Annotated in this window: 97 protein-coding genes, 3 tRNA genes, 2 other RNA genes and 4 pseudogenes (1 of these 106 running past the window's edge); 59 read left to right on the plus strand and 47 right to left on the minus strand. The window is 37.3% G+C overall.

Annotated elements, in window-relative coordinates:
- Nucleotides 1–93 precede the first annotated feature (93 nt).
- A tRNA-Met gene (locus tag ACFIJR_RS05880) sits at nucleotides 94–170 on the minus strand.
- Nucleotides 171–333: 163 nt separating this feature from the next.
- Between ACFIJR_RS05880 and ACFIJR_RS05885 the strand changes: the two genes are divergently transcribed.
- A complete protein-coding gene (locus ACFIJR_RS05885; protein WP_015856681.1) occupies nucleotides 334–1,290 on the plus strand; it encodes a Gfo/Idh/MocA family protein in 957 nt (318 codons plus the stop codon).
- Between the two features lie 49 nt (nucleotides 1,291–1,339).
- Nucleotides 1,340–2,458 (plus strand): DegT/DnrJ/EryC1/StrS family aminotransferase, encoded by a 1,119-nt coding sequence (locus ACFIJR_RS05890; RefSeq protein ID WP_375626200.1) that lies wholly within the window; start codon nucleotides 1,340–1,342, stop codon nucleotides 2,456–2,458.
- 326 nt (nucleotides 2,459–2,784) lie between these two features.
- Here ACFIJR_RS05890 and ACFIJR_RS05895 read toward each other — a convergent pair whose 3' ends face one another.
- From ACFIJR_RS05895 to ACFIJR_RS05905, 3 genes are read right to left on the minus strand one after another with little or no spacing between them, the layout of a single operon-like run.
- Nucleotides 2,785–3,051 (minus strand): hypothetical protein, encoded by a 267-nt coding sequence (locus tag ACFIJR_RS05895; RefSeq protein WP_375626198.1) that lies wholly within the window; start codon nucleotides 3,049–3,051, stop codon nucleotides 2,785–2,787.
- A complete protein-coding gene (locus tag ACFIJR_RS05900; protein WP_375627013.1) occupies nucleotides 3,041–3,421 on the minus strand; it encodes a hypothetical protein in 381 nt (126 codons plus the stop codon). The genes ACFIJR_RS05895 and ACFIJR_RS05900 overlap by 11 nt, the downstream gene beginning before the upstream one ends.
- A 28-nt stretch (nucleotides 3,422–3,449) precedes the next feature.
- Complete coding sequence (locus ACFIJR_RS05905) at nucleotides 3,450–4,046, minus strand: DUF1134 domain-containing protein (RefSeq protein WP_375626194.1); 597 nt, start codon at nucleotides 4,044–4,046, stop codon at nucleotides 3,450–3,452.
- 216 nt (nucleotides 4,047–4,262) lie between these two features.
- Between ACFIJR_RS05905 and chpT the strand changes: the two genes are divergently transcribed.
- On the plus strand, nucleotides 4,263–4,901 hold the full coding sequence (gene chpT / locus ACFIJR_RS05910) for a histidine phosphotransferase ChpT (RefSeq protein WP_015856678.1): 639 nt from the start codon (nucleotides 4,263–4,265) through the stop codon (nucleotides 4,899–4,901).
- Nucleotides 4,902–5,125: 224 nt separating this feature from the next.
- Here the strand turns inward: chpT and ctrA are convergent, their stop codons facing one another.
- Nucleotides 5,126–5,827, minus strand: a complete 702-nt coding sequence (gene ctrA, locus ACFIJR_RS05915) for a response regulator transcription factor CtrA (RefSeq protein WP_015856677.1) — start codon at nucleotides 5,825–5,827, stop codon at nucleotides 5,126–5,128.
- Between the two features lie 566 nt (nucleotides 5,828–6,393).
- Between ctrA and ACFIJR_RS05920 the strand changes: the two genes are divergently transcribed.
- The gene (locus tag ACFIJR_RS05920; RefSeq protein WP_375626192.1) at nucleotides 6,394–6,780 is read left to right on the plus strand and encodes a flagellar export protein FliJ; all 387 of its coding nucleotides are present in this window, start codon (nucleotides 6,394–6,396) and stop codon (nucleotides 6,778–6,780) included.
- A 146-nt stretch (nucleotides 6,781–6,926) separates the two neighbouring features.
- On the opposite strand, the gene ACFIJR_RS05925 is transcribed toward ACFIJR_RS05920, so the two are convergent.
- Nucleotides 6,927–7,202, minus strand: a complete 276-nt coding sequence (locus tag ACFIJR_RS05925) for a DUF1153 domain-containing protein (protein ID WP_015856675.1) — start codon at nucleotides 7,200–7,202, stop codon at nucleotides 6,927–6,929.
- Nucleotides 7,203–7,590: 388 nt separating this feature from the next.
- Between ACFIJR_RS05925 and mnmA the strand changes: the two genes are divergently transcribed.
- Complete coding sequence (gene mnmA / locus ACFIJR_RS05930) at nucleotides 7,591–8,802, plus strand: tRNA 2-thiouridine(34) synthase MnmA (protein ID WP_375627019.1); 1,212 nt, start codon at nucleotides 7,591–7,593, stop codon at nucleotides 8,800–8,802.
- 295 nt (nucleotides 8,803–9,097) lie between these two features.
- Here mnmA and ACFIJR_RS05935 read toward each other — a convergent pair whose 3' ends face one another.
- Nucleotides 9,098–9,907, minus strand: a complete 810-nt coding sequence (locus ACFIJR_RS05935) for a TrmH family RNA methyltransferase (protein WP_375627021.1) — start codon at nucleotides 9,905–9,907, stop codon at nucleotides 9,098–9,100.
- A 755-nt stretch (nucleotides 9,908–10,662) separates the two neighbouring features.
- Between ACFIJR_RS05935 and ACFIJR_RS05940 the strand changes: the two genes are divergently transcribed.
- Nucleotides 10,663–11,571, plus strand: a complete 909-nt coding sequence (locus tag ACFIJR_RS05940; protein WP_375626185.1) for a cation diffusion facilitator family transporter — start codon at nucleotides 10,663–10,665, stop codon at nucleotides 11,569–11,571.
- A 1,177-nt stretch (nucleotides 11,572–12,748) separates the two neighbouring features.
- Here ACFIJR_RS05940 and ACFIJR_RS05945 read toward each other — a convergent pair.
- Nucleotides 12,749–13,585 (minus strand): DUF1460 domain-containing protein, encoded by an 837-nt coding sequence (locus ACFIJR_RS05945; RefSeq protein ID WP_375626183.1) that lies wholly within the window; start codon nucleotides 13,583–13,585, stop codon nucleotides 12,749–12,751.
- A 621-nt stretch (nucleotides 13,586–14,206) separates the two neighbouring features.
- Between ACFIJR_RS05945 and ACFIJR_RS05950 the strand changes: the two genes are divergently transcribed.
- Nucleotides 14,207–15,427 carry an MFS transporter gene (locus ACFIJR_RS05950; protein WP_375626181.1) on the plus strand — a complete coding sequence of 407 codons (1,221 nt, stop codon included), beginning with the start codon at nucleotides 14,207–14,209 and terminating at the stop codon, nucleotides 15,425–15,427.
- A 492-nt stretch (nucleotides 15,428–15,919) separates the two neighbouring features.
- Here ACFIJR_RS05950 and carA read toward each other — a convergent pair whose 3' ends face one another.
- The gene (gene carA, locus ACFIJR_RS05955) at nucleotides 15,920–17,116 is read right to left on the minus strand and encodes a glutamine-hydrolyzing carbamoyl-phosphate synthase small subunit (protein ID WP_375626180.1); all 1,197 of its coding nucleotides are present in this window, start codon (nucleotides 17,114–17,116) and stop codon (nucleotides 15,920–15,922) included.
- 258 nt (nucleotides 17,117–17,374) lie between these two features.
- On the opposite strand from carA, the gene ACFIJR_RS05960 reads away from it, so the two are divergent.
- A complete protein-coding gene (locus tag ACFIJR_RS05960) occupies nucleotides 17,375–17,827 on the plus strand; it encodes a GatB/YqeY domain-containing protein (RefSeq protein WP_375626178.1) in 453 nt (150 codons plus the stop codon).
- A gap of 680 nt (nucleotides 17,828–18,507) precedes the next feature.
- Here ACFIJR_RS05960 and ubiC read toward each other — a convergent pair.
- From ubiC to ACFIJR_RS05980, 4 genes are all read right to left on the minus strand, one after another.
- Nucleotides 18,508–19,014, minus strand: a complete 507-nt coding sequence (gene ubiC / locus ACFIJR_RS05965) for a chorismate lyase (RefSeq protein WP_375626176.1) — start codon at nucleotides 19,012–19,014, stop codon at nucleotides 18,508–18,510.
- Between the two features lie 1,078 nt (nucleotides 19,015–20,092).
- Nucleotides 20,093–20,344 (minus strand): GlsB/YeaQ/YmgE family stress response membrane protein, encoded by a 252-nt coding sequence (locus ACFIJR_RS05970; protein ID WP_375626175.1) that lies wholly within the window; start codon nucleotides 20,342–20,344, stop codon nucleotides 20,093–20,095.
- 866 nt (nucleotides 20,345–21,210) lie between these two features.
- Entirely contained in the window at nucleotides 21,211–22,902 is a 1,692-nt protein-coding gene (locus ACFIJR_RS05975; protein WP_375653812.1) for a Na/Pi cotransporter family protein, read from the minus strand.
- Nucleotides 22,903–22,972: 70 nt separating this feature from the next.
- The gene (locus tag ACFIJR_RS05980; protein WP_375626171.1) at nucleotides 22,973–24,190 is read right to left on the minus strand and encodes a mechanosensitive ion channel family protein; all 1,218 of its coding nucleotides are present in this window, start codon (nucleotides 24,188–24,190) and stop codon (nucleotides 22,973–22,975) included.
- Nucleotides 24,191–24,325: 135 nt separating this feature from the next.
- Between ACFIJR_RS05980 and dnaG the strand changes: the two genes are divergently transcribed.
- From dnaG to ACFIJR_RS05995, 3 genes are all read left to right on the plus strand, one after another.
- Nucleotides 24,326–26,263 (plus strand): DNA primase, encoded by a 1,938-nt coding sequence (gene dnaG / locus ACFIJR_RS05985; protein ID WP_375627035.1) that lies wholly within the window; start codon nucleotides 24,326–24,328, stop codon nucleotides 26,261–26,263.
- Between the two features lie 389 nt (nucleotides 26,264–26,652).
- Nucleotides 26,653–28,668 carry an RNA polymerase sigma factor RpoD gene (rpoD, locus tag ACFIJR_RS05990; protein WP_375626202.1) on the plus strand — a complete coding sequence of 672 codons (2,016 nt, stop codon included), beginning with the start codon at nucleotides 26,653–26,655 and terminating at the stop codon, nucleotides 28,666–28,668.
- Between the two features lie 591 nt (nucleotides 28,669–29,259).
- On the plus strand, nucleotides 29,260–29,721 hold the full coding sequence (locus ACFIJR_RS05995) for a YcgN family cysteine cluster protein (RefSeq protein ID WP_375651876.1): 462 nt from the start codon (nucleotides 29,260–29,262) through the stop codon (nucleotides 29,719–29,721).
- Nucleotides 29,722–29,749: 28 nt separating this feature from the next.
- Here ACFIJR_RS05995 and ACFIJR_RS06000 read toward each other — a convergent pair whose 3' ends face one another.
- Nucleotides 29,750–30,493: an SIMPL domain-containing protein gene (locus tag ACFIJR_RS06000; RefSeq protein WP_375653813.1), complete on the minus strand. Its 744-nt coding sequence runs from the start codon at nucleotides 30,491–30,493 to the stop codon at nucleotides 29,750–29,752.
- A 172-nt stretch (nucleotides 30,494–30,665) separates the two neighbouring features.
- Between ACFIJR_RS06000 and ACFIJR_RS06005 the strand changes: the two genes are divergently transcribed.
- Both ACFIJR_RS06005 and ACFIJR_RS06010 read left to right on the plus strand, forming a co-directional pair.
- Nucleotides 30,666–30,742, plus strand: a tRNA-Ile gene (locus ACFIJR_RS06005).
- Nucleotides 30,743–32,426: 1,684 nt separating this feature from the next.
- The gene (locus tag ACFIJR_RS06010) at nucleotides 32,427–32,609 is read left to right on the plus strand and encodes a hypothetical protein (protein ID WP_015856659.1); all 183 of its coding nucleotides are present in this window, start codon (nucleotides 32,427–32,429) and stop codon (nucleotides 32,607–32,609) included.
- Here the strand turns inward: ACFIJR_RS06010 and ACFIJR_RS06015 are convergent.
- The gene (locus ACFIJR_RS06015; protein WP_007347852.1) at nucleotides 32,533–32,847 is read right to left on the minus strand and encodes a helix-turn-helix domain-containing protein; all 315 of its coding nucleotides are present in this window, start codon (nucleotides 32,845–32,847) and stop codon (nucleotides 32,533–32,535) included. The two genes, ACFIJR_RS06010 and ACFIJR_RS06015, sit on opposite strands and share 77 nt — an antisense overlap.
- A 924-nt stretch (nucleotides 32,848–33,771) precedes the next feature.
- On the minus strand, nucleotides 33,772–34,020 hold the full coding sequence (locus ACFIJR_RS06020) for a hypothetical protein (protein WP_375627041.1): 249 nt from the start codon (nucleotides 34,018–34,020) through the stop codon (nucleotides 33,772–33,774).
- 146 nt (nucleotides 34,021–34,166) lie between these two features.
- On the opposite strand from ACFIJR_RS06020, the gene ACFIJR_RS06025 reads away from it, so the two are divergent.
- Both ACFIJR_RS06025 and ACFIJR_RS06030 read left to right on the plus strand, forming a co-directional pair.
- Nucleotides 34,167–34,478: a hypothetical protein gene (locus ACFIJR_RS06025; protein WP_375626160.1), complete on the plus strand. Its 312-nt coding sequence runs from the start codon at nucleotides 34,167–34,169 to the stop codon at nucleotides 34,476–34,478.
- 52 nt (nucleotides 34,479–34,530) lie between these two features.
- A complete protein-coding gene (locus ACFIJR_RS06030) occupies nucleotides 34,531–34,713 on the plus strand; it encodes a hypothetical protein (protein ID WP_375626159.1) in 183 nt (60 codons plus the stop codon).
- 509 nt (nucleotides 34,714–35,222) lie between these two features.
- On the opposite strand, the gene ACFIJR_RS06035 is transcribed toward ACFIJR_RS06030, so the two are convergent.
- Nucleotides 35,223–35,402, minus strand: a complete 180-nt coding sequence (locus ACFIJR_RS06035) for a YegP family protein (RefSeq protein ID WP_375626157.1) — start codon at nucleotides 35,400–35,402, stop codon at nucleotides 35,223–35,225.
- 390 nt (nucleotides 35,403–35,792) lie between these two features.
- Nucleotides 35,793–36,332 carry a helix-turn-helix domain-containing protein gene (locus tag ACFIJR_RS06040; protein ID WP_375626155.1) on the minus strand — a complete coding sequence of 180 codons (540 nt, stop codon included), beginning with the start codon at nucleotides 36,330–36,332 and terminating at the stop codon, nucleotides 35,793–35,795.
- A 362-nt stretch (nucleotides 36,333–36,694) separates the two neighbouring features.
- On the opposite strand from ACFIJR_RS06040, the gene ACFIJR_RS06045 reads away from it, so the two are divergent.
- A complete protein-coding gene (locus ACFIJR_RS06045; RefSeq protein WP_375627044.1) occupies nucleotides 36,695–37,747 on the plus strand; it encodes a DUF475 domain-containing protein in 1,053 nt (350 codons plus the stop codon).
- A 455-nt stretch (nucleotides 37,748–38,202) separates the two neighbouring features.
- Here ACFIJR_RS06045 and pncA read toward each other — a convergent pair whose 3' ends face one another.
- Together pncA and ACFIJR_RS06055 are read right to left on the minus strand one after the other, a co-directional pair.
- Nucleotides 38,203–38,811 carry a bifunctional nicotinamidase/pyrazinamidase gene (pncA, locus tag ACFIJR_RS06050; protein WP_375626151.1) on the minus strand — a complete coding sequence of 203 codons (609 nt, stop codon included), beginning with the start codon at nucleotides 38,809–38,811 and terminating at the stop codon, nucleotides 38,203–38,205.
- Between the two features lie 46 nt (nucleotides 38,812–38,857).
- Nucleotides 38,858–39,394, minus strand: coding sequence for a hypothetical protein (locus tag ACFIJR_RS06055; protein ID WP_375653815.1), 537 nt, complete (start codon nucleotides 39,392–39,394; stop codon nucleotides 38,858–38,860).
- 161 nt (nucleotides 39,395–39,555) lie between these two features.
- On the opposite strand from ACFIJR_RS06055, the gene ettA reads away from it, so the two are divergent.
- The 24 genes from ettA to ligA all read left to right on the plus strand — a co-directional run bounded on the left by ettA (nucleotide 39,556) and on the right by ligA (nucleotide 72,321).
- Nucleotides 39,556–41,205 carry an energy-dependent translational throttle protein EttA gene (ettA, locus tag ACFIJR_RS06060; RefSeq protein WP_375636151.1) on the plus strand — a complete coding sequence of 550 codons (1,650 nt, stop codon included), beginning with the start codon at nucleotides 39,556–39,558 and terminating at the stop codon, nucleotides 41,203–41,205.
- A 672-nt stretch (nucleotides 41,206–41,877) separates the two neighbouring features.
- The gene (locus ACFIJR_RS06065; protein WP_375627052.1) at nucleotides 41,878–42,816 is read left to right on the plus strand and encodes an ArsR/SmtB family transcription factor; all 939 of its coding nucleotides are present in this window, start codon (nucleotides 41,878–41,880) and stop codon (nucleotides 42,814–42,816) included.
- Between the two features lie 1,962 nt (nucleotides 42,817–44,778).
- Nucleotides 44,779–45,156, plus strand: coding sequence for a hypothetical protein (locus ACFIJR_RS06070; RefSeq protein ID WP_375651874.1), 378 nt, complete (start codon nucleotides 44,779–44,781; stop codon nucleotides 45,154–45,156).
- A 1,315-nt stretch (nucleotides 45,157–46,471) separates the two neighbouring features.
- Nucleotides 46,472–46,981 carry a lytic transglycosylase domain-containing protein gene (locus ACFIJR_RS06075; protein WP_375653816.1) on the plus strand — a complete coding sequence of 170 codons (510 nt, stop codon included), beginning with the start codon at nucleotides 46,472–46,474 and terminating at the stop codon, nucleotides 46,979–46,981.
- Between the two features lie 83 nt (nucleotides 46,982–47,064).
- An RNA gene (gene rnpB / locus ACFIJR_RS06080) (RNase P RNA component class A) lies at nucleotides 47,065–47,455 on the plus strand.
- Between the two features lie 264 nt (nucleotides 47,456–47,719).
- Nucleotides 47,720–48,718, plus strand: a complete 999-nt coding sequence (gene rsmH, locus ACFIJR_RS06085; protein ID WP_375651872.1) for a 16S rRNA (cytosine(1402)-N(4))-methyltransferase RsmH — start codon at nucleotides 47,720–47,722, stop codon at nucleotides 48,716–48,718.
- On the plus strand, nucleotides 48,715–49,119 hold the full coding sequence (locus ACFIJR_RS06090) for a hypothetical protein (protein ID WP_375626139.1): 405 nt from the start codon (nucleotides 48,715–48,717) through the stop codon (nucleotides 49,117–49,119). Before rsmH ends, ACFIJR_RS06090 begins: the two co-directional genes overlap by 4 nt.
- Nucleotides 49,119–50,861 carry a peptidoglycan D,D-transpeptidase FtsI family protein gene (locus ACFIJR_RS06095; RefSeq protein ID WP_375627061.1) on the plus strand — a complete coding sequence of 581 codons (1,743 nt, stop codon included), beginning with the start codon at nucleotides 49,119–49,121 and terminating at the stop codon, nucleotides 50,859–50,861. Before ACFIJR_RS06090 ends, ACFIJR_RS06095 begins: the two co-directional genes overlap by 1 nt.
- Nucleotides 50,862–50,884: 23 nt before the next feature.
- Nucleotides 50,885–52,336: a UDP-N-acetylmuramoyl-L-alanyl-D-glutamate--2,6-diaminopimelate ligase gene (locus ACFIJR_RS06100; RefSeq protein ID WP_375648147.1), complete on the plus strand. Its 1,452-nt coding sequence runs from the start codon at nucleotides 50,885–50,887 to the stop codon at nucleotides 52,334–52,336.
- The gene (gene murF / locus ACFIJR_RS06105) at nucleotides 52,333–53,754 is read left to right on the plus strand and encodes a UDP-N-acetylmuramoyl-tripeptide--D-alanyl-D-alanine ligase (protein ID WP_375653818.1); all 1,422 of its coding nucleotides are present in this window, start codon (nucleotides 52,333–52,335) and stop codon (nucleotides 53,752–53,754) included. Before ACFIJR_RS06100 ends, murF begins: the two co-directional genes overlap by 4 nt.
- A 21-nt stretch (nucleotides 53,755–53,775) precedes the next feature.
- A complete protein-coding gene (mraY, locus tag ACFIJR_RS06110) occupies nucleotides 53,776–54,846 on the plus strand; it encodes a phospho-N-acetylmuramoyl-pentapeptide-transferase (protein WP_015856644.1) in 1,071 nt (356 codons plus the stop codon).
- Between the two features lie 4 nt (nucleotides 54,847–54,850).
- The gene (gene murD, locus ACFIJR_RS06115; protein ID WP_375627068.1) at nucleotides 54,851–56,245 is read left to right on the plus strand and encodes a UDP-N-acetylmuramoyl-L-alanine--D-glutamate ligase; all 1,395 of its coding nucleotides are present in this window, start codon (nucleotides 54,851–54,853) and stop codon (nucleotides 56,243–56,245) included.
- A 143-nt stretch (nucleotides 56,246–56,388) separates the two neighbouring features.
- The gene (locus tag ACFIJR_RS06120; RefSeq protein WP_375626128.1) at nucleotides 56,389–57,543 is read left to right on the plus strand and encodes an FtsW/RodA/SpoVE family cell cycle protein; all 1,155 of its coding nucleotides are present in this window, start codon (nucleotides 56,389–56,391) and stop codon (nucleotides 57,541–57,543) included.
- Nucleotides 57,536–58,672 carry an undecaprenyldiphospho-muramoylpentapeptide beta-N-acetylglucosaminyltransferase gene (gene murG / locus ACFIJR_RS06125; RefSeq protein WP_375653819.1) on the plus strand — a complete coding sequence of 379 codons (1,137 nt, stop codon included), beginning with the start codon at nucleotides 57,536–57,538 and terminating at the stop codon, nucleotides 58,670–58,672. The genes ACFIJR_RS06120 and murG overlap by 8 nt, the downstream gene beginning before the upstream one ends.
- Nucleotides 58,656–60,083 carry a UDP-N-acetylmuramate--L-alanine ligase gene (gene murC, locus ACFIJR_RS06130; RefSeq protein WP_375626124.1) on the plus strand — a complete coding sequence of 476 codons (1,428 nt, stop codon included), beginning with the start codon at nucleotides 58,656–58,658 and terminating at the stop codon, nucleotides 60,081–60,083. Before murG ends, murC begins: the two co-directional genes overlap by 17 nt.
- Nucleotides 60,061–61,038 carry a UDP-N-acetylmuramate dehydrogenase gene (gene murB / locus ACFIJR_RS06135; protein ID WP_375626123.1) on the plus strand — a complete coding sequence of 326 codons (978 nt, stop codon included), beginning with the start codon at nucleotides 60,061–60,063 and terminating at the stop codon, nucleotides 61,036–61,038. The genes murC and murB overlap by 23 nt, the downstream gene beginning before the upstream one ends.
- A 238-nt stretch (nucleotides 61,039–61,276) precedes the next feature.
- Nucleotides 61,277–62,197, plus strand: a complete 921-nt coding sequence (locus tag ACFIJR_RS06140; RefSeq protein WP_375627075.1) for a D-alanine--D-alanine ligase — start codon at nucleotides 61,277–61,279, stop codon at nucleotides 62,195–62,197.
- The gene (locus ACFIJR_RS06145) at nucleotides 62,185–63,096 is read left to right on the plus strand and encodes a cell division protein FtsQ/DivIB (RefSeq protein ID WP_375651868.1); all 912 of its coding nucleotides are present in this window, start codon (nucleotides 62,185–62,187) and stop codon (nucleotides 63,094–63,096) included. The genes ACFIJR_RS06140 and ACFIJR_RS06145 overlap by 13 nt, the downstream gene beginning before the upstream one ends.
- The gene (ftsA, locus tag ACFIJR_RS06150) at nucleotides 63,093–64,394 is read left to right on the plus strand and encodes a cell division protein FtsA (protein ID WP_375627078.1); all 1,302 of its coding nucleotides are present in this window, start codon (nucleotides 63,093–63,095) and stop codon (nucleotides 64,392–64,394) included. Before ACFIJR_RS06145 ends, ftsA begins: the two co-directional genes overlap by 4 nt.
- A gap of 63 nt (nucleotides 64,395–64,457) precedes the next feature.
- On the plus strand, nucleotides 64,458–66,230 hold the full coding sequence (gene ftsZ, locus ACFIJR_RS06155; RefSeq protein WP_375653820.1) for a cell division protein FtsZ: 1,773 nt from the start codon (nucleotides 64,458–64,460) through the stop codon (nucleotides 66,228–66,230).
- 213 nt (nucleotides 66,231–66,443) lie between these two features.
- Nucleotides 66,444–67,328 carry a UDP-3-O-acyl-N-acetylglucosamine deacetylase gene (gene lpxC, locus ACFIJR_RS06160; RefSeq protein WP_375648155.1) on the plus strand — a complete coding sequence of 295 codons (885 nt, stop codon included), beginning with the start codon at nucleotides 66,444–66,446 and terminating at the stop codon, nucleotides 67,326–67,328.
- Between the two features lie 158 nt (nucleotides 67,329–67,486).
- Nucleotides 67,487–68,380 (plus strand): outer membrane protein assembly factor BamD, encoded by an 894-nt coding sequence (locus tag ACFIJR_RS06165; protein ID WP_375619631.1) that lies wholly within the window; start codon nucleotides 67,487–67,489, stop codon nucleotides 68,378–68,380.
- A 6-nt stretch (nucleotides 68,381–68,386) separates the two neighbouring features.
- Nucleotides 68,387–70,048 carry a DNA repair protein RecN gene (recN, locus tag ACFIJR_RS06170; RefSeq protein WP_375627085.1) on the plus strand — a complete coding sequence of 554 codons (1,662 nt, stop codon included), beginning with the start codon at nucleotides 68,387–68,389 and terminating at the stop codon, nucleotides 70,046–70,048.
- A 113-nt stretch (nucleotides 70,049–70,161) separates the two neighbouring features.
- The gene (gene ligA, locus ACFIJR_RS06175; RefSeq protein ID WP_375653822.1) at nucleotides 70,162–72,321 is read left to right on the plus strand and encodes an NAD-dependent DNA ligase LigA; all 2,160 of its coding nucleotides are present in this window, start codon (nucleotides 70,162–70,164) and stop codon (nucleotides 72,319–72,321) included.
- A 610-nt stretch (nucleotides 72,322–72,931) separates the two neighbouring features.
- Here ligA and ACFIJR_RS06180 read toward each other — a convergent pair.
- From ACFIJR_RS06180 to ACFIJR_RS06190, 3 genes are read right to left on the minus strand one after another with little or no spacing between them, the layout of a single operon-like run.
- Nucleotides 72,932–74,758, minus strand: coding sequence for an aminopeptidase P family protein (locus ACFIJR_RS06180; RefSeq protein WP_375653823.1), 1,827 nt, complete (start codon nucleotides 74,756–74,758; stop codon nucleotides 72,932–72,934).
- Between the two features lie 17 nt (nucleotides 74,759–74,775).
- Entirely contained in the window at nucleotides 74,776–75,645 is an 870-nt protein-coding gene (locus tag ACFIJR_RS06185; RefSeq protein ID WP_375651863.1) for a 50S ribosomal protein L11 methyltransferase, read from the minus strand.
- Between the two features lie 26 nt (nucleotides 75,646–75,671).
- On the minus strand, nucleotides 75,672–76,253 hold the full coding sequence (locus tag ACFIJR_RS06190; protein WP_375626103.1) for an SCO family protein: 582 nt from the start codon (nucleotides 76,251–76,253) through the stop codon (nucleotides 75,672–75,674).
- 136 nt (nucleotides 76,254–76,389) lie between these two features.
- Here ACFIJR_RS06190 and ACFIJR_RS06195 point away from each other — a divergent pair, with 136 nt between their 5' ends.
- Nucleotides 76,390–77,019, plus strand: coding sequence for a DapH/DapD/GlmU-related protein (locus ACFIJR_RS06195; protein WP_375626101.1), 630 nt, complete (start codon nucleotides 76,390–76,392; stop codon nucleotides 77,017–77,019).
- A gap of 55 nt (nucleotides 77,020–77,074) precedes the next feature.
- Here the strand turns inward: ACFIJR_RS06195 and ACFIJR_RS06200 are convergent, their stop codons facing one another.
- The 5 genes from ACFIJR_RS06200 to ssrA all read right to left on the minus strand — a co-directional run bounded on the left by ACFIJR_RS06200 (nucleotide 77,075) and on the right by ssrA (nucleotide 81,072).
- Nucleotides 77,075–79,414 (minus strand): ATP-dependent helicase, encoded by a 2,340-nt coding sequence (locus ACFIJR_RS06200; protein WP_375653825.1) that lies wholly within the window; start codon nucleotides 79,412–79,414, stop codon nucleotides 77,075–77,077.
- Nucleotides 79,415–79,535: 121 nt separating this feature from the next.
- Nucleotides 79,536–79,787, minus strand: coding sequence for a ribbon-helix-helix domain-containing protein (locus ACFIJR_RS06205; RefSeq protein ID WP_273788067.1), 252 nt, complete (start codon nucleotides 79,785–79,787; stop codon nucleotides 79,536–79,538).
- A 10-nt stretch (nucleotides 79,788–79,797) separates the two neighbouring features.
- Nucleotides 79,798–79,980 (minus strand): DUF4169 family protein, encoded by a 183-nt coding sequence (locus tag ACFIJR_RS06210; RefSeq protein ID WP_375628971.1) that lies wholly within the window; start codon nucleotides 79,978–79,980, stop codon nucleotides 79,798–79,800.
- An 8-nt stretch (nucleotides 79,981–79,988) separates the two neighbouring features.
- Nucleotides 79,989–80,534, minus strand: coding sequence for an SspB family protein (locus ACFIJR_RS06215; protein WP_375648164.1), 546 nt, complete (start codon nucleotides 80,532–80,534; stop codon nucleotides 79,989–79,991).
- A gap of 181 nt (nucleotides 80,535–80,715) precedes the next feature.
- Nucleotides 80,716–81,072, minus strand: a transfer-messenger RNA (tmRNA) gene (gene ssrA, locus ACFIJR_RS06220).
- Nucleotides 81,073–81,169: 97 nt separating this feature from the next.
- On the opposite strand from ssrA, the gene ACFIJR_RS06225 reads away from it, so the two are divergent.
- Nucleotides 81,170–81,475, plus strand: coding sequence for a DUF2853 family protein (locus ACFIJR_RS06225; protein ID WP_375627097.1), 306 nt, complete (start codon nucleotides 81,170–81,172; stop codon nucleotides 81,473–81,475).
- Nucleotides 81,476–81,542: 67 nt separating this feature from the next.
- Here ACFIJR_RS06225 and ACFIJR_RS06230 read toward each other — a convergent pair whose 3' ends face one another.
- The 3 genes from ACFIJR_RS06230 to ACFIJR_RS06240 form a co-directional block, all read right to left on the minus strand.
- Nucleotides 81,543–82,850 (minus strand): MFS transporter, encoded by a 1,308-nt coding sequence (locus tag ACFIJR_RS06230; RefSeq protein ID WP_273790760.1) that lies wholly within the window; start codon nucleotides 82,848–82,850, stop codon nucleotides 81,543–81,545.
- A gap of 651 nt (nucleotides 82,851–83,501) precedes the next feature.
- Nucleotides 83,502–84,812, minus strand: a complete 1,311-nt coding sequence (locus ACFIJR_RS06235) for an MFS family transporter (protein ID WP_375627100.1) — start codon at nucleotides 84,810–84,812, stop codon at nucleotides 83,502–83,504.
- Between the two features lie 593 nt (nucleotides 84,813–85,405).
- Nucleotides 85,406–86,713, minus strand: coding sequence for an MFS family transporter (locus tag ACFIJR_RS06240; protein WP_375653826.1), 1,308 nt, complete (start codon nucleotides 86,711–86,713; stop codon nucleotides 85,406–85,408).
- Between the two features lie 194 nt (nucleotides 86,714–86,907).
- Here ACFIJR_RS06240 and ACFIJR_RS06245 point away from each other — a divergent pair, with 194 nt between their 5' ends.
- The 7 genes from ACFIJR_RS06245 (at nucleotide 86,908) to ACFIJR_RS06275 (ending at nucleotide 95,951) form a co-directional block, all read left to right on the plus strand.
- On the plus strand, nucleotides 86,908–87,702 hold the full coding sequence (locus ACFIJR_RS06245; RefSeq protein ID WP_375626089.1) for a thymidylate synthase: 795 nt from the start codon (nucleotides 86,908–86,910) through the stop codon (nucleotides 87,700–87,702).
- Nucleotides 87,699–88,208, plus strand: a complete 510-nt coding sequence (locus tag ACFIJR_RS06250; protein WP_375653828.1) for a dihydrofolate reductase — start codon at nucleotides 87,699–87,701, stop codon at nucleotides 88,206–88,208. Before ACFIJR_RS06245 ends, ACFIJR_RS06250 begins: the two co-directional genes overlap by 4 nt.
- A 119-nt stretch (nucleotides 88,209–88,327) precedes the next feature.
- The gene (hflK, locus tag ACFIJR_RS06255; RefSeq protein WP_375626085.1) at nucleotides 88,328–89,467 is read left to right on the plus strand and encodes an FtsH protease activity modulator HflK; all 1,140 of its coding nucleotides are present in this window, start codon (nucleotides 88,328–88,330) and stop codon (nucleotides 89,465–89,467) included.
- A gap of 2 nt (nucleotides 89,468–89,469) precedes the next feature.
- A complete protein-coding gene (gene hflC, locus ACFIJR_RS06260) occupies nucleotides 89,470–90,408 on the plus strand; it encodes a protease modulator HflC (protein ID WP_375627105.1) in 939 nt (312 codons plus the stop codon).
- A gap of 151 nt (nucleotides 90,409–90,559) precedes the next feature.
- On the plus strand, nucleotides 90,560–92,086 hold the full coding sequence (locus ACFIJR_RS06265; RefSeq protein WP_375627107.1) for a Do family serine endopeptidase: 1,527 nt from the start codon (nucleotides 90,560–90,562) through the stop codon (nucleotides 92,084–92,086).
- A gap of 933 nt (nucleotides 92,087–93,019) precedes the next feature.
- A complete protein-coding gene (gene miaA, locus ACFIJR_RS06270) occupies nucleotides 93,020–93,892 on the plus strand; it encodes a tRNA (adenosine(37)-N6)-dimethylallyltransferase MiaA (RefSeq protein WP_375651859.1) in 873 nt (290 codons plus the stop codon).
- 259 nt (nucleotides 93,893–94,151) lie between these two features.
- Nucleotides 94,152–95,951 carry an acetolactate synthase 3 large subunit gene (locus ACFIJR_RS06275; RefSeq protein ID WP_375627111.1) on the plus strand — a complete coding sequence of 600 codons (1,800 nt, stop codon included), beginning with the start codon at nucleotides 94,152–94,154 and terminating at the stop codon, nucleotides 95,949–95,951.
- A 615-nt stretch (nucleotides 95,952–96,566) separates the two neighbouring features.
- Here ACFIJR_RS06275 and ACFIJR_RS06280 read toward each other — a convergent pair.
- From ACFIJR_RS06280 to ACFIJR_RS06310, 7 genes are all read right to left on the minus strand, one after another.
- Nucleotides 96,567–96,839: a hypothetical protein gene (locus ACFIJR_RS06280; protein ID WP_375627113.1), complete on the minus strand. Its 273-nt coding sequence runs from the start codon at nucleotides 96,837–96,839 to the stop codon at nucleotides 96,567–96,569.
- A 205-nt stretch (nucleotides 96,840–97,044) separates the two neighbouring features.
- Complete coding sequence (locus tag ACFIJR_RS06285) at nucleotides 97,045–97,539, minus strand: hypothetical protein (RefSeq protein WP_375648640.1); 495 nt, start codon at nucleotides 97,537–97,539, stop codon at nucleotides 97,045–97,047.
- A gap of 149 nt (nucleotides 97,540–97,688) precedes the next feature.
- Nucleotides 97,689–97,910, minus strand: a complete 222-nt coding sequence (locus ACFIJR_RS06290) for a hypothetical protein (protein ID WP_375648639.1) — start codon at nucleotides 97,908–97,910, stop codon at nucleotides 97,689–97,691.
- Between the two features lie 72 nt (nucleotides 97,911–97,982).
- Nucleotides 97,983–98,240 carry a hypothetical protein gene (locus ACFIJR_RS06295; protein ID WP_375648638.1) on the minus strand — a complete coding sequence of 86 codons (258 nt, stop codon included), beginning with the start codon at nucleotides 98,238–98,240 and terminating at the stop codon, nucleotides 97,983–97,985.
- Nucleotides 98,241–98,245: 5 nt separating this feature from the next.
- Nucleotides 98,246–98,491 (minus strand): MFS transporter, encoded by a 246-nt coding sequence (locus tag ACFIJR_RS06300; RefSeq protein WP_375653832.1) that lies wholly within the window; start codon nucleotides 98,489–98,491, stop codon nucleotides 98,246–98,248.
- The gene (locus tag ACFIJR_RS06305) at nucleotides 98,377–98,706 is read right to left on the minus strand and encodes a hypothetical protein (protein WP_375653829.1); all 330 of its coding nucleotides are present in this window, start codon (nucleotides 98,704–98,706) and stop codon (nucleotides 98,377–98,379) included. The genes ACFIJR_RS06300 and ACFIJR_RS06305 overlap by 115 nt, the downstream gene beginning before the upstream one ends.
- Before the next feature lie 231 nt (nucleotides 98,707–98,937).
- Nucleotides 98,938–99,864 (minus strand): D-2-hydroxyacid dehydrogenase family protein, encoded by a 927-nt coding sequence (locus ACFIJR_RS06310; protein ID WP_375627117.1) that lies wholly within the window; start codon nucleotides 99,862–99,864, stop codon nucleotides 98,938–98,940.
- Nucleotides 99,865–100,901: 1,037 nt separating this feature from the next.
- On the opposite strand from ACFIJR_RS06310, the gene ACFIJR_RS06315 reads away from it, so the two are divergent.
- The 3 genes from ACFIJR_RS06315 (at nucleotide 100,902) to ilvC (ending at nucleotide 104,930) form a co-directional block, all read left to right on the plus strand.
- The gene (locus ACFIJR_RS06315; protein WP_375627119.1) at nucleotides 100,902–102,023 is read left to right on the plus strand and encodes an ATP-dependent RecD-like DNA helicase; all 1,122 of its coding nucleotides are present in this window, start codon (nucleotides 100,902–100,904) and stop codon (nucleotides 102,021–102,023) included.
- An 84-nt stretch (nucleotides 102,024–102,107) separates the two neighbouring features.
- Nucleotides 102,108–102,842, plus strand: a complete 735-nt coding sequence (locus ACFIJR_RS06320; protein ID WP_375626555.1) for a pyridoxine 5'-phosphate synthase — start codon at nucleotides 102,108–102,110, stop codon at nucleotides 102,840–102,842.
- A 1,068-nt stretch (nucleotides 102,843–103,910) separates the two neighbouring features.
- A complete protein-coding gene (gene ilvC / locus ACFIJR_RS06325) occupies nucleotides 103,911–104,930 on the plus strand; it encodes a ketol-acid reductoisomerase (RefSeq protein WP_375627121.1) in 1,020 nt (339 codons plus the stop codon).
- A 114-nt stretch (nucleotides 104,931–105,044) separates the two neighbouring features.
- Here ilvC and ACFIJR_RS06330 read toward each other — a convergent pair whose 3' ends face one another.
- The 4 genes from ACFIJR_RS06330 to ACFIJR_RS06345 form a co-directional block, all read right to left on the minus strand.
- Nucleotides 105,045–106,436, minus strand: a complete 1,392-nt coding sequence (locus ACFIJR_RS06330) for an amino acid permease (RefSeq protein ID WP_375627123.1) — start codon at nucleotides 106,434–106,436, stop codon at nucleotides 105,045–105,047.
- Nucleotides 106,437–107,155: 719 nt separating this feature from the next.
- Nucleotides 107,156–108,556 (minus strand): amino acid permease, encoded by a 1,401-nt coding sequence (locus ACFIJR_RS06335; RefSeq protein WP_375627125.1) that lies wholly within the window; start codon nucleotides 108,554–108,556, stop codon nucleotides 107,156–107,158.
- Nucleotides 108,557–109,388: 832 nt separating this feature from the next.
- On the minus strand, nucleotides 109,389–109,694 hold the full coding sequence (locus tag ACFIJR_RS06340) for a hypothetical protein (RefSeq protein WP_375627127.1): 306 nt from the start codon (nucleotides 109,692–109,694) through the stop codon (nucleotides 109,389–109,391).
- A gap of 81 nt (nucleotides 109,695–109,775) precedes the next feature.
- Nucleotides 109,776–110,384 (minus strand): fumarylacetoacetate hydrolase family protein, encoded by a 609-nt coding sequence (locus tag ACFIJR_RS06345; RefSeq protein WP_375627129.1) that lies wholly within the window; start codon nucleotides 110,382–110,384, stop codon nucleotides 109,776–109,778.
- Between the two features lie 592 nt (nucleotides 110,385–110,976).
- On the opposite strand from ACFIJR_RS06345, the pseudogene ACFIJR_RS06350 reads away from it, so the two are divergent.
- A pseudogene (locus tag ACFIJR_RS06350) lies at nucleotides 110,977–111,283 on the plus strand (hypothetical protein); the annotation flags it as partial.
- Here the strand turns inward: ACFIJR_RS06350 and ssb are convergent.
- Nucleotides 111,217–111,689, minus strand: a pseudogene (gene ssb / locus ACFIJR_RS06355) (single-stranded DNA-binding protein). The pseudogenes ACFIJR_RS06350 and ssb overlap by 67 nt on opposite strands.
- Nucleotides 111,690–111,955: 266 nt before the next feature.
- On the opposite strand from ssb, the gene ACFIJR_RS06360 reads away from it, so the two are divergent.
- The 3 genes from ACFIJR_RS06360 to ACFIJR_RS06370 all read left to right on the plus strand — a co-directional run bounded on the left by ACFIJR_RS06360 (nucleotide 111,956) and on the right by ACFIJR_RS06370 (nucleotide 112,536).
- The gene (locus ACFIJR_RS06360) at nucleotides 111,956–112,135 is read left to right on the plus strand and encodes a hypothetical protein (protein WP_375626563.1); all 180 of its coding nucleotides are present in this window, start codon (nucleotides 111,956–111,958) and stop codon (nucleotides 112,133–112,135) included.
- Between the two features lie 79 nt (nucleotides 112,136–112,214).
- Nucleotides 112,215–112,412, plus strand: a complete 198-nt coding sequence (locus tag ACFIJR_RS06365) for a type II toxin-antitoxin system HicB family antitoxin (protein ID WP_375627132.1) — start codon at nucleotides 112,215–112,217, stop codon at nucleotides 112,410–112,412.
- Nucleotides 112,396–112,536 carry a hypothetical protein gene (locus ACFIJR_RS06370; protein WP_375653831.1) on the plus strand — a complete coding sequence of 47 codons (141 nt, stop codon included), beginning with the start codon at nucleotides 112,396–112,398 and terminating at the stop codon, nucleotides 112,534–112,536. The genes ACFIJR_RS06365 and ACFIJR_RS06370 overlap by 17 nt, the downstream gene beginning before the upstream one ends.
- Before the next feature lie 231 nt (nucleotides 112,537–112,767).
- Here the strand turns inward: ACFIJR_RS06370 and ACFIJR_RS06375 are convergent.
- Nucleotides 112,768–113,280 (minus strand): annotated as a pseudogene (locus tag ACFIJR_RS06375) (hypothetical protein).
- A 12-nt stretch (nucleotides 113,281–113,292) separates the two neighbouring features.
- Nucleotides 113,293–113,568: pseudogene (locus ACFIJR_RS06380) on the minus strand (hypothetical protein); the annotation flags it as partial.
- On the opposite strand from ACFIJR_RS06380, the gene ACFIJR_RS06385 reads away from it, so the two are divergent.
- Complete coding sequence (locus tag ACFIJR_RS06385) at nucleotides 113,526–113,684, plus strand: hypothetical protein (protein ID WP_375653834.1); 159 nt, start codon at nucleotides 113,526–113,528, stop codon at nucleotides 113,682–113,684. The pseudogene ACFIJR_RS06380 and the gene ACFIJR_RS06385 overlap by 43 nt on opposite strands.
- 115 nt (nucleotides 113,685–113,799) lie before the next feature.
- Here the strand turns inward: ACFIJR_RS06385 and ACFIJR_RS06390 are convergent, their stop codons facing one another.
- A complete protein-coding gene (locus ACFIJR_RS06390) occupies nucleotides 113,800–114,153 on the minus strand; it encodes a hypothetical protein (protein ID WP_375626565.1) in 354 nt (117 codons plus the stop codon).
- A 308-nt stretch (nucleotides 114,154–114,461) separates the two neighbouring features.
- Here ACFIJR_RS06390 and ACFIJR_RS06395 point away from each other — a divergent pair, with 308 nt between their 5' ends.
- Nucleotides 114,462–114,614: a hypothetical protein gene (locus tag ACFIJR_RS06395; RefSeq protein ID WP_375648425.1), complete on the plus strand. Its 153-nt coding sequence runs from the start codon at nucleotides 114,462–114,464 to the stop codon at nucleotides 114,612–114,614.
- Nucleotides 114,615–114,869: 255 nt separating this feature from the next.
- Here ACFIJR_RS06395 and ACFIJR_RS06400 read toward each other — a convergent pair.
- Nucleotides 114,870–114,955 (minus strand) — tRNA-Leu (locus ACFIJR_RS06400).
- Between the two features lie 147 nt (nucleotides 114,956–115,102).
- On the opposite strand from ACFIJR_RS06400, the gene ilvA reads away from it, so the two are divergent.
- Nucleotides 115,103–115,343: the beginning of a threonine ammonia-lyase IlvA gene (ilvA, locus tag ACFIJR_RS06405; RefSeq protein WP_375651855.1), read on the plus strand. The gene runs 1,037 nt beyond the window's last position; only the first 241 of its 1,278 coding nucleotides appear in the window; the start codon lies at nucleotides 115,103–115,105; the stop codon falls past the right edge of the window.

The raw sequence follows: 115,343 nt of genomic DNA on the forward strand, positions 1-115,343 counted from the left end.
CTTTAAAACTCTTTGAAAAAAAATAAATTGGTACAAAACCTAGTGGCAAAATATACAAAACCCGCTGGCAAGCTACAACAACAAAAAAAGTAATGGTAGCGGAGGAGGGATTTGAACCCCCGACACAAGGATTATGATTCCTCTGCTCTAACCTACTGAGCTACTCCGCCAAAATAAGCAATCATAATTGTAAAGAATTACATCTTTTGCGGATATAAGGGGTAGAATAGTAAGATGTCAAGCATCGTTTTTAAGCTTTTCTCTTGTCATTCTATTTTATCCTCGATATGTAAAAGTGTAATTTTATATGATAAAGTAGGGTAAGGCATGAAAATGGTGCCACGTGTAGCGGTTTTAGGATGCGGTCATTGGGGTGAAAATCATATACGAACACTCCATTCTCTCGGGGCTTTGGCAGCAGTCTCTGATATTGATAATGATCGTGCTGCTAGTTTTGCAACGATGTATGGTGTAGAGCTTGTTACACCAGATGATCTTTTTACGCATCGAGATATTGATGCGCTGGTATTAGCATTGCCGCCACAATTGCATACGCAAAATGTGCTCCGTGCTGTTAAAAATGGTAAAGATGTTTTAGTGGAAAAACCAATAGCCTTGAATGTTTCTGATGCTAAACGCCAAGTTCAGGAGGCTGAGGCTTATGAGCGAGTTTTTATGGTAGGCCATATTTTACGTTTTCATCCGGCTTTTGAAAAAATGTGTGAATTGGTGAAAAACGGAGAAGTGGGAGATGTGCGATATATTTATTCTCATAGATTAGGCTTTGGAAAATTTCACACACACAGCGATGCTTTATGGGATCTTGCGCCTCATGATCTCTCAATGATTTTGGCGTTGACAGGATGTGAACCTTCCGAAATTCGCGGTGAGGGGGCTGCTGTCGTTGATCAGATTTCTGATTTTTCTCATATTCATATGACTTTTCCAAATGGTGTGCGTAGTCATCTTTTTACTTCACGCTTGAGTTCTTATCGTGAGAGACGTTTAACTGTTGTTGGAACAAAAGCTATGCTCGTTTTTGATGATATGGAACCGTGGAGCCGTAAATTGGCAATGCACCATTTTGCCGTTTGGAAAGAAAATCAAGAGTGGGCTTTTAGCATGGATGAGCTGAATTATATTGATGTTTGTGAAGATTTGCCGCTTACTTGCGAATTACGGCACTTTCTTCATTGTATTGAAACGCGTCAATCACCTCGTACAAATGGTGATGATGCTATTGCGGTTTTACGGATTTTAACAGCTGCTGGTGTCAATTATGATAGATAAAAGAGATAGGTAGCGCTTTTGCATTCTTGTGATGATCAATGGAGTTAATATGCAATTCATCGACCTTGGGGCGCAGCGTGCGCGTATTGAAGATAAAATTAATTCTGCAATTGCACATGTTGTCGCTAGTGGTAAGTATATTTTGGGGCCAGAAGTAACAGAATTTGAAGAGAAATTGGCAGAATATCTTGGTGTTAAACATGTGATTGCATGTGCTAATGGAACAGATGCTTTGAAGATGCCTCTTATGGCTAAAAATATTGGTCCAGGGGATGCTGTGTTTTGTCCTAGTTTTACATTTTCAGCAACGGCTGAAGTGGTTGCTTTGGTGGGGGCTAAGCCTGTTTTTGTTGATGTTTTACCTGATACATTCAATATTGATATTGAAAAACTTTCTCATGCTATCGAAATGGTAAAAAAAGAGGGACGTCTAAGGCCAAAGGCTATTATTGCCGTTGATTTATTTGGTCTTTCTGCTGACTATGTGCAAATTGCTCAAGTGGCAGCAAAGGAAAATCTTTTTGTAATTGAAGATGCTGCTCAATCTATGGGTGGAAGAAGCGGTAATACTATGTGCGGTGCTTTTGGTGATGTGGCTGCTACAAGTTTTTATCCTGCAAAACCATTAGGATGTTATGGCGATGGAGGCGCTATGATGACCAATGATGATCATTTTGCAGAACTTTTACGCTCTATTTTGTTTCATGGTAAAGGTGAAACGCAATATGACAATGTACGTATTGGTATGAATTCGCGCCTAGATAGCATTCAGGCTGCAATTTTACTAGAAAAGTTTGCGATCTTTGAAGATGAAATGGAAAAGCGTGTAGAAATTGCTCAACGCTATTCCAATGGCTTAAGAGATGTTGTTACAGTTCCAGAAATAGGAGAAAATATTCGTTCTGCTTATGCACAATATACGATTAAGGTAAAAGAACGTGATAAATTAAAAGATTTTTTACAAAAAAATTCTATCCCTACAATGATTTATTATAAAACTCCTTTACATCAACAGCCAGCTTATAAACACTTTCCTTATGTAAAAGATTCCCTTTCTGTTTCAGAATCTTTAGGAGAGTGTGTTTTAAGTTTACCAATGCATCCTTACTTGACACAAACGGATCAGGATATGATTATCCAAAAAATAAGAGATTTTTATCACTTTTGAGAGCGTATTTTTATCCTTAAAATTATGGTCAAAGCTTTATTAGTGACTCATCTTAGAAGGTACCTTTTGTTAGAGTGTGTGACCAATGTTTTTGGTATTATTTGCTTTCTAGGACCTATGAAATGTTGTCCTTTAGGGCGGTGATATGATTAGCAAGTGGAATCTGCTAGACAAGAAGATGCTTTTTAACAGAACGGTATGGGTTAAGAAACTTTGTCCTTTAGCTTAGCAAGAAAGTCACGTTTAATAAAAAGGATTTGGGTTATGAAAGTTATAATGAACCTTTGTTGATTTTACTCTTCATTCAAGGTGTTTTAAAAGATAACTTATTTAACGGGGTTTTGGGAGAGACAAGTGATTTTTTTGCGAATACGTGATGCGAGGTCATTTTTGCTTTTTGATTTTTGAATCAATGTATTGATGGGTGATGTGTTTCCCTCTTGTAGCGCTATTTGAGCTGCCAATGTTGCTGCAAGTTCTTTTGTTTCTTCACGGAGTTCTTCCAGCAATTGATGGTTAGCAGTCGTGTCAAGCTGATAAGTTTGGATTTTTTGTAAACGTTGCTGATAGTGTGCGATTTTTTCACGCATCATTTTTCTTTCCTTTGAAAGTTGTGGCGATATTTTGTTTGATTGCTATCGCTTCTTTAGTGAGAGTGTCTTGTGTGGGGAGGCATAGCCGATAAAATTGTTCTGTTATTTGGCTCAGTTGTACTTTTTGTTGGGCGTATTTTTTTTGCAAAAATTCGTACTTTTGTTGGTTGTTTGCTAATTCTACAGCATGTTGTGCACGAAGAAAATCGTGATTTGCTTCTATTTCCGCGAGTGATAATGGCATTTGCGCACAAACATCTTTATACGCAAAATGAACGGCTTTACGCCAAATAAAAGGAGACAAAAGCACCAGTACCCAAGAAGTGAAAGCAACTCCAAGAATAAAAAAAATAAACGATTGAATAAGCATAATACCCCTATTTCAAATAAGAATACGTTTAAAACGGATTCCATGTCGGTCTAGGTGTTAATTTTAAATATCCTATATTGATACCAAGGCGTGCACCGATCCCTGTACGTATTGGGATTAACAAGGTATTATGGTATTTGAGGACATGAAAACCAACACCTGCAATTAAATAGGCCGAACCTGAAATACCACCATAGCGTTTCCATAAATTATTTATGCTATTAAGGTTGTAAACTAAGATCATTAAACGGGAGCCTTGGCCGCCAAAATCCCATCCTACTGAGGGACCTTGCCAAAAAACTTTATGTTGACCATAGCTTTTGGTAAAAACTCTTCCTTCACCATAGGTTAATCCAGCAAAAAAGGCACCAGAAGCTTCTTCTCCTAAAATATAGGCATTGGGATAACCGTATTGTGAAAAAATATTTTGAATTGCAACAGCCAGACCACTGGCTGTTTTTCCAAAAAAAAGATGCCCAGAATCAATAATTTCTTGGAGTGAATAATGGGGTTCGTTTTGCTCTATTGGTTGTAGTTGAGCATGTGCAGTGTTTATGGTGATGAATAAAAGGAAGATTAAAGATATAATATTTTTGTACCAGTATTTGAGCAGAGAGAGAGCCATGAAGTTTTCTCCTTTTATTAGTGATAAACAAAAAGATAATATTAGAATTTTCATTCTATTCAAATAAAAAATAAGATATAAGGTTATTTAAATTCTTGAATTTATTTCTGAATTTCTTTTAGCATGATTGTTAATGTTTCCTATTATGCATCAGATATTAAGAGTTTTTCTTTAAAATAAAGTTTGTTTTTTTGAATCTAGGAGTTTTCAATCATTATGACGTTAGATATTTCTTTGAATCCTACGGATCTTGCTGCTTTGCTTTGTAGTCGTATTTGCCATGATTTGATCTCACCTGTGGGGGCTATTCAAAATGCAATGGAGCTTTATGATGAAGGAGGAGCTGAAGAAGATGCTTTACAATTGGTGCGTTTATCCGTTGCGAGTGCTGCTGCACGTCTACAATTTGCGCGATTGGCTTTTGGTTTTGCTGGTGCAAGTGGAGGACAAATAGATACACGGGCTGCAGAGCAGGTTGCTCAACAATATATGAAAGAAGAAAAAGCAACTTTAAAATGGCAAGCTTCTTCTTTATTGTTACCAAAAGATGAAGTTAAACTTTTGCTTAATTTATTATTGATTGCAAACGCAACAGTTTCTCGTGGTGGTGAAATTGTTGTTATGATTTTGCAAGAAGAAAATAAACGTTCTTTTCGATTTGAGGTTTTCGGTAAAACTCTCCGTATACCCCCTCATTTTCTTGCGTTATTTCGTGGAGAAGTTCAAGAAGAGCTTATTGATGCACATGTCATCCAATTTTATTACACAATGTTACTTTCTCAGATGACAGAGATGAAAATAAATATTGATGAAAATGATCATTGTATTGTTTTAGAAAGTGTAAAAAAGCTTTGAATAAGAGAGAAGCGCTTAAGCCGTGTTGGGAAAAGTGGCTTCGATTGAACATATGAGCAATAGAGTTATATGTGTAAATGCTGTATAGTTACTTATTAAGCTTTAAGCGCTTTCTATATGAGAATTTTTGGTGTGCGAGTTTTCTACTTTTAACAGAGAACAGATTTTGGGAAAAAATCTCGGCCCGCCACACTCCGAGATTTTACAAAGTGCATGTTCACTGCTTAAGCGGTTTTTCGTACGTTCTCTTCAACTGGATCACGTAATACATAACCGCGTCCCCAAACTGTATCAATGTAATTTACACTAGAAGAGACTGCTTCCAATTTTTTCCGCAATTTACAGATAAAAACATCGATAATCTTTAGTTCTGGTTCATCCATTCCACCATAGAGATGATTGAGAAACATTTCCTTAGTAAGGGTGGTACCTTTACGTAAAGAGAGAAGCTCTAGCATTTGATACTCTTTTCCGGTTAAATGAACGGGGCGCCCTGCAACTTCGACGGTTTTTGCATCAAGGTTGACAGTGAGATCACCGGTAACAATAACCGATTGTGCATGTCCTTTAGAACGACGAACAACTGCATGGATACGTGCAATGAGCTCATCCTTATGAAAAGGCTTTGTCATATAGTCGTCAGCTCCAAAGCCAAAACCACGGACCTTGTCTTCAATGGCATTCATACCAGAAAGGATCAGGACAGGAGTTTTTATTTTTGCCAACCTTAGAGTCCGCAAGACATCATACCCTGACATATCGGGCAAATTCAGATCAAGCAAAATGATATCATAATCATAGAGTTTTCCTAAATCGATACCTTCTTCACCCAGATCAGTGATATAAACATTAAAGTTAGCTGACTTTAACATTAACTCAATGCTTTGAGTAACTGCTCTATCATCTTCAATTAATAATACGCGCATTTTAGATCCCTCACTTCGCTCCTTCACGAATCATAAGGAGCATTTCTATTTTATAATCAGTTAGCAAAACCACTGTTATAAAAACAATTCATGAAATCAAACACTTATAACAAAGTGTTTATGAATATTTCAGTAGTACGCGTAACAATCACTACTAAATTCCCCACTATCCATGATAGTGGTTAACAAAATATTTTTATTTTTGAAAGAGGCTGCAAAATTATTTTAGAAAAATCGCATATTTTTTTAACATAATAAAAAAAGAAGGGCTTTTTTTATAAACTTTAACTTAAAAAAATTTGTAAAAGAGCATTATAAATTACTTTTTTACAATTTCAGTGTTTGTTTACTGAGCTTTAAATCTCTTCATTTTATAATGGGGGGAAAAGTAAAGAAATAGTTATTGCTCTTTAAAGCAGATTGTATGTTCAGATGCTTTAATGAAAGGCGAAAATTGTTATAATTTCAAGTCAATAGACTGTTTTTGTCGGATAGACATATAACTAAAAGATATTTATTGGGTGTGAATGCGAGTTTTGAGTTGGCGCAATCAAGGAGTAGTGAGTATGAAGCCACGAGAAAATATGGTGCGATTGAGGATGTTTCAAGTGCGTGGAAAACGCCGTGAAATTGCACAGCTTGAGATGATGATCGCAGAGTTTGAACGAATGGTGTTAGAGCTGGAAGCACAAATTACTCATGAAGAACGTAAATCTGGAAACAATGATGTTCACCATTTTGCTTATTCTGCTTTTGCGCGTGCAGCGCGGCAAAGACGTGATAATCTGATCAATTCAATTCGTGATTTACAGCTTCAAAAAACAAACGCTGAAATTGCTCTCCATGAAGCTAATACAGAGCTGCAACGTGCACAGCTTTTGGAAGCACGGGAAAAGAAGATTGCTGCGGGTGGTGAGGATATTTTGATTCAATCTAATTCAATGGTTGGCTAATTCAATGGTTGGATGATAAAAGCAATTATTGAAAAATCTATTCTTTCAGATTTATCTTTTGGGTATAGTATAAAACAGCCAAATTTTTATCAAATTTGGCTGTTTTACAAGTTTCTTTATGTTATCGAATCGTCATCAAGGGCAACTTAATGCCTGTAGTTTTGAATCTTGGTCGTTCGTAATCCCGCTAAACCGTGTTCATCGATCAAACTTTGCCATGAAAGAAATTCTTCTACAGTCAAAGTATAACGTTGGCACGCTTCGTCAAGACTTAACAATCCACCTCTGACAGCCGCAACAACTTCAGCTTTGCGACGAATCACCCAGCGTCGTGTTGTTTGCGGCGGTAGGTCGGCAATTGTAAGCGGACTTCCATCTGGCCCAATAACATATTTCATTTGTGTTTTTATCAAATTGGTCATTCGTATCCTCTACCTTTAGTCAAGGACTTGATTCGTTTATAGAGCATGAAATTTAAAAAAGAGCTAAACGCGCTGAAAGAAAAAATTAATAAAGTGATTGAGCACGTAAAAAGAAACTTAAGTGAAGTGTGTAGAAGAGCTTCTTGCAATATTTTACCAGATTTTAAAAAGAGCAAAAAGGTTTTCTCCCAAACGATTGCCATTATGCCTTATTTCGATCATTCTTTTTTTGTTTGCAGCAGCTTTTAAGAAAGTAATGCCTATGGTTGTGGAAAAGATAAAAAAACAATATAAAGACAATCAATCGTGTAAAAGTGCTGAAGAGCGTACATCAAAATGTTAACATATGAGTAGACATTAAACAGAGCATTAAATAGAGAATGAATACATGTTTTTAAACAGTCTTGATTTACCAGGACAACCTGAGGATTCTCGCATTGTTGTTGCAATGTCGGGAGGGGTTGATTCATCGGTTGTTGCAGGTCTTTTGAAAAAGGAAGGGTATAATGTTATTGGCATTACGTTGCAGCTTTATGATCATGGGGCAGCGACGCATCGGGTGGGGGCGTGTTGTGCAGGACAAGATATTGAGGATGCACGCCGCGTTGCAGAAACATTAGGAATACCGCATTATGTTCTTGATTATGAAAAGCGTTTTCGCGAAGCTGTTATTGATCCTTTTGCAGAAAGCTATGCGCATGGAGAGACACCAGTACCATGTATTGCGTGTAATCAAACGGTTAAGTTTGCTGATTTATTAGCAACGGCACGCGAATTGGGGGCAGATGCTTTGGCTACGGGACATTATATTCGTTCGCGTTCCCACGGAGCGCATCGAGCACTCTTTCGTCCTCTCGATAATGATCGTGATCAGAGTTATTTTCTCTTCGCAACGACACAAGAACAGATTGATTATTTGCGTTTTCCACTTGGTGACCTTCCAAAAACCCGCGTTCGTGAAATGGCAGCAGAAATGGGCTTTGTGGTTGCCAATAAGCATGATAGTCAGGATATTTGTTTTGTTCCACAAGGAAAATATTCAGATGTTATCGCAAAACTGCGTCCAGAAGCAGCTAATCCTGGCGTTATTGTCCATATTGATGGAAAGATCTTAGGTAAACATTCGGGAATTGTTAATTATACGGTTGGTCAACGTCGTGGTATTGGAGTATCAACGGGTGAAGCGCTTTATGTGGTTTATCTCGATGTGGAAAATGCACGTGTTATTGTTGGACCGCGTGAAATGTTAGAAACACATAAGCTTTTTTTACGTGATGTGAATTGGCTTGGTGATGAGTCGTTAGATAATTTTCCTTCTCAAGGTATTGAGGTAGCTGTAAAGGTGCGTTCAACGCGTCCTCCTCACCTTGCGCGCTTACATTATAAAGAAGGTGTTTTTTCCGTTGATTTATTGGAATGTGAAAATGGTGTGGCACCAGGGCAAGCTTGCGTTCTTTATGATGAAAATGGTCATGATGCGCGTATTCTTGGGGGAGGATTTGTAACACATTCAGAACGTGCGGCCCATACTGAAATGATGTTGAAGCGCGTTTTATGCAATCTCGAAACAAAAGATTCTGTTTCTTCTGAACTAAAATAACAGCTTCATAAAAAATAGTCAGTTGATTTATAATGATAATTTTAACCTTAAACTTAAACTTGAATGAGAGACTTCCGGAAGATTTTATCATTGAAAGTTTTTAAATGATTGGATCCATCAAAATTATGTCTTCTGCACGTCATGAGCGGGGTTAGGGTGCGGAAAGCATCGATAAGAAAAATATAAAAATGTTTTTTAATTAATGCTTTCAAATGCTAGGGAACAGCAACATTATTGGGACTGATAGATAACATACAACATCGGATATGTTTTACAACTTAAAGTGTTATCATCTTTAGTGGTCAAAGTTGGTAAAATGGGCAAGTGCAATACCTGAGGCTGTGGCAACATTAAGGCTGTCAAAACCGTCAGTCATGGGAATACGTAAGGTTTTTGATTGTTGTAGTATATGGGGTGGTAAGCCATCGCCTTCTGTTCCAAAAATAAGTGCCATTCTTTTAGTTTTGTTGGCTTGCTTGAGAGTGTGTGAAGCAGAAGGGGAGAGTGCATAAAAATGAAAGTTTTCATCGTTTAGAGCAGCTATAATGTCATTTATATCAGCGTTTTGCGTATAGGGTACTTTTAAAGCAGCGCCGGCAGAAACTCTTATTGATTTACGATAAAGTGGATCGCATGAGGTTTTGTCGACAATAATACCATTACTGGCAAAGGCTGCTGCATTACGAAAAATTGATCCCATATTATCGTGATTCGAGATACCACATAAAACAAGAATCAAAGCTTTTTCTGGAAGATGTTGTAGAAAACTTTGTAAAGATGGCAGTATTTTGCGTTTACCAATACCCAAGACACCACGATGAACATGGAAGCCGGTGATATTATCCATGACTTTTTGTGGAACGCAATAAATGGGACATAGAGGCTGTGTTTTTTCTAAAAGCGGTAGAAGTCCAGAGAGACGGTTTTCTACGATGAGCAGTGAGATGGCAGAAAACTCTTTCGAGTGCAGTAATGCGGACAATGTTACTTTGCCTTCAGCAATAAATTGATGTTGCCGTCCAACAAGATCTTTTTCACGGATATTATGATAGGCTTTTAGGCGTGGATCATCGGTTTCATTGATTGTTATGATATTCAAATGCATGAGAGATTTTTAGTGCTTTTTTCTTATGATTTCCAGATGTTAGAATTTATTTTATTTTAACAAAGAGAGAAAAAAACATTATTTTAAAACTTATGGTAGAATTTGTGTTGACAATATGCAACCATAGGTATAGTATAAAAATACTGATACGGAATCATATATTTTTTCTCGTATCGGGTGCAGTGTCTTGGGTCCCCGCTATTTCCCAAGTTCTGTATGCCCTTAATTTCTAAGGGAAAAGAATCTGGGTCCCCAATGCCCAGATTCTTTTTTTTGGGGTAATCATTGTTCTTCTTTTTTATATCTCAATTTTTTAGTAAATCATATTTTAAAATGCGGTTGACCTCTGAGGTTACAGTAGAGTGCTAAGATATTTTTTCTAAGTTGCAAAGATGGCTTATGATGCACATTATAAGACTGAAAAATAATGCATGATCATGGTATATTTGAGTAAAAACAAGTTTTTTGTTTATGAGATGTGAGATGGCTTTAAGTTATTCAGAAAACGATTAGTAATGAAGGTGATGTGTTTGATTGCTTTTGGGAAAGCTCTTTGTTTATTCTGTTCCTCTCTTCTTCCTTTATTGATTCTGTTCGTGTAACTGAGCAGTTTTTACGATAATAATGTGAGCTTGAAGCGTTTATTGTATGCTGAAGCTTCTGTAATATTGAGGAAATATTGTCGATATGCCAAAAGTATAATTATATGGTTGAAAATATTAATCCCTTATTTCGTGAAGAAAAGGATGAGGTTCATGGATGTAAAAATCAATATACAAAGCTTAACTTTATACTCTATTTTTATTGCGTGTATTGTTTTTGCTTTGAAATATTGGGCATATCACATCACAGATTCGGTTGCACTTTATTCTGATGCATTGGAATCAATAGTTAATATTCTTGCGTCATTTGCAGCATGGTGGGCTGTTAAAGTGAGTATGAAGCCAGCGGATCAGGATCATCCCTTTGGGCATCATAAAGCAGAATATTTTTCCGCCATTCTTGAAGGGATACTCATTATTATTGCGGCAATTGTTATTTTAAGAGAAGCATGGATAGCTCTTTCTACCGTTCAATTATTGCAGAAGCCTGGAGTATGGCTTGTTATTCATCTTATTGCAACTGTCATAAATTGTATGTGGGGAATGGTTCTTATTTGGCAGGGAAAACACCATCGCTCACCGGCTCTTAAAGCGGATGGAGTGCATTTTATAACGGATGTTTTTACTTCGCTTGCAATTTTAATTGGTCTGATTGCTGGTTTTATCGGGGGATGGGGAATTTTAGATCCAATTTTAGCGATAATCGTTGCCGTTAATATTCTCTTACAGGGCTGGAAGGTGATTAGAAATGCTGTTCAGGGATTAATGGACGTTGGCGTTGAATTGAATGAAAGCATGCGGATTCGGGAGCTGATTTCTGCAAATGCATCGGGTGCGCTTGAGGTCCATGATTTACGGACGCGTGTTGCTGGGAGGGTTACTTTTATAGAGTTTCATTTGGTTGTGCCTGCTATAATGCAGGTAGGAGAAGCACATAAAATTTGTGATAAAATCGAAGGTGTTCTTCAACAAGAATTTGATAATGTACGTATTTCTATTCATGTCGAGCCTGAAGATGAGGCAAAATTGCCTCCCGGTACAACGGTGATCCCTTTTATATAAAAAGATTTTTTCAAATTGTCTGCTATGTTATGGGGACTATTTTTTATGATGGGGCGATTCATACTTCTCGAAAATACAGTGAATCTCTTTCGTTGATTTAATTTTTGCATTAATCAATTATAAAAGGTTAAACAGAGTATTTAAGGCAAGATTTATTCTATTTCGTTAAAACACTGTTATTTAAGGTCGGGTATATAAAATTTGATCTATTAAGTGTTTTTAGAGTGTGGAGTAAATATTCAAAATAGGGCTTGCTGGTGTATCCTTGTGTAAGTGAATCTCATGAAATGGTTAGCCGCTTAAATTCACTTAAGAGAACGGATTGTTTACAGACTGTCAGGAGTAGATGTTTCGTTTCTTAGGGCGAGGAGGAATGAAGCTTTCGTCATAAGTTTAATGATAAATTTTATATAAAAGTTATGAGTAGAATTTTAAAGTTTGTGATCATAGATTAATCATCATTATTGTTGCTAATAAATGTGTTGTTTTACCGATAAAATGTGTTCTGTTTTAAATGTTCTTTATTGCATGAAGGATAGGGGACACATTAAAGAATGATGCTAAAGATAGATACTGGTTTTTAATTGATGCCTTCATATTTTCATTTCAATCTAGCATCAAAAATTTTACAATGACGCGTACAGTACTGGTGCATTCTAATCATAAATATGCTGCTACATCAGGGTTATTTTAATGTATAGACAACAAGAAAACGCAAAGACTTTATGAGGAAAATAATGCTATAAAGTCAAAAATTTATACGCAATAAATTAGAGAGATAGATCGAATTTTTATAAAATACTTTATGAGATAAAAACAAAACATATCTGGCGTTACTTTTACTTATTTTTACAAACGTTTATCTATGTCTTTTGCGCTATATTCGTAAAGATCAGATTAGTGATAATCTATAGATAATTCTTGGTTGAGAATATAAAAGGAAAGCCTGATACTAAAATAGAGTTTTGCCTGTCTTTATTGTTCAACCAGTAAAAGTGATCACAAATCCGTGATTTTTTACATACCTGTAAACAAAGTTAGATCAAAACGACTTTTTCTCTAAAAACTGTAAAAATATATTGTATCCGTATAGCTTGAACGAAGTTAGATGTTTACCTGAATAACTACAGTATATATTTTAAGAATAGAGAAGATATTTCATATCACTATGATGTTATTAAAGAGCTCTTAAAACAATGATTCCTGGTGTTTTTGCAACATAATCCATAAAAGGAGAATCAACGACTTTTTCGTTTTCTTTTCGTGAAGAAGCATTTCTTAACATTGGCCCTTTATCTGTCATGATAAAGAAGCCCACATGTGTTACATCCAATCCAGCAAGTTTCGTATAAATACCAATAAAATCACCAGACTGTAAACGACCTACAACCTCCTCATTAATAAAGTTACTTGGGATATACGTTATCGTGCGTTTCACAACTGGCAACCCAGGTAGATAGTTTTCACCATCAGCTTTTTTGTTGAGATATTTTTCTATTTTTACCGCATGGGGACTTATTTCAGCGGTAATATCAGTGGCGAGTTTATATTCTCTATAAGCCCAGTCTGTAAAAAAATGTTTGCGATTTAAAAAATGAATATTACCGTTAATATAACGCGTTTTTATGACGTTATTTATGAATTCTGTTTGGGATGTTGATTTGCGTAATGCTTCAACATAATCCAGATAAGTGAAGCAATCTAAGCCTCTAAAATCAATAATCAGTTTTTCTGGTGTCTTTTCTGAGCCATGTAACATATTTGCTTGGTAAGGTGTCCCTAAAAAAGCTTCAGAAAGAAAGTCAATTAGTGTCCCTTTTTCCTGATAATTTGTTTCTGAACGTTTTTTGAGAAGAGCATTTAGTTTATTTAGAGTATAAGGATCTAGTTTTATGTTGTTTGTTTGTTGTGTTTTTATTTTATTTCCTAAAATACTCTCTTGTGAATCAGAATCCTGAACATCATATCCTGTTACCAATATTAAAATGAGAACTAATAGAGATATTTTTCGCATTCTATACACCATTTTTGCATTAACAATTCATGACTAACTATTTCTAAAAGTGCTATTTTTTAAATGCGTATCACGATCATTATTAGATTTAACAGTAGCATATAATCATTAAGAGCATCAATGAATATAAAGATATAATCATGGTTTTTAAGGTTACACAAATTGCAAGCGATATGAATAGTTTCTAAGATTATAGAATTAAAGAATATTTCTCTATAATATACTTATCTTTTAAAAGGTTTCAATTGCTATAGGATATCTAACGTATCAAATGGAATTGAGATTCCTGAAAACGGTGGTATGAGAAGGGGAAATGATGTCTGATAAAATTCATCATAATGTCTCTAAAACTATTGGAAATGCTCTGTGTTTCATGAAATTTTGTTTATGAGTTGGTCGCACAAATATTTTATTCGTATAATGCAAAAAAATATTTTTATGCTTTGACAATGATATACTAATTAAAACGTAATTTTATATTTTTATCTTGACTCTTACTTAAATTTTTACTTTGCTATTATTTTATATATGACAAGTATATGGTATAGAATACTTTTAAAAGGAAAAGGGAGTAAAAAGATAGCGGGGGAGTAATTGTATGCGTAAAATAGTGTGTATGTTATGCAAGACCAAATGCTCAATCCGAATTTTGTTCAGCGTGGGCTCGTTTTAGTGTTCATCACTTTATTGTTAGATATTCTTGGCATTGCGATTATTTGTCCTGTTTTGCCTGAATATTTTTCTCAATTAACTGGAAAAGATGTCAGTACATCTTTTGTAGAAAGAGGAAAATTACTTGCAGCTTATTCAGTGATGCAGTTTTTGTTTGCTCCTGTTATTGGCAATCTCTCTGATCGTTATGGTCGTCGTCCTATTTTGCTGCTCTCTATTATCTGCTTTGCTCTTGATAATCTCATATGTGCCATAGCATGGAGTTATTCTATGTTATTTATCGGGCGTCTTTTGTCAGGGATGAGTGGTGCTAGTTTTGCAACTTGTACAGCTTATCTTGCGGATATATCCGATGATAAAACCCGTACACGCAATTTTGGTCTGTTAGGCGTTGCATCCGCATTGGGGTTTATTTTAGGATCGTTTATTGGTGGTTTTTTAGGTCAGTTTGGTCCGCGTATACCGTTTTATTTTGCTGCTGGTTTTTCACTCATTAATTTTATTTTTGCTTGGCTTATGCTTCCAGAAACTCTTTCTCTGTGGAATAGGCGCTTTTTTGATATTAAGCGGGCAAATCCCTTAGGTGCTTTTTGGCACCTGAAACAATATCCGATGGTTCTTTGGGTGTTATTGGTCTTTTTTCTTTATTGGTTTGCGGAATCTGTATGGTTAAGTATTTGGGCTTTCATTGCAAAAGAACGCTATGATTGGAGTTCTTTTTCTATTGGGCTCTCCTATAGTGTTTTTGGGATAGGCCAATTTATTGTAGTCGCTCTCATTTTGCCTTATTTTTCTAAACGATGGAGTGATTGGCATATTGTTATAGTGGGGCTTTTGTTTGCCTCCGTTGCTATGCTAGGCTATACATTCGCAACGCAGGGGTGGATGGTTTATATGGTTTGTGCGTGTACAATGCTTGAATATCTTGTTCATGCACCTATACGTGCTATTGCTTCAGCGCAGGTGCCAACAAATGTACAAGGAGAACTGCAAGGAGCGATGACATCTGTTATTTCGTTAAGTTTAATATTTGGTTCTGTTTTTTATGTGTTTCTTTTTGAATGTTTTACAGATAAAAATGCACAGTTTTATTTTTCTGGTGCCCCTTTTGTTGGAGGCTTTTTTCTTCTTGTCGTTGCAACAGTTATTTTTGCCTTGCGGGTACGTTAATTTTTTGAGAGGGGCTGGTACGTACTATTTTGCTAGAGAATGCACAAGATAAACAAAATGTATCATTTTATAGGCAGAAAGTTTTTTGTGATATTTGTTTCACAAAGTGTTGTATAGAATATCGATACATTCTTCTCATTTAGTGCAAATAATTTTTTTTATTCTTTAATAGGAATTACGCTTCTCATGCAAAATAGAATGCTTAGAATTGTATTGTGAATCCAATACTTATTTGAGGCACTTTACTCTTTTTAAAAATGGTTTTTATCGACACACTTATCTTGCTTAGGGGGAAGCCAATGATTTTGATGAATACAATTCTAAGAGGAGAGGTCATGAGAAAAATTCAAGTTATTCAGTGCTCTCATCTTAGTTGCAAAATGATAAATAATAACACTTATTCAATAAGTTGTAGGTATACAAATAATATAGTTGTGTATGGGAAGATGATATAATTTAAAGGAGAGAAGCTAGAAAGTGAGATATTTTATTTTAAGATATTTTTTTATAATTCATAATGAGATCACAGAAATGCTGAAAGAGGTAGTGGCTATCTTGTGGTCCAGGAGAAGCTTCGGGGTGATATTGAACAGAAAAAACTGGTTTTCCAATGATTCGAATACCACAGTTTGAACCATCAAAGAGAGAAATATGTGTTTCTTGTACATGTTGTGGTAAAGAGGCAGAATCTACGGCGAAACCGTGATTCATCGATACAATCTCAACTTTTCCAGTGTTGAGGTCTTTAACTGGGTGGTTGGCACCATGATGTCCTTGGTGCATTTTCACGGTTTTTGCACCAACCGTAAGAGCGAGAAGTTGGTGACCAAGACATATTCCAAAAATTGGTAAATTATGATCAATTAATGTTTTGATCGTTGGAACGGCATATTGAGCCGTAGCTGCGGGGTCCCCTGGTCCATTAGAAAGAAAAACTCCATCAGGGTTCATTGCTAGAATTTCTTTTGCAGTTGTGTGGGCAGGCACAACAGTAATGCGTGCTTTTTGTGTTGCCATAAGGCGAAGAATATTGCGTTTAATACCATAGTCAATTGCAATGATATGAAGATTATGCACATTATTTGTACTGTATCCTTTGTTCCAGCTCCATGGTTTTTCATCCCATTGCATTGATGATTGAGATGTCACATCTTTCGTAAGGTCAAGATTGACGAGACCGTGCCATTTTTGCGCACGTTTCTTTAAAGAAGGAATATCAAAATTTCCATTAGAATCATGTGCAATGACAGCATTTTGCGCACCTTTTTCACGAATAAGAATTGTGAGCGCACGTGTATCAATACCACAAAGTGCAATAATTTTATGCGTTTTAAGCCATTGATGAAGATTTTCATTGGCACGATAATTTGAGGGATGTGTAATGTCTGCCTTGAAAATAGCGCCAACAGCACCATGACAATCGAGAGGAGAGAGAGCTTCAATATCTTCACTATTTGCCCCTACATTTCCTATATGAGGAAAAGTAAAATTAACGATTTGTTGTGTGTATGACGGGTCTGTGAGGATTTCTTCATAGCCTGTGATGGCGGTGTTAAAACACACTTCAGCTTCAGCAATACCTGTAGCACCTGCTCCTTTGCCTTCAATAACGGTTCCATCAGCTAAGACTAAGAGGGCTGTAGGTTTTTTGATACTCCAAGGGTGGCTGGGTGAAGTCGTTTGTATCATAGTATGTATCCACAATTTATTCTCTGAAAGGTATAATGATCAACTTTACACAAAAATCATACCTTTAACAGATGCTGTGTATATTATTCTGGTAATGTTTCGCTTGAAATAGGCAGTATAAGTACATTCCATGAAGAGGTAAAGTCTTGTTTTAGCTTTTCGAAGATCGAGTCCTTAATTATTTTTTTATCCTCCATTGCAAGATGGATAAAGATTGGTTAAAAGGCGCTTTCTTCTTGAACAAAATTGGATAAATTTATGTTGCGTAACCAGATTGATGGGGCTCTTAGGGCTGCTTTGAAAGCGCAAGATAGTGCGCGTCTTGCTACACTCCGTTTAATGAATGCTGCAGTTAGGGATCGTGATATTCTTTATTATGATCAAGGGAAGTTAGAAGTGGATGATCAGCAGATACAGTCTGTTTTCACTAAAATGCTTCAACAGCGTGAAGAATTGATGCGAGTCCATAAAGAGTCTGGTTGCTTGGAATTGGCAGAGAGAGGACAAGCAGAAATAGAAGTTATTCGTGAGTTTCTTCCCTATCAACTTAAGGAGATGGAAGTAGAACAGGTCCTTTGTGAAGCTTTGGTACAAACAAAAGCTGAAAAATTACGCGATATCGGTAAGGTGATGGCATGGCTTAAGGAACGGTATGCAGGGCAAATGAATTTTTCTAAAGTGTGCAATAGTCTTCGTAAAAAATTGCAATAGATCTTATTAATTCAAGGGGATTGGAAAATATTTTTTATTGTGCTTCGCCTTTGTAAGTCAGTAGGATGTTGATAAATGTCATTTATCTTTTACATACATACTATTATCAAAAAAATATTTTTTTGAAATAAACGAATCTTTTTTGGAGCTCATAGAGCAATAAAAACATCTTTTATGTATTATATTTTACTGTTCTTCAAAGCTGTTAGATCATTAACAAAACAAAAAAATTATAGAGTTTCTACTTTTAAAAAAAAGATCTATTGTCTGCACTATTAAAAATTTTAAAATAGGATGATTAAGCTAATTGATACAGATTTCCAATTTTGGGGAGTGTGTTGTTGTCTTTTTTGCTGTTTCAAAGCATTTTTTTGATAAAGAGTTGCCGTATTTTTTAGAGTGCTGATTATTCGGCAAGAAATTTAAATGTGATGATATTTATCAATATGATGTATATCTTCTTAATTCAAGCGCTGGTTTTAATGATAAGAAAATTAGAACGTTAAACATTTTTTCTATAGAAGACATTTTTAAGCTGAGTTGATGAAATGAAAAGATATTTTGAAAATAACTCTTTGTTTGTAATGTGTTTTGAGATGATTTTGAAATTCTTTTCTCTGATTAAATCCCTTATAAGCTATATAAAATCTATAAATTATGCAGAATAAAATGAGTAACCTTTATTGGTGGGGATACAGCGGTGAATCTGTTAAAAATAGTTCAGTTAGCAACAATGGCTTACCCGTTAACCGCAAACGGGAACGGCGTGCCCATAGCACATCTTGTTGACCAATATGAATGTAATCGCGGGTTAATTGGTCATGGTTAAATAAATAATGTCCTAGAGGTACAGTTCCCAAATGCATCAAGGCTTGATTGTGTAGGAGGGTTTCTTGTGGAATTACAGTGCGTCCAAGGAGCCAAGGTTTATTATCTCCCATCAATATGATTTCACGTAGCCAATAACGCGCACTTTCGGGGAGATGCTCTGCTTCGTCTGTTAATTTATCTCGCGTAATAAAACATTCGCGTTGTGGTTGAATTTGGAGGCAGGTACAATATTTCTTTAATCGAAGCGTCATAGAGCCAGATTCCATGAGCCAATTGCGAATGTTTTCTGGTATTGGAGGATTTTGATTAGAGAGCCACTTTAGAGGCGGTAAGATGGAATCTTGAAGATCAGACATCGTTTTACTCCACAGCTAAAGTCTTATTCCATATGTTATGTTGGGTTAAGTAGATAGCTCTATTGTAATACAAGGAGTATAAAAGCAGCAAGATTTTAACAGGAAGATATCAAAGGGAAAGTCGAAAGAAAAGGTCTTTAAAAGAAGATATGCGGGAATTATATATTATAGGATTATTTTCATTAAAAAAGCAAAATAAGGTATTATGTTTTATCCAAGGCGCTTTCACAATGCGTTAGGGAAATTTCTTTATCGCATGAGCAATGGGAAAAATGTTTTGTGCTTTAAAATTCGTTTGTAACGCATATAAAAAGTCATCTATGTAAGATGATATAAAGAGAAAATTTAAAGAGAAATAAAACTTTATTTTATACTTTAGAAAGTGAAGAGATATTCAACCCTTTTGAATTGAGATGTAAAGGAGATCGTATTCTTTATAGTCAATAATTTTATAGTAAGGCATATATTTTTGAAAACTTAAAAATAGATTATATTATTGAAATTGTAATAAATTACTTCATATTAAAGAGTGTTTAGTCTTTTATAATAAATTTATATTAATATGTATTTATAATATATCTATTTTATTTCATAGATTAGAAAAAATCTCTTTATCATTTTTTGCTTACCTTCTCTGTTTATTTCTTAAGAGCGCAAAAGAGCTCTTCGAGTTTTTCGGTAAAAAGGTATTGTTGATGAAGTGTATAGGCGTTAAGTGCTATGCGGTAGAATCTTTAATCATCGTTAGTGATTTTTGTAACCTTACGGATTGTTATTACAGTGAGATGAGCTAGATTTGCGCGTACGGTACGAAAATAAGTTCGTATTTCGTTAAAATAACGCAACATATCTTTCCTGATATGCGTAACTTTATATAGGTATGAAATGGTGCGTTATAAAGATCTTTACTGCATTTCGTTTTAAAATACGGTGATGGTGTATACCCAAAATCGCAGCTTAAGCATCTCACCATCATATCAAAACTGGTGACAACGAGCTCCAGGGAAATATTTCAAACTTTTCTAGTTGTTTCCCAGTTTTTTATTAAATCCCAAAAGGTGTAAAAAAAATAAACGCTCTATGATCGAATTTTTTGTCCTACCCATATAAGAATGCAGGCTCCTATAAAACCTGAAATAAGATAGCCAAGCCAACCAGCAAAACTTACACCTAAAAGACTAAAAAGAAAGCTTGCTAGCGCAGCGCCAATAATCCCTAAGATAATATTTAACAATATTCCTGTTTGGCTTTTCATAATATACTGGGCAGCCCAACCTGCAATTCCGCCGATAATAATAGCTGCAATCCAACCGATGTTTGCATCTTCCATGATACCCTCCTTTGCCTGAACTTAAATTGTAACTAGAGTAAACTTTATAAAAATCAAGATTTATCCCTTTTTTATCCAGTGGAAAGGATATTTTTGTTAGAAATTTTACTTATTATTTTCCTTTATATTTAAATAACATTCACATTTATATAATAACAATACTTAACAAGCATGAGTATATATCACATTTTAATTTATAAATAAATTAATTATTTGAGAAACATGAATAAAAGAAGAAAATATTAGTGAAAATGTTTTAAGAAATCATAAAGTTTATTTATAAGCTTTTTAATCTCTCTCTTAAGTTTAAAAAGCAATTGTGATTTGTGATTAAAGCAATAAGTAAAATGGACATTTAAAAGTCTGGAGCTTGCCAATTGATATCAATGATGTTTGAAATGAAATTAAAACTGTTTTGTTGACACGTTATAGAATGGCTGTATAGGTTGAGCCTCTACCAATCTTGATATAAACGTTGCATTTTTGTGGGGTTTTGCATTCCTTATAGAGTATTTCTGTTTTTGCTGCTACTGCGGGGCAGTTCCTTTTTACAAGGCGAGTTTAGGTTGGAACCATCATACTCTTGACTTTCTCTTTATGTGTTTAACAGTCTTGGCTTTGAGATGATTAGGCATTTTTACGTCTTTCTTCAAGAATTCTATTCTACATGCTGCTTTGTTTATAATGTGCAAGCAAATGACTTTGAGTAATTCATCATGAATAGATTTTAAATGAAAGAAATTTACGATGCAGAAAACTCATTTAAATTGTCAAATAATAAAATATTTTGATTAAATCAATATCTTGACCATATTCCAAATCGAGTAATCGATGTGATGTATTTCTTATTCAAGTTATTTAAAAGTTTAAGGTTTTTCTGTTTGTTCTTCAGCAGGGTTGCGTAGGCGAGAACTTTGAAGAAGTCCCTGTTCTTCTAAAATGGGGTAGATCATTGAGGTCAAAAGAGAGTTGATTTGTTTAAGGTCGCGGACAGTGTCGAGATGAAGACTGGATGATTCTACATTTTTGAGATCCCCTTCACGCAAACGTTTAAAATGTTTTAAACTCATCTCTTTTTCTAAGTTTCGTAGTTGATCTTTTTTTTGTACCAATAGGTGTGCAGTGTGTGTATCGCGTGAGACGAGAACGTTAAATGCTATATGCGCGTTGGCTAGTACAATGGCGTGGAAACGAAGGAGATCATTCCAGCCCTCACTGCTGAACTGTAAACCTTTTTGTTGTTTCTTTTTAACCAGCATCAGCATATTATGAATAATGATATCGCCTGCTTGGTCTAATTTTATACAGGCGCCTAGAAGTTCTTGCGTTTGAAGAGCTTCTTCGTCAGATAATTTTTGTCCCGCTAATCGTGCAAGATAAAGTTTGATGGCGATATGTTTTTTGTCCAATATGGTGTTGAGTTGGTTAAGTTCACGAATAATATTGGGATCAGGACTTTCATAAAGTCCCATGATTTTTTCTAGCATGATGTCCACAAGATCACAAATATGAATGACTTCACGCATGACATTCGAGAGAGCGAGAGAGGGGCGTTCAAGCACACTGTCATCAAGAGCTGTTTGATCCGATAAATTGAGCGTTTTGTCGGTTTGCGTTTTTTTTGCACTTATATGAACAATTTGAGTGGTTAATTTTAAAACCCATTTTGAAAGCGGTATTCCAGCAAGGAGAATGAAAACATTAAAAATAATGTGGGCGTTGATCACTTGAGTAGGGGCGTTATTGCCAAGCCATGTGATGGGAGGGCGAAAGGAGAGAAATAAGATAAGTACAAGGATTGAACCGGCCCCACGCATGAGTAAGTTTCCTAAGGGAACGAGGCGGGTATTAGGAGAGGCGTTGCGCGTTAAAAGTGGTGCTATAAGAGAAGAGCCAAAGTTGACACCAAGAACCATGACAACACAGAGTTGCGTATGGATAAGATCGTAGTTGGCAAAATTGACCAGCAAAATGATTCCTGCAATAGATGAATGTAAGAGGTAGGTTAAGCCAGCAGCCAACAAAAAAGTGGAAACAGGATCGGTTGAAAGATAACGAATGATGCTAGGCAAAATTTCGCTTTCACGTAAAGGTTCTGTCGCTGTACTTATCATCTCTAAAGATAAAATCAAAAGACCAATACCGATGACAATACGTCCTATTTGACGCCACTCACGTTTTTCTGTTGTCATGAAGATACAAGTGCCAATTAAAAGACAAAGGGGCACAACAAGTGTGAGATCATAGGTGAGAATTTTAACAACGATCGCTGATCCTAATTCTCCTCCGCGTACAGCCATAAGCCCCGCTACTCCAGAGACAAAACCAGATTCAACGAAAGAACCAACAAGGAGCGTTATTGCTGTAGAGCTTTGTAAAATCATTGCTGTAAAAAGCCCAAAACTTACAGCAAACAATGGTTTTGAAATAACGTGGCACATTTTATATTTAAGTCTGTCACCATAGGCGCGTTCAATTCCTGTGCGCACCATGCGTGTGGCCCAGAGAAGTAAAGAAACAGCGCCGGCAAGATGAAGGAGTACCAATGAACCATTCATGATACTTTATTCTTTCTCTGTTGTTATGAATATGTTTGCCTCAAAATTGATAAATTAAAGTTTATCGTTTTTATTTCGCTTTTGCTTTTAATACTTGATTAAAATCATAACCGCTTGGATTTTGAAAAACCTTTAGACCAAAACAAGGAAGAATGGAATAAAGGTGATCAAAAATATCACCTTGAATTTGTTCGTAGTCTATCCAAACGGTGGTGTTCGTAAAGCAATAAATTTCCAGGGGTAGACCATTTTCTGTAGGAGGTAATTGCCGTGCCATAAAGGTCATATTAGGGTTGATGTTTATATGCTGTTGTAGATAAGCAAAAACATAAGCGCGAAAAGTTCCAATGTTGGTTAAACGGCGCGTATTGGCTAAGACATCATGATTTTTATCTAATTGAGCGTTCCATTGGTCAATTTCCGCTACTTTTTGTGTGAAATAATTTTCTAATAAATTAAATCGGGAAAGATATTTTTGTTCTTCTTCTGTGAGAAAATGGATACTTGATTGATCAATAAAAAGGGAGCGTTTGATGCGTCTTCCACCCGATTCTTGCATTCCACGCCAATTTTTAAAAGGGTCGGTTACAAGTTTACGGATAGGAACTGAGGTGATGGTGTTGTCGAAATTTTGAACTTTAACAGTATGCAGGGCAATTTCAATAACATCACCATCGGCGCCGAGATTGGGGATTTCAATCCAATCACCAACGCGAACCATATCAGTGGATGAAATTTGAATACCGGCAACGAGAGAAAGAAGCGTATCTTGAAAAATTAACATGAGAACCGCGGCCATTGCACCAAGACCGGAGAAGAGAATAAGAGGGGAGCGGTCAATCAATGTAGCGACCATTAAAACTGTCGCAACAGCAAAAAGTGCAATTTTAGCAATTTGAATATAACCTTTTATTGGTTTTAACCGTGCTGTTGGTCGTTGTTCGTAGAGGATATTAATGACATTCAGACAGGCAGAAATTGTCAGAACAACAAAAAAGATAATGAAGGCGTTAGCAACATTACCGATGACAGTACTGAATGCATTGGGCAATGTTGGTATAAAATTAACACCAACTGAAATAATAAAGGCTGAAATGATATCCGCTATGTATTGAATAGCATTATTAATATCCACCGTTGTATTTTTGGGGAGAAAAGAAGAGAGTTTTTTTGCTCCGTGAATAAGTAATTTTCGTCCTAGAAAGTTGACTAAAAGGGCAAATATAGTAAGAATAACAAGCCAAGAAATAGCCTCTAACCACGGATATTGAACAATAAATTCGATCACTTTTCTACTCTCCATTTCTGAAATTATATGCAGTTAAGAGTTTAAAATTTTACAACTGCTTAAGAGGAAGTATTGGAATTATGCTCTAAAGTCGTTAAATATGCAAAAAAGAATTTTCAAACTTTGTGAGAGATAATGCGTTTCCCGCCCGATTTCCTTAATGAACTGCGTACGAGACTCCCAATTTCAACAGTGATTGGTCAACGGGTGGATTTTGATCCTCGAAAAAGTAAGCCTTCACGGGGAGACTTTTGGTGTTGTTGTCCATTTCATGGTGAAAAAACGCCAAGTTTTCATTGTGATGATCATAAAGGGCGCTATTATTGTTTTGGTTGTGGTGTAAGTGGGGATATTTTTACCTTTTTGTGTGAGCTTGATGGATTGCACTTTTCAGAAAGTGTAGAGCGTTTGGCTGATTTTGCGGGAATGAAACTCCCTATTTGGGATTCACAAAGTCATAAACGTCAACTGGAAAAAGCTGAGCTTTATGATGTGATGAAAATTGCTACAGATTTTTTTCAATATAATTTACGCTATAAAGGAGGTGCGCAAGCACGTCGTTATCTGGATGCACGTGGTGTGACACCAGAGCTCGTAGAGCGTTTCCGCATTGGTTTTGCACCGGTAAGGCGTACAGCTTTGAAAGAAGCTTTGAGTGCACGGGGCATTTCAATAAAGCAAATGGAAGAATGTGGACTTCTCACAGTGCATGAGGGGAGTGCGGATTCTTATGACCGATTTAGAAATCGTATTATGTTTCCTATCGAAGATTTGCGCGGACGTGTGGTGGCTTTCGGAGGGCGTGCATTAGAGACAGAGACACGAGCAAAATATCTCAATAGCCCTGAAACAGTGCTGTTTCATAAAGGAAATATACTTTATAACGCGGTAGCGGCTCGCAAAAACAGTCGCTTTGTTGGCGATGAAAAAAATCATTCACTCCTTGTTGTTGAGGGGTATATGGATGTCATTGCATTGACTAAAGCTGGTTTTGAAGGAGTCGTAGCACCCTTAGGGACAGCATTAACGGAAGCGCAAATTGAGCTTTTATGGCAGATGGGGAAGGAGCCCATTTTGTGTTTTGATGGTGATGCTGCTGGTTTAAACGCTGCTTTTCGTGTTGCTGATCGTGTGTTGCCTCTTTTAAAGGCTGGGGTTTGTGTACGCTTTGTTTTGTTGCCACAAGGAAAAGATCCTGATGAAATTGTTTGTGCTGGTGGAGCACAACTTTTTTCTTCTTTTTTGCAAAAAGAAATTCCTTTGAGTGAGCTTTTATGGTGGCGTGCTACCTATGGAAAGCATTTTGAAACTCCAGAGACACGAGCAGCGCTAGAAAAACAACTAAAACAACAAATTTTTACGATTAAGGATGAAGATGTCCGTCGTTATTATTTGCAAGATGTAAAAAAACGCCTTTTTGATTTTTTTCGTCCCTCTTTTTCGAAAAAAAGGGGGGAAGGGCGATATGATCAATCTTCACCAAATAGGATCTTTAAAGATCAATCCTTTTCTCTGTTAGCAAATTCTGAAATAGTACGAAATTCTTCGCAATCTATTCCTTTGCGAGAAGCAGTGATTTTACTCACTTTAGCTTACTATCCTGAGTTGTGGTATGAAAATTTTGAAAATCTTTCTGAGTTAGAATTAAAAAATACTCAATTGATGTGCTTTCATCAAGCTATGTTGGAAATTCTTGGGAATCAACAGCTTCATGATAAGGAGACGATGGTTGCGCTCTTAGAAAAAAGAGGGCAAAAGGCTCTGTTAGAGCGTATGAAACATCTTGTGCAAAATATTGGTATGCATATTATTTTTGGTAGAGCTTCTATAGAGGATGCACGTGCGATATTAAAACAAGCTGTCTACTTGCATCTTCAAGAACACCACCTACATAAGAGATTACAGGATATTAAAGAGCAACTTGTAGAAAATCCTAAGAGTGAGGTTTTTGATCTGCTTCGTGAGGTAAAAAATGAGCTGGAGCAGATGCAGGCAACAGAAGCGTTAATTGAAGGGTTTGGAAGTTGGTTGGATGAAAAAATAGACGGGAATACACAAGATACGATAAAATGATTCGCTTTTTTAATGCGAATCAGTCACTTAAATTTTAGATGAGGAAGTTTATGGGAGTGACATTTTCATAAAGATGGCAATTAAATTTTAGGAAAAGCGGGTAAATTTTAGGAAAAGCGGGAAATTGGTTCTTACGATAGGGTACAGAGATTATCTCAGAAGGGCTGAGAGGTGTCGGGGAAACTTCTGGAGTTTTCCCGCGTTTTTGTCTGGATGTCAAGTTTGTCTGGATGTTAAGGCGTATACAAAATGTATTCTTTCCAATAGTAATCTCTTAAAAGGAAGTATATATGAGAAACTATTGGTAGATTTTAGTGAGAGCAAAAAAACTGGTCACATGGAAACTATGGTTACATGGAAACTGTGAAGTGGTCGAGTGGAGTTATGGTATGGCAACAAAGGTTAAACAGAAAGATAGTGCAGAAGTAACAAGCCAAGCAAGTTTGGATGGTCCTCTTCTTGATTTTTCTGATGATGCCATCAAGAAAATGATTAAACTTGCCAAAAAAAATGGCTACGTAACAATGGATGAACTCAATGCTGTTCTTCCTTCTGACGAGGTTACATCCGAACAAATTGAAGATATCTTGGCGATGTTCTCTGAGATGGGGGTTAATGTTGTGGATGATGAGGATGAGGTTGAGTCTGAAAATTATGAAGAAGAAGTTACAGTAGAGGGTGGTGATTTAGTAGAGGCCTCTAGCCACGCAATTGCAACGACAACGAATAAACGCGAAGTAACAGATCGTACGGATGATCCGGTGCGTATGTATTTGCGTGAAATGGGAGCTGTTGAGCTTCTTTCACGGGAAGGTGAAATTGCTATTGCTAAGCGTATTGAAGCAGGGCGTGAGACAATGATTGCGGGACTTTGTGAGAGTCCTTTAACTTTTCAGGCTCTTATTATATGGCGTGACGAGTTAAAAGAACAGCGTATTCTTCTTCGTGAAATTATTGATCTTGAAACAACTTATGCTGGTCCAGAAGCAAAGCAGGCTCCTGTTATTGAGCGAAGTGAAGTGAATAAGACAGAAGAAGAAAAAATGTCTTCTGGTATACGTAATATGGGGGAGAGCGCAGGAGAGAGAAACATTGAAGACGATGATGAAGAAGACGATGACGATGTTAACTTATCGCTTGCTGCAATGGAAAATGAACTTTGTCCTCAAGTTATGGAAACATTGGATTTTATTGCTCAAACCTATGTGAAATTACGAAAATTACAAGATCAGCATGTTGAAAGCAGTTTGGCAGAGCGTAAAGAGGGGGCCCTTACATCTTCTCAGAAGAAGAAATATATTCAATTAAAGGGTGAGTTGATTCAAGCAGTAAAATCTCTTTCTTTAAACCAAAATCGTATCGAGGCTTTGGTTGAACAGCTTTATGACATCAATAAGAGATTGATTCATAATGAAGGTAAGCTGAAACGGATTGCCAACAGCTATGGTATTGGCCATGAGGATTTTTTAAAAGAATACCAAGGGCGTGAATTGGACGCAGATTGGATGAATTATATTGCTGCTTTGCCTACACCTGGTTGGAAAGAATTTTCGATGCGTGAAGCAAAAGAAATCCAAAAATTGCGAAGTGAGATACAAAATCTTGCGCAAGAAACGGCTATTTCGATTGGTGAATTTCGTCGGATTGTTATGCAGGTGCAGAAAGGTGAACGCGAATCAACAATTGCGAAAAAGGAGATGGTAGAATCTAATTTGCGTCTTGTCATTTCAATTGCAAAAAAATACACTAATCGTGGTTTGCAGTTTCTTGATCTTATTCAAGAAGGCAATATCGGTTTGATGAAGGCTGTGGATAAGTTTGAATATCGGCGCGGCTACAAGTTTTCGACTTATGCAACATGGTGGATTCGTCAGGCGATTACGCGTTCAATTGCTGATCAGGCGCGTACGATTCGCATCCCTGTTCATATGATTGAAACAATTAATAAAATCGTTCGTACATCGCGTCAGATTCTCCATGAAATTGGACGAGAACCAACACCAGAAGAATTATCTAGCAAGCTTTCTATGCCGTTAGAAAAAGTACGAAAAGTTCTTAAAATTGCAAAAGAACCCATTTCACTCGAAACGCCCGTTGGTGATGAAGATGATTCCCATTTGGGTGATTTTATTGAGGATAGGAATGCGTTATTACCAATTGATGCAGCTATCCAAGCTAATCTGCGAGATACGACAACACGCGTTCTTGCTTCATTAACACCGCGGGAAGAACGTGTTTTGCGGATGCGTTTTGGAATAGGGATGAATACAGATCACACGTTGGAAGAAGTAGGACAACAATTTTCAGTTACAAGAGAGCGTATTCGTCAGATTGAAGCAAAGGCACTTCGTAAATTAAAACATCCTAGCCGTTCACGAAAATTGCGCAGTTTTCTCGATTCTTAAATAAAGAAATTCGTGTGCATTTTAATAAATCTCTCTTTCTTCTTAATGAAGGGGAGGTGTGTCACATTGTACTTGGATGCTTTTTTGAGAAAATATGGGAAGAATTTGAATAATCCAGAAAGTTTACGATGTTTAATGTTTTTCTTAGCTTTTGAATTTTGTATTTCTTTTTCTGAAAATAACAGATGTAGGGCAAAGACCGGTGTGGTAGTCATTTGAAAAAATGAACGAAAAACATTATCTTGCGTGTAGCGGCTTGTTTCTTAAGAAATAGGATCTATTAAGAATAAACTTATATTGCAACATACGGACTTTTTGATGAGAAATGTGTATTCGTTGCGGAATTTTTCTATCATTTTAGGTGACGCATTTTATTCTTTGTCAGTTTATAAAGGGATGTTTCAATAGATTATGTTCATTTATATGCTCTATTTTTTGAATATTTTCTTTTTATTCAGATAGATTTTAAGAAAACGGTTTAAAGCATACATTGAGTTGAATCTTTTTAAGAGACAGAAATAGATGAAATTATAGAAATTAAACGTTTCATTTTTATAGATCGTCTTAATTAAAAAAGGTGTGTCTGAGTTTATGAGTGGAGAGCTTCCCTTTTGGAAAGTAAAAAAATTAGAAGAGATTTCCATTTCTGAGTGGGAGAGCCTTTGTGATGGCTGTGGCCGTTGTTGTCTCCATAAAGTTGAGGACGATGATACGGGTGACCTTTATGCAACCAGTATTGCTTGTCGTCTTTTAGATGGGGAAACTTGTAGTTGTCGAGATTATGCTCATCGTAAATCAATTGTACCAGATTGTATATCGCTAGACATTACAACAGTTAAAACAGCGCGCTGGCTTCCAGAAAGTTGTGCTTATAGATTAATTTATGAGGGAAAAGATCTTCATTGGTGGCATCCATTGGTATCAGGAGATTGCCAGACAGTACATACAGCGCATATTTCTGCACGCGGACAGATAGAGGTTTACGAAGACGAATTATTATCTGAGGAAGATTATCTTCATCACATTACTGGTCTTCTATGTAAAGGCCAGTAATATGATTTTTTATACAACAGTTGGTGATTTAATCGATCGCAAAGACGACAGTGACGCTCACATTATAATTTAATTCACCACCTGCAAAATTTGTATTTGCGTAGCTTGCATCTGCTGCTCTACTCATGAGACGTGGTGTTGGGTGGTAGTAATCATCCTTTTCATTGATTTCAATAATTTTTCCTAATTTTAAATTTGCTGCTTGCGCTATCGTTTGCGCTTTTTCAATGGCTTCAGTAATGGCTTTTTTACGTGCTTCTTGATAAAATGGCTTTGTATCTGCGTTGGTAAAAGTAATGCCGTTAACTGAATTAACACCTAGAGTCATCGCTTGATCAAAGATTTTACCAGCATTGGCAAGATCACGAATGCGCACGGTTAAAGAATTTGAAACATGATAGAGTTTTTCATTATTCTTTTTTTCGTGGTGTTTATCAGAAGTCGACTGATAAATGGATAAACCTGATGTTTGCAAATCATTTGCTTGGATGCCATTGTTTTTAAAAGCTTGTATAATATCATTGATGGATTGATTATTGGAAGCTAATGCCTTTTGGGCAGTTTTGTCATAGGTAACAACGGCTAGATTAATAATTGCCATATCCGGTGCAGCTTGACTTTCTCCGATTGCAGTCACTGTAATCGTTGCATTTTTCATTTTATTTTCTTCAGCATAAGCACGTACACTCAACGATGTGGCTAAGAGTGTAAATGCTAATATAACTGCTTTAACCAGAGAACCCTTCAGTGGTTGAATTTTCTTTTCTATCATATCTATACCTTTATATTTGTCAGTTAACTATTCTCTCATTTTTAAGAGTTCTTGTAAAGAAATTAGGGCACTGAAAAAAAAACCAATAGAAAAGAGAAAAAGATGGGTTATAATCTTTGTCAGCTCTTGTATCATAGGGCATTTTAGTTTAGAGAGAAACAACCTATATATGGGGCCTGTAGCTCAATTGGTTAGAGCCAGCGGCTCATAACCGCTTGGTTGGGGGTTCGAGTCCCTCCGGGCCCACCAATAGGGAAATGGCCAATAGAAAAATGGGTCGCTTATATAAAAATTTTGGGATTCTACCTTTTTCGTTTTTTATTTATTTTCCTGTTTGTTCTAAAATCCTTTGTCATTGTTTGTTGCTGTTTTTTTCTATCAGTCGCTTTAATATAAAGTGATGGTATGTTTTTTAGTCTCATTAAAGAAGTGCTCTCATTTTAAACATTGTAGCATTTGGATTAACTAATATGTGGCGCTATTTACTTTCTTAATTCATATACTGTTTTGTACTTTTTCTGTATGATGTTTTTCATAAAATAGAAGGCTAAAAGCTTCATTGAATAAGTTTATTTATGCTTGTTCTGCAAATAAACAGATCCCAATAAGACCAATTTTAAAGATTGTACCTGTTTAGAACAAATGGCTCAAAAAACATTTAGGGTAAATTTGCTTTTTTCTGGGTGATGTTAATGTCTTTTAGACGTTCGAATAGCATTATCGTGATGAAAGGTTGTATATAAGAGAATGTGATCCATAGGTGTTCACATATATCATGGGGGCAACGATGATAGCATTTGTTGATATTTTCTTTTTCCCAAGAGAGGCGTTCTATTTGATTTTTGAGAAATATTGTTCATAATGACGGTGGCGTGTTCTCTGAAAAGAATTTCATCAATCGTTCTTTGAAAAGTCAATTGAGTGATTGTTTCTATCGCTTTGCATCATCCAGATTTTATTGTAATAGGAATTTTATTATTCTGTAAGAAATGTTTTCTATTATATTGGAAAATTCGTTAAAATGCCATTTCCTGTTTTTGTGTATTTTTCGCTTAATGCTCAAATTATAGAGTTTTCATGTAATCCGAATTATTATTGAAGAGCAGAAGTCTTTTTTGATTTTACTCTCATAAGGGATTGGCAATATTTCGCTAAACCTAGCACTTTTTTGTATTACTAACATTTTTCTCGTATTGATTGTGTAGAGAGTTTTCTCTCTTATGAAAAATTATTGGCAGAGAGGGTAATTTTTTTTGGAAAAGTATACTTTTCTTCAAAATTATACTTTGAAAATATAATTCTTCATTTACATAAGGGAATTTCTCTCTTGTGGTAAATCTGCGATACAATTTACGTACAAAGATTATGCGTGGTGATTCGTTTTATTTTTTAATAGTATCATTTTTGCTTATGGTAGAGACTTATATTAGTATTTACAAGGTGCGTTTAGAGGGGAGGTTACCTATAAACGTGTTACAGAGTTTTAGGTAGTGTGGCTCTGTTTATAAGAATTTATTCCTATAACATTGTTATATTCTTGCTTTGCAATATTGTTTAAAAAACATAGATGGTGCTATGTAGAATAAAATTGTGATATATTTTTTTTCAAAAAGTTTTTTCGTGTTCTCTTATATAGAGTTCAGGAGTGTCTTTAGGGATATTTTCACATTAGTTTGTTATTGGTCCGAATCACAAGATATGCGTAACATTATTCGCATTTTTGATAGATCATACCAATTTTCATAAGAAGATCTGGATCGTGTGATGCTTTCTGTTTCACCATGGTACATGACTAATAGAACTTCATCTGATTTTGTAAAATAAGTTTGTACACAATTGCTTCCATACTGCCTATTGCAAATATTTTTTTCTAAGGTATGAGATATATTTAAACGCTTTAGCGTTATATAGTTTGACTACATGGAGTATGACTATGAAGAATGATAAAAAATTTGAAACAACTTTATCTGATATTATTGTGAAATGGGAGTCTTTGTCGACGTCTCAAAAGCAAGCGATATTGGATAGAGTAGAAAATTCTACAGATTCTGCTCATTCAACAGAACATTTAAGGCTTCAATCTTCTTTTTATCTCCAGACGAAATCAAAGTTATGAGTTTTAAGTCTTCATCGGAGATGTTGAAACCAGTTATTACATATATGGCACTAGCATTTCCCAGTGTGTTCAAAATAGCCATGAGTTTATCTACTGAAGGCCTCTTTCCTCCATTTATCATTTGTTGGACGTAATTTTGTCCACAGCCTGCAGCTCTGCTTATTTCAATCATTGTTCGTCCGTCACTTTTAATCAATTCAACTAAGCGTTGGAACCAATCTTTTTCAGTCTTTGTCATTTTTAGACCTTTACATATTTACGCTATAGCGTTAATATTGCGCTGCGAATCCAGAATATATGATACAAGGAGCGTGAAAATATCCATGTGTAGCTCTTCGCTAATGAAGCATATAGAGTTGTTTTTAACTAATAACAAAATGTCCCCATACACTTTCAGATTCGAATCAATAAAAAATGGTTGCTTAGTTCCACGGTTGTGAAGAAGTAAATGTGTATACCGGAAACGGCGATACACACTCGTATGTTTATGAGATTTCACTGTGATAGTATACGTAGCAGCATTATAAATCAAGATATACCCCAACATCAGAATTTGTAAAAAAAAATTCTGCGTTGAGGTGGTGTGTGAGTATAACGAAGCTTTAGAGCCTTAAGAGATAGGATAATGGCTGTAGAAAAAATGTAAATTCATAGGCAAAGAATACTGATTTCTCCTCTATTGTAATAAATTAGATCACTATCAGATGGTATATCGTATATATGCGTTAAAAAAATTGGGAAATATCAAAAAAGTGATCTTGGATATTTTATTAAACAGGAAGGTAATCTGAGTCACAAAAGTGGTTGTTTGGGAGGGGGGGTACATTCGATTAATGCCCTTATGGGGGTGAGTGTGTTTTTATGATGCTGCGGTTTATAATGAAGTCTGTGTTTACAATGATATTGTTATTGATAACAATGCATTAACATATGGTTGTGTAGTCGTTCGTAAGAGTTTGCATGTTTATGAAAGATAAGAACTTTATAGTTATTCGAATATGAGTGGAGATGCATATGTTTACGTTAATGCGGTCTTTTTTGATCAAGTTTTGAATGCTCAATGTATTGAATTTTATGGTGATACTCGTGATTATAGAAAGGCTCGAGTTTATAGTGATGCTTTAATTTATGGTGATGTAAAGATTTTTGGGAAGGCAAAATTTTACAGAAATGCTGTGTTTTGTGACACTGAAGATTTTTGTAATAATGAAAAACTTTCATATATAGCCGCATCCCACATGGCGTAAAAAAGGAAGATAGGAACGATTTGGGCAAGGCTTGTATGATTGCATGGCATCGTTAGTTTTATTTTATGTTCCTTATTTTTTGTATTTTGTGTCAATAAATGTGTCGCAAATAATTGGTGTAAGCGTGTAGATTTAGCCGCTTTCAGGGATTTTTTTTGCGTCATTTATCAATGGCTTTAATGGAGAAAATAAGAATGCCGAGAGTGATTGTTCACACTTGGAACATGCGGTTTATTGCATTCTTTTTTTGATTGAGGATGAAACAAATTGGTCAAGATGATCACTTGAGCGACAATTAAGGGAGATCCAAATGAGTGTAAACGAAATTTTATTGGGAGCAATGGTTGTTGTTTTGTTGTGCAGTGGGGTTATATTTCGGTTTTCTTTATATTATCGCAGTCAAGTGAAAATTTTAAAAGAGGAATCTAGAAGAATAAAGCATGAGTTTTTAAGAGATTCTATGAAGATGACTGAAGAACGAGATAGAGCTATTAGAGAGCAAAGTATGGTGATTAAAAGACGTGACCAAGCAATTGAAAAACTGAAAAAACAAATTAAACAATATGAAAAAAATGAAAAGAAATATCAAAAAATGCTTAAATCTGAAGATGATAAAGAGTGATTGTATTTATATTTTGCATTAAAGGGCTTGGAAATGTGTTAGGAAGATTGGAATGACGAGAGAGATAAACTTTAATGAAGCCAATTATGATGCTGATGGAGGGATTGTATTGAAAGAGAATATTCAAGTTTACTCTGATTTTATGAAAACATTTAAGTTTATAAGACAGAGCGTCTTTGATTATAAAATAAGAGTTTATGATGATAAACCAGTTTATAGGTATGCTGGTTATTAAAAAGCGCGTCTATACAATCCATTATGCTTGAAACAATTTTGCACGTTCCTTTTAGATATAAGATATAAATGCGACGATAGTTTCAGCTAATATGTCTAAAAAATTGCATGGTAATAGAAAGAAAGAGATATTTGCTTTTTATGAAGATGAAATGGGTAAGTCAGTTATGATTATCAGATACAGAAGAGGAATATAAAGGTAAAAGATATTAATATTTGGTAGAGTAATTGTATTTCATCGTTGATGATTCATCTTCTTTTCATGTGCGTTTATTTTTATAAAAAATAAAAGACTTAAAAGAGTTTCTTTTTTATAAGTGCTACAGAGAGTTAAGTATGATTGAAAACAAACATACAGTAATATGCAAGAATTTGACTGTTATTTATGAGTGTTAGAAATAACACAAAAGATTCATCCCACTGAGGGAAAAACAATCACTTTTTATTTGTCACAAAAGTAACTCACATACCATTATATAAAATAAACGCTTGTTCTAATGGTAAAGAACGTTAGAACTGTAGTTCTCTAATAAGAGCCTTATGTGTAATTTCTTTGATTTGTTCAATATTGATTAGGATATCTTGTTTTGTTGGATAACCTTTACTAGAAAAAGCAATTTTTTGTGCATCTCCTGAGATTAAACGCCAGTACCATTGATTGTGAACTCCTTGAAACACCTCAAAATACATGCTTCCCACCTCATAAAATAGCTGATAATTTTCAGGATAAATATTTAACTAATCCGTTTTTGAACATTAATGTATGTCTCTATAGGAACTCGTCAATATATTTCCCTTAAATTTTCTGACCTTAAAAAATAATTTCTATGAGAGCTATTATTCTTTTAACAAGAAAAAATTTCTTGTCAATAAGATATGAATGAAAATTTTATACTAAAAATTATTTTTTTAATTTAAAGACATTATACTTTTATTTACAATGGAAATATTTTTATTGTCGTGATAGAAACAAATTTTATAAATTATACAAAATCTTACCAGCATGGATAAAGTGAAAAATATTTTTCTCCATACTGGTAGAGCTTAATCATTTCTTGTTTTTTCTTTTAAAATAGATGTTTATTGATTAGCGATAACCTCTTTTTGGGATACGCTTCGAATGAGTAAATCAATGAATAAGCTAAGAGTATAAGAATTGGCCATTTTAGCTTTCATGTCGATCAGAGAGGTTGTAGTTTTAGGGTTAAGGCCATTAGATAAACCTTGTCTTGACAAATATTGCTGCAATTTTTCATAAGAGCTGTCGATTTTCTCTTTATTTAGTTTTTCGTTACGCTCACCATTGGCAAGTGTTTCTTCCAGTCCTTCGATTTTTTTAATAAAATAATTCCAGTCAAAATCACCTTTTGTATATTCGGTGTCAAACATTTTTCCTTGTCCAGTTAAGAGCCAATTAATATTGACACCATATAACGTGCGGTATGTTTGTAAAACACTAAGATTGGGTTCTCTCTCCCCACGCTCATAAAAAGCAATAGAATTTTTTGTCATGCTAAAATTTTTAGCTAAGGTTTCACGTGATGGATCGCCTAAAGCAAGACGTACATAACGCAAACGTTTTCCAAATATGGTTTTTGATTCAGTTTCAGGACGTGCCACGAATTATCTCCCTCAGTAAATCATCATGGTATAAATCATTAAATAATAAAAGCACACTATGTATTAATATTCTATGATATAATGTCAATATTTATAGCTTTAATTTCTTTTTATTTTTTTATTTTTCGTGGATAGAAAGAAATCTTTCGTTTACTGTATTGACAATTGATATTCATTTCAAAACAAAATTCTCTGTTTGCTACATTTGTCTCTTGCTTTTTTTGAGAGAATTTTCATGTAACTTTACCATATATATTCTATACACCTCTGCATTAATAGATGCAACTTTAAAGAGATGCAAACTTTGGATTTGTACTGGGTGTGCTTTAGATGAATTAGAAAATAAACTTTGAGGAATGATCATGGCCCTATTACGCTATTTTGGGTTTGCTTTTTTTTTCACGATTATTGGTGTCTTTTTAGGAGGGGTTATTGGTTGGTTTGAAACGGAAAGTATTACTGGTTTTCTTAAATATTTTTTTATTTGCTTTGTTTTAGGAGTTTTGGAAATTTCTTTATCGTTTGATAATTCTATTATCAATGCGCGTGTTCTTAGTAGAATGGATCCGTTGTGGCGTCGTCGTTTTCTTATATGGGGCATTTTGATAGCTGTATTTGGGATGCGAATTGTTTTTCCATTATTGGTGGTTGTCGTTGCTGTTGGGATTAATCCAATTGCGGCAGTAAAATTAGCGATATGGGAACCACATCGATATGCTGAAGTTTTAATCGATGCGCATATGGGGATTGCTGCTTTTGGAGGCACTTTCCTTATGATGGTTGGCTTAAAATATTTTTTTGATTCTGAAAAAGAGGTACATTGGCTTAATGTTATAGAGAGACCTGCTCAAAAGTTTGGGGCGCTTGTTGGGATTGATATTGCAATTGTTTTGATTTTGATCTTGTTTGTTTCAGGGCAGATTGACACAGAAGATAAAATGACTTTTTTATTGGCAGCCCTTTATGGACTTTTGACCTTTATCGGTGTTGAAGTTGTCGGTCATCTCTTGGATACCCCTCAAAAGACTTTAACAACAGTAACTCACGGGGGAGTAGGGGCGTTTCTTTATTTAGAAGTTCTTGATGCTAGTTTTTCTTTCGATGGCGTGGTTGGTGCTTTTGCCTTTTCACATAACCTTTTTATTATTGCGATAGGTCTTGGTATCGGTGCATTTTATGTTCGTTCTATGACAATTATGCTGGTTGAATCAGGAACATTATTGCATTATCGTTATTTAGAGCATGGTGCTTTTTATGCAATTTTAGTTCTTGCAGTGATTATGTATCTGCAAACGATTATATCGGTTCCTGAAGTTTTAACAGGACTTGTGGGAGTCTGTATTATTGGAATGGCATTATATTCTTCGATTCGTTTTAAGCATCGTCAATTGGATAAACATGTTGTGTCTAAGTAATGGAGATTTCTTCTTTTCTCAGGCTTTTGTTTATCACATATCTTTGAATAGAAAGAGGTCTTTTATGCAAAATAAAATACTATTTTATTGCTTATTTGTGTTTTTATTTTAAAGTTGAGTCCATTGCATGATACTACTCATGAAGGGAATAGTGTAAAATCTTTAGGGTACTTTTTGACCTAAATATAAGACAGAAAGCTGATGCTATACTTTTTACCAGCTTTCAATATTATGATAAGTTCTTGCATTTAATGGTTCATAAGAAGCATTTTTACTGTTTTTTTGAATGATTTTTATTCATACATTGATTCTCTTTGTAACGTGTAAGAGAATGGTTTTGAAACAGGTTTGAAATCAGAGAATTTACGATATTCTAGACTTTCACTTAAATATGTGAAAAATAATTTATCCTTTATAAATCAGTATATTATAATAGTAGATTAGAGAAGAATATTTTAAGAGACCATTAAAAGTTCTATACCAGCTTCGTTCATAGTTTTAAGCATAGTGTTTAGTGATCCGTTTACATCAATACCAGCACAGGCATTTAATGAAACACTGACTTTAAAACCGCATTGTATAGCGTGAAGAGCAGAAAATCCGACACAAAAATCAGTTGCTAAGCCACACATAATGAGCTTGGTAAAACCATGTTCTTTGAGATAAACTTGTAAACCTGTTGGTGTTTTTTGATCATTTTCAAGAAAAGCAGAATAGCTATCCATTTTTTGATTATAGCCTTTTCTAAGGATAAGTTGTGCTTTTTCTACTCTAAGAGATGTATGAAATTCTGCTCCTTGTGTTCCTCGTATGCAATGATCAGGCCAAAGTATTTGAGGACCATAGTCAAGAATGATGGTATCATAGGGCTTTTTTTCAGGATAGCAGGAAGCAAAGCTGCAATGGTTTTTTGGGTGCCAGTCTTGGGTTAAGATAACGTGGTCAAAATGATTTATGAGATTATTGATGGCGGGTAAAATAGCATCACCTTGTGGTACGGCAAGTGCTCCACCTAGTAAGAAGTCATTTTGAACATCAATGACGATTAAGGCTTTTTTTTCCATTAATATATTCCTATATGAGATGAGCTTTTATCGTATTTTAAAAAAGCTATATGTCGTCTTGAAGTTTTGAAATGATGTGTTGGATATTGATATTATTTTTATAATTATCAAGCCAAAAGAGGGGGATGGATAAGTTTTTACAATTGGTTTTATAGTTTTTTACGAATTGTAACCACGTACCAATGGGAAGTGCACTGTATTCATTTTTTGCTACGTGTTGATGCAAAGCTTTCATGATCATTGGGCTTGGGACGTCAGATCCCATAAGGCGGCGATCGTTTTGTAAACGTAATTTAAGCCATATCAAGGCAAGGGGTGAAGACCATTGTTTCCCGTAGCAAAAAATCGATGAAAAAAGAGAAGGATTTTTTACTGCGTAATATAAAGCCCATAAAGCGAAAAAAGAAGGTGCATAGAGAATTGCTTTTCTTTTTGGTACCATATTACATTGATAAGTTGGTTTAATACGATAAAAATACAATGTTATATCTGGTATGGAAAAGAGAGGCAATGTTTGATAACAGGTTTCAGGTACAGCTAAAAAGATTTGCTTTTTGCTTTTTTGGGGGATGTTTTTTTGCATTCAGGACCATACTGGGGCTTGTGAGATTAGAAAAAATGTACCAATATAAAGCGGAAAGCTTTTGATACGATGTAAGTGCTATTTACTGTACAGTTTCAAAAAGCAAAAGCAGTTTTTTCAAAATCCTAATCTTTAATATCGCACAATATAAAGAGAAATTTATGGCACGTCAATTTATCTATCATATGGCTGGGCTTAACAAGTCTTACGGCAATAAAAAAGTTCTAGAAAATATTCATTTGTCTTTTTATCCAGATGCGAAGATCGGTATTTTAGGGCCGAATGGTGCAGGGAAGTCAACTATTTTACGTATTATGGCTGGGCTAGATAAGGAATATACGGGAGAAGCATGGATTTCTGAAGGAGCACGCTGTGGCTATCTACCACAAGAACCTTTGCTTGATGCGAGCAAAGATGTGCGTGGCAATGTGATGGAAGGTGTTGCAGATAAACAAGAAATTCTTGAGCGTTATAACGAATTGATGATGAATTATAGCGAGGAAACGGCTGATGAAAGTGCACGGCTTCAGGACATTATTGACAGTCAGAATCTTTGGGATTTAGAAAGTCAAGTGGAAATGGCTATGGCTGCTCTTGGTTGTCCGCCAGCCGATGGGGATGTAACAAAACTTTCGGGTGGTGAGAAGCGGCGTGTTGCACTTTGTAAATTGCTTTTGTCAAAACCTGATTTGTTACTTTTGGATGAACCGACAAACCATTTAGATGCTGAAACGACGGCTTGGCTTGAAAGGCATCTACGTGAATATCCTGGGGCTGTGCTTTTGATAACCCATGATCGTTATTTTCTCGACAATGTAACGGGTTGGATTTTAGAGTTAGATCGTGGGAGAGGTATTCCTTATGAGGGGAACTATTCTGCTTATTTGGGGGCTAAAGCTAAGCGTTTGGCTCAAGAAGGCCGTGAAGAGGCAGCGCGTCAACGTGCTTTATCACGTGAGCAAGAATGGATCGCTTCTAGTCCAAAAGGGCGACAAGCAAAGTCAAAAGCTCGGATTAAGGCTTATGATGAGTTGGTTCAAGCAGCACGTGAGCGCCGTCCTGGAGAGGCGCAAATCATTATCCCTATTGGAGAAAGATTAGGACAGGTTGTTATTGAAGTTGATAATCTCTCTAAAGCTTATGGTGAGCGTGTATTGATTGATTCTCTTTCTTTTAAACTTCCTGCTGGTGGTATTGTCGGCGTTATTGGGGCCAATGGTATGGGAAAGTCGACCTTGTTTAAAATGTTGACGGGACAGGAACAGCCCGATTCAGGTCAAATACGTATCGGTGAAACAGTTCACATGAGTTATGTGGATCAGAGTCGCGATTCCTTGGTGGGGAATAAAACTGTTTGGGAGGAAATTTCTGGTGGAAATGACATTATTAAATTAGGCAAATATGAGATGAATAGTCGCGCTTATTGCGGGGCTTTTAATTTCAAGGGGGCAGATCAACAGCAGAAGGTGGCAAATTTATCAGGAGGCCAGCGCAATCGCGTACATTTGGCGAAACTTCTAAAAGAGGGGGGGAATGTGCTTCTTCTTGATGAACCGACAAATGATCTTGATACTGAAACATTGGGTGCATTAGAAGATGCATTGGAAAATTTTGCTGGTTGTGCAGTTATCATATCGCATGATCGTATGTTTCTTGATCGATTGGCAACACATATTTTAGCCTTTGAAGGTGATGGTCATGTAGAATGGTTTGAAGGTAATTTTGCTGAATATGAGGCTGATAAAGTTCGTCGTCTTGGGGCGGAATCTCTTAATCCTAAGCATGCAAATTATAAACCTCTTACACGCTAGAATTTTTTATCTTATCTCAACTTTGTTGGAATAATAGTGTGTTTTATTGCGTTTTTTATTTCATAAATAAAGTGCGTGTGTACTCTGTGTAAGTTTTTATTCATTGAAAAGAGTAAGAGACACTTTATGAAATTATGACCTAAATAGGGTTATTCTACTCATGATATATAACCGGTTATTGCTTGTAAAATTGCAATGAAAAGGAGTGGATGAAGAGTATAGTACTATTTCTACAAATGCTCTGGTCATTGAGCATTGTCATCTTTACTTAATAAAAATGCAAGCTGGCACCATCATGTTATTTATTTTTTCTCAATGGTACGCAGTTCTTGTTTTGAGATGACTATAAAAAGTATTTTTATCCATATGTCTCCTCTGTTTATGAGCTGTAAGAGAATAATTTGGATTGATTTATCATGAATCGATTTGAAATGAGGAAAATTTACGGTATTCCGATGTTTTATTCAAGTTGAAAATGATTAATTGTTATTATAAATCAATGCATTATCATTATAACGAGAAGCAGAGAGATGAGATCTGTTCGTTTTTTACAGTAGCCTATTTTTTTATAGTATAATAAAATAAAGAGAACAAAATAGATGAGAATATGCGTTTTATGCTTGACTTTTTTTTCTGTAAACAAATGTTTATAAGAATGTTTAAGGGATAATTATGAAAAAAAGTGCAAGTTTAGATGCAATGATTGTGCTGCTAAAAGCGGTCGCAGAAATAAACCATTTACGTGTTCTTACGCTCTTGCGTCATGAAGATTTAACAATTCCTGATTTTATTTTTATTCTTGATCAGTCGCAAGCGTGTATATCACGATATTTACGTTTGTTGTACGAAGCACGATTGATTGAGCGTTATCAGAAGGGAGATAGCCTTTATTTTAAGCTTTGTCATGATTTTTTGGGTAAAGACATTGTGATGGGTGTTCTTTCGGCTTTACCAAAGCATGATATGTTGTTAGCGCATGATTTAGAACGTTTGAAGGATGTTAAAAAGCAGCGTCAAAAAACGAGGAAGAAGCATTTTTTACAAAATACGTTGCAATGGGATGTATTACGGTCATCCTATATGGCAGATCATGGTGTGGAAAACGCTTTACTTGAAATCATTGGCGATAAACCATTTCAAACGATGCTGAATATTGGAATAGGTGGAGACTCTGTCTTAAAATTGTTTTCTAATCTTTATACGCATGCGGTTGAAGTTGTGCTTGATAGCAATGTTTTTCACTTGTCTGTTGGAGATACAACTTTTGATTTAGTTATTCTTCATTGGGTTTTACATTTTCTTGAAAATCCTGAAATGTTTCTTCATGAGATATCAAGTGTTTTGCGTCCTCATGGACGTTTATTGATTGTGGATTTTGGTTATCATAAAATTGAGTCTTCATATTCTGATCAAGCACATACGCGTTTTGGATTTTCGGCTTTACAAATAGAACAATGGCTTAAAAATACGGGACTTGTTCTAGAACAAACGGTTTGTCTTACTCCTATACAAAATGAAAACAGTGAGAAGGGTATGGTTACGCTTTGGCTTGCTCGTGATCCGCGTTTATTAGTTGACGATATCAAAGATAAACAAGTCGATTTTGCATAAATCGCGTTTGTTGACCTGCTTTATTCTCTGATTTTTCTTAAGGAATAGCGTAGAGATAAAACTTTATTCAATCATTGATAATCTATTGTTTTTTACATTTGTATTATGTTTTTATATGAGAGTATTGGTGTTTTACAGGGGCTTGGTGGCTGTGTACTGTGTAATGAAAGCACCTTCTATAGAGATAAGCCTATGAGGATCGTTATTTAAGGTGTCTTGATATCATATTTGTTTTATTAGCCAATATATTGATTTTTTAGATTTCAATGAGAGGCTCGAATATAGGAATATTTTTTCATTTCAAATTTCCTGTTTCAGAATCCAAAAGAGTCTGTTTGTTTGTTACAAGAGAAGATATTTATCTAAATAATAGCGTTTGTAAAAGGAAATACATATTTCTAAATATGAGAGCGGCGGCGATATGATGTAATAGCGCACAATATAATATAGTGATGGCTCATACCTTCATAAATGTCAAAAATGGTGGTACCCAATAGATCTTACGATGTCTCTTTAAAACAGGTGCTTAGATAAGAAGTACCTTGGAATTTTTAGTGAGTGGTGCAAAAAGATGCTCTAAAAAGACGAAGGGGTAAAAGGGTAAGACAATGCATGATTTTCATTATTTAAAACACAGCGTTATGAGCATGTTTGAAATTCGTAAAGGCAAATGAAAGGGATGGTAAAGACGGCAATAGGTTTTTATTTTTGGGCTTTTATGTTTTTTATCCATATGCTTTTTCTTGTTTGTGATGTGCCATAGTATGGCTATTCATTGATTCAATGGACGAAGATTTAAAATAAGGGATCTTACGTTCTTGAGATCTCTCATGTAAGTTGTAAAATGATGCGTTATGATTGTAAATCAATGCATTATTTACGTTAGAAGAACAGACTATAACAATTTTTGAGTGTAGAAACTACTGTGTGTATTATTTTACGGAATCATTTAAATGATAGAGATTAAGAGAAACTGTCTGCATTGATCTCGGTTTGTTATGTTAAAATGCGTTAGAGCCTGTTGGTTATTGTAAAATAGTTTATCGTTATTTGGAATGATTATAGCACGTGATTCGAAACAAATACCTTCAGAGTTCTCATTTTTTCATAAAATTAAGCTGTTTAAATTCTTCATTGATTGTTACATGAGAGATGCGACAATATTTTAATAATCATTTACAGAGTTTTTTATGAAGATAGATAAGATTTTATTTCTCTAAATTTATTGTTTTCTTGCAAGAAGATGTTTTTCATTTTTTACGGTTATTTGTGTAAGATTTTAAAAATCTACGTTTTTCTTTTTGTGGTGATTGCTGTTGGAAAAGTGATTCTACTTTTACATAGTTTGATTTTTATAAGGTGGATACGTAGAAATTACGGTTTTTTAATTATGGTCATCGGAGTTATGAAAGAAACTATTTAAAAGTTATAATGATCGTAGATTCTAATTGATGATTCTTGAAATAAAATTGCTTCAAATTGGGTCATTGTGAACTTTTTTTGCCTAAATTTAAACATTTTTAAACAATTTATAACTCTTTTATGTTCTTTTGCGTAGAAGATGATAAGAATTCCTTGTCGTTTAAAGAATTTTATTCCATAGCAAGAATATTGCATCGGCTATCTTAGTGGTTGATGTGAGAGGACGATCGGGGAACCTCCTCCCCCCCCCCCCGCGTGGATCCCCTAGATTGTCTGGCCTGACTGAGGATTTCCTCAGTCAGGCTTTTTATAATTGCTTAGGGGGTGTTGTAAGGTGTTATTAGGGGGAATTGTAAGGTCTGTTATTAGTTTCGCCTATGGTGCCTGAATACACAGAGGGGCAGGTCTTGTTGGGCGGATAGTGTTGGCGTATTCATTTTCAATAATTTGATTTTTCTTTATTTAGGCATTGTTGAATGCTATAAAGAGAATCATAAAAGGAATCTATGTTTGTGTTCTGTGATCTTTAGGTAAGAGATAATGGAATCTTTTTCGCGTCGTATTATTTTTATTTTATTCGTATTTTTTATTTTTGGCGCTGTCTTTTTTGCTTCTCAAAGCGGTACTGTTTATCAGTTTTTTTCCGGTCGCCCTTCTTTTTCTTCTCAGAATCTTGATGTAACAGAGGAGGAGTTGTTAGAGAGATTGTCCGTATCTTTTCCAGATATTATCAAGCATCTTTCTAAGATGGACCCTCAACAGCAAGAGTTGTTTATTGCGCAGCTGCGTCGTGATGTAATTGCGCTTGCTGCTAAAAGTGGTCAGAGTCGTGAGCAGGCTCAAAAATCTGGTGAAACTGTTGCTATGGCTCTCTCAAAAGCGATTTCTCGTCCTTCCATTGCTAATGCTTATTTTTAGCTGTTTTTTTAATCGCGCTTTTGGGTTTTATTTTAAGCAGCAAGAGCTTTTCATGAATTTTTGAAAAGTGCGAGGAGATAATCAATTTGTAGGATAATTAGCAAAATTTATCTTACTCAAAAGGTAAGCAATCAAAGTATAACGATAATGATGCAATCATTACAGGAGTGAAAGAAAGTCTGTCAAGGGTATTGGTCGAGTTAATTGTATTATCAATCGCGACAATAACAAAAGCAAAAGCAGTATTGGCTATAATAAAACACGTTAATCGCGTTTTATATGCCGGTTATTTTTTTATTTGATATGAGAAAATAGAAAATTTTAAAAGGATTTAAGATTCCTTTGTTCTACGGATTTTAGAATATTTATTCACTTGTATGATTTCTGAAAATGAGGTGCAAGGCTGATAAGGTGATTGTCTGTGACAAAGAAAAAAATATTTGAATGAAGATGAGGGTTTATTTTTATTTAAAAGGCTTTGGGGGTATTGAGTTTCCTAACATTTTTCAAAAAACAGACAAAAGTAATTGTTAAGCTTTGTTGTAGAGACAAAGACGGATATAGCTTTTTTAGCATATTGTTTTGTAATGATAATTTGTCATTTTCATATTGAGTGAGAATCTTAAGAATTGTAAAATTCTCTCGTTTTAAATTTATTCATGGTGAAAAAATCAAAATTAGTTTCTTGTACACTACAAGTGAGAGGTTTGTGTGGATAAAAGCTCTTTCAAAAGAAGAAGTAAAAAGCTTCTTTGAGGCATCTTGAGAGCTAAAAGTCTGTTGCAATATTTTGAATTGGTAAAGAGTATGATGGTTTTAGTATATTTATGAATTTTTTATGCGCAATGATGGGAGTGGGGATTTGTTTTATGATTTGTTGGGGTTTTATCGGACATAAAGAGTGCTGTGGGTGTTTATTAACCAGAGAGAAGTGTTGATAACAGTTTATATTTTTTGTGAAACTTTTTTGATATTGAGGATCTTCGGTAAAAAGATGTTCTTGTCTCTCTTTAAGATGCTATTTTTTAAATATAAAAATTGAGTGATACAATAGTGATAGCAGAAACTTACAGATTATATCATTTTATTTAATACGCTATAAGATTAATTATAGTCTCTTTATTTTTTTTATTTTATGATATAGATAAATCTATAATTTGTGCATAAAGAGATTTTCTTTTGTTGCAGAATTTTATCTTGAAATTGTCTTACTCTTTCCTTTTTCAAGCCGTTCTTTTGCTTTCTTTTTTTGTACAATACGTTTGCAAATTATTTGCAACTAGAATTTAAGAATGTTTGAGTGAAGAGAAAGAAAATGCAATTTTTGAAAATCTTGTTAAATACAGCGTGTGCTGTATTTTTTGTATTTGATGTAAGTTGGGCTCATAGTGTCTTAAATGTTGTGGAATCAGGAGAAGCCTCAGTGATTGTTGCTTCTAAGATTCCTGATCGTCCTTATGAGTTTCTTATTCAGAAACTTGCGAATAAATATAATGTTCCCGTTAATTTAGCACATGCTGTTGTAAAAGTTGAAAGTAATTATAAGGCAGGTATAAAGGGGGCTGCTGGCGAAATAGGTTTGATGCAAATTAAACCCTCTACGGCACGAGGGTTGGGCTTTAGTGGTTCTGTACAGGATTTGTACGATCCTGCGACCAATCTTGAATATGGTATGCGTTATTTGGCACGGGCGTATAAACTCAGTGGTGGAAGTACGTGTGGTACAATCCTTAAATATAACGCAGGTCATGCTGCAAAAAAAATGAATTCCATTTCGGCGAAATATTGCGCAAAAGTGAAAACTTATCTGGCTTCATTAAAATAAAAACATCTTTTTAGACAGGTTTGCTATAAAATATTTTAAGATGCTATTTTCACGGAGCAGAAAATGTTTTATAAATTAATGCGTCAGTCGGCTGGGCAGCCGCGCTTGTCTAATGCTGAAATGCGGCAGGTGAGGAAAGTCCGGGCTCCATGGAAAGACGGTGCCGGGTAACACCCGGCGGGGGTGACCCTAGGGAAAGTGCCACAGAAAGTAAACCGCCTATTTTTATAGGTAAGGGTGAAAGGGTGGAGTAAGAGCCCACCGCGCATTCAGTAATGAATGTGGCAAGGTAAACCCCACCGGGAGCAAGACCAAATAGAAATGACGTGCAAAATTTAATTTGCAGCCGATTTCCGGGCGAGTCATTCGGGTAGGTTGCACGAGGCGGATGGTAACATCCGTCCCAGATGAATGGTTGCCATGTAAAGTGTAAGCTTTACTCTACAGAACCCGGCTTATAGGCCGACTGATATTTCATGATGATACGCGATATTTTATAAGATCAATTATATATGGTCTTTTATGGATTCTGTGTGTTTGAAATGGACACTTGAGCAAAGAGTATTTTAAAAAATTATAACATTTCTTTAAGTATAATGCGTTAGGATCTGTCTTGGGATAACTTTAGTTTTTTCGTTCATTGTGATTAATATGAAAGTTGAAGGCTAGGTTACTCTAAAATCAGTTGCTATGAGAGAGCTGTTGATTTGAGACAGCATAACTTCAAGACGGATTATTTTGATAAAGCAGGATCAAAGAGCTGAACGCCATATCCCAGTGTTGTTGCAGCCAGTTTTGGCTGGGCTTATGCCATTGGTTGGAGCAAAAGTGATTGATGGCACCTTTGGTGCTGGTGGTTACACGCGCGCTTTGTTAAAGGCAGGGGCGGAGGTGATCGCTCTTGATCGTGATCCTCATGCTATTAGTGCGGGACAATCGCTTGTTGAAGAATTTTTTCCACGACTTCGTTTGGTGCAAATGGAATTTTCACAGTTGGATCGCGTTGTTGAAGAGAAGGTAGACGCCGTTATTTTGGATATTGGTGTCTCTTCAATGCAGCTTGATGAAGCTGAAAGGGGATTTTCTTTTCAAAAAGATGGTCCATTAGATATGCGAATGGCTCAGACTGGTTTTACTGCTGGCGATGTTGTAAATCACTTAAAAGCAAGGGATTTGGCACGTATCTTTAAGATATTAGGAGAAGAGCGCTATGCGGGGCGAATTGCACGGATGATTGAAAAGCGTCGTGTTGTTCAGCCTTTTTTGCGTACAGGTGATTTGGCGTATGCTATCGAAGCGTTGATAGGACGTAAGCCAGGAGATCGCATTCATCCTGCAACACGTGTATTTCAGGCTCTTCGCATTTATGTTAATGATGAAATTGGTGAACTTGCACGTGGCTTATTTGCTGCTGAACGCATTTTGAAACCGGGTGGTCGTTTGGGGGTTGTCAGTTTTCATTCTCTTGAAGATCGTATGGTCAAAAGATTTTTTTCTTTTCGTTCAGGAGAGTGTATGAGATCACGCTATCTTCCTGAAATAAAAACGCCTCCAGCAACATTTTTTCCTTTGTTTAAAGGGGGGATAACTGCAAGTGAAGAGGAGTTACAGCAAAATCCTCGTTCACGTTCTGCGCGGTTGCGTGTTGGTGTACGAACTAAAGCAGAGGCTCTTGCAGCAGATATGAAATTATTTGGTTTAGCAGAGATTGCCAGTTTTGAAGGCGGCAAGAAATGACAGTTTTTCGTACATTTGATATGATCTTAGTGATGATTATGATTTGTATGGCAGGTCTTACTTATAAAGTAAAATATGATGTTCAAAAACGAATGAACGAAGTTCGTCATCTTGAGCATGAAATTGCTGCAGCAAAAAATACGGTAAGTTTGCTTCGTGCTGAGTGGGCTGTGATGATAAGGCCTTCGCGCATGCAAAAACTTGCAAAACGTTATCAAAAAGAACTTGAGTTAGAGGTTATACAGCCGCGTCAAATCGTGGCGTTTAAAGATATTCCGGTACGGGTACATGATCAAATTGAAGAAGTGATTAAACAAAATATCTTGGAAGATAATCAGGATATTTTGACAAATAATCGGGCTTCTCAGATAAATGATGTTGTCCAAAAAGGCGCGCAGTAATGAAATCGACTTTTTTATTCTCACAGAAGAAAAAGCGCTTAAAGAATTCGTTGAATAATCATAATGTTTCTGTTCGTCGTCCCTATTCTAGTCGTCCACGTTTGCTTTTTTCGTTGTTCTGCTTTTTAATTTTATATGGCATCATGGGGGCTTGCCTTATTTCTTATGGGTTGGAAGGTGGACAGATTGAAGAAGCAAAGGGGCCAGGAGTTCTTCAATTGATGGCACGGCCTGATATTGTTGATCGTAATGGTCGTTTATTGGCAACAGATATTAAAACTTATTCACTTTTTGCTGAGCCACGACGTATTATTGATGTGGATGAAACAATTGAATTGCTCTCAACAGTTTTGCCTGATCTTAATTGGCAGGAAACCTATAAGCGCTTAAAAAGAAAATCTGGTTTTTCTTGGATACAGCGTGGGTTAACACCAATGCAGAAGACGAAAATTATGGCTCTTGGTATACCAGGAATTGGTTTTCGGACTGAAATTCGTCGTTTTTATCCTGATGGACCTGTAACTTCCCATATTCTCGGTATGGTGAATGTTGATAATCAGGGCATTGCAGGTATGGAAAAATATATTGATGATGCGGGGTTGAGTGCTTTGCGTGCCGCTGGTCTTGCTATGGAAGAATCATTAAAACAAGTTCAGCTTTCGATTGATGTGCGTGTTCAGGCAATTGTTCATGATGAACTTATTCAGGCTATGAAGCGTTATAGGGCAATTGCTGCAGGAGCTATTATTTTAAATATACATACGGGGGAAGTTTTGGCTTTGGCATCACTACCAGATTTTGATCCTGGAAATCCTATTGAAGCTTTAAAAAGTGATCGTCTCAATCGGATGACGGCAGGAGCTTTTGAAATGGGATCAATCATTAAAAGTTTTACAACTGCCATGGCTCTTGATTCCGATATTTTTCATTTAAACAGTATTATTGATGCTTCAAAGCCAATAAAAGCAAGTAGTGGGTATACTATTCATGATTTTCATGGGAAAAATCGTCCCTTAACGTTATGGGAGGTTTTTATTTATTCCTCTAATATTGGTTCTGCTAAGGAGGCATTGGCGGTGGGGATTGATGGACATCGTAATTTTTTGAAACGACTTGGTTTACTGGATCGATTGACAACAGAATTGCCTGAAGTTGCCCATCCTATTGTGCCTCATCATTGGAAGGATATCCATTCTATGACGATTTCTTTTGGGCATGGTATGGCAACAACACCTTTGCAAACGGCTGTCGGGGCTGCTGCTTTAATGAATGGTGGTTGGTTAATTGCTCCGACATTTTTAAAACGTACAAAAGGACAAACTTTGCACTACGCAAAACGGGTTTTGCAGGCTAAAACAAGTCAAAATATGCGTTACCTTTATAAATTAAATAGTGATATTGGTTCTGGACGTAATGCAAAAGTTGAAGGTTATCGTGTAGGTGGTAAGACAGGAACAGCTGAAAAAGTTGAAAATGGAAAATATTCTAAAACAAAAAATTTCAATAGTTTTCTTGCTGCTTTTCCTATTGATGATCCTGTTTATGTTGTTTTAACAATTATTGATGAACCAAAGCCTGCAGAGGGACAGCGTTCAGCAACAGCGGGGATGAATGCTGGACCAATGCTTGCTAATATTGTTCGTCGCACAGCTAGTTTTCTTGGTGTAAAATCCGATTTTAAAAAAGAATATGAGCCTCTTTTAAGTAAAAAGAGTAATTCAAGTTTCGTTAAACAACGGTAAAATGAATACAAAGGTGCAGCGTTATGTTGTTTGGAACAGTTTTTACAGAATGTCTTGAAGATCAGAATCTTTCTTCAATGGAAATAACAGGAATCAGTGCAGATTCTCGACAAGTCTTGCCAGGCTATGTTTTTGTCGCTGTTCAAGGAAAAAAAAGTGATGGAAGGCACTATATAGATGATGCGATAAAGCGTGGCGCACGAGCAATTGTTACAGATTGTCATGCTGTTCTTGAGGATTTATCTGTTCCCATTTTACGTGTTTCTAATGTTCGTCATAGTTTAGCGTTGGCAGCTGCACGTTTTTACGGTTCTCAGCCTGAAACGGTCGTTGCTGTGACTGGTACAAGTGGTAAAACATCTGTTGTTTCTTTTATTCGGCAAATTTGGACTCATGTTGGATTTTGTGCTGCGAGTATAGGAACGGTTGGTGTTGTTTCTCCTAAACGGAATGTTTATGGTTCTCTCACAACACCTGATCCGGTTGCCTTGCACCGTCTTCTTTGTGAAATTTCTCATGAAGGTGTGACGCATGCAGCCCTTGAAGCATCTTCGCATGGGCTTGATCAAGGACGACTTGATGGAGTTCGTTTAACGGCTGGTGCCTTTACCAATTTAGGGCGAGATCACATGGATTATCACACGGGGGTAGAGGATTATTTGCGGGCTAAAATGAAGTTGTTTGATACACTTTTGCCTGTATCTGCTCCTGCTTTGATTTTTGCTGATGATGTTTATTCACAAAAGGTTATTGATGTTGTTACACAAGCGCGCCGCCGTGTCTTGACAATTGGTCGTAAGGGGCAATTTATCACGATTAATCGTGTTGAACATCAACGCTCAAAACAGTGTATTGAGTGTCGTGTGGAAAATAATATTTATACATTTGATTTGCCTTTGGCTGGAGATTTTCAGGTAGCCAATGCGCTTATGGCAGCGGGGTTAGCAATTGTAACGGGTGTTTCACCTCGTAAGGTTTTTTCTGCGCTTGAAACTTTGCAGGGGGCGCCTGGGCGGTTAGAATTTGTCGGAAAGACAGAAAATAATGCGCCTGTTTATATTGATTATGCTCATAAACCAGAAGCTTTGGAGCAGGTTTTGCTTTCTGTTCGTCCCTTTACGCAAGGGCGTTTAATTGTTGTTTTTGGTTGTGGAGGAGATCGTGATCAAGGAAAAAGACCTTTGATGGGAAAAATTGCGGCGGATAAAGCGGATATTGTTATTGTAACCGATGATAATCCTCGCACAGAAATGCCAGAAAAAATACGCAAGGATATTTTACAGGCAGTGCCAACAGCAATAGAGATAGCAGATCGTGGTGAGGCTATTTCTTACGCGGTGGAGCTTTTGAAAGCTGGTGATACACTCATCATTGCGGGAAAAGGTCATGAGGATGGCCAAATTATAGGGCAGACAACGTATCCTTTTTCAGATCGTTTGAAAGCGATAGAAGCTCTAGAGGACCGAAAGAAATGACAGCTTTATGGGATAAGCAAGCACTTGTTGCTGCAATTAATGGTGTTGTAATGGGAAGCATGCCAGAAACTTTTTCTGGGGTTTCCATTGATAGTCGTACTCTTGCGGAAGGTGATATTTTTTTCTGCATTAAAGGGCATCATCTTGATGGTCATGATTTTGCTGCGCAAGCTTATGAACGAGGTGCAGGCGTTCTTATCGTTGCGGAACACCGTTTGAGGGATATGAAAAAAATATCGGCCCCACTTATTGTTGTTCCTGATGTTTTGCAAGCCTTAGAAAAACTTGCACAAGCTGCACGCAAACGTTCAAGAGCTAAGATTATCGCGATAACAGGATCGGTGGGAAAAACAACGACAAAAGAAGCTTTGAAACAAGCACTTGCAACGACTGGGAACGTTCATGCGAATTTCGCTTCTTTAAACAATTGCTGGGGGGTTCCACTCACTTTAGCGCGGATGCCTATGGAGAGTGATTATGGTATCTTTGAAATTGGCATGAATCATAGAGATGAAATTCGCCCTCTGGTCAAACTGGTTTGTCCGCATGTTGCTCTCATTACGCATATTTGTGCAGGACATATGGGTTTTTTCAAAAATCTTGAAGAAATAGCAAAGGCAAAAGCTGAAATTTTTGAAGGATTAGATGAGAAAGGCATTGCCATTTTAAATGCGGATAGTGATTTTTTTTCTTATCTCGTTCAAGAAGCAAAGAAATGCGGTGTAAAGAATATCTTAAGCTTTGGTGAGAGCAAAAATGCTGATTATCAAGCGCGAGATATACGTCTTCTAACTGATCGTTCTTCTATGATTGTACGTATTAGGGAGCGGGATAGGGAGGTTCAAATTGGTGCTCCCGGACGCCATATTGTGCAAAATAGTTTAGGGGTTATTGCTGCTTGTGATGCTATGGGAGTTGAGTTAGAGCCTGTTCTTCTTTCTTTTCGCCATTTTTCTTCTCAAAAGGGGCGAGGTGTTCGTTATCGACTGTCTTTATCAAATGGGGGTGAATTTTATCTCATTGATGAAAGCTATAATGCAAATCCTGCTTCTATGCGTGCTGCGCTTGAGCTTCTTGCTACAGGACCAGTCGGGGAAGAGGGGCGGCGAATTGCTATTTTAGGAGATATGCTAGAGTTAGGGGAGTATAGTGAAAAGCTTCATCGTGATTTAATAAAGCCAATACGTCTTTCCGGTGCTAATCCGGTTTTTCTATTTGGTGAGGCGATGAAATCTTTAGTCAGTGATTTGTCTGCTGGTGTTAAGGTTCATTATGCTGAAAATATTGAGAAAATTTTATCTCTCCTTTTAGCAGAAATTTCTTCTGGGGATCTGCTTATGGTTAAATCATCCAATAGCCTTTGTTCATCAGATATTGTGACTGCATTGCTTGACCGCTATAAAGCGGTTTCTTCATAGTTTTAAGAGGTTTTTTGTACCATGATGCTGTTTTTTTCTTCGTTTAGTGATTGGCTTCCAGGTGTGAATGTATTTCGTTACATTACTTTTCGCACGATAGCGGCTATGCTTACTTCGGGGCTCATCGTCTTTTTGTTTGGACCTAGCATCATTGCTTCTCTTAAATTGCGGCAGGGTAAGGGGCAACCGATTCGTGCGGATGGTCCTCAAACACATTTTAAAAAGGCTGGAACACCTACAATGGGTGGATTGATGATTTTAACCGGTATTGTGGTATCGGCATTTTTGTGGTGTAATTTATCGAATATTTATTTTTGGGTATCGCTATTGGTTATGCTTTCTTTTGGGGCAATTGGATTTTATGACGATTATCTTAAGGTCACAAAACAAACAGACAAAGGATTTTCTGGGAAAGCACGGTTAAGTTTGGAGTTTTGTGTTGCCGCAATTGCTGCTTTTGTCATCCTACAAATTGGCTCATCTGGATTCGCTTTGCCTTTTTTGAAAGATTATCTTATCAATTTGGGCTGGTTTTTTATTCCTTTTTCTGCTTTTGTTATTGTCGCGACCGGTAATGCGGTTAATTTGACGGATGGACTTGATGGCCTTGCTATTGTTCCTGTGATGGTTGCAGCCTTATCTTTTGCTCTGATTGCTTATCTTTCTGGTAATATGAATTTTGCTGATTATCTCCAAATCCATTATGTATCGGGAGCAGGTGAATTGGCTGTTTTATTGGGAGCTGTTGTTGGGGCAGGGCTTGGTTTTTTATGGTTTAATGCACCACCTGCAGCTATTTTTATGGGAGATACTGGTTCGTTGGCTCTTGGAGGATTATTAGGGACTGTTGCAGTCGCTACGAAGCACGAAATTGTTTTGGCTCTTATTGGTGGGCTTTTTGTTGTGGAAGCTTTTTCGGTCGTTATTCAGGTTGGTTATTTCAAATTAACAAGAAAACGCGTGTTTCTTATGGCACCGATACATCATCATTTTGAGAAAAAAGGCTGGACTGAAAGCCAAGTCGTGATACGCTTTTGGATTATTTCAATTGTTCTTGCTCTTATTGGTCTTTCAACACTTAAATTGCGGTGAGATTTTGATTTCTGTTGCGTGTTATAAAGGACAAAAAGTTGCTTTATTTGGATTGGGGAAGTCTGGACTAGCAACGGCACAAGCATTGATGCGTGGCGGTGCAGAAGTGGTGGCGTGGGATGATAGTCCTTCAAGCGTGCAAATGGCTTTTCGGCACAATATTCCAACGCGAGATCTCCGTTATGAAGATTGGTCAGAATTTGTTGCATTGATTGTAGCTCCTGGAGTTCCTTTAAATTGTCCTCAACCCCATTGGGTTGTTGAAAAAGCACGAAAAAAAAATATAGAAATTATCGGTGATATTGAATTATTTGTTCGTGCGCGCCAGCATTTTTTACAGCATTATGGTTTTTGTGACCAAGATGTTCCTTTCATTGCGATTACGGGGACGAATGGGAAGTCAACTACAACGGCTTTACTTGCGCATTTGTTGGAAAAAATGGGTTATGATGTGCAGGTGGGGGGGAATATCGGAAAGGCAATATTGACGCTTAAGCCATTTGTTAAAAAACGGATCTATGTGATTGAATGTTCATCATTTCAAATTGATCTTACACCCTCTCTTCAGCCGACCATTGGACTTTTATTGAATTTAACACCTGATCATATTGATCGACATGGGAGTTTTGCCTGTTATGTGCAAACCAAAAGGCATCTGATTGCTCAGGCTTCTCAGGCTTTTATTTCAGTTGATGATGCAGCTTGTCGGGTTTTATATCAACAGTTGCTTCATGAGGGGAAGAAAATTTGGGCAATTTCCAAGGATCATTTTGTTGAAAATGGTTTTTATGCAGATGGGACTAAGCTCTTTTCTGTTTGTCAAGGACAGCGTCATATGCTTGCAGATCTGGCGTCTATGACTGCTTTGCGCGGATGTCATAATGCGCAAAATGCCCTTATGGCATTAGCAACGTTGCAGGCTTTAAAAATAACCGATCCACATATAGAGAACTGTTTAGCAAGCTATAAAGGGCTGGATCATCGTATGCAGCAGGTGCGTAAAATGGGGGCGGTTTTGTTTATCAATGACAGCAAGGCGACTAATGCAGATGCAACAGCTCCTGCGCTTTCCACCTTTAATGATATTTTTTGGATTGTTGGGGGAGAGGCAAAACAGGGAGGAATAGAGTCTCTTAGAGAATTTTTTCCTAAAATTCGTAAAGCCTATTTGATTGGGAGCGCGGCGGAAGAATTTGCCCGCACCATTGGATCTGCTTTTCCCTTTTCTATGAGCTTAACTTTGAAAAATGCGGTGCATGAAGCAGCTGTTGACGCAATGGGTTGTAAGGAAAAAGAGGTGACGGTTCTTTTGTCACCTGCTTGTGCAAGTTATGACCAATTTAAAAATTATGAAATGCGAGGTGAAGCATTTGTCTCTTTTGTGATGCAGTTACAATAAAAAAGCATCAGTTATAAAAAAATATTTTTGCGTTAAGACTCCAGAATCTTTTTTTGTGTAATTTAGTTTTTAAAGTGTTTGTTAAATAGGCTGGGGAACCATATCACTTTGAGATAATTTATAAAATGGATAAGGTGGATACCATGGTTACGCGCGCAGATAGAGATCCAATTGCTAATTGGTGGTGGACGATTGATCGCTCTATCTTTGCAGCTTGTTTAATTTTAATGGGTATTGGCATTATGCTATCTTTTGCTGCCAGCCCTATTATTGCAAAAAAAATCGGAATTGCTGATAGTTTTTATTTTGTTCGGTGGCATATCATTTTTAGCATTTCAGCATTTTTTACGATGGTTACCATTTCTTTTTTTTCGCTTTCTAATATTCGTCGTTTATGTGCTCTTTTGCTCATTGTAACGCTTGCTCTTATGGTTGCAACCTTATTTTTTGGTCCAGAATTAAAGGGAGCACGGAGGTGGATTCAGCTATTTGGTTTTTCTGTACAGGCTTCAGAGTTTATGAAGCCAGCTTTTGTGGTTATGTCTGCTTGGCTTTTTTCAGAACAGATACGCAGGAGGGGAATTCTGGGTTATACGTTAGCGATTCTACTTTATGCCATTTGTTGTGTGCTTCTGGTTTTGCAGCCTGATATTGGACAAACAGTTTTAATAAGTGCAACATGGGGGGGGCTGTTTTTTATTGCTGGTGTACCTCTTACCATTATTTTTCTCTTTCTCATTTTAGGCGTTGTAGGAATTATTTTAGCTTATCTTTTTCTGCATCATGTGCGCGAGCGTATCAATGGTTTTTTGACAGGTGAAGGGGATACTTTTCAAGTGGATGTAGGACGTGAGGCTATTTTGAATGGTGGTTGGTTTGGGCAAGGTCCTGGGGAGGGAACAGTAAAACGTATCATTCCTGATAGCCATACAGATTTTGTGTTTTCCGTCGCTGCTGAAGAATATGGTATTATCCTTTGTTTATTAATTATGATGCTTTTTGGCTTTATCGTTATGCGTTCATTGTATATAGCCATGAATACACGTGATTCCTTTATACGTCTTGGTATTACTGGCATAGCAATGATGATTGGCTTTCAATCAGCGATTAATATGGCCGTTAATCTTCACTTAATTCCTCCAAAAGGCATGACATTGCCTTTTATTTCTTATGGTGGTTCTTCGATGGTGGCGATTGCGTTTTCAATGGGCATTTTGCTTAGTTTAACACGTCGTTGGCCAGAAGCACGCCTTTCAGCTTTTTCTTCCTCTTCTGTCTTGGATACCCCTTATGAATGATAAAAAAGTTATTGTTTTGGTGGCTGGTGGTACAGGTGGACATCTTTTTCCTGCTGAAGCCCTTTCTGTTGAATTAAGGCAGCGTGGATATGATGTTCATTTAATAACAGATGAAAGAGCACGACCTTTTGTTCAGTGTTTTGATGAAGAGCATATTCATATCGTTTCATCGGCAACATTTATACGACGCCATCCTTTTTCTCTGATAAAGACATTTTGGTCTTTGCTAAGGGGTATGGGGCAATCGTTGGCGTTGTTTTATAAATTACGTCCTGCTCTTGTTGGAGGATTTGGGGGGTATCCTAGCTTTCCTCCTCTTTTTATTGCGGCCCTAACGAGGCGTGTAACATTTATTCATGAACAAAATGCTATTATGGGGCGTGCCAATCGGGTGTTGGCAATTTTTGTGCGTGCAATCGCTGGTGGTTTGTTGTCGCCAAATGGCGCTTATGCTCGTAAAATACTTTTGACGGGGAATCCTGTCCGTGAGGCTGTGCTGAAGGCGGCCAAAATTCCTTATCATCCCTCAACTGGTGAAGAGCCATTTCATTTTTTGATTTTTGGAGGTAGCCAAGGGGCTTCTGCTTTTTCACATATTGTTCCAGAAGCTATTGCTTTATTCGATGATAAGAACCGTAAACGTTTACGAATTGTGCAGCAAGTTCGAGGGGAAGCAGAAGGGTTAATCAAAATCTATCGTGATATGGGCGTACAAGCAGAGGTAGCTCCTTTTTTTGATGATATGGCTGAACGTATGGCACATGCCCATTTTATTTTGTCGCGCGCTGGGGCTTCATCTGTTTGTGAGATAGCGGTGATTGGTAGACCTGCTTTGCTTGTTCCCTATCCCCATGCTTTAGATCATGATCAGGCTGCCAATGCAGCTCTGCTTGCTCGTGTAGGTGGTGCGCAAATTGTATCAGAAAAAGATTTAAATGCACAAAAGCTTTTTTCTCTTTTAATGCACGCTTGTTGTGCGCCCCATTTATTGGAAAAACAAGCGCTTGCTGCAAAAAAAGTTGGGCAACCTCATGCAACCCGTTGCCTTGCTGATATGGCTGAATCCTTAATTGCAGGGCGATTGTTGTCAGATATAAAAGAGGAGCTTTTAAATGAAAATGCCACTTGATATAGGCGTTATCCATTTTATCGGAATCGGGGGGATCGGTATGAGTGGAATTGCGGAGGTTTTTTATAATCTTGGCTATAAAGTTCAAGGGTCAGATCAAGTTGAAAGTACAAATGTTGAACGTTTGCGGAAAAAAGGAATTAACGTTCATATAGGTCATTGTGCTGAAAACTTAGGGAATGCAGAGGTTGTTGTTTTTTCTACTGCCGTTAAAAAAACAAATCCTGAGTATATTGCTGCAAAGGAAAGACATTTGCCGCTTGTTAGACGTGCAGAAATGCTGGCGGAGCTGATGCGGTTTCGGCGTGCAATTGCGGTGGGTGGTACACATGGTAAAACAACAACCACATCAATGGTCGCAGCCCTTCTTGATGCCGGTCATTTTGATCCAGTGGTAATTAATGGTGGTATTATTAATGCTTATGGTACGAATTCTCGTACAGGAGATGGCGATTGGATGATTGTTGAAGCTGATGAGAGTGATGGTACATTTTTAAAGCTGCCTGCTGATATTGCTGTTATTACTAATATTGACGCTGAGCATTTGGATCATTATGGAAGTTTTGATGCTGTGCGTGACGCTTTTCGGCAATTCGTAGAAAATGTTCCTTTTTATGGTTTTGCTGTTTTGTGCCTTGATCATCCAGAGGTTCAGTCATTGGCGGGCCGTATTGATGATCGTTGGGTGATCACTTATGGTGCAAATCCACAAGCGGATGTTCGTTTTCTTAATCTTTCGATGGATGGTCAAAAAACGCATTTTGATGTTCTTGTTCGCTCACGCAAAACAGGAAGAAAGATTGAGTTGAAAAATTTGCTTTTGCCCATGGCAGGACAGCATAATGTTGCTAATGCAACGGCGGCGATTGCTATTGCGCATGAACTTGGCATTTCAAATGAAGCTATAAAAAGGGGCTTAGCAGAATTTGGCGGAGTAAAACGGCGTTTTACGCGAACAGGAAGCTGGCGGGGTATTGAAATATTTGATGATTATGGACATCATCCTGTTGAAATAAAGGCTGTTTTGCGTGCAGCACGTGAGAGTGCAAAAGGGCGTGTTATTGCCATTGCACAACCCCATCGGTATTCACGTTTGTATCATTTATTTGATGATTTTTCTACTTGTTTTAATGATGCAGATACAGTGTTGATTACGCCTGTTTATGCGGCTGGTGAAGAGCCTATTGTAGGATTTGGTTCTCAAGAATTGGTAGAGCATATTAAAATGGCGGGTCATCGTGATGTGCGCTTGATACATAGTCTGGAAGATGTCGTGTCTCTTGTCTCAAAATTTGCTCAGGCAGAGGATTATGTTGTTTTTCTTGGTGCTGGCAATATCACACAATGGGCTTGTGCGTTGCCTCATCAATTAGCGGTATTGGATGGTCATGGTAAATTTTCAGCACATTGATGGTGAGGCGCTATTGGCGCAATTGCAACCGCTGTTGGGTGGCGTGAGAGGCAAACTTACACCTAATGTTGAAATGCGTAAGGTAACGTGGTTTCGCACGGGCGGGTTGGCAGAGCTTTTTTATCAGCCTGTTGATGAGGCAGATTTAGCAGTTTTTCTGCAAAATCTTCCTGAATCTATCCCTGTAACAATTGTGGGAATTGGTTCTAATCTTCTGGTGCGTGATGGGGGCGTTCCTGGTGTTGTGATTCGTCTTTCGCCAAAAAATTTTGGGCAAGTGCAGCAAGTTTCTCCAAAAGGCTTTTTAGTTGGTGCTGGTACGGCGGATAAACATTTAGCTGCTGCTGCTTTAAAGGCAGAAGTTGCAGGTTTTCATTTTTATCATGGTATTCCTGGTGCTCTTGGAGGAGCTCTCAAAATGAACGCTGGGGCGAATGGTGTTGAAACCGCAGCGCGTGTTGTCGAGGTCTATGCGCTGGATCGTAAAGGACAACGTCATATCTTGAGTTTGAAAGATATGCATTATTCCTATCGCCATTGTGATATTCCTAAAGATTTTATTTTTACAGCTGCTTTATTGGAAGGAAAACTTGGTAATAAAGATGATATTCGTGCTGCTATGGATGAAGTTTCCCTCCACAGAGAAACTGTACAACCTATTCGTGAAAAGACAGGAGGATCAACTTTCAAAAATCCTGAGAATGGATCTGCGTGGCGCGTGATTGATGAAGCAGGGTGTCGAGGTTTACGGATTGGTGGCGCTCAAATGAGTGAAATGCACTGTAATTTTATGATTAATACAGGGCAAGCAACAGGATATGATCTTGAAGCATTGGGAGAAACAGTGCGTGCGCGTGTTTTTGCAAATTCAGCCCACCTTTTACAGTGGGAAATAGAGCGTATCGGTCAATTTGAGCGTGGTCGAAGTGTTTCTCCTTTTGATCCATTTCATTGATTTATTGTTCACTAAAAAAGTGCAAATAAAAAATTGAGTCATTTCAAAGAGATAATAAAAAATTTCTATTAAGAATCAATAAATTAACAAAGAATCTCTTGCATCAGGCTTTTGAGTCTGATTCATTATGCAAAATGCTAGGTTATTGATTCGCAAGGATAAACCTTGTTTTTTCTGTATGTGGTGCTGATGTATTTTATATAGACTACATATAGTATGCGAAAGAGGGTGATTTATTATGAGAGATAAACATATAGCTGTGTTAATGGGAGGTTTTTCTTCTGAACGGTCTGTAAGTTTATCTTCAGGGGCGGCTTGTGCTGATGTTCTAGAGCTGCAGGGGTATCGCGTGAGCCGCGTGGATGTTGACGCTCATATTGCTTCTGTTCTTGAAAAGTTGCAGCCCGATATTGTCTTCAATGCATTGCATGGTCCATTTGGTGAAGATGGTCGGATTCAGGGGATTCTTGAATATTTAAAAATTCCTTATACCCATTCTGGTGTGATGGCATCCGCTTTGGCAATGGATAAGGGACGTGCAAAAATTATCGTTGAAAATGTTGGGGTTTGTGTTGCTCCTTCTCGTATCATGAGCCGCTTTGCTTTGGGACAAACACACCCCATGGAGCCTCCTTATGTAATTAAACCTGTGTGTGAAGGATCAAGTTTTGGTGTTGTTATTGTCCAGGAAAATGAAGCTGTACCGCCGCATAATATTGGGGGAGCTGAGTGGGGGTATGCCGATGAGGTGATGATTGAAAAATATATTCCTGGTCGTGAATTGACTTGTGCTGTTTTGGGGAATGAAGTGCTGGATGTGTGTGAAATTCTTCCCGATAAACACTTTCCATTCTACGATTATGACTCGAAATATAAAATGGGTGGTTCTCTTCATATTTGTCCTGCACAACTTTCACTAAATATTTACCAAAGTGTGCAAAGAATGTCTTTAGCAGCCCATCAGGCGATAGGGTGTCGAGGTGTTAGCCGTTCTGATTTTCGTTTTGATGAGAAAACGGGAGAATTGGTTTGGCTTGAAATTAATACGCAACCCGGTATGACATCGACGTCTCTTCTTCCTGATATTGCAAAAGCGAGCGGCCGTACTTACGGCGATATTGTTCAATGGATGGTGGAGGACGCATCATGTATGCGTTGAATGTTAATAAAACAAATGTTCCGATGGAGGTGCTTTCAGTGCCGGCTTTGCCACGTCTTTATCGTCGTTTTCTTCGGTTTATGTTTGAGTTTGTTTTTGTCAATATTCATATTCCACGCCATTTCGGCTCTTTTGCTGTTGTATGGTTTTTCTTTGTTACGGCTTTTTATGGACTTTCATCGAGTGGTCAGATGGCTGTGATCGTAAACACGATCATATTGGATAGTAGTTTTGTGGTCACTCATGTCGATATAAGCGGTAATAAGCGCTTAACAAAGCAGGATATTTTTAAAATTTTAAAACTTGATGTTGCGCCTTCTATATTCACTTTTGATGTTGAAAGAGCACGTTCTCTTTTGGAAAAACAGGCTTGGGTGCAATCGGCTAATGTTCAGAAAATTTATCCCAATAGAATGCGCATTTCCATCGTGGAGCGTGAACCCTATGCCATTTGGCAACATGATAGCATAGTGGATATTGTTGATAATACAGGGCGCGTCATTGTACCCTTTAAAGGAGAAATTTCTCGGGATTTGCCTCTTGTGGTGGGGCAGGGTGCGCAAAATGCTGCTAAAGGATTTATTCAAGCGCTGTCAGTTTATCCAGAAGTATATGATCGTATTCGTGCTTTTGTGCGGGTAGGTAATCGACGTTGGGATCTTGTTTTGGATAATGGAATGCGCGTTATGTTGCCTGAAAATGGTGCACTTGAAAGGCTTTCCTCTCTTATTTCGTCCGGTACAATGCAGGATCTTTTATCGCGCGATATTCTCAGTGTTGATTTACGTCTTGCTGATCGAATTACTGTTTCTTTGTCAGATGAAACGTTGGAGCGTTATAACGCTACTGTAGCAGAAGAAGAACGTATTTTAAAGGCACGAAAGGCAGGAAACCCATGATGTTGCTTAGATCACATCATCTGGGAGGGCGTAAAACACGTTTTTTAACGGTGCTTGATGTCGGTTCAAGTAAGATTGTTTGTCTTATTGCTTGTTTGCGTCCTTTGAAGCATGCGCACTATTTACATGGTCGTACACATTCTACGGAAATTCTAGGCTTTGGAGTGCAGCGTTCACGTGGTATTAAATCTGGTGTTGTCATGGATATGTTTGCAGCAGAACAATCAATAAGATTGGCTGTTGATGCGGCAGAAAAAATGGCTGGCTTGGTGGTGGATTCAGTGATTGTGAATTTTTCCTCAAGTCGATTACAAAGTGCTTTGATTAATGGAAAGGTCCATTTGAATGGTCGTGAAGTCACCAAGCGTGATATGCGTATGGCCTTTTCAGATGTTTCGCGTAAAGCTTTTGATGCTGAACGTCATGTTATGCACTCAGTTCCAGTTTCTTATGTATTGGATGGAGATAAAGGAATTTCTGACCCTGTTGGAATGGCAGGGGAAACATTTGGTGTTGACGTGCATGTGGTAACAGCAGAAACAGCTTCTTTGCGTAATTTAGAAACTTGTATTAATCGTGCACATTTGAGTGTTGAAGCAATGGTTGCTACTCCCTTTGCAAGTGGTCTTGCTGTCTTGATGAATGATGAGGCGCATTTAGGGGCTGCATGTATTGATTTTGGTGGTGGAACAACAACATTTTCAGTGTTTTTTGAGGGAAAATTTATTCATGCGGATGCTCTTGCTGTTGGGGGGCATCATGTCACTCTTGATGTTGCGCGCGGATTTTCTATGTCTTTAACAGAGGCGGAACGTTTAAAAGTTGTTTATGGTTCAGCACTTCTAACAAGCGCTGATGAGCGGCAAATGATTAATGTAGCAGAAATTGGGAATGAACAGCGTGAAACTCAATATCCTCGCGCGGTTCTTGGGCGTATTATTCGTGCGCGTGTTGAAGAAATTTTAGAAATGGTCCGTGATTGTTTAAATCGTTCTGGTTTTGGTCACATCATTGGTAAACGTGTTATTTTGACTGGGGGAGCAAGCCAGTTAACAGGATTGCCAGAAATGGCACGTACTATATTAGGAAGAAATGTTCGTATCGGGCGGCCTTTAGGTATTTCGAGGCTTCCTTCTCTTGCAAAAGGGGCGGCGTTTACATCTGCTGTTGGGTTGTTAATTTATCCGCAATTGGTGGGTTTTGAAGAAAAAACAATGCAGGCGGCAGGAAATCATTTATCGATGGGCACGCGTGGGTATTTTCAGCGTGTTGGTCAGTGGTTGCGTGAGAGTTTTTAGTTAAGTCTAGTTGGATAAATTTCATCGCTTTGGCTTGCGGTGTCTTATGAGAAGGAAAAGAAAATGACGATTAATCTGCATCGGCCAGATATCGCGGAATTGAAGCCACGCATTACCGTTTTTGGTGTTGGAGGTGGTGGCGGGAATGCCGTGAATAATATGATAAATGCTGGTCTTCAGGGAGTTGATTTTGTTGTTGCAAATACGGATGCACAGGCTTTGGCTATGTCAAAGGCTGAACGTGTTATCCAACTTGGAGCAGCTGTGACAGAGGGTTTGGGTGCTGGTGCTTTACCGGAAGTTGGACAAGCGGCGGCAGAGGAATGTATTGATGAAATTATTGATCATCTTGCAGACTCTCATATGGTTTTCATTACTGCTGGTATGGGGGGAGGAACTGGAACAGGGGCTGCTCCTGTTGTTGCTCGCGCAGCACGTGAAAAAGGTATTTTGACTGTTGGTGTTGTGACAAAGCCGTTTCAGTTTGAAGGCGCACGTCGTATGAAAACGGCAGAGGCTGGTATTGAAGAATTACAAAAGTCTGTCGATACATTGATTGTTATTCCCAATCAAAATCTTTTCCGTATTGCAAATGATAAGACAACGTTTGCTGATGCTTTTGCTATGGCTGACCAAGTGCTTTATTCTGGTGTTGCTTCCATTACGGATTTGATGATTAAAGAGGGTTTGATTAACCTTGATTTCGCTGATGTTCGCTCTGTTATGCACGAAATGGGTCGAGCTATGATGGGAACGGGTGAGGCATCTGGTGAAGGACGTGCTTTGGCTGCAGCTGAAGCTGCTATTGCAAACCCATTGTTGGATGATACCTCTATGCGTGGGGCGCGTGGTTTACTGATTTCTATTACGGGTGGTCGTGATATGACTCTTTTTGAGGTTGATGAAGCTGCTAATCGTATTCGTGAAGAAGTGGATGCTGATGCGAATGTGATTTTTGGTGCTATTGATGATGAGTCATTGGAAGGTGTTATTCGTGTTTCTGTGGTTGCCACCGGTATTGATCGTGAAGTTAGTGATGTGGTTCAGTCGTCTCATCCTCAGCTTCAAAGGCCTGCTTCTTCAATGCGCAAGAGCGATCCTGGAACGTCACACAGTTCTTTTCATGTTCAGTCATCGCCTCTGCGTTCTGAGTCAATGGTAGAAGTGATCGAATCACTTGAAATAGAGAAGGGTAAATCAACCGGAGAACAGTTCCGTCCCAAAAGTCAAATTTTTGCACAGCCTACAGAAGCAATGACGACACGAAGTGCGACGAATGCTGTTGCGTATGGTTCAAATGCTGTTCAGGAACAGAGATCAAATGTGCCCCGTATGCAAGTAGGTCGTGGTTCTCAACCGGCTATGACAGCTCCCGTGAGTATGGAGGCAACAGCGCATGTTCTTGATGAGATGACAGGGGTTGTGAAGCAAAAAGAAAAGCTAGTGCAACCAAAACAAATGCAACAAATGCAAGCGCGCTCTCCAATGCGTATGCCTGAGTTAAAGGATTTTCCTCCTGTTGCTCGTGGACAAAGTCAAAGAACATCTGTGACTGATCAAGGTCCTCGTAATCTTTGGCAGCGTTTGAAACAGAGTTTGACGAATCGTGAAGAAGCCGAGCCAGAAGCGAGGCTGGAGCCTGCTGTCAGATCGTCTCAGCAGGAAGAGTCTCGTGTTTACAATAAAAATTCTCAGGCGCTTTCTCAAGATGCTTCTGTTTATGTTCCACGTCGTTCTGGTGAGCTGCACCCTCAGGTACCACAAGATCAGCGTACTTTTATAAGTGAAGAAGATCAGTTGGAAATACCAGCATTTTTACGTCGTCAGGCAAATTAATTGATGAAAAATGAGGCAAAGTAAGAAAGATTGTTACCTCTTTGATGATCAGTCAAAAATTATACAGTAAAATATATTGCTGTTTTTTGGATAAAATACTTTGTTTTTAAAAAACCGCTTATAATAAGCGGTTTTTTTTATTATTTACTATGAATATTTTTTATAGTTTTATAAATTTTGTTAAAAGATGTAAAAGTAATTTAATAAAACAATATGATGAATTTGGTGCCAAAATATCAGTCGACTCTTAAAAAAGCAGTAACATTTAAGGGGATTGGCGTTCACAGTGGTTGTTTGTCAGTGGTAAAGGTTTGTCCAGCGGATGTTGGGTGTGGTATTATTTTTAAGCGTTGTGGATTAGACGGAACAGAGAAAATATTTCAAGCCCATGCATCGCAAACAGGAGAAACTGAATTATCAACGGTACTTGGAGATGGAGATATAAGGGTTGAAACAATTGAACATTTGATGGCAGCAATTACTGCTTATAATTTGGATAATCTTATTATTGAAGTGTCACATAATGAGATTCCTATTTTGGATGGTTCAGCGTGGCTATATTGCCAAGCTTTTGAAGATGTCGGCATTGTACAGCAAAATGCGTTACGTTCTTATTTCATTATAAAAAAACCGTTGCGGGTTGAAGGAGCTCATGGTGTTGCAGAGCTTTTGCCATTCGATGGACGTCGTTTTGATATAACGATCTCTTTTCCTTCTTCTGCTATTGGTAAGCAACATTTCAGTTTTGACCTTACCACACGAGGGTTTAGAGATGATTTGTCACGTGCGCGCACTTTTGGTTTTATCAAAGACGTGGAAAAATTAAGGCTTTCTGGAAAGGCGAGAGGCGCTTCTTTGGAAAATTCTCTTGTTATTGACCTTAATGATAAAATTTTAAATCCCGATGGTCCTTATTGGGAGAATGAATGTGTTCGGCACAAGATGCTTGATGCGATTGGTGATACTGCTTTGCTTGGGGCGCCTTTTATTGGATTATTTCGTTCTTATTGTAGTGGACATAGAATTAATGCGCAATTGGTGAAGGCTGTTTTGGCAGACGAATCCCATTACGAAAAAAGCTTTTTAGAGAAAGAGTAAAAAAATTGACAAGATTTTTTTATCGTTTATTTGATTTTTAAGGGGATGATTGACCTAAACTGCTAAATTGGTTATGTGGATTTTAAAGTGATATGGTATAAGACCTTTTATAACTTGTTTTTGCTACAAGGTGATATTCTGTGGAGGCCGGGAAAACTATGAAAAAATCTCATGTGTGCATTGGAAATATGACATATAGAAAATCTAACATTGTACGCAAGATATTGGGGGTGGTGCTTTTGGGAAGCACCTGTATGTTGGCGGGATGCCTCTTTAAAGAGAAAAATACTCTTGATCCATCTGCTTACGTTTTGAAAATAGAGCCACCAGATGTTTTATATAATCAGGCTCTTGCTAGCCTTGAGAGTGGGAAGCTTGGGGATGCATCGAAGAAGTTTTTGAAGATTGAAAAGCAGTATGCTTATACAGACTGGGGGCGTAAATCTTTGGTCATGGGGGCTTTTACTAATTATCGACTCGGAAAGTATGATGATTCAATTAGTATGGCTCAACGCTATATTACTCTTTATCCAGGGTCGACTGACTCGGCTTATGCGTACTATATTATTGGTCTTTCTTCTTTCCGTCGGATTCCTGATGTTACGCGTGATCAACGTGATACGAAACGCGCTATTGCTGCTATGCAGCTCCTTATAGAGCGTTATCCTAATTCTGAATATGTCAAGGATGCTAAGGATAAAATACGTTTTGGGCGCGAGCAGCTGGCTGGCAAAGAAATGCAGATTGGTCGTTATTATGAAGAGGGGCGGCGCTACCTTGCGGCAAGTAGACGGTTTCGTACCGTGGTTGAAGAGTATTCCGATACAAATCAAATTGAAGAAGCGCTTTTCCGCTTGACTGAGGTTAATCTTGCTCTCGGCTTAACGGCGGAAGCACAGACGGCAGCAGCTATTTTAGGACGTAATTATCCCAAAAGTGAGTGGTATAAATTTTCTTATAATCTCTTGCAGAAGAATAAAATATCGCCACGCGAGCATAAATCTTCTTGGATCTCAAATGCTTTAGGTGGTGATAAGAAGAGGGTACGTTGATTCTCTATGCTGGTACAGCTTTCGATTCATAATATTGTTTTGATCGAAACGCTCGATATTCATTTTACGGCGGGGTTGACTGTTTTAACTGGAGAAACAGGTGCGGGGAAGTCCATTCTCCTTGATGCTTTATCACTTGCTCTAGGGGGGCGGGGTGATGCTTCGCTTGTGCGTCATGGTGCTGAGCGCGGGCAGGTCACAGCTGTTTTTGATGTGTCTGTTTCACATCCTGCACGTCAACTTATTCGTGAGAATGGTCTTGATGATGAGGGTGATATTATTTTACGACGTGTGCAATCAAGTGATGGACGCAGCCGTGTTTTTATTAATGATCAGGTGTCTAGTGTTGCATTGATGCGGAGTGTTGGCCGTTTGCTGGTTGAAATTCATGGACAACATGATGATCGTGCGCTTGTTGATGTTGCTACACATCGCCAATTATTAGATGCCTTTGGTGGTCTTGAGGATGAAGTGGAAAATTTGCGTCAGTGTTATTACACATGGCGTGAATTTGAGGAGCGTTTGCAACGGCAGCGTCTTAAAGTAGAGAGCGCTGTACGTGAGGTTGATTATCTTCGTGCGTGTATAGAAGAGCTTGAAAAGCTTGATTTTAAAGTTGGTGAAGAGGAGGCTCTTTCTCTTCGTCGTGCTGATATGCTTAAATTAGAAAAAATAGCGACGGATATTAAAGAAGCGGATGATCTTTTAACGGGTCAAAAATCACCAATCCCAGTGCTTTCTAATTTGGTGAGGCGTTTGGAGCGGAAAATTCCTGAAGCACAAGAGCTTATTGCACCAGTGGTGAAATCTATTGATGAGGCATTGCATGCACTTGCAACAGCACAAGAAGGTATTGAGACGGCAATACGAGCATTAGATTTTGAACCTGATGAATTAGAACGGATAGAAGAGCGTCTTTTTTCTCTTCGGGGTTTTGCTCGTAAATATCAAGTTTCTGCGGATGAATTGGTTCAGTTACGCGATAAGATGGATGCTGAATTAGCTGATTTTGAAGAGGCTCAGATTATATTGACACGTTTTGAAAATGAGGCAAAACAAGCACAAAAAAATTATGATATGTTAGCACAAGCGTTGTCAGTAAAACGTCAAGAGGTTGCAAAGCGCTTGTCTGAAAGCGTGATGACTGAGTTACCGGCATTGAAATTAGAGAGGGCTGAATTTATTGTTGAAATGCAAAGTGATATCGAAAAGCGGAGTGCAGAGGGATGTGATCGTATTGAATATTGGGTGCGAACAAATCCTGGAACACGTGCTGGACCGATGCTTAGTGTGGCTTCTGGCGGTGAATTGTCTCGTTTTTTGTTGGCATTAAAAGTTGTTTTATCTGATCGAGGATCAGCACCGACGCTGATCTTTGATGAAATTGATACAGGCGTTGGGGGTGCTGTTGCAGCTGCTATTGGGCAACGGTTGCAACGCTTATCAGAACATGTCCAGGTTTTCGCTATTACGCATGCTCCACAGGTTGCATCGAAAGCGCATGGTCATTTTCTTATTTCAAAAATTGAGAGTCATGATAAAGGACGCTTTGTTACTGCTATTCATAAAATGGAAGAGCATGAGCGTGCAGAAGAAATTGCTCGTATGTTGGCAGGAGAACAGATTACTGAAGAAGCGCGTGCAGCGGCTCAAAAGCTTCTAGCATGAAGGTAATTAGTCAGCGATAAAAATACTGGAAAGCTTGTATTTACTGAGATTCACTTTATGAGGAGGCGCGGAGATCATCCTTGTGGCAGTGCTCGTAATTTGGAATAGATTTTATGAACAAAGATGCAGATAAAAATCTCACAGCTGTTGAAGCAGAAAGTGAATTAGAGTGGTTGGCAAAAGAGATTGCACGTCATGATGTGCTTTATAATCGTGATGATCAGCCTGAAATTTCTGATGCAGAATATGATGCTTTGCGCCGCCGTAATGCAGAAATTGAAGCTCTTTTTCCAGAGCTTATTCGTGTTGATTCTCCTTCACATAAAATTGGGGCACCAATTTCTGAAAAGTTTGAAAAATCTGTTCATGCACAGCCAATGCTTTCACTGGATAATGCGTTTAGCTTTGAAGATGTTACTGAATTTGTTGAGCGTATTCGTCGTTTTTTACGGCTTCCAGAAACACAGGTGTTGGAAATAACAGCGGAGCCAAAAATTGATGGTTTATCTTTGTCTTTACGCTATGAAAAGGGGCGGCTTGTGGGGGCGGCAACGCGTGGGGATGGAACTGTCGGTGAAAATGTGACGGCAAATGCCCGAACCATTGCTGATATTCCACAAGTTTTGCAAGGTGATTTTCCTAATATAATTGAGGTGCGTGGTGAAGTTTATATGGGGCGGGAAGATTTCCAAGCATTAAATATCAGCCAACAAGAGAAGGGCAAGTTAACCTTTGCCAATCCTCGAAATGCGGCAGCTGGTTCACTCCGTCAGCTTGATTCACGGATAACCGCTAGCAGAAAGCTTCAGTTTTTTGCTTATGCTTGTGGTGAGGTGAGTGAAATATTGGCAGAAAGTCAAATGGAGATGATGAAAAAGCTAAAAGAATATGGCTTTGTTATCAATCCATTAACAAAAGCCTTTAAGACGTTAGAAGAAATTATTTCTTATTATCACGATATCGAAGAATGCCGTCATTCTTTAAGCTATGATATTGATGGTATTGTTTATAAGGTTAATGATTTGATGCTCCAAAAGCGCTTGGGGTTTGTTTCTCGTTCGCCGCGTTGGGCAATCGCGCATAAATTTCCAGCAGAAAAGGCGATAGCGCTTTTGAAAGATATTGACATTCAAGTTGGTCGCACGGGAGCTTTGACACCTGTTGCACGTCTTACGCCTATTACTGTTGGTGGAGTGGTGGTGACCAATGCTAGTTTGCATAATGAGGATTATATTAAGGGAATTGGTCATAAAGGAGAGCCTATTCGTGAAGGACGTGATATCCGTGTAGGCGATAGCGTGATTGTACAACGTGCTGGTGATGTGATCCCTCAAGTTATTGATGTTATTATTGAAAAACGCCCGAAAGATGCTGCTGTCTTTATTTTTCCTCATTTGTGTCCAGCTTGTGGGAGTCATGCTGTTCGTGAAGTGGGAGAAGCTGTGCGTCGCTGTACAGGGGGGCTTATTTGTCCTGCACAGGCGATTGAGCGTATTCGTCATTTTGTTGCGCGCAATGCTTTTGATATTGAGGGCTTGGGTAAAAAACAGGTAGAGTTTTTTTTCTATGCTCAAGATGAAGCGCTTTGTATTCATACACCAGCTGATATTTTTACTTTAGAACGTCGCCAAGAAAAATCTTTGATACGTTTAGAAAATATAGAAGGTTTTGGGACTGTTTCAGTTCGCAAATTGTATGATGCCATTAATGCACGCCGAGAAATTCCTTTAAGTCGTTTTTTGTTTGCATTGGGAATTCGCCATGTTGGAGAGGTTAATGCACGGCGTCTTGCGCGTACTTATAAAAATTATACAGCTTTTGAAACTGCGGCTATGGGAGCACTTATGCCATGTGATGAGATTAATACAGAAGGAAATGAGGCTTGGATAGAGCTTACCAATATCGAAGGAATTGGACCACAGGTAGGGAGCGCAATTGTTGATTTTTATCAAGAAGCGCATAATCGTGAGGTTTTGTCTGTTTTACTTGAAGAAGTAACCCCTCTTGATGAGGAGCCTATCACGACAGCTTCTTCCCCAATAGCAGAGAAGACAATTGTTTTTACAGGAACTTTGGCGCATATGTCACGCGATGAAGCAAAAGCATTGGCAGAGCGATTAGGGGCTAAAACATCTGGTTCACTTTCTAAAAAAACAGATCTTCTTGTTGCAGGACCTGGAGCGGGCTCCAAATTGGCTAAAGCTGAAGAATTAGGTGTTGAGGTTATCGATGAAGAGACTTGGCTACAGCTGATTGAGGAACATAATGTTTAGAGGGCGTTTTCTAGAAGATGCGTATGCTGTTTGTATGGTTAGCTCTCTTACATTTTTGGGGGGCTGGAATCAAAAAGGGGATAATAGGGGTTGTTTTTTTGCAAAAATAGAGCGCCATATACTTTGATATTTATTAAGTTATTAAAAATGATTAACGTTGAAATTAAATATTAAACTTAAACTCTTATGATTAAGAATATACAAGGTTATTATTAGTAAAAGATATACGTTATCACTGTGAAGCAAGGTAAAAATTGTAACTAAATATGCAGAACTTTTGAATTTAAACGGCGTAATAAGCTGGTTATAATAGGCATTTTAGAAATGAGACGCGGAGGATTACAAAATATAATGAAAATTTCTATATAGCAGAATAAGGCTATAACTCATGTGAAGATGGTGGAGGATAGTTGATAAGCATTATCTGTTACAAGTGTATTCCGCTCTGTTTCAGTTTGGGAAGAGCTTTTATCCTATCGGCAAAAAAACTTGAAGTATTTTATAGAAGCATTTTTTGTGATTGCTGATGGTAAATACGCACTTCTCTCTTTAAAAGAGAAGGGTGTGGTGTTTTTATAAGAAGCGTTAGAAGATATTTGTGTTGCCTCATTTAAAGGGGTAGTGTTGCCTCTTTTGCCCATTTTTTATCTTCTTCATTTAAGTAAGGTGCATTCATCTGATAAACGCGCGCATGGTAATCATTGAGCCATTGCCGTTCTTCTTGTGTCAAAAGCTCTGGGAGAATGAGTTTTCGATCAATAGGGCAAAGTGTAAGCGTCTCAAACGAAAGCATTTCTATATCCCCGCCATCAATTTTTTGTGCTGGATTTACAATTATCAAATTTTCAAGACGAATACCAAAAGCACCTTCGCGATAATATCCTGGTTCGTTTGAAAGAATCATACCGGAGATGAGTTCTTGGCATCCTTTGCGGGAAATATTTTGTGGTCCTTCATGAACAGAAAGATAAGACCCAACACCATGACCGGTGCCATGAGCATAATCAAAACCAGCCTTCCACAATGCAATGCGCGCTAGAATATCAATGTCTTGTCCGCGGGTTCCTTTTGGAAAGTAAGCCGTTGAAAGAGCAATCATACCTTTGAGGACAAGCGTGAAACAGCGCTTTTCTTCTTCTCCAATATTCCCAATTGCTACTGTACGTGTGATATCTGTCGTTCCATCACGATATTGTCCGCCTGAATCAACAAGATAAAGTTCACCCGCATTGAGTTGTTTATTTGTTTGTGTCGTTACACGATAATGAATAATGGCGCCATTTTCTCCTGCTGCTGAAATTGTATCAAAAGAAAGATCTTTGAGTTCTTCTCCCATTTCTTTTGCTGTATTTATGCGAAATTCTTCTAATTTTTGCGCAGCAGAAATTTCACTTATTGACCCTGGTGTTTGTTTATCTAACCAGGAAAAAAAACGGGTTAGGGCAACACCATCGCGTAGATGCGCTTTGCGTGCACCATTGAGTTCTGTGTCATTTTTAATGGCACGTGGTAGAGCGGCAGGATCGGTAAGTGTGATGAAAGAGCTATTGTTTTCTTCAATAACAGTTCGTAATTTTTCGCATGTTAGCTGTGGATCTAATGCAAACACTGTCCCTTTTTGAATATACTCTTTGATCTTTGGAATAAGCTGTTCTGGTTCATATAATTTTGCATAACGTTCCAGATATTGTTTCTGTTCTACACCAAGTTTTTTGCTGCTAATGAATAAGGCTGGTGTTTCGTTAAGTGGAATGAGAGCAAAACACAAGATAAAAGGTGTATTGGAAACATCACTGCCCCGTATATTGAATATCCATGCAATAGAGGAGGGATCTGTAAAAATAAAGGCATTTGCATGAGTTTTCTGTATATCTTTGTAAATCAAAGCGAGTTTTTCATCCGTATCGCACCCAGCATATTTGAGAGGGTGAATTGATAAGGCAGATTGTGGAAATGGTGGCTGATCATGCCAGAGCAGGTCAATGGGATTATGTTGAACTGCTACAAGTTTTCCACCGGCTTCTATCTCTAAAGATTTTTTCAACGTTGCTGTAGCGGCAATCGTGTGGAGCCATGGATCAAAACCAATAGAAAGTTTTTGACCATTTTTTTCAAGCCATTGTGAGGGAGGGCAAGTTATGAGATCTTCATAATCAAAAATATCAGGATCAGTTTGTTGGCGAACTTGGAGCTTATATCGCCCGTCTGTAAATATGATGGCTTTGTTTTTTAAAATCACTGCAATCCCAGCTGATCCAGTAAAGCCGGTTAGCCAGCTAAGGCGTTGAGCATGAGGAGGGACATACTCTCCTTGATGTTCATCGCACCGCGGAACAAGAAAACCATCGAGTCCAAGGCGGTCTAGTTCTTTACGAAGAGAGGCAATGCGCTCTAGAGCATAAGCAGGATTTGTTGTTGCCTCAAAAGATTGATACATAACGACGTCCTTTTCTTTTATTTCAGATGTATCGTAACCCATCCTTGCCGGTGGTATGTTTCGATGTGCTTCAGTCCTTGTTTTATATAAGTCTCCAAAACATGGGCATGTTGTTCCTCAAGAATTCCAGAGAGTATAAGTGATCCCCCTTTTTGAAGTGCTTTTACCACTTCTTGCGCAAGTTCAATAAGCGGATTAGCAAGGATATTGGCAACGATGAGATCAAAAGGGGCTCGTGATGCAATTGCATCATGGGCAAAACCTGTTGCTGTAATAGCTGTGATATATTTTTTTACGCCATTGAATTCGATATTGTGTTGTGCAACTTGAATAGCGACAGGATCAATATCGGATGCAAGAACAGTAATTGGTTTGAGCATTGCTATGCCAATGGCTAGTACACCGCTCCCAGTACCAAGATCAAGTGCATTTTGGGGATTTTCGTGTTTCATCACTTTGGCAATCATTTCTAAACAACCAGCTGTTGTTCCATGATGTCCGGTGCCAAAAGCTTGATTTGCTTCAATTTCAATAGGCAAAACATTGGCTGGAATGTCGCCTCTATTATGGCTTCCATGAAGAAAAAAAGGTCCAGCATGCACAGGTTTTAGTCCTTCAAGGCTTTTTTGTACCCAATCAATGTTGGGTAAAACTTCCATATTAATTTTATCAGGATCTATAGAAAGGATTTGAGCAAAATGTTTCGAAATATGCTCGTAGTTTTCTTGGTCTACATAGAGTGAAAGTTCATATACAGCATTTTGTTCATCTATCTCTGTAAGAGCAAGAGGATAACTTTCTTCGTCAAAGGCTGTGTCTATAAGGGTATAGAACCGTTCTGCTTCATTTTTAGAAGCAGTATAATAGAGGCGAATTTGTTGCGACATACTGTTCTTTCTTTTGATCGGTTTTTTTAGTTTAAGATGAGTTTTTTTAACCGTTCAATGGCGATTTCATCTTTTAATTCGCTATCGCTTTCTTTCGTGTCATAACGGATAACGCCAGCTAATTTTCCACCTTTTTTGAGTAAAAAAATTGCTGCTGTATGGTTATATGTATAGTTTCCATCTGTTCCAGGGACTTTTTCAGCAACGATGTTAAAGGAATTGACCATTTTATGAACTTTATCAGGATCTCCACTGATCCCAATGATTTTATTGTTAAAATTACTGAGATATTCATGGAGCACTTCTGGTGTATCACGTTCAGGGTCAACAGTAACAAACCATATGCCTAATTTATCGGCATTGGGTCCAAGGGCTGTAAGCCATCGATCAAGATTCATCAATGTCGTAGGGCAGATTTCAGGACACATAGTGAAGCCGAAAAAAACTATTGAGGGCTTGCTTCGAATATCAGCCTCAGTGATATTTCTTCCATTAGAATCAGTGAGTGTAAAATTATCACCTAAAGGCTTATTTGTCAGCGCATCATAAATAAAAATACCTGCAAGAAATATGATTGTCAGCCCCAAGATGCGTATTACATTTTTCATAGTTTGACTCTCTTAGATAGATCACGAAATTGTAACATCGGCAGGTTTGTTTTGCAATCTCTGTTTCATGGTTGATTTTATTGGCTTGATTGGTATGTCTTTCCATATCTATTGATGAAACATTGGTGAGGGATGCATGAATATTGAGAACGATCTTCGATTTCATGAAAGTGAGCCTCGTATCCATACGACAGCACGGCTGCATGGTTGTAAATTAGGGCGCTATGTGGAAATTAATGAACGGGTGAGTTTACGGGATGTAACCGTTGGAGATTTTTCTTATTTAGAACGTAATAGTGAGGCTATTTATAGCAATATTGGGCGTTTTTGTTCTATTGCATCTCATGTACGGATGAATGCGTTGGAGCATCCTATGGAACGCGTTTCAACGCATAAAATAACCTATCGTCCTAATGAATATTTTCGTTATATGGCACTTGATCGTTCTTTTCGCGAAAGGCGTTGTGCAAAACGTGTTATTATCGGGCATGATGTGTGGATTGGACATGGCGCGGTTATTATGCCTGGGGTGAAAGTTGGACATGGAGCAATTATTGGTGCTAACGCTGTTATAACGAAAGATGTTATGCCTTATGCGGTTGTCGCTGGTGTTCCTGCTAAACGCTTGCGGATGCGTTTTCCCGATCATGTGATTGAGTGCCTTTTAGAGATGGCTTGGTGGGATTGGTCGCTTGATAAAATTTACGACGCATTGCCTGATATGCAAAATTTACCCATTGAAGTCTTTGTTCGCAAATGGAAATGATAATCAGAATAAAACAAAATGGTCTCTTGAAAAAACTGATGTAGTTTGCTTTTAGTCAAGCTTTGTTTACAAAATTATCCAGTACACGCTTTTCTCCGGCTTTTTCAAACATTATTGTCAATTTATGATCGTCTATTGCTGTAATATGACCATAACCAAATTTTATGTGAAAAATCCGATCATTGATAGAAAAATCTGATGATTCATGAGAGATTGATTGAGTGATAATTTTCCCTTCAACCGTTTTGTTTTTTTGTGCACGCTTTTGTCTTGCTGTTGCATAGTCAGTATAACAGAAATCGTGATGTTGAAAGGAAGATTTTCCATAACCACCATAGGATGTTTCCATTTCTACAACTTCTATATGTTTTGCTGGTAATTCATCTAGAAAACGGGAGGGGAGAGCAGGTTGCCAAAGTCCATGAATTCTACGATTAGATACAAACCATATATGCAGGTGTTTTTTTGCTCTTGTAAGTCCAACATAAGCAAGACGCCGTTCTTCTTCTAATCCTGAACGTCCACCTTCATCTAATGAGCGCTGATGGGGAAAAAGTCCTTCTTCCCAGCCAGGAAGAAAAACTGTTTCAAATTCAAGCCCTTTGGCTGAATGAAGTGTCATGATGTTGACCGCATCGGTATTTTCATTGTTTTCAGCATCCATAACCAGTGCAACATGTTCCAAAAAACTTTGAAGATTTTCAAATTGTTCCATGGAACGGATCATTTCTTTAAGATTTTCTAGACGTGTAGGAGCCTCTGGTGAGCGATCTTCTAACCACATGGTTGTATAACCAGAATCATCAAGGATAATCTCGGCAAGTTCTTTATGAGGAGTGTCTTGAAGCATATTTTGCCAGCGGCGGAAGTTTTCAATAAGGCTTCGTAACGCACTGCGTGCCTTAGGCTTTAACTCATCTGTTTCAATGATGTCAGCGGCCGCGGAAAAGAGAGGAACAGCACGTGCTCGCGCACTCTCATAAAGAATGCGCAGGGTTGCATCGCCTATGCCGCGTTTCGGTGTATTAATAATACGCTCAAAAGCTAAATCATCAGCAGGTTGGACAACAACGCGTAAATAAGCCATAGCATCACGTATTTCCATTCGTTCATAAAAACGAGGACCACCAATGACGCGATAATTAAGGCCAAGTGTTACAAAGCGATCTTCAAATTCACGCATTTGGAATGATGCACGCACCAATATAGCCATATGATTTAATGCATGACCTGTTTGTTGTGCTTGTTCAATTTCTTCTCCGATTGCTCGTGCTTCTTCTGCCGAATCCCATGCTGAATGAATTTTTACCTTTTCTTCCTCACTCTTTATTTGAGCAGAAAAAAGGACTTTTCCCAGTCTGTCTTCATTATGAGCAATGAGATGGGAGGCGGTTTTAAGAATATGGGATGTTGAGCGATAATTGCGTTCTAGACGAATAATTTTGGCAGAAGGAAAATCTTTTTCAAAACGTAATATATTCTCGACTTTTGCACCACGCCATCCATAAATGGATTGATCATCATCACCAACACAACAAAGATTAACATGTTGACCTTGGGGATGTTGTGCCAAAAGGCGAAGCCAAAGATATTGTGCTGTATTTGTATCTTGATATTCATCGACAAGAATATAGCGAAATTGAGAATGATATTCGCGAAGAATATCTGGATTATGTTGGAAGATAGAGATAGAATGAAGCAGAAGATCGCCAAAATCACAAGCATTAAGATCTTTTAATCGATTTTGATAACTGTGATAAAGTTCGCGTCCCATGCCGTTACCAAAGGAATGAGCATCACTTTTTGAGATATGTGTTGGTGAAAGTCCTTGATTTTTCCAAGAATCAATCATCATGGCGAGGTTTCGTGCGGGCCAACGCTTATCGTCTAGTCCCTCAGCTTGAATAAGCTGTTTTAAAAGTCGAAGAACATCATCGCTATCAAGAATTGTAAAGTTTCTTTTTAAACCAACAAGCTCTGCGTGACGGCGTAAAATTTTAGCGCCAGTGGAGTGAAAAGTTCCAAGCCAAGGCATACCTTCAACAATTTCTCCAATAAGTTCACTAATACGTATTTTCATTTCACGTGCTGCTTTGTTGGTGAAAGTGACAGCAAGTATTTGCTGAGGAGAGGCAAGTCCAGAGCGTAAAATGTGAGAAATACGGGTTGTTAAAACGCGCGTTTTTCCTGTACCAGCACCTGCAAGAACTAAAAGAGCTCCCTCAGTATTCATAACAGCTTGTTGCTGTTCTGGATTGAGTTGTTCTAAATAGTCTGTGTTATACGATTTTTGTTCTTTTAGAGTATGGGAGAAAAAACTAGAGCTCTTCTTATCATGGTCTGGAGGGGAATCTTCTTCAAAGAAAGGCATGTTGTGATCAGAAAAATTACTCATTGTATCTCTTTTGTAGTCTTTTTTTCATTGAAGTTCTAGATTAAAAAAACTTCTCTTAAAAAAGTCACAACAGCTCCAGTTGAATAAACAGAAAGAGAACGTAAAAAAATAAGCACAAACATCAAAGGCGTTGGGTGAGAACGCTTTGAAGGGCATAAACGCGTAAGGAAGCCGAAAGATTGACTTGTTGTGGTCTTTTGCTATCAATATCAGTGATAATAAAGGCTAAAGATTGTCCTTTTTTGCGGGCTATATCTTTTAGAATATCTAAAAATGGTGGTTCTAAAGAGACGCTTGTTGCGTGTCCATCAACGCGAACAGATATCTTTCGTGGAATGACTTTTGACCAATCGATAGAATTATTTTCGTGCATTTTTCCACCTTTATTCGTCGTTTCGTAAACGATTTTGATCAAGAAATTTTTGCGTTTTTAAAGATTTTTGTTGATCAAAAAATTTTTCAGTTTTTGTTCGTCCAAAACGATAACGATTTTGCTCAGCACGAAGAGATTTTTCTGTACGTTTTTTTTGTTTTCGAAATTGGCGAAGATTAATCAATTCAGTCATGAAAAAATTTATTTTTTCCGAAAAGAGTCTAAAGAGACAACATCAGCACTTTGTTTTGTATCGTTATTTGAAGATTCTTTATTTGTACTGAAATTTTGTTCTTTTGTAAGCGTATTTTCTTTTTTTTGTGTGTTTGATAAGGTAATGGGCGTAGTTGAGGTATTTTCTGAATTTTCACTTTCTCCAGAGGCAGGATTTGAGGGCAGATCAAATGCTGCTTCAAATGCTGCTATAGGATCATAAAAGACCTGAATGGAAGTAAAAGGAATCACGAGCTTTTCGTTTATTTCCCTGAAGGAGAGGGTTACTTCGAAAGCTGTTTCTGAAACACTGAGATCTCTAAACTGATGTTGTAAAACGATTGTCATTTGCTCGGGATAGCGATTTTTTAGCCGAGGAGAAATTTTAACGCCTGGGGCATTCGTCAAAAAAGTTATAAAAAAATGATGATTTCCCGGAAGACCTGCTTTGCTAACTTCCGATAAAACTTTACGGATAACTCCACGAAGCGCATCCTGAACGAGAATATCGTAACGGATTTGATCTTTAACCATCGAAGTTTATTCCTTTTATTTCACGTAGCAGAACGGGGCGTATTGATATTGTGTGATAGAATACGTTTTAAAATTAGCAATATTTTGTCTACGATGCACCTCAATAAATCGAATAAATACGAAACTCTATGGTAAATAATGTCTGATAATGTCTGAAAGATCAATCAATAACATTTAAAAAAGTGAAGGCTTCTGTTGCCAGGTGCCTCCGAACCCCGCTTAAACCTGCGATGGTTTAAGACTTAAATTGAAACATTCGCACTGCATTAAGCAGCGAGACGTGCTTCCGCATAGTTGTCATTTGCAACTACTCATTTAGTCCGATAACGGTGGTACTATGCCGAGTAAAAGAGCAATCTTTACGCCCTTGTCGATCCTATTTCGCCCCCACCAAAATATAATTTTGGCCTCTTATATTTTGGTGGAGGCGCCGGGTACCGCCCCCGGGTCCAATGAGTTTATTTCATTGTCCATTTATTACCATAGCTGGTAAACCAGCTCTTTAAATATAGATGAAGAACAGTCTTAGGAAAAGGGGGGGTTGTTAATATTTTTAATGCTCTAATTATTTATGGAGCTATATGACGCGGCTGTAAAGTATAGTCCGCTGATTTTTGGAGAGGAGATGATGCAAAATGACAAATAATCTAGCAGATATTAAATTATATGATTCAAATCCCGATGAAGCAGCAATAGAACGACTTAGCCGTCGTTTAGCTTTAGTGATGAAAAAACAAGATGCATCACTTGTTGCTACATCGGATCCAAAAGAGTTAGAGCAGGTTGAAAAATGGGTTCAAGATGTTTTAGAAGCTGATGAGAAGAGTGCTAAAATGGCTGTCTCAAAAGTGGCTGAAATGATGTCTGGAGAGCGTAGAAAAAGTCGTATGACTTTTTATTATCTAGTTGCTAAGCACCTTAATGCACTTCATAAAATTTAAACAATATTAAATTTGTGATAATGATAAAAAAGCCCAATTTCTTGGGCTTTTTCGTTGATAAAAAGGTTTAATGTTTTTCATCCTCTTGGAGGTATCCCCCTTTACGCATACTCGGGACAAAGAGAAGAGCAATGAATGCCATGATCATCACAACGGTTATATAAAAATAAAAGAGTGATTCATGACCATACTTTTTTAATCCAAGCGCAACGTATTCAGCAGAACCACCAAATAAGGCGTTGCCAATGGCATGAGAGATGCTAACGCCTAATGCGCGTATTGAAGAGGGAAACATTGCTGATTTTACGACACCAGAGATGGATGTATACATGCTCATAATGAAGAGCAAGCCAATAATGACGGAAAAGGCAACCCATATACTATGCGTATTACCGATTATCCAGAGTCCAGGAAATGTAAAGATGACAGAGAGTATACTCCAAATGATAAGTAAAGTTTTTGTTCCAATTTTATCGGCTATGATACCAGCTATGGGTTGGAATAGGATAAAAATAAATAGTACAGCTGTCATAATCGTTGTTGCGGTATGTTTATCAAAGCCGGTGGTTGTGATCAGATATTTTTGCATATAAGTTGTAAAGGTGTAAAATGTGAGTGATCCTCCTGATGCAAAGCATGCAATTACGACAACGGCTTTTGTATGCTTGGTGAGAAGTTCCTTAAGACTGCCAGAGTGTTTGTGAGAGCGGCTTTCTTTCGTGGTTGTTTCGTGGAGAGAACGACGCAGATAAATCGCAATCACTGCCCCGAAACCACCAATCACAAAAGGAATGCGCCATCCCCATGCTTTTAACTGATCTTCAGAGAGATAAGATGCTAGAATAAATATAATGAAGCTAGCAAGAAGTTGACCTGTAATAAGGGTGGCAGATTGGAAAGAAGCAAAAAGCCCACGATGTTTTTTGAGGGCAACTTCGCTCATATAAGTGGCTGCTGTACCATATTCACCACCCGCTGAAAGTCCTTGCATCATCCGAGCTAAAAGTAAAAGGATTGCTGATGTTATTCCTAAGGTTTCATAGGTGGGAAGTATGGCGATGAAAAAAGAGCCACCACACATCATAAAAATGGATATAAGCATCGAGCGTTTACGTCCATAACGATCGGCGACAAATCCTAAAAACCAAGCTCCAATAGGGCGCATAAGAAAGCCAATAAAAAAAACACCCGCGGTTTTTAACAGTGGCGTAATCGTATCACCATCGGAGGGAAAGAATTGTGATGCAAAATAAATCGATGCAAATGAGTAAACGTAAAAATCATACCATTCTACGAGATTTCCTGATGCGCTTGCTATAATAGCAAAAACGCGTTTTCTTGCATCCTGTGATGCTGAAGTTGTTTCATTTTTCATGAATTGTTCCCCTTTTGTATTTATAGTTTATATTTTCTAAACCTAATTGTTTATGATTTCCAGAAAAATTCAATTGTATTATAATAATTCTTAGGGAAACTCTTTAAGATGATTTATTAGAGTCAGGTTGTCATTCGTTTTAAGATTTTTACTTGTGTTATAGAATAAAAAGTTATCACGTTGCATTTAAAGGGAGAGAACATTGAAAAGTAGATCAAGATACCTTTAAACTTTATGAGAAGAATGCAATTATTGGCATACGGGAAGATCATAGAAGAGATGGTCTTTATGAGCAGAAAGCCTAAAAACTGAAGACATTGTATAAAGCTTAAATAATGTAAAAGGGCATTTTTGTGTCCTTACTTATCTTGTTGTATCATAACACATCATCATTTAGGAGGGTGAGGTAAGGCTCAGATAAGGTTTTCCGTATAAGGTGTTTTTTAGATATCGTGATAAATATTTAGGATAGGGCTTGCCTATAGAATCTTATCAAGTAAATTACATAAAGAAGGCAGTAACTATAGACAATTTAAGAGAAACTGTGTTGTTTGTAAGACGAATGCGGGGCGGACTTTTCGTTCTTTATTAGGGTGGAGAGGAGATCAAAAAAAGCCCAATTTCTTGGGCTTTTTTATCCAGAAAATAAGTTTAATGAAGTTTATTGTCTTTATCGAGATATCCTCCTTTATCTATATCGGGCATAAGGAGAATAGAGATGAGTGCAATGACCATCATACCAACTATGTAAAAAAAGAAAACAGATTCGTATCCCATATTTTTTAATCCAAGCGCTACATATTCAGCAGAACCGCCAAATAGTGCATTCCCAATGGCAAAAGCAAATCCAACACCAATTGCGCGGATTGAGGCTGGGAACAATTCTGCTTTTATGATACCAGCAATGGACGTATAAAAACTCATAACACAGAGTATTCCAATAATGATTAAGAGTGCTGTCCATGGATTATGGGCATTACCGATCATTTTAAGTACAGGGATGGTGCAGATAATGGATAATACCCCCCAACTAATGAGTGAAGCTCTTGCTCCAATTTTATCGGCTATGGAACCTAAAAGGGGTTGGAGTAGCACAAAAATAAAGAGGGCGGCAGTCATTATCGTTGTTGCGGTTTGTTTATCAAAGCCGGTGGTTGTGATCAGATATTTTTGCATATAAGTAGTGTATGTATAAAATGTGAGTGATCCACCAGCTGTAAAGCCAACAACCAAAAAGAAAGCTTTTTTATGATTGCGAAAAAGTTCTCGAAGACTACCAGCATGTTTTTCAGAGCGGCTTTTGTGGGTTGTTGTTTCATGGAGCAAACTACGCAGATAAATTGCAACGATTGCTCCAAAGCCACCAATCACAAAAGGAATACGCCATCCCCACGCTTTTAACTGATCTTCCGTAAGGTAAAGGGATAAAATAAATATTATAAAACTTGCGAGAAGTTGACCTGTGATCGTTGTTGCATATTGAAAAGATGCAAAGAGCCCACGACGATTTTTGGGTGCAACTTCGCTCATATAAGTTGCTGCTGTACCATATTCACCGCCAACGGAAAGTCCTTGAAACATGCGGACTAAAAGGAGGAGGAATGCTGCTGTTATTCCCAAGGTTTTATAAGTGGGAAGTATGGCAATGAGAAAAGAGCCACCACACATCATAAAAACAGAAATAAGCATTGAGCGTTTACGTCCATAACGATCCGCAATGAATCCAAAGAGCCATGCTCCAATTGGACGCATAAGAAAGCCAATAAAAAAGATTCCTGCAGTTTTTAAAAGTTGTGTAACGATATCTTCATCTTCAGGAAAAAATTGTGATGCAAAATAAACCGATGCAAAGGAGTAAGCATAAAAGTCGTACCATTCTACCAGATTTCCTGATGCACTGGATATGATAGCAAAAATACGTTTCCTTGTATCATGTGGATCTAAAGTTGTTTGATTATTCATGAAGTATTCCCCTTTTAGATCTATAACTTTTCTTCTCTTTAAAGTTGTTTACAGTTTAAGCCATAAAAATTCAATTGTATTGCGATGTTTCTTAAAAAAAGAGGGGGTGGAAGCGGCTTATTTTCATGATGTTTCCAGTTTTTATTTTTGTCATAGAACAAAAACAGTGCTCATATTTATAGGAGGATATGTTTAGATTTTTATTGTATCTTTAACGGTGTCATCGATCATTCAGATCAGAAAGGGGGGTTGAGAGATGATTGATTGGTGATAATAGATGCGCTTTAATGTCCATTATTAGACAAATAAGGAAACGATGTTTTGCTTATTTTTGATAAAGAAAAGAGGATATTAATTAAAGCAGATTTGATGTTTTAAAGCTAAGTGTACTGGATTTATTGGTATCATGAAAAATATAGGGTCATGGCATGAGGTACTTTATTCATCATGGTTTATATCAAAGAAGAGGATATCTCTCCTTTATGACACGAGAGATGTTTATGATATGAAAGGCATGTCTATAAATTGATTTTACAGTATTATCATAATCAAGAAGCCCGAAAAATCGGGATTCTTGATTTAGTTTAGAAAATTTAATGGATACTATCACCTTGAAGATAACCCTCTTTCCGGGCATCTGGCATTAAGAGAACAGAAATGAATGCAATAATCATCATGCCGGTTATATAAAAATAGAAGACAGATTCATATCCAAGATCTTTTAATCCAAGCGCGACATATTCAGCAGAACCGCCAAACAGTGCGTTGGCAATAGCATAAGAGAGCCCAACTCCTATTGCTCGTACTGAAGCGGGAAACATTTCTGATTTTACAATGCCAGAGATGGATGTATAAAAGCTCATAATGCAGAGCATTCCAATAATGACTGATAAAGCAATCCATGTACTATCAGTACTACCAATCACATTAAGTCCGGGAATGGTAAAGATAATAGATAAGACACTCCAAATAAGGAGTGAAGTTCTTGTTCCAATTTTATCAGCCATAAAACCAAATGCAGGTTGAAGTAACATGAAAACAAAGAGTGCAGCAGTCATCACAGTTGTGGCTGTATGTTTATCAAAGCCGGTGGTCGTAATCAGATATTTCTGCATGTAAGTCGTATAGGTGTAGAATGTGAGCGATCCTCCAGCGGTAAAGCCGATAACTAGAAAAAAAGCTTTTCGGTGGTTGCTCAAGAGTCCCCTAATACTACCAGCTTGTGCACTAGAACGACTTTCTTTGGTTGTTGTCTCATGGAGCGTGCGACGTAGATAAATCGCAACAATTGCTCCTAGTCCACCAATGGCAAATGGAATACGCCAGCCCCATGCTTTTAGCTGATCTTCAGTGAGATAAAGCGCTAAAATGAATATAACAAGACTGGCTAGAAGCTGACCACCAATCAGTGTGGTGTATTGGAAAGAGCTAAAAAATCCTCGGCGATTTTTGAGGGCGATTTCACTCATATAAGTTGCTGTTGTACCATATTCACCACCGACAGAAAGCCCTTGAAGCATTCTGAGTAAAAGTAGAAGAATTCCTGCTGCTACTCCAATGGTTTCATAGGTAGGGAGTAGGGCGATTAAGAACGAACCACCACACATCATAAAAACTGAGATAAGCATTGAGCGTTTGCGTCCGTAACGATCGGCAATGAAGCCAAAAAGCCATCCGCCGATTGGGCGCATAAGAAAACCAATAGCAAAGACACCAGCCGCTTTTAAAAGTTGTGTAACGACATTGCCATCTGAGGGAAAAAATTGTGATGCAAAGTAAATGGACGTAAAGGAATAAACATAAAAGTCATACCATTCTACTAGATTACCTGATGCACTGGACACGATAGCCCAGATACGTTTTCTTGTATCATGTGGTGCTAAAGTTGGTTCATTCTCCATAAATTTATCCCTTTTATGATCATACCTAACTTGTTTCTTTTAAAATTTATTTACGATTTGATTCATCAAAATGCAATCGTATAATAATGATTTCCTATAAAAGATGTTTGGGAGGAGGATTTTTTTGAATTGTATTTTTATAAATTTTGAAGTTTCTATTTCCTGTAACGTTAAGAATCAACCATAATATTTATATGAAAATCTATCTTGATCTTTTATCGCATGTTTTAAATAACGGCATTGATCGTACAGATCGAACCGGTGTGGGGACACGATCAATTTTTGGGTATCAAATGCGGTTTGATTTGCAAGCTGGCTTTCCTCTGTTAACAACGAAGAAATTGCATTTGCGCTCGATCATTTATGAGCTTTTGTGGTTTTTGAGGGGTGATACAAATATTGCATGGTTGAAGGAACATGGTGTGTCAATTTGGGATGAGTGGGCTGATGAGAAAGGGAACCTTGGTCCTATTTATGGTTATCAGTGGCGCTCTTGGCCTGCTCCCGATGGACGGCAGATTGATCAAATCAGTCATCTTTTGACGATGATTAAAGAAACGCCTGATTCTCGTCGCTTAATTGTATCTGCTTGGAATCCCGCACTGATAGAGGAGATGGCTTTGCCTCCTTGTCATTGTTTTTTTCAATTTTATGTTGCTAATGGGAAGCTATCCTGTCAGCTCTATCAGCGTTCAGCAGATATTTTCTTAGGTGTTCCGTTTAATATTGCTTCCTATGCGTTATTGACGATGATGATTGCCCAAGTAAGCGGACTTAAAGCAGGAGACTTTATTCATACTCTAGGTGACGCTCATCTTTATTCTAACCATTTTGAACAGGCGAGATACCAGTTGTCTCGTATACCAAATGCTTTGCCGTTGATGCTTATAAATTCAGCGGTAACAGATCTTTTTTCTTTTAAATTTGAGGATTTTGAATTGCTTAATTATGAAGCGCAGCCACATATCAAGGCACCGGTAGCAGTATGACTTTTCCAGTTTGTTTAATTGCAGCTGTTGCAGAAAATGGTGTTATAGGTCGTGAAGGTGCGATGCCTTGGCATTTATCCACGGATTTGCAACGCTTTAAAGCTTTGACTTTTGGTAACCCCATTATTATGGGGCGAAAAACATGGGATTCTCTTGGGCGTCCTTTACCAAGGCGTACAAATATTGTTATTACCCGTAATTGCGCATTCACGGCTGAAGGCGCTGTTATTGCTCATTCTTTGTCGCAAGCCTGTTCTATCGCAAAAAGTGTGGCTTCTCAAAATGGTGCAGATGCAGTTTTTATTATTGGGGGTGGTGAAATTTTTCAACAAGGGTTGCATATGGCTGATAAAATATTCCTTACAGAAGTTTTAGCTTCTATAGAAGGGGATAGTTTTTTTCCTGTTTTTGATAAAGAAAAATGGACTATTGTAGAAACACAAGATATTCCAAAAGGAGAAAAAGATAGTCATCCGACACGTTTTGTGGTTTATGAGCGGAAATAATTTTTTGTAATATGAAGTGGAAGGGGTTATCAGTTGTATTGTAATGAGGTAAGAGACACCCTATAAGATCAAGCAAATGGTTGGTGTTCGAGTAGTGGTAATCAGTTAAAGAGGTGATAATGCCCTGGACAAATCAAAATGGTGGTGGCCCGTGGAGTGGCGATAAAAACAGTGGTGACAAAAAAACACCAGCTAAGAATCTCTTTGGTTCTGGTGGCGGTAATGGTGGCGAAAATGGTCCTAATCTTAATGATATTTTGCGCAAAGGGCAGGATCAGTTTAAACAATTCGGGAGAAGCAGTTTTTCTGTTTTATTCCTTCTGCTTATTGTGTTTTTTTGGCTATACCAGTCAATTTATATTGTTCAGCAAAATGAACAAGCGGTAGAGTTGCGCTTTGGCATCCCTAAAGAAGGCATTATTGGTGATGGGTTACATTTTCATTTTTGGCCAATTGAGACCTATATGAAAGTACCTTTAACGGAAAAAACAATTGCGATTGGTGGGAAGCCTGGTCAGGCGCAACAAAGTGATGGCTTAATGCTTTCAAGTGATCAGAACATTGTTAATGTTAATTTTTCCGTTTACTATCGCATTTCATACCCTAGTCAGTTTTTATTCAATGTGAATGATCAAGAAGGAACAGTTCGCCAAGTTGCTGAGAGTGCAATGCGTGAGGTCATTGGTTCGCGGCCGGTTGATGATGTTTTACGTGACAAGAAAGAAGAAGTTGCTAATGACGTCAGAAAGATTATTCAGTTGACTGTAGATAAATATCAACTTGGTGTTGAAATAAGCCGTGTGTCTATCAGTGAAGCTGCTCCTCCAACAAAGGTTGCTGCTGCGTTTAATTCTGTTCAGCAGGCGGAGCAGGAACGTGGAAGAATGATTGAAGAGGGGAATCGTGTGCGTTTTACGAAAATTGGTTTAGCAAATGGTGAAGCTTCACGCACACGAGAAATCGCAAAAGGTGAAAAGGCACAAATGGTTGAAGAGGCAACAGGGCGTGCGGAACGTTTTCAGGCGATAGCTCGTGAGGCTGCGATTTCACCAGAAGCTGCTCGCTACCGTCTCTATATGGAAACGATGGGGCGTATTCTTTCTTCACCAAATAAGTTGGTTTTTGATCAGGCAAATTCTCCAGCGGTGCCCTATTTACCTTTGAACGAATTGTTGCGTAGCAATTCATCAGAAAAATTGAAGGCAACATCAGCGCGTCCTGCATCGCTTTCGGATTCTCGCATTTCTGGAGGATATTAATTATGCAGCAATCTCGTTTTTTGTTTGTTTTTAGTGCTATAGTGTTTGTTTTGATGATTTTGTGGATGTCCGTTTTTATCGTCTATCCTCGTCAACAAGTAGCAATTAAGCGTTTTGGACAAATTGTTCAGGTAGAATCTAACCCTGGAATCTATTTCAAGGCGCCTTTTATAGATAAGATCATCATTGTGGATAATCGGTTGTTGCGTTACGATGTTCCTACACAATCTGTACAGGTTCGTGGTGGTGCGTATTATGAGGTGGATGCGTTCTTTATTTACCGTATTACAGATCCTAAGTTGTTTTTACAGCGCATTGCTTCTGGGCGTCCACAAATTGCGGCACGTGAAAACCTTGCACCACGGTTTATTGACGCTTTACGTGCTGTTTATGGCAAGCGAGAATTTAAAGCAGCCTTATCGGATGAACGAGGTGCGATGATGGCTGAAGTACAGAAGCAGTTTTCTGTAGATGCAGGTTCGTTGGGTATTACCATTGTTGATGTGCGTATTCGTAAAACCGATTTGACGGATGCTGTTTCAGAAGATGTTTATCGGCAAATGGCAGCTGAACGTGAAGCTGCTGCGGAAAATATCCGTGCTCGTGGTCAGCAGGAGCGAGATCGTATTGTGGCAGAAGCTAATCGTGAATATGAAGAAATCGTAGCAGCTGCAAAGCGTGATGCTGAAATTACCCGTGGTGAAGGTCAGGCTGAAAGTATTCGTCTTTTATTGAATGCGAGGGAGGCTAATCCATCTTTTTACGATTTTTGGTTGGCGATGGAACAATACAAGAATTTAGAGCATACTCCGATGGTGATTTCACCAAATGAGGATTTCTTTTTCTATTTTCGTAATCCGCCGCAGGCAAATAAATCATTCTTACCGACAATGAATACTGGCCTCAGTAAAACGGATTCAAAATCGGGAGAGAATAGATAAAATAATGGATTGCAGATACGAGATTTTGCATGAAAAGAATGATCTGTGACCATTTTCTTTTATGATAAAAGTCGTAGAGAGTATCGAGCCGTGCTGGTTTTACATAGATAAATTTAGTGGGGCTCTTTTCAGCTTTGGTTAAAGGCATGTCATGGATAGAAGTATCGTGAGTAGAAATACGTTTTTGAAGTCTTTTATCACAAGAGTTGTTTTGTGTGTGGTTTTGTTTTTATCAGGATCAGTGAATTTGTCTTGGAGCGCAGAGACAAACAAGACATTGCTTTCTGTTCCTGATTTAGCTTCTGAGCTTTTGGAGACGGTTGTGAATATTTCTACGGCACAGACTGTTGAAGGAACCGAACAGGATGAAAATACTTCGGTACCCGTTATTCCCAAAGATTCATTGCTGGAGGAATATTTTAATGATTTTTTTACACCCAAAGATGGTCAAAAAAATAGTCAATTTCAAAAGGTGCGTTCTTTGGGGTCTGGTTTTGTGATTGATGCGCAAAAAGGGATTATTGTTACAAATTATCATGTTATTGTTGATGCTGATGATATTGAAGTTAATTTTACAGATGGTACAAAACTCAAGGCGAAGCTTCTTGGCAAGGATAGCAAAACTGATTTGGCACTACTTCAAGTGGATGCGGGACGTAAAAAATTAAAAGCTGTGCGTTTTGGTGACTCAGAAAAAGCACGTATTGGTGACTGGGTTATGGCTATTGGTAATCCTTATGGTTTTGGTGGAAGTGTAACGGTTGGTATTATTTCTGCACGTAACCGTGATCTTAATGCTGGTCCCTATGATAATTTTATTCAAACAGATGCAGCAATTAATCGGGGCAATTCTGGTGGTCCGTTATTTGATAGAAATGGTGAAGTCATTGGCATTAATACAGCAATTGTTTCACCTTCTGGAGGATCTATCGGTATTGGGTTTGCTATTCCATCGGATATGGCCCTTGCTGTTATTAATCAATTGCGTGATTTTGGAGAAATAAGGCGTGGTTGGTTGGCTATTCGTATTCAGCCGGTAACAGAGGATATTGCAAAAAGTTTAAAATTGGACAATGCTGTAGGAGCATTAGTGGCTGGTAAAATAGAACAGACGGAAGAAAATAATGTAGATAATAGCCAGTTACAAACTGGAGATGTTATTCTTTCCTTTGGTAATGCAAAAATTAAGCATGCACGTGATTTGCCGCGTTTAGTTGCAGAAAGTTCAGAAGGAAAAGTGGTGGATGTTACTGTTTTACGGAATGGGCAAGAAAAAACAGTAAAAGTTAAGCTTGGACGTTTGATTGAAACAGATGCAAATGAAGATATAGAAGAAGAAGTTGATGATAAAAAAGACAATGATCTGTCGAAAAGCGTGACAATGCAATTTATGGGAATGACGCTATCTGAATTGACAGAGGATTTGCGTCATCGTTATTCAATTTCAGATAAACTTCGAGGACTAGTGGTAACATCTGTTGCACAAAATAGCGCAGCGGATAAAAAGCGTATTCGCGTTGGTGAAGTCATTATTGATATTAATCAGAGTGCTATCACAACAATCGATGAGGCTAAAAAACGTATTCATAAATTACGTGAAGCTGGACGCAAAAATGCTCTATTCATCGTAGCGCGTCCAGATGGAGAGTTACGGTTCCTAACGCTCCTAATGGATTGATACCCCAATGGATTGAGGCTTAAAAATTAATTTTTTGTTTTTTATCAGCCTTGGTATGTGGCTACTTTGTAGCTCAACCATGTGATGTCCAATATTTCTCAAGCTCATTTCATGACAAAAAGGCATGGATTGTATAATATAAAATCCGTTGGGCAGCTCTATTTTTGCATTAAATAAAAGTACAAGTTGGTACCATAATAGATTTGCTAGTTCCCAATATTGCAACAGCCTAGGCTTTGAAGTGCTGCATAAAAGATCTATGTCTTGTGTTTAAGTCAAATTTTTATCTCTGCTTTTGATGCACAAGTGAATGGTATTGATATGGCACTTTATGAGAAGGATAAAAATGAGAAAATCTTATGATATTGGGAGCTCTTATTCAGGTTGCAAAACGCTCAACTATTATAAATAAAGGGTGCAATTATTATAAATCATGTTTTCTTTAGTGAGACTTTTAGAACTTTGTGATTGTACTTTGTGTGCTATAGAGAACGTTTTTTTACTTCATTTTGAAAAAAGTTATCCTAGAGAAAAATGATATTAGACTAAATTAGTTATATATATTTATACCTTTCTTGGTGATGGATGAAAAAATAGTTATAAGAAAGAGAGCGTACAGAAGACAATTTCTGAATCTCTTATTATAAACCAGAGTAACATGCTGTTTTTATAGGAAAAAATAAAGCTGTTTGATTGTATAGGTTAAGCTCAGTATTATTTTCATAAATGATGACAAAGAATATGTTTATTTTTAATGGACTAACGGACAGAATGATTATGGCTGTAATTTATTATTGAATTATGATAGCAAAAATGCTTGGAAATTCCTTTGGTGTCGTTATTAAGTCAATTTTTTCTTTTTTTATAAGTTTCATAGGGGGCTTTGGGGGCTGTGTGTTGCAATAAGTTATTGATTGGGAGAAATTGCTATTCATGACACAGAGAACAGTTACATTAATAGCGGGACCAACGGCAAGTGGGAAGTCAGAACTTGCCTTGAAAATGGCTCAAGAAAAAAATGCTCTCATTATTAACACTGATTCAATGCAGGTTTATGATGTTTTAAATATTTTAACGGCACGGCCTACAGAGGCTGATACTGCGATTGTTCCACATTATCTTTATGGTCATGTGAGTCCTACTTTGAATTATTCAGTAGGGCAATGGTTGTGTGATGTCGAGAAGCTATTGGCTACTTTTTCTTTAAGATCAGTTATTTTTGTTGGTGGAACAGGACTTTATTTTCGTGCTCTTTTAGAGGGGATTTCGGAAATCCCTCATGTTCCAGATGTTGTGCGGCAGAAGTGGCGACTTCGGCTTGATAAAGAGGGCGTTGCAAATCTTTATCGCCAGTTGTTGCAGATTGATGCTGTTGTTGCTGAAAAAATTTCTTCGCACGATGGTCAACGTATTGTCCGTGCTTTGGAAGTTTATGATGCAACCGGTAAGACGCTCAGTTGGTGGCAGAAACAAAAAACAACACCTCTCATAGCGCCGAATTTCATCGAAAAAATTCTTCTCATGCCACCACGTCTTCTGCTTTATGAACGTATTCATAAACGCTTGGATTCTATGATTGAAAGAGGAGCTTTAGAAGAGGTGATGATTATGAAGAATCTTAAGCTTTCCCCTTCATTACCAGCAATGAAGGCTATTGGTATACCTGAATTTATGGCTTATTTGGATGGATATAGAAGCTTTGAGAATGCTCTTGAAGCGGTGAAAACACAAACGAGGAGATACGCAAAAAGACAAATGACATGGTTTCGTAATCAATTTGATGAAGAATGGATGCTTACTTTTTGATAAAAGAGCTAGAGCTTTGCAAAGAAACTTATCGAAAGATAAAAGATAAGATTTTTTTTAGAAAATATAATTTTTTATTGACGAATGGTATCAATGGAATTAGAAATCTTTCTACAAGGAAATTTTTATATATTTTATACGTTGGAATAATGGGGGTGATCATACAGTATGTGTTGTGTAATGGGCTCCTTTGGGGTCTTTTTTTATGGGCTCCGTTAGGGGCTTTTTTATTGTCCTATCAAGTAGGTGAGTGGGAAAAATGAGAAATGATCCAAGAAAGCAAGAGAGTGCAGATGGAAAAATAATGTCGGGGGCTGAAATAGTGATTCAGGCTCTTATAGATCAAGGGGTTAAACATATTTTTGGTTATCCTGGTGGGGCTGTTCTGCCTATTTTTGATGTGCTCTATCACCAAGATACACTCCAGCATATTTTGGTGCGCCATGAACAAGCTGCAGGGCATGCTGCTGAAGGTTATGCACGCAGTACTGGAAAGGTAGGTGTTATGCTTGTGACTTCTGGTCCAGGCGCAACGAATGCTGTTACACCTTTGCAAGATGCTCTTATGGATTCTATACCTCTTGTTTGTTTTTCTGGTCAGGTAGCGACAACGATTATTGGAACAAATGGCTTTCAAGAAGCTGATACGGTTGGAATTACAAAGCCCTGTACGAAGCGTAATTGGCTGGTTAAAAACGTCAATGATCTTGCGGCTATTATTCATGAAGCTTTTTCTCTTGCTCAATCAGGTCGTCCTGGACCGGTTTTGATTGATATTCCTAAGGATGTTCAATTTGCTTCAGGAATTTATAGAGCACCTCAAGCGCCGACATTTATGCGTTCTTATTCAAAGCCGAAAGGGAATGCGCAGGCTATTGAAGAGGCTGTTTCTCTCTTAGTAGAAGCAAAGCGTCCTGTTATTTATTCTGGTGGTGGTGTTATTTCATCAGGGATGGAAGCTGTAAAGCTTTTGCGCGATTTAGTTCAACTGGGTGATTTTCCGATTACATCAACGCTCATGGGGCTTGGTGCTTATCCCGCTTCTGGCAAAAATTGGCTTGGAATGCTTGGGATGCATGGAACCTATGAGGCTAATATGGCCATGCATGATTGTGATGTTATGTTGGCTGTTGGTGCGCGCTTTGATGATCGTATCACAGGGCGATTGGATGCATTTGCACCTCATGCGCGTATTATCCATATTGATATTGATCCTTCTTCTATTAATAAGATCGTAAAAGTGAAAGTGCCCCTTATTGGTGATGTGGCTTGTGTTTTAGGAGATATGACGCAACTCTTAAAGATACAGAAACCAGCGTTTAACAGTGAAGTCCGTGAGGCGTGGTGGACGCAAATTAATCGCTGGAAAGCTCGTAATTCATTGGCATATATGGAAAAAAAAGATGTTATCATGCCACAATATGCTCTTGAACGACTTTATGCTCTTACTAAAGATGCATGTGCTTATATCACAACGGATGTCGGACAGCATCAGATGTGGGCAGCACAGTATTATCATTTTGATGAACCAAAACATTGGATGACTTCTGGTGGTCTTGGAACGATGGGGTATGGTCTTCCGGCGGCTATCGGTGTTCAAATAGCACATCCTGATGCGCTTGTTGTGTGTATTTCTGGTGATGCCTCCATTCAGATGAATATTCAAGAACTTGCAACAGCTATTCAGCATGATACACCAGTGAAAATTTTTATTTTAAATAATCAGTATATGGGGATGGTTCGCCAGTGGCAGCAATTGCTACATGGTAATCGTCTTTCTCATTCTTATACGGAATCTATGCCTGACTTTGTGAAATTGGCACAAGCTTATGGAGCCGTGGGAATTCATTGTTCAAAACCCGATGAACTTGATAATAAAATTCAGCAGATGATTGACTGTGATAAGCCAGTTCTTTTCGATTGTCGTGTTTATCATTTAGAAAACTGTTTTCCTATGATCCCATCGGGATGTGCTCATAATGAGATGTTATTACCCGATGAGGCAAGCGAGGAAGCTGTTGCAAATGCTGTTTCTTCCGAGGGAAAGATTCTTGTATAAAATGAATATGTTAACAAAATAGTAAAGGATGGTGATGAAGTCTTTGGAGTCTTCATCTCTGTCTCTTCTTTGTGGAGAGTTCCTATTATCCTTAGAGCTCATTTTATGATTTTCATTCTTTGTTTAAAGACATGGGGTGTATTATTATTTGTATGCGATGTTTGTTTTTTTAATTCATATGTTCACATTAATAGCTATTTCGTTGCATTTTTTAGATAATATATTGAATTGTCTGTTATAAATTAATTATGTTGTCTCATATATGAAAGATTCCATTGTGCAAGAAAAAAGCCACCGTGCTTGAAGGGGGCAACCATGCAAACCGTCATACTTGTGAAAACAATAGAAAAGTTTGTCACTATGTTTTGGTTTCGCATTATGAAATTACTCCAAATCGCTCTTTCAAGGGATTGATAGGAAAATCCCCCTAGCGGCTTGAAAGGAAGGGCAAATATAACAAAGATCAAACGCAGCCATAGAAAATCAATTGGCCACCATAGCTTATAATCAGGTAGTAATCTCACCTGATTATGCGGGGGAAATCCATACATATGAGATGTGTAGTCAATATATATAAACCGGAATAATACTCAACATCGTATCATTATCAGGACATTAACATTGAAAATCAAATATTCTTTCTTTTATTTGTTCTACATATTTATGATTCCATAAATCTGCAGACACAAACACTCTTTGAATCCACCGCATTGGATTTTCATAACTATCAAATGATCCAAAAAATTTACCTCCAGAGTGTAGAGCCATTCTGTTATCAATGTATAATAATCTTCCTAGTTGTACATCAATTCCAAAAGATACAGTCTTCATAGCTTCATAAAAATGATTTAAAGCTTCCTTAGCTTTTTTTGACTGTGGCTCTAACATGCCCAGATAAAAAACAGCGCTGATATCTGGGAATTCACCGTCCTCTCGAACTAGGAGGCACTTTACTTGTAGAGGTTACCCAATTTCTCCTCTATAGAGAAAATTAATTATATATAAATTATCCCTTAAGCTACTCAAATCCTTCTCACTTAAAAGTTTTAAAGCTAGATGTGCACCAGATATTCTCGTTAACGGGCCATCAACATCATTGCGAACACCAGAAAAATATCCCTTTAGGAGATAAATTTAAACTCGTTATAAATTTTAGTGCAGTATTTTCTATATGAAAATCTAACTCAACTTCAGATCCTAATCCTGTATAATCTTTTTTATTATCCTCTAAAGGAACTAGGTTGTTTACTATATGTTCGCCTTCAAATTTAATTGAATAAGGCTCTCCGATTAATAAAGAAAACATCATAATTAAATTTTCGCTAATATAGCCACTTTTACAAGACGCATCTAAATTATAAGGATTAGGTGACGTATTAATTTGTCTATCAATTGGAAGGTTTTCAAAGCTTAAATATGCTCTAGGGGTAATAGACATCTTTTGATTCATAAGAATTGTCAATATTCTATGGGGTAGCAGCGAAAATGCTATTTTTTTTAGCTTAACCGAATATTCAATACCACCGTATGGATCATAAATAACATGGTCTAAAGCCTCCCAAAGTTTGTCTCTTTCGCCATTGCTCAACTCAAAGTTAGTAAATAAGTGTCTGTAAAATCTTGGATTAATCCAAATAATGGTGGAGCAGTAATAATTGCGATTTGATTTACATACATTGCTAAACCCAGAGAAAGTCCAACGCTTTCTTTCGACGAAGAGTCTACAATATAAGCAACTCAAGGGCCATACCATCCTAATCCAAAAAAACCTAACCAAGCAGATAAAATAGTTAAATAAATTATCGATCCACTAATACCCAAAATTAATATTAAAAATCCAAAAACGACTGCAATCATGCAAAAGAAGACAGGAAAAAATCGTCCTTTTCTACAATGATCACTCCACGCTGCTAAAATAATTCTTCCTAAGGCACCAGAAGCCTGTGAAACAAAGAACAAATAAGCACTTTTATCTAAAGACAGGTGATAGATTCTATAAAAATAAATCATTATAAAAATGGTTAAAACATATTAAACTATCACAAGTGAAACGCCTGAAAAAATAATATTCTTCATATACGGCATATATGGCGCAGCCAACATCGCAAGACGAGACAATACCTTTGCATGGAACGAAACTCTTGCCTTACTTTCTGGAACGAGAGCTACAACTTTTTCTGGTGCGTGATAAAAAATAATAAAGATACATCCCCCTAAAAAAGAAACGATGGCACCGACCAAAAACGCACCTTGTATGCCATAGACAAGCGCACTAGCAGGAAGAACCATCCCAGCTAATGTCCCCTACCTAATGGTAGCCTCGTCTGCTTTATTCCCATTGCAAATCCGCGCTGCGATTTTGGAAACCATGAAGAAACAGATTTAGCGCCACCGGGTTGAGCAGAACTATAAAATCCCCCTACAATTAGCAAACAGACCAAAAGGGAAATATAGTTATCTGCGATTGCTCCCAACAAAAGAGCGACAGAAACACCGACCGCTCCAACTCCAACAATATAGCGCTCGTTATGTCTAGTAATTCGCCAGCTACAAGTAACCCAATAATAGGTAGGAATTGCGCTGCTGAAGACAGCAAACCTATCTGAGAGTCACTAAGCGAGAAATCCTTCTTAAAAAATTCAGCTAAAGGACCAATCCCTTGAACAAAGAAGCAAGCTGATGCTTGAGCGATAGTGGCAACAAGCAATATAATCCATCTATAATAATTTTTTTCTATAAATTTATTATTGCTCACTATGCCCCCTCCAATTAAAGTGTATTCCAATAAAGTAGCCTTTTTTTAATAATGCTTGCAACAATAAATTAGGTATTTTATGCTGATTACATAAAAATCTGTCAATACGATTGGTCTTAATATGAAAGCTAAGGAATATGCTTAATTTAAGGAAATAAGCTATTATGTGTCGTGCAAATTTGATACGCTAGCGATATAAGATAAATTTTACAAACATTGGCTCATCCGGCATTAAGCGCTCTTCATAAAAGACGCTATATTTTGGCAAGCTTTTTCAAAATAATTCTCAAAGCTTTCTTCAGTCACATAGCCCAGATGCGGTGTGCAAAGAACTCTATCTGATTGCAATAATTTGCTCTCATATACCGGCTCGCTGTCATAAACATCCAGTGCAAAGTAAGTTGAATTTTCCAAACTTAGTATTTTTTCTATCGCCCCTTTTTCAACCAAAGCTGAACGCGCTGTGTTGACAAAAATAGCATGAGGTTTCATGCTCAATAGGTCATCTAATTGAATGATTTCTCTGGTTTTATCGCTTAAACGTAAATGTACGGATATAATGTCAGGACGTGTAAAAAATTCATCTTTTGAATGCGTAAAATGATAACCTAAATTTTTTGCTTCTTGCGTTGAACGTTCGCTCCCATAAACCAAAATGGACATGCCAAAAGCTTGAGCATATTGAGCAACCATTTTACCAATACGCCCAAACCCGAATATTCCAAGAGTAGCCCCTTTCATTTGGTTGCCAAATGTTGTTTGCCATCGTCCTTTTTTCATATCAGACACAGATTTACAGAGTTTTCTACGCGCAGACATAATTAAGAGCCACGCAAATTCAGCAGCAGAAGTTGGATCTCCACCACCGTCTAATATTTCAATTCCTAAGTCTCTACAAGCTTCTATATCAATATGTGAACCTATGGGGCCTGTTTGGCAGATTAATTTTAAATTTGGCAGTTTCAGGAGAAGATTTCTATCAACCATGGTCCGCTCTCTGATTAAGATAAGAATATCTATCTCTTTGAGCTTATCTTCTAAATCACATTCTTTAGCTAAATTATTTATAACAAGCACTTCATGCGATTTCATTAATTTTGTAATAGACTGTAATGTTAGGGTAGCTTTTTGATAGTCATCTGGAATTAATATTTTCAATTTAAATCTCCCGTTTCATTCATCAATATTTGAGCTCATTATTTCATTTCTAAAACAACCAAAAAGCAATCTCATCGCTGATATTTTGACATAACGCCAAGCCTATTAACAAATTATACCCATTGATTTCATTGTTGTTTCTAGCAATAAGAATAGCATTAATCAGTTAGTTTTTATAAACTTTAAAACATTGCGACAAAAAGTTTGACTCAGTAGATGGAGAATTGCGCTTTTCTCATATTCTAGAGGACGGACCTGAAGTGCTACGCTGGACTGAAACCCATGTCCCAGTTTTCTTATAATAGACTACCAAGAAGGCCATACTTACGAACCAGATTTTATTGTCGAAACAGAAAACGCTACATATTTGTGCAAGATAAAGCGGGCTTTATATAAGCGTGATGTCTCTCTTTATTCGTTGAGATATAACTTATTTGTAGCATGAAGAGTAAATTTATTAAAATCGTGATAAGAGGGAAATAGGAAATATATAGGTGTATCATCATAGGGTTAAGTCGTTTTGTTGAGAGCTATTTCTATTTCCGCCAAAAGGTTTTTGATATATTTAATTATTATTTCGTAATAGTGGATGTACTTTATTTTTATGTGCAAGAAAGCTGAGTGATTGTGTAAAATAGTATTCATAAAATTACATTATTCTTATCCTGTTAAGGACATTTTTTCTAGCGAGGGTTTTGCAATTGCAATGCTCTTTTTCTCATTCTAAATTTTGGTTAGAAAAAGCGTATATAGGTATTATTTTAAATTTAAGACATGCATATTCCATTGTTGGTGTTACTGTTGTAAAAAATGATATTTTATTTGATAAGTATAAGGTGTTACCAAGAAGATCGATGTATAGATAAAATTTAGATTGCTACAATATCTTGAAAAAGCAATGGGTAAATAATTGATAATTGTGCTATGAAAGTTGTTAGATGGGCGTGTGTCAGCAATTCTTAATAAAAAAGTTTTTCTTGATAGTTGGTTTTTTTCAAAATAGTGCTCTTTTTATGCAAATTTTATGTTGGTAAGTCATGCAGTTTTCACCGGAACAGGATAATGCATTGAAGGCTGTTGCTGCGTGGTTGAAAGAGGGGCGTTCTCCACTTTTTCGCCTCTTTGGCTATGCGGGGACGGGTAAGACAACGCTGGCACGCTATTTTGCTGAAACAGTTGATGGTTCTGTTCAGTTTGCGGCGTTTACAGGCAAAGCGGCACAGGTTTTGCGCTCTAAAGGTGCCAGTAATGCTTGTACTATTCATTCGTTGATTTATTGTCCGCGTGGGGAAGAAGAAGTTTCCGATGAAGTTACGGGAAAGAAGTCTATTGCACCGACATTTGCATTAAATCGGAGGAGTGCAGCTGCACAAGCTAAGCTCATTATTGTCGATGAGTGCTCGATGGTAGATGAAAAATTGGCGCGTGATTTAATGAGCTTTCGGACGCCAATTCTTGTTCTTGGTGATCCAGGTCAATTGCCTCCTATATCAGGTGGAGGATTTTTTTCTAATGGAGAACCAGATTTTCTTCTTTCAGAAATTCATCGGCAAGCGCGGGATAATCCGATTATACGTCTTGCTATGGATGTGCGTGAAGGACGCGATATTGCTTATGGTGACTATGGAGAAGCGCGCGTTGTTACACGTAAAGAGGTCAATCAACAATTGGTTTTGGATGCTGATCAGGTATTGGTAGGGGTTAATCGTACGCGCTACCTTTATAATCAGCGTTTGCGTGTGTTAAAAGGATTTACAGCAGATTATCCGCAAGCAGGAGACAAGCTTGTGTGCTTGCGAAATGATCCTACTAAAGGTTTGTTGAATGGCTCTTTATGGAAGGTGATGACTTCACAGAAGGAAACAGTTAAACCAAGTATTAATCTTCTTGTGAAACCAGAAGAAAGTGAGCGTGGGGTAGCAAAGATTAAACTGTTAAAAGCAGCGTTTGAAAACCCTGATCAAGAAATTTCATGGCAATTAAAAAAGCGATATGATGATTTTGATTATGGGTATGCATTAACGGTTCATAAAGCGCAAGGTTCTCAATGGAATAACGTCGTTTTGTTTGATGAAAGTTTTGCATTTCGTGATATGTATGCGCGCTGGCTTTATACGGGAATTACGCGCGCAGCAGAACGTTTAATGATTGTTCGATAGAAAAAATATGTATATTATCTAAGTTTCAGATGGAAAATGCCTTTTTTCTATCTTGTTACACACTATAGAAAAATGGAAATGGGCATGGCGGTAAAACTTTCGGTTAATCTTAATGCTGTTGCTGTTTTGCGTAATCGACGGAATCTTCCGTGGCCAAATATCACGCATATTGGGCATATAGCGCTTGCTGCTGGAGCAGCAGGTTTGACTGTTCATCCACGCCCCGATGAAAGGCATATTCGTTTTGCGGATTTGCCAGATATATACTGTTTAATCAAGAACAATTTTCCTGCGGCTGAGTTTAATATTGAAGGTTATCCCAGTGATCAATTTTTGGATATTGCTGAAAACTACGCGGATCAGATTACCCTTGTTCCTGATGATCCAAATCAGCCAACGTCTGATCATGGTTGGAATTTTTCTCATGATGCGGAATTTTTGGCACCCGTTGTTAAGCGTTTGAAAAAAAGAAAGATTCGTGTATCACTTTTTGCTAATCCTACTATCGACGGTCTTGATATTGCTAAAGCAATAGGGGCTGATCGTGTGGAATTTTATACGGGACCTTACGGTGGTGCATTTCAGGAAAAAATAAAACAGGATCAAGAGCTCAATAAACTTGTTTTAGCAGCAAAAAAAGCCAAAGAACTGCAATTAGGTATCAATGCAGGTCACGATTTGACGATTGCTAATCTTCCTGCTCTTATCAATCGTATTCCTTGGCTTGATGAAGTTTCTATTGGCCATGGGCTCATTGCCGATGCATTAGAGTATGGAATGCGTGATACTGTTCAGCGTTTTGTTCGGTTATTATCGTAATCTTTTTCTCTCTATGAAATTGAAAGAGAAATTTTTATAAAGCTTTGCCAATTTATCTTAAAAAATAATATATGTTTAGATAACTAGCACTATTAGCGTGCATTATAAATATTCTATTGTTGCTCTGTTTATTGGTTGCTTTCTATCTTTTGTTTTTGAGTGTATGCGATGTTTTTTATTTGTACTATCTATTAGGGAGAAGAAATAGGGATTGGAAGGTATTTTCCTTGTAAAAGAGTGCGTAGGGTTTTTATGGATCAATACACAAATTTTCTTGATGTTTGAGCTCATTTTACGGGTTATCTGTAAATAGTATAATGTAAAATCATCCATGGATGATATGAAGTCTATTGCTATCATCATTTTATTGGCTAATTCAATGTTGTGGCAGTTTTTGGCATATAAGGGTTTTGATGATATTGACTTGTAGCTTTATGAAGTAAAGAGAGTGGTGTGCAATAAATCTTAGGCGATTATAGGGGGCCTAGAAAAGGGCTCGAGCACATTAAAAGTTCTTTATAAGGCGCCATAAATGAATAACATAATGGCAGTATGGGGGTGTTCTTTTTCGCGTGAGAAGCGTGGATATTAAAGAACGTAAAAATTAAAATGTTCTCTTTATTATTCTAAAAATATTGTTGTATATGCTTTTGAATATTGTATTAAAACAATACTTGTTATTTTGTAATTTTTCTTGCTATCCGTATTGATTTGGTTCATGTTAAAAATTGTATATTTTATCTTAATTTTTAGAATATAGTTTTTTGTTGCACGATAGAAGAGTAAAATATTAGCAAATATATTTTCTTTAGAAATCTTGTTTTGCGTAATTATTCTTTTTGTAGAATAGTAGTTGAAGTTGATTTGGGGATCTGTATATGTTTTGGGTATGTTTGGGGACTACAGTTTTTTTTATGCAATATGTAAACTTTAAAAATTATTCAATTGCTATGTTCTTATAAGCGGTGTTTTTTGTCTTTATAAGTGTGTGATGCACTGAAGATAATGTTTCTTATTTAATAAAAATAATCTGAAATCCAGTTTAAATAGAAAAAGAAGGAAGTTTTTATGCTTGTTTATTATGATCGTGATGCGGATGTTAATCTTATTAAAGGGAAAAAAGTAGCCATTGTTGGTTATGGTTCTCAAGGGCGTGCGCACGCTTTAAATTTGAAAGATTCCGGTGTAAAAAATGTGCAAATAGCTTTGCGTTCAGGGTCGGAAACAGTTAAGAAAGCTATGGCAGATGGTTTTGAAGTGGTGAGTGTTGCAGAAGCAGCAAAATGGGCAGATCTCATCATGATGGCAACACCAGATGAATTGCAAGCTGATATTTACAAAGAGCATATTCATGATCATTTACGTGATGGGGCAGTGATTGCTTTTGCGCATGGTTTGAGCATTCATTTTGGCTTGATTGAACCTAAAAAACACGTTGATATCGTGATGATTGCTCCTAAAGGTCCAGGGCATACAGTTCGTCATGAATACCAACGTGGTCGTGGTGTTCCTTGCTTAATAGCGGTGGCACAAGATGCTTCAGGGCATGCTCATGATGTAGCATTGTCTTATGCATGTGGTCTTGGTGGTGGACGTGCTGGGGTGATTGAAACAACATTTAAAGAAGAGTGCGAAACTGATCTTTTTGGTGAACAAGCGGTTCTCTGTGGAGGTCTTGTTGAACTGATTCGAGCAGGTTATGAAACATTAACACAAGCAGGTTATGCACCGGAAATGGCTTATTTCGAGTGTTTACATGAAGTTAAACTGATTGTTGATCTCATGTATGAAGGGGGCATTGCAAATATGAATTATTCGATTTCTAATACAGCTGAATGGGGCGAATATATGTCTGGTCCACGCGTAATTACGGATGAAACCAGAGCAGAAATGAAACGTATATTGAAAGATATCCAAACAGGTAAATTTACATCAAATTGGATTCAAGAATATAAAGCTGGTGCTGCTCATTTTAAAAGTATGCGGCGTTTAAATGATAATCACCCTATTGAAGAAGTTGGTAAAAAACTTCGTTCTATGATGCCTTGGATAAAATCTAACGCTTTGGTTGATAAAGAGCGTAATTGAAGCTTCTATAGAGATGTTTTGTCAATAGCTTTTATAATTTTATAGATAAATATCAAAAAAGGGTAGCTTTAGTTACCCTTTTTTATATGTTTTGTGCGACATAAGCTTTATTTTTTATTTTTTTGCATAATTCTTTTTTCCAAAAAGAAAGTATAGAATTCCTAGAAATATGAACCACGCTGGAGTGTATTTTAAAGCTATGGCAGTATCAGCTTCTAATGACAATAAATAAATAATGAATGCAAAGAAGATTAGAAGAGTCCAACACATAAAAATACCTCCAGGCATTTTATAAGGAGATACGGCATGTTGGAGAGGACGGTTGCGACGATAGACAATATAGCTGATTAAAATTATAGACCATACAAATATAAACAAAATTGCTGCGATTGTGGTTACAATTGTAAAAGCACTTATGATTGTTGGTGATAGCGATAAAACTGCATAACCTAATAAGATGCATAAGCAGGAAAAGAGTAATGCATTGGCTGGAACGCGGTTGCTAGAAAGTTTTCCTAAAAATTTAGGTGCTCCCTTTTGCGCTGCGAGACCGTATATCATGCGGCTGGTAGAAAAAATACCACTATTGGCTGAAGATGCGGCAGCTGTTAGAACAACAAAGTTCATCAAACCAGCAGCGGTTGGAATACCAATAAGTGCATACATCGTTACAAAAGGGCTTTTTTCTGGAATGATTTGATTCCAAGGAGTGACGGACATAATCACAATGAGAGAGAAAATATAAAAGAAAATAATACGGATTGGTATCGAATTGACAGCTTTGGGCAAAACTTCTTGTGGTTCTTTGACTTCAGCTGCAGCTGTTCCAGCGAGTTCAATGCCAACAAAAGCAAAAATAACAATTTGAAATCCGGCAAAAAATCCTGTAATGCCTCGAGGAAAGATATTTCCGCCGTTCCATATGTTGCCAAGGGAGGCAACGGTGCCGTTCGGGGAGATAAAGCCAGTAAAGATCATGTAAAATCCTACAATAATTAATACTAAAATTGCTAGGATTTTGATAAGGCCAAACCAAAATTCGAGTTCGCCAAATAGTTTTACGGCTACGAGGTTAAATATTAAAAAGGAAAGGATACCTATGAGAACAGGAATCCACGAATTGAGTTCAGGCCACCAAAAGTGCGTATAACTAACAATAGCAATAATTTCAGCAGTTCCGGTTACAATCCAGCACAACCAATATGTCCAGCCGATAAAAAATCCAACACTTGGACCAAGAAGATCGGTTGAAAAATCAATAAAAGATCGATATTGCGTATTAGAAAGCAGTAATTCTCCCATAGCACGCATTACGAAGTATATAGCGCAACCAATAATAGCATAAACTAATAAGATTGAAGGACCAGCGACGCTAATTGTTTTTCCTGATCCCATGAAGAGACCTGTTCCAATAGCTCCACCCAGGGCTATAAGTTGGATGTGGCGATTATCTAGCCCACGTTGCAATTTTTTCTTAGGTTTTTTTTCTAAATTTTGTTCATTCATTTTTGGGAAGTTCCCCTTAAGTTATTTTTAAATAAAAATTATCCTAAAAAAGGTAATCCCTTCTATCGGAACACACTATGGTTAAGGAGTAAAGGAATTTTTTTCTATGACTATATGTGAACAAAGAAAAACATTATGAATTAATGGAATAATTACTTTATAAATAATAACTAAAATATAAATTATATTATAATTTTTATGTTTTATACATATATTATAAATATTTATTATAAATAGAAAAATATTTTCATAGAATATATTTTATTGTAGATAGCTACTAAGATATATCCTGTTTAGAGCTGTATTTTTAATTTTGATAAAAAATTGAATATAAATTTTAGGGGGGCGGTTTTAGATAAAATCTCATGTTTTATTAGTAAACAATGTCAGTGAAGTTTATAGAGAATTCTTTACAGAATAGCGCGTTTCTTATCCTATAATGCAGTAAAATACTGTTGTTTAGGGTAGTGATATAAAGCATATAAAATTTTACACATTAAGTATTTTTAGAATGTAGGGGGGTATTTAGGGCGGGGTTAGCCCGTAGAGCCTTATGTAGGTGAACCATATAAAGTGGTTAGCAGCATCCCCCTGAACAAAGTTGGATTGTTTACAAACCCAGACTTGCGAGGAACTCTCGTCTTTTGATGTGTGAGGAGGAGGTTAAGTAGAAAAAGGGTAACTTTAGTTACCCTTTTTTGAGATGTTTTGTATAGATTTTATTTGTTCTTTGGAGCGATTTTTTTTCTTATAAATATAAAATACATTATACCTAAGAAAATAAACCAAAAGATACTGTATTTTAAAGCTGTTAGGGTATCATGTTCTAATGTCAACAAATAGAGCATGAAAGCAAAAAAAACTAACACGATTCCGCACATAATAACACCTCCCGGCATTTTGTAGACGGATTCAGCATGTAGATGAGGGTGATTGCGACGATACACAATATAGCTAATCAAAATGACGGACCATACGAATAAAAATGCAATCGCTGAAATGCTCGTCACAATTGTAAAAGCACTTATGATGCTTGGAGATGATGATGCAATTGTGTATCCTACTAAAATACATAGGCAGGAAAAGAACAGAGCATTGGCTGGAACATGGTATTTGGAAAGCTTCCCTAAAATTGGAGGAGCACCTTTTTGTGTTGCAAGCCCGTATATCATGCGGCTAGTCGAAAAAATACCACTATTTGCTGAAGAGGCAGCGGAGGTGAGAACAACAAAATTGACCAAACCAGCAGCTATTGGAATGCCTGCAAGCCAAAACATGGAGACAAAGGGACTTTTTTCTGGAACGATTTGATTCCAAGGTGTAACGGACATAATCACAGCTAGAGAAAGGATGTAAAAGAGTACAATACGCACTGGTATTGCATTAATTGCTTTAGGGAGAACTTTTTTAGGCTCTTTAACTTCAGCTGCCGTTGTTCCAGCAATTTCTATACCAACAAAAGAAAAAATGGCAATTTGAAATCCAGCAAAAAAACCTGTAATTCCTCGCGGGAAGATATTTCCATCGTTCCATACATGGTTAAGAGAGGCAACAGTACCATTTGGAGAGGTAAAGCCTGTAGCGATCATATAGAATCCAACAATAACTAATGCCAAAATTGCTACGACTTTGATAAGACCAAACCAGAATTCAAGTTCACCGAAAAATTTTACGGCAAGGAGGTTAAGGATTAAAAAGAAACCAATGCAAGCAAAAACAACAATCCATGGATTAAGTGTTGGCCACCAGAAATGCATATAGTTAATGATAGCAATAATATCTGCAGCTCCAGTTACAACCCAGCTTAACCAATAGTTCCAGCCCACAAAGAAAGCGACTCCCGGTCCTAGCATATCGGTTGAAAAATCAATAAGGGACCGGTATTGTGAATTAGAAAGCAATAATTCTCCCATAGCACGCATTACAAAGTATAGGGCACATCCAATAATCGCATAAACGAGTATGATGGAAGGTCCTGCCACACTAATTGTTTTTCCTGATCCCATGAAGAGACCTGTTCCAATAGCTCCACCGAGGGCTATAAGTTGTACGTGACGGTTATCCAAGCCACGTTGTAGTTTTATCTTAGGACCATCTTTTAAATTTTGTTTACAGTTCATTTTTTGGGGGTTCCCTTTAATTATTTTGAGGTTAAATTACACTAAAAAATGCATCATTCTGTATCGAAGCATGATATAAATGAGGTGTAAAGGAAAAAAACGTTTTTTATAATTTTGTGTGGATAAAGACAAGAATATGGTTTTGAAAAAAGAGGATGTTTTCCTCTTAAATAACGTAACAGATATTTGAATAGGGAGTTTTTAATTGTTATTATTCATAATGGTGAGAGTTTTAATTTTGGCTCAAATAGCGCTCAAAGGTTCTCATCTTAGTTTAAGAAACAGTTCTTAATGATAGAAATTTAAAATGATTTTTAAAATCACTTTTTTGTTTCATAAACGAAAAGAGGAATATCATAGCTTATTTTTTCTAAAGTGATGAATAAGGATTTTGTTTAGATAGTGATAACATTTTATAAAAGGTTGCGAGAAATTCACATCGTTTACACAAAAATCCTTGAGACTATGATAAAGAAATGCAGCGAATTCAGTTATACAAAGAAAAAAACTGGGGATTGTATAAGCTCTGTTAGAGGTTGAGCTATTCATCGTGAGAGACAGAATCAGGAAAAGATTGCTCTATTAGCTTTGCAATTTGTTATCAAAAGATAAAATTGTTCCTGTCGCTATATTAATCGCGCCTTTTATCCGCCGCTTTTTAAAGCGGAGCTGGCAAATGATATAAAAATGGTCGTTAAAGTAAACCATGCAAAGATGTTGAAAGAATGTATTGTGACAAGTTCAAAGCCTTTTTTAATTCCACCGCCAGAAGACAAAAATTTCGGGAAGTCCGTTATATAAAATATTGATACTTTGGGATTTAGTATTTGTGTCAAAAAACCGTCCATATAGCTGGTGAAAAGTTTTGTTTTACCAATAGCACTCTTTTCATTCGTTGATATTGTTTTGAATTTAAGCTGTGTTTTCCAGATTTAATCGATTTAAAGCCCATGTATAATAAAGTGCTGCCACCCATGAATTTTACTAAAAAAATAGTGTTTTGTTGTTGAGAATGAGCGCTGATACACTTAGGTATGGAAAATGTCTCATGCACATATGTTGCTGTACACAATCCTAAAACGTTTACAAATGCGTTCTTTCTTCCTAATCTCGTTGTCTTAGTGATGATAAGGGCCATATTCGGCCCCAGTAAGATGACTAAAATTAAGTGAGATGACTAAAAAAAATGAAACAATGAAAAAGGTCAGTATTTGATGATTCATTTTACCTTTAGCTCTGAAATTAATTGATCTTTGAGATATAATTCTATTCTGTCAAACTGAGAAAGTTTTCCTACACCCTGTGGAGTACCTGTGTATATGAGATCACCACGTCTTAGCTGAATGTAGTGACTCAAAAATGATATTATCTTCTCAAAGCTAAAGATCATATTTTGCGTATTGCCAACTTGTCTTGTTTCGCCATTCAGCTTCATTGCAAAGGTTATTGGGTTGTTTATTTTTTCCTTGTTTATGAAGTCAGAGACGTATGCGGCGCTTTTAAATCCTTTAGATAAAAGCCAAGGCAGCTTTTTTTCTTTCAGTTTTGTTTGCAAATCCCGCGCTGTGAGATCAAGACCTATTGCTATGGCATCATAGCATTCTTCTGCTTCTGCCTCCGTGACCATGAAAGCATCCTTTGAGATTTTGAGCACAATTTCAGTTTCAAAATGTATTTCTTTTGAAAAATCAGGGAGATAAATTTCATTGTCTAAAACGAGTGAACTGTTTGGCTTGCTAAAGATAACGGGTTCATCTTCAACAACATTGCCTAGTTCATGAACATGTTCAACATAATTGCGTCCAACACAGTAAATGTCATTTATCATAGGAGCCCTCCAAATTTTTTATTTTCTTTTTGTATAGGTAAGAGAGAACTTTGCAAACAACATTTTTTCTTATCTCGTGTTGTGCGTTTTCTGAACAAGAGGTATTGTGTGGGTTGATAACTAACCACGATGACAGTTCTTGGCATTATCTCTCTTTTGAAGAGTGCCCAATCTTACAGTCTTTAAGAGATAAGAAACACTGCTTTCATTTTGGTTGCTAATCGCGTGAAATTCCTTCAATACTTTAAAGGTGTTTTTGGTCGTCTACGCAGCGATCAGTAGGGTCTGAAAACCCTAAAGTTCGATCATAAAATGAGCCCACTCTGTGGGTGTCTCAGAATTCTGGGAGATTTTGCTATGTCCAAGTTCGATGAGCACTAAAAGCGAAAAAAGCTGATTCAAACTCAGTACTTTTAGGCTTCAGGAATATGAATGAGAGGGCGATCGCACCTGCACAAGCCCCCTTGTGTTTCTTTGCGGTATGTTCTGATACATAAGTTGGCAAGCGTCGTAAAACACAAGATGATGCTGTCGAGCTCGATGTCTCAGATCTCGCTCTACCAGCTACCAACTGATGCTCAAAAGCTTTGAGAAAAAGCAAGCCAATGAGATCAATGCCGTTGTGGCATCTATGGACGAAGAAGAGCTCTATGGAAAAGAGCTTTATTACCTATACATTCTCCAAAGCCGTTAAGAATGAACTTTTAGCTCCTTATAAGATTATTATTTGGGGTGTTGATGAAGAGGAAGTCAGTTAATCCATTCAACATCTGATAACAGATGAGAATTATAAACTTATTCTTGATGATAAAATCAAGATCATAGGCTGTCATCAAGCCTTTGCTAAAATAGATCTGAAGGTTGACTTGAGTGATGACCCAAATCTCATGCGTCGGGCTTTTGAAACGATAGCATAATTTTGAGAAGTAATGGGTGAAGGGGTAGGGGATGTCGATAAATCTTTCTTTGCATTAAGTAAATATAATTCGCCTTTAAATTGTGGTAAGATAATCTCTGTTGAGTAACGGTCATGCCCATTTTTATCTTACCATTTGCGTGTCTGTAATTTGCCTTCTACGTAAATCTTTGAACCTTTGTTTAGATATTGAAGTGCAATTTTTGCCAAATATGGATTAAAAATCACAACTGAATGCCATTCTGTTTTCTCTACTTTTTGATTGGTCTTTTATCTATATAGGTCTTAGAAGTTGCCATACGAAAATTGACTACCTCGGCTCTAGAATTCATTGTTTTGCTTTTGGTATTAGCAGCTAAATAGTCAATTAACATCACTTTATTTAGCATATTTGTAGCCCCATTAAATTAGCAATTTAATATGTAAAAATCTTAACATAATTCGTACTTTTTCAATCGTTTAAGTTTATTAATAATATTTTTAAAGTATTACATTACAATATTATTTGACAAATCATGCATCAAAAGACCATGTCACATAAATGGTACGGCTTTCTTGTTTCTGCTTTTAACTTTTCAGTAAATATCCTTTCATTAAGAGTCTGTATTAAACTTTTTTGTTCGATCTTCATTTTATGAAGAAATGGTGAGGCTAAATGAAACGAGAAGTGCTGCTTAGGGAATTACGTAAAGAAGCCAGAAAAAGAGGCATTCATTACAGTAAAGCTCCTGATGCAGGCAAAGGGTCACATTATTTGGTAACTTTTGGAGACAAGACAACCGTTATAAAATCTGATGACTTGACTCCACTTTATGTGAAAATAATAAAAAAGTAGTTGGGGGTATGAGCTGTTTTCTCAAAGGCTTAAATTTTTTGTTTCAAAAGTATTTTGATTATGACGAGGAGACATAAACATGGAATATACTTATCAAGCAAAACTGGAATCTGATTCAGATGGTAGTTTTATTGTAACCTTTCCAGGTGTACCAGAAGCAATAACAGCTGGAGAAAATAGAACTGAGGCATTAGAGAATGCTGTTGAATCTTTAGGGTTAGCATTACGGAGCTTGTCCTATGCGTGGTCTGCCTTTACCAATGCCACAACAGTATAAAGACCTTGTAGAGGTTAGGGTAGATGCGTGGAATGCTCTTAAACTTGCAGTAGTAGAAGCCTTTAATGAAGCGAATATCACAAAAACAGAATTGGCAATTGTTTGGGTAAAGACGCATTCTTGATCTAAATTATCCAACTAAGCTTCAAACACTAGAGAAAGCACTGAGTCTTCTTGGCAAGCAAGTCATTATTACAATCAAAGATGCAGCTTGAACTTTCTCTTCACCTAGAAAATTAGTCTCTGAAGCTAAGCAGCCCCCGATAGTTTTTTATCTCCTTGTTGATTTTATCTATGAACGTTGAGAAGAGACAACGCCATTTAATCTGAACAGTTTTATAAAATCGGAATTTTACTATGGCTTTTTAATGGAGCACTGTAGTGTGTAAATAGATATATTTATTAAACTGCGTGTACGTAACATAAGAAATAATACACAGACTAAAAGAGAATACCAAACAGCAATATCTGAGTATTAAAAAAGTACAGTATCCAATGAAAATAAAACTTGTACTCCACGTACTTAGAAATGACAGGTAAAGAAACCATTTCTTTATAACTACTTGGGAAAATTAAAACGACAAGCGCTAAACTTATTAGCTTTAAGAGTCTGTGCATGTACTGTTGTAAATCACGTGTTAATGTCTTCCAACCTGTTGTATTGCCGCATTTGTATTTTGGGTTGCTCTGTAATTCAGAAGGAATATTAGAATTGCATAAAATTGCAAAAACCGTTGTGACTATTACCAAAGAAACAAACGCAAATGTCAAAATATTCTGAATAAAGTCAATTTTTATTCCTGAAAAACATAAAAAATATAAAAGTTATAACGCCAAACAAGGCTCTTAGCTGCTTATCTGTAAACATATTAATTTCCTGCGGTTTTCGATAATTTTTGATTTCTCTGTTGATCTCGTCTATAAGAGGTTTGTAATTGAGAACGCTTTTCGGAATAGACCACCATAAGCTCATGCTTTTACTTGCGCTTTGGTACTAAATCCGCATTACTTAGGTGCTTTGTAATACTGATCAGTATCAAATTTTTCACACTCTCTTGTACCGTCTTCATATTCGTAGAGGTTGTAAAAATACTCCTCTGCTCCGTTTCCTCCATGGTGCATATCCCACCGCCGTTGCAACAAACCTCTTTCGCATGGGCTGTTTACGGTTTTTTAAGAACAGATGTTTTAAAATGGATATGCTTTAATTCTAATTTTACAAATTTGTCTATTTGCCTCAAATTTGACCGTACAGAGCGTTTTATATTATAAATTTTTTATCATAAAATCTTGAATCGCTTTGTACGGTGCTTTTATGTCGATTTAAACGCACATCTAATCACAAAACGATCAGCATTTTTACTAGTTTGCTAACCTGCAATGTTTTTCATTGTTCCTCCAAGATCATTAAAATCCCTTCAAGCTTTTGCTTTTCAACCAACGTGAGTGGTCTTGAATTCTCTCTCATTGCCTTTTCTTTCAGATTTTTTTCACGGGTGTTCAAAACAGCCTTGCGTACAAGATTGGCTTTCGCCCAAAGATTGTTTTCTAAGTGATCTTGTAGCGCATGTCCTTTTGCACATGCCGCGTTAATCATTTCTCCTTTTGAGGCATTGCTTTCAAAACGATAGGATTCAAAATTGACAGTGCCACTCGTTATATTGCTGTCTACACGAGAAATTGTCCAGCCTGTCTTGGTATCTAGATCAAGGCAGAGAATGGTTTGTGTATTGATGATCATGTTCCCCCCATTAAGGCTGTTGCGTAATTTATATGTGAGCTATGACAGAGCGTGTTGTGATTGCCTGTCTTGAAAAATGTTTGTGAGAAAATACTTAAAACTACTTTTTGGCCAAATTTTTTACTGCCATTCAAGGAAAAATAAGCTTGGAAGCAGTTAATCTTCGAATTGATTCTTCTTGTTTTTAATTTATATCTTTTTGTGCATGTACTATTTCAGCTTCTTTATCTATTATTTTGTCTTTTTCATCTATCTCCATTCTATACCTCACTTACTTTTCTTCGTATTATCTTACTCCTGTTAAGAGCGTGAATGATGCTGCTGGTGTTGGAGAAATCTTAGGATTATTGATGAGGCGTTTGTTAGATGCAAATGACCTTGAAGAAGAGTTTAAGCATTACAAATCAGTTACAACAGAAGCTAAGCGAATTTTATCGAGCCCTGTTGTGAAAGCTGCTTAACGTTAAAAACATGACTCATTTTCTCATCCTTAAGGATGAGAAAATCAAGATTGACTGCCTCTCCACCCTAAAAGATGAGGAGGAGTTCAAAGTGCTAAAAAGGTACTTCAAAAAGCAGCAATGATTCGTATTTTAGCATCATCGTGGTGCCGTCTGATAGCGTTATAATGGCGTTGCGAAAGGTGGTTGAGAGGGTGGTTTGATTTTTATTGATTTTTAATAAATCATTGGGAAATAAGGGAAATTAAAGTATTCTGGTGCGGACGGCGGGACTTGAACCCGCAAGGTCTTCGACCGGCAGATTTTAAGTCTGCTATGTTTACCGTTTTCATCACGTCCGCGATGAGAGTTCTCTCATAAGCTATATCTTTTATTGAATCAAGAATTAATGACAAAAGAAACATTTTTCATTTTTTTAGTGAAATTTTGACTGACAATAGTTTTCTTTATCGCTAGAAAAAGCTTTTATAATGTAAATAAAGCATGAAATGATTAGTGTTATGAGTCAATTTATTCAAGACGTCACAAAAGCTATGGTGGGATTGCATCACGTGTTTGCTGAAACACCACTTCAAAGAAATGATTTTCTTAGTCAAAAGTATGATGCAGAAATTTATTTAAAGCGTGAAGATTTAACACCGGTGCGGTCTTATAAGATTCGGGGTGCTTTCAATTTTGTTTCAGAAATGCTTAGCAGTCTACCACCAGATTCTGCATTTGTTTGTGCTT

Source organism: Bartonella sp. OD88NMGDW, assembly GCF_042193775.1.
Taxonomy (GTDB): domain Bacteria; phylum Pseudomonadota; class Alphaproteobacteria; order Rhizobiales; family Rhizobiaceae; genus Bartonella; species Bartonella grahamii.

Coding starts and splice junctions, on each gene's coding strand:
- ACFIJR_RS06185 (WP_375651863.1), bottom strand. CDS start 75,645: ATGTCGCAACAAATTCGCCTCTATTATACTGCTTCTAAAAATGAAGCA.
- ettA (WP_375636151.1), top strand. CDS start 39,556: ATGGCACGTCAATTTATCTATCATATGGCTGGGCTTAACAAGTCTTAC.
- ACFIJR_RS05995 (WP_375651876.1), top strand. CDS start 29,260: ATGAGTGGAGAGCTTCCCTTTTGGAAAGTAAAAAAATTAGAAGAGATT.
- ACFIJR_RS06015 (WP_007347852.1), bottom strand. CDS start 32,847: ATGACAAAGACTGAAAAAGATTGGTTCCAACGCTTAGTTGAATTGATT.
- ACFIJR_RS05925 (WP_015856675.1), bottom strand. CDS start 7,202: ATGACCAATTTGATAAAAACACAAATGAAATATGTTATTGGGCCAGAT.
- ACFIJR_RS06390 (WP_375626565.1), bottom strand. CDS start 114,153: ATGATCATCAATACACAAACCATTCTCTGCCTTGATCTAGATACCAAG.
- ACFIJR_RS06030 (WP_375626159.1), top strand. CDS start 34,531: ATGACGAGAGAGATAAACTTTAATGAAGCCAATTATGATGCTGATGGA.
- ACFIJR_RS06120 (WP_375626128.1), top strand. CDS start 56,389: ATGGTTACGCGCGCAGATAGAGATCCAATTGCTAATTGGTGGTGGACG.
- rpoD (WP_375626202.1), top strand. CDS start 26,653: ATGGCAACAAAGGTTAAACAGAAAGATAGTGCAGAAGTAACAAGCCAA.
- ACFIJR_RS06020 (WP_375627041.1), bottom strand. CDS start 34,020: ATGACGCAAAAAAAATCCCTGAAAGCGGCTAAATCTACACGCTTACAC.
- miaA (WP_375651859.1), top strand. CDS start 93,020: ATGACACAGAGAACAGTTACATTAATAGCGGGACCAACGGCAAGTGGG.
- murB (WP_375626123.1), top strand. CDS start 60,061: ATGGTAAATTTTCAGCACATTGATGGTGAGGCGCTATTGGCGCAATTG.
- ACFIJR_RS06370 (WP_375653831.1), top strand. CDS start 112,396: ATGCCACAACAGTATAAAGACCTTGTAGAGGTTAGGGTAGATGCGTGG.
- ACFIJR_RS06360 (WP_375626563.1), top strand. CDS start 111,956: ATGAAACGAGAAGTGCTGCTTAGGGAATTACGTAAAGAAGCCAGAAAA.
- ACFIJR_RS05885 (WP_015856681.1), top strand. CDS start 334: ATGGTGCCACGTGTAGCGGTTTTAGGATGCGGTCATTGGGGTGAAAAT.
- murF (WP_375653818.1), top strand. CDS start 52,333: ATGACAGCTTTATGGGATAAGCAAGCACTTGTTGCTGCAATTAATGGT.
- ACFIJR_RS06100 (WP_375648147.1), top strand. CDS start 50,885: ATGTTGTTTGGAACAGTTTTTACAGAATGTCTTGAAGATCAGAATCTT.
- ACFIJR_RS06385 (WP_375653834.1), top strand. CDS start 113,526: ATGGTGCATATCCCACCGCCGTTGCAACAAACCTCTTTCGCATGGGCT.
- ACFIJR_RS06295 (WP_375648638.1), bottom strand. CDS start 98,240: ATGGTTCTTCCTGCTAGTGCGCTTGTCTATGGCATACAAGGTGCGTTT.
- ACFIJR_RS05920 (WP_375626192.1), top strand. CDS start 6,394: ATGAAGCCACGAGAAAATATGGTGCGATTGAGGATGTTTCAAGTGCGT.
- ACFIJR_RS05945 (WP_375626183.1), bottom strand. CDS start 13,585: ATGCGAAAAATATCTCTATTAGTTCTCATTTTAATATTGGTAACAGGA.
- ACFIJR_RS06075 (WP_375653816.1), top strand. CDS start 46,472: ATGCAATTTTTGAAAATCTTGTTAAATACAGCGTGTGCTGTATTTTTT.
- ACFIJR_RS06095 (WP_375627061.1), top strand. CDS start 49,119: ATGAAATCGACTTTTTTATTCTCACAGAAGAAAAAGCGCTTAAAGAAT.
- ACFIJR_RS06265 (WP_375627107.1), top strand. CDS start 90,560: ATGGATAGAAGTATCGTGAGTAGAAATACGTTTTTGAAGTCTTTTATC.
- ACFIJR_RS06190 (WP_375626103.1), bottom strand. CDS start 76,253: ATGAAAAATGTAATACGCATCTTGGGGCTGACAATCATATTTCTTGCA.
- pncA (WP_375626151.1), bottom strand. CDS start 38,811: ATGGAAAAAAAAGCCTTAATCGTCATTGATGTTCAAAATGACTTCTTA.
- mraY (WP_015856644.1), top strand. CDS start 53,776: ATGATGCTGTTTTTTTCTTCGTTTAGTGATTGGCTTCCAGGTGTGAAT.
- ACFIJR_RS06275 (WP_375627111.1), top strand. CDS start 94,152: ATGAGAAATGATCCAAGAAAGCAAGAGAGTGCAGATGGAAAAATAATG.
- ACFIJR_RS06035 (WP_375626157.1), bottom strand. CDS start 35,402: ATGTATTTTGAGGTGTTTCAAGGAGTTCACAATCAATGGTACTGGCGT.
- ACFIJR_RS06025 (WP_375626160.1), top strand. CDS start 34,167: ATGAGTGTAAACGAAATTTTATTGGGAGCAATGGTTGTTGTTTTGTTG.
- ACFIJR_RS05905 (WP_375626194.1), bottom strand. CDS start 4,046: ATGGCTCTCTCTCTGCTCAAATACTGGTACAAAAATATTATATCTTTA.
- dnaG (WP_375627035.1), top strand. CDS start 24,326: ATGCGTTTCCCGCCCGATTTCCTTAATGAACTGCGTACGAGACTCCCA.
- ACFIJR_RS06315 (WP_375627119.1), top strand. CDS start 100,902: ATGCAGTTTTCACCGGAACAGGATAATGCATTGAAGGCTGTTGCTGCG.
- murC (WP_375626124.1), top strand. CDS start 58,656: ATGAAAATGCCACTTGATATAGGCGTTATCCATTTTATCGGAATCGGG.
- ctrA (WP_015856677.1), bottom strand. CDS start 5,827: ATGCGCGTATTATTAATTGAAGATGATAGAGCAGTTACTCAAAGCATT.
- hflC (WP_375627105.1), top strand. CDS start 89,470: ATGCAGCAATCTCGTTTTTTGTTTGTTTTTAGTGCTATAGTGTTTGTT.
- ACFIJR_RS06090 (WP_375626139.1), top strand. CDS start 48,715: ATGACAGTTTTTCGTACATTTGATATGATCTTAGTGATGATTATGATT.
- ACFIJR_RS06000 (WP_375653813.1), bottom strand. CDS start 30,493: ATGATAGAAAAGAAAATTCAACCACTGAAGGGTTCTCTGGTTAAAGCA.
- ACFIJR_RS06195 (WP_375626101.1), top strand. CDS start 76,390: ATGAATATTGAGAACGATCTTCGATTTCATGAAAGTGAGCCTCGTATC.
- ACFIJR_RS05950 (WP_375626181.1), top strand. CDS start 14,207: ATGCAAGACCAAATGCTCAATCCGAATTTTGTTCAGCGTGGGCTCGTT.
- ACFIJR_RS06320 (WP_375626555.1), top strand. CDS start 102,108: ATGGCGGTAAAACTTTCGGTTAATCTTAATGCTGTTGCTGTTTTGCGT.
- ACFIJR_RS06215 (WP_375648164.1), bottom strand. CDS start 80,534: ATGGTTAAAGATCAAATCCGTTACGATATTCTCGTTCAGGATGCGCTT.
- ACFIJR_RS06070 (WP_375651874.1), top strand. CDS start 44,779: ATGGAATCTTTTTCGCGTCGTATTATTTTTATTTTATTCGTATTTTTT.
- ACFIJR_RS06340 (WP_375627127.1), bottom strand. CDS start 109,694: ATGGCCCTTATCATCACTAAGACAACGAGATTAGGAAGAAAGAACGCA.
- ACFIJR_RS06365 (WP_375627132.1), top strand. CDS start 112,215: ATGGAATATACTTATCAAGCAAAACTGGAATCTGATTCAGATGGTAGT.
- ACFIJR_RS06210 (WP_375628971.1), bottom strand. CDS start 79,980: ATGACTGAATTGATTAATCTTCGCCAATTTCGAAAACAAAAAAAACGT.
- ACFIJR_RS05940 (WP_375626185.1), top strand. CDS start 10,663: ATGGATGTAAAAATCAATATACAAAGCTTAACTTTATACTCTATTTTT.
- ACFIJR_RS06225 (WP_375627097.1), top strand. CDS start 81,170: ATGACAAATAATCTAGCAGATATTAAATTATATGATTCAAATCCCGAT.
- ACFIJR_RS06330 (WP_375627123.1), bottom strand. CDS start 106,436: ATGAATGAACAAAATTTAGAAAAAAAACCTAAGAAAAAATTGCAACGT.
- carA (WP_375626180.1), bottom strand. CDS start 17,116: ATGATACAAACGACTTCACCCAGCCACCCTTGGAGTATCAAAAAACCT.
- ACFIJR_RS05970 (WP_375626175.1), bottom strand. CDS start 20,344: ATGGAAGATGCAAACATCGGTTGGATTGCAGCTATTATTATCGGCGGA.
- ACFIJR_RS06200 (WP_375653825.1), bottom strand. CDS start 79,414: ATGAGTAATTTTTCTGATCACAACATGCCTTTCTTTGAAGAAGATTCC.
- ACFIJR_RS05895 (WP_375626198.1), bottom strand. CDS start 3,051: ATGATGCGTGAAAAAATCGCACACTATCAGCAACGTTTACAAAAAATC.
- ACFIJR_RS06045 (WP_375627044.1), top strand. CDS start 36,695: ATGGCCCTATTACGCTATTTTGGGTTTGCTTTTTTTTTCACGATTATT.
- ACFIJR_RS06280 (WP_375627113.1), bottom strand. CDS start 96,839: ATGTTAGAGCCACAGTCAAAAAAAGCTAAGGAAGCTTTAAATCATTTT.
- murG (WP_375653819.1), top strand. CDS start 57,536: ATGAATGATAAAAAAGTTATTGTTTTGGTGGCTGGTGGTACAGGTGGA.
- ACFIJR_RS05890 (WP_375626200.1), top strand. CDS start 1,340: ATGCAATTCATCGACCTTGGGGCGCAGCGTGCGCGTATTGAAGATAAA.
- ACFIJR_RS06055 (WP_375653815.1), bottom strand. CDS start 39,394: ATGCAAAAAAACATCCCCCAAAAAAGCAAAAAGCAAATCTTTTTAGCT.
- mnmA (WP_375627019.1), top strand. CDS start 7,591: ATGTTTTTAAACAGTCTTGATTTACCAGGACAACCTGAGGATTCTCGC.
- ACFIJR_RS06140 (WP_375627075.1), top strand. CDS start 61,277: ATGAGAGATAAACATATAGCTGTGTTAATGGGAGGTTTTTCTTCTGAA.
- ACFIJR_RS06230 (WP_273790760.1), bottom strand. CDS start 82,850: ATGAAAAATGAAACAACTTCAGCATCACAGGATGCAAGAAAACGCGTT.
- recN (WP_375627085.1), top strand. CDS start 68,387: ATGCTGGTACAGCTTTCGATTCATAATATTGTTTTGATCGAAACGCTC.
- ligA (WP_375653822.1), top strand. CDS start 70,162: ATGAACAAAGATGCAGATAAAAATCTCACAGCTGTTGAAGCAGAAAGT.
- ACFIJR_RS06065 (WP_375627052.1), top strand. CDS start 41,878: ATGAAAAAAAGTGCAAGTTTAGATGCAATGATTGTGCTGCTAAAAGCG.
- ubiC (WP_375626176.1), bottom strand. CDS start 19,014: ATGTCTGATCTTCAAGATTCCATCTTACCGCCTCTAAAGTGGCTCTCT.
- ftsZ (WP_375653820.1), top strand. CDS start 64,458: ATGACGATTAATCTGCATCGGCCAGATATCGCGGAATTGAAGCCACGC.
- ACFIJR_RS06235 (WP_375627100.1), bottom strand. CDS start 84,812: ATGAATAATCAAACAACTTTAGATCCACATGATACAAGGAAACGTATT.
- ACFIJR_RS06145 (WP_375651868.1), top strand. CDS start 62,185: ATGTATGCGTTGAATGTTAATAAAACAAATGTTCCGATGGAGGTGCTT.
- ACFIJR_RS05900 (WP_375627013.1), bottom strand. CDS start 3,421: ATGCTTATTCAATCGTTTATTTTTTTTATTCTTGGAGTTGCTTTCACT.
- ACFIJR_RS06345 (WP_375627129.1), bottom strand. CDS start 110,384: ATGATAAATGACATTTACTGTGTTGGACGCAATTATGTTGAACATGTT.
- ACFIJR_RS06240 (WP_375653826.1), bottom strand. CDS start 86,713: ATGGAGAATGAACCAACTTTAGCACCACATGATACAAGAAAACGTATC.
- ACFIJR_RS05960 (WP_375626178.1), top strand. CDS start 17,375: ATGTTGCGTAACCAGATTGATGGGGCTCTTAGGGCTGCTTTGAAAGCG.
- chpT (WP_015856678.1), top strand. CDS start 4,263: ATGACGTTAGATATTTCTTTGAATCCTACGGATCTTGCTGCTTTGCTT.
- ACFIJR_RS05935 (WP_375627021.1), bottom strand. CDS start 9,907: ATGCATTTGAATATCATAACAATCAATGAAACCGATGATCCACGCCTA.
- ACFIJR_RS06205 (WP_273788067.1), bottom strand. CDS start 79,787: ATGCACGAAAATAATTCTATCGATTGGTCAAAAGTCATTCCACGAAAG.
- ACFIJR_RS06165 (WP_375619631.1), top strand. CDS start 67,487: ATGAAAAAATCTCATGTGTGCATTGGAAATATGACATATAGAAAATCT.
- ACFIJR_RS06250 (WP_375653828.1), top strand. CDS start 87,699: ATGACTTTTCCAGTTTGTTTAATTGCAGCTGTTGCAGAAAATGGTGTT.
- ACFIJR_RS06335 (WP_375627125.1), bottom strand. CDS start 108,556: ATGAACTGTAAACAAAATTTAAAAGATGGTCCTAAGATAAAACTACAA.
- ftsA (WP_375627078.1), top strand. CDS start 63,093: ATGATGTTGCTTAGATCACATCATCTGGGAGGGCGTAAAACACGTTTT.
- ACFIJR_RS06180 (WP_375653823.1), bottom strand. CDS start 74,758: ATGTATCAATCTTTTGAGGCAACAACAAATCCTGCTTATGCTCTAGAG.
- ACFIJR_RS06010 (WP_015856659.1), top strand. CDS start 32,427: ATGAAGAATGATAAAAAATTTGAAACAACTTTATCTGATATTATTGTG.
- lpxC (WP_375648155.1), top strand. CDS start 66,444: ATGATGAATTTGGTGCCAAAATATCAGTCGACTCTTAAAAAAGCAGTA.
- ACFIJR_RS05975 (WP_375653812.1), bottom strand. CDS start 22,902: ATGAATGGTTCATTGGTACTCCTTCATCTTGCCGGCGCTGTTTCTTTA.
- ilvC (WP_375627121.1), top strand. CDS start 103,911: ATGCTTGTTTATTATGATCGTGATGCGGATGTTAATCTTATTAAAGGG.
- hflK (WP_375626085.1), top strand. CDS start 88,328: ATGCCCTGGACAAATCAAAATGGTGGTGGCCCGTGGAGTGGCGATAAA.
- ACFIJR_RS06245 (WP_375626089.1), top strand. CDS start 86,908: ATGAAAATCTATCTTGATCTTTTATCGCATGTTTTAAATAACGGCATT.